The sequence below is a fragment of the Stenotrophomonas veracruzanensis genome (assembly GCF_032911525.1).
Lineage (GTDB): Bacteria > Pseudomonadota > Gammaproteobacteria > Xanthomonadales > Xanthomonadaceae > Stenotrophomonas > Stenotrophomonas africana.
Genome location: NZ_JAWJTI010000001.1, coordinates 56,577 through 169,637, shown reverse-complemented (window position 1 = coordinate 169,637; position 113,061 = coordinate 56,577). Strand labels below are relative to the sequence as shown.

Sequence of the window (113,061 nt, the reverse complement as noted above, 5' to 3'; positions counted from 1 at the left end):
TGATTTCCTTCGCAGCGCCCGCCGAGCGCTGTGCCAGCGCGCGCACTTCGCTGGCGACCACGGCGAAGCCACGGCCCTGCTCACCGGCACGCGCCGCTTCCACCGCCGCGTTCAACGCCAGGATGTTGGTCTGGAACGCGATGCCATCGATCACCGAAATGATCTCGGCAATGCGCTGCGAAGAGGATTCGATCTGCTCCATGGTCTGCACCACCTGGCTGACCACTTGGCCGCCTTCGCTGGCCACGCCGGCCGCGGAACCGGCCAGGGTATTGGCCTGCAGCGCATGGTCTGCATTCTGGCGCACCGTGGAGGTCAGCTCCTCCATCGAGGCCGCGGTCTCTTCCAGGTTTGCCGCCTGCTGCTCGGTGCGGCGCGACAGGTCACTATTGCCCACGGCAATCTCACCCGCCGCCAGCCGGATGCTGGCCGCCGACTGCTGGATCTGCCCGACGATCTGGGTCAGCTGCTGCACGGTGCTGTTGGCGTCGTCGCGCATCACCGCGAACACGCCGTGGAAGTCGCCCTGCATGCGCGCGCTGAGGTCGCCTGCGGCGATCGCGCGCAGCAGCGTCGACAGCTCGGCCAGGTTGTGGTCGCTGACCTGCATCATGGTGTTGAGGGTTTCCACCATGCGGCGGAAGTCGTGGTCGAAGCGCAGCGTGTCGCCGCGCACCGCGAAATCACCGGCTGCGGCGGCTGCGGCCAACTGCTGGATCTGCTCATTGATCGCGGCCAGGTTGCTCTTGGTGGTGGCCATTGCAGCGCTGAAGACCGCCTTCTCGCCCGGCAGCGCTTCCATGTCCACGCTGAGGTCGCCCACGGCGTAGCGCTGCATCACTTCAACCAAGCGCTGGGTGACTGCATTGCTGGACGCCACCAACTGGTTGCTGTCGGCCACCATTCGACCGTATTCGCCGGGGAACACCGAGGCATCCATGCGGTAGCTGAGCTCTCCGGCATCGTGGCGGCGCGCCATCTCCGCCTGCGCAGCCATCACCGCCTGCAGCTGGCTGCGCATGCCCTGCATCGCTTCCAGCAAACGCCCCACTTCATCGTCGCTGCGTGCCGGCAGGGTGCTGTCCAGCTTGCCCGCGGCGACATCGCCGGCCACACGCACGGCTTCGGCCAACGGGCGGATCGCCAACCGGCGCAGCAGCACATAGACACCGGCACTCAGCGTCAGCGCGGCCACCACGCCAACCAGCAGGGTCAGCCACAGAAGCTGACGCGCCTCGGCCACGATCACCGCATGCGGCATCACCACGCCCAGCGCGAAGCGCTGAGGGGCGTCGCCCACGCGCAGCGGCACATACACGCGCACGTTGCCGGCCGCATCGGGGCTGAAGGCCTCGAACGGACGATCGGCGGCGATGTCGGCCAGCATGCTGCGGGTCAATGCATCGTTGCGCGGCTTGCCGATCTCGGCGGCATTGGCCGAAGCCAGCACCACGCCCTTCGGCGACAGTAGTTCGACGCGGCCGGCCCCCATCGGCTTCAACGTGGCCAGGTGCTTCTGCAGCGCTGCCAGCGAAAAGTCCACGGTGAACACGCCAAGGAACCTGCCGTTCTCGATGATCGGCGTGCTCAGCGTACTCATCAGCACCTGCTGCCCGGCGATGTCATAGGCATAGGGTTCGCTGACCTTCGGCAGCTTGTCGCGGCTGGGCACCATGTACCAGTCACCCGAACCGCTGGCGGTCTCGGTGTAGTCGGTCATCGTCGACTGCTGCGGCTTGCCGTCGTGCCAGGCCCAGTAGCTCATGTAACGACCGGTAGCATCGTGCGCTTCGGTGTTGACGAACTCTGCATCCTTGCCGTCGAAGGCATCGGCCTCCCACATGGTGCTCTTGCCCAGCCACTCCGGGTGGGTACGCAGCTGTTCGCCAAGCACTGCCGCCAGGCTGGCGCGATCGGGCACGTCACCGCGCGCGCGCTGGGCGAGCACGGTTTCGACCATGGCATCGTTGCTGGCGAAGGCGGTGCCCAGGTCGGCCGAAACCTGGCGCGCTTCGGCGTTGGCCTCGCTGGTCATGGTCTGGCGCGAGGCGCTGATCAGACTGGCGCTGGCCTGTCGGTAGATCAGGAATGCGGTCAGGCCGAAGCACAGCAGTGCGATCACAGCGGTGCCCAGCATCAGCTTGTGGGCAATGCTGCCCGGGCGGCGGGCAGCGGCGGAGCGGGAAGGAGGCATGGAAAGGTCCGCAAGGCAGTTCAGGACGACCGGCGCCGCGAAGGCACCGCGCAGGCGCGCGATCCATCGCGCAGGCCACCGGCCGCCGGGTCGTGCCCGGCACTGGAAGCGCACCGGGTTAGCGGCCGCCTGCCAACGAGGTTGAGGCGGCGGGCCTGCACATTCCTGAACCTGCTCAGGGTCGGGTCAGGAAGCCGCCCCGTTGCCGCCCTATTCGGCCACGCGGTCCTTGATCCATTGCGCCCGCGGCAGAACTTCGATGCTGCCAGCGGCGTACTGCTGCAGGACATCGTCCGGCCCAAAGCGCGGCTGCCAGCCCAACGTCCTGCGCATACGGGCGCTGTCGTAGACGCGATCGATGCTGAGCGGCAACGGCCAGCGGCGGCGCTCGAACTCGGCCAGCAGCTGTGGCGCGCGACGGGCCAGCACGTTGCGCGGCTGGGTCGCCAGTTCCAGGCAGTCCTCGCGCTGGAACGGCGTCGGAGCGCAGGCAATGTAGCGCGCGAAGGCCGCGCCCTCATCGTGCAGCAGCGCGGCGTGCGCGCTGGCCACGTCGCGCGCGTCGATGCCACGGTGCAGGCGGAACATCGCCATCCGCTCCGGTGGCTCGGGGAAGCAGCGGGCCATGCGCAGCACGCGCACGCTGAAGCCCGGCGCGGCGGCAGCTTCAGCCAACGCCTCTGCCTGCAGCTTGCTGCGATGGTAGATGGTGCGCGGCAGGGGTTCGGTGTCCTCGTCGATCCAGCGGCAGCCGCCGGCCACCACCGCGTGACCATAGAGCGCGGTGGTGCTGGTCAGCACGAAGCGCCGTGCCCCGGCCTCGCGCGCCGCCTGCAGCAGGTGCGCGGTGGCGTCCACATTGATCTGCTGGAACACCGCATCCGGCACCAGCCCGACGTGCGGGGCGTGCAGCGCCGCAGCATGGATGACCGCGTCGACGCCCTGCACCGCCCGCGTGACCGCATGACGGTCGGTGACATCGGCGATGATGCGCGTAGTGGCGAACGGACTGCGATCCAACCCCACCACTTCATGGGCCGCCGCCAACGCGCCGAAGATCGCACGCCCGATCCGCCCGGAACTGCCGGTCAACAGAATCTTCATTGAGTCCATTCACTCGAAGCGCCCGGGAACTACCGGGATGCTTCGATTCTAGGCATGCAGCATGTCGTCTGCGATAGGGCGCGGTTGCAATTGTGCGTTCATTTCTGCAATGCCGATCGGCCAGCAACTGCCGCGCGACGAACAGCGGATCGTCACCGCCTGCTGCATCAGGCGTGACACCGGTACGTTCCCAGTTGCTACCGGTACGCAGGTTGATCGGCTGCCGGTCGGGAATGCTGATCTGATAGCCATCCGGCAGCAGCACAGGATCATCGAACATATGTGCCGCGCCCCCACTTCGACTACCAACGACACGTGCCCGCCCCTGCGCCTGCAGCGAGTACGCGACAAATTCCGCGGCCGATCCGGTACGGCGGTCGATCAGGATCACCAACGGCTTCAGGTACGGCGGAAGGCTCGCTGGCGGCAGCGGCACCGGGGTACGCCGGCCACGTTGCTCCAGCGCCTGCACTGCGGTGACACCCGGCTCCAGCAGGGTCCGCACCAGCAGGTCGGCGCTGCCATCATCACCGCCTCCGTTCTGGCGCAGATCCAGCACCAGGCCCTCGGTGTCGGCCAGCAGGGTGAACGCTGCCGCGAGCCTGGGCCGTGCCAGATCGAGCGGATAGAAGGTGCTCAGCCGCAGGTAACCGATATTGCCCTCCAGCACCCGTACCTCGCGCACGCCCGCACCATTGCTGCGTGCATCCGCACGCCAGGCCATCAGCCAATCGTCCTGGCCGGCGCCGGCATCCACCCGTTCCACATGGAAGTGGCCGTCGAACACGTCCAGATCCTGGTTCAGGCGCGCACTGAAGCCCTTCGGATCCGTGCAGCTGTCCACATAGCGCTGCTGGGTGGACCAGCCACGCACCGCGTCGGCGATGCGTGCGCCTTCGGCCACGTCCAGGTAGTGCGCCTCTATTGCCGCAGCCGCCGCCTGCAGCACCGCGTCCTGGGCCGGGCAGGACGCCGCCAGCAGCGCGCCCAGCATCCACGAAACCGCCATGACCGCACCCCCGTTGATGATATATAAGTACTTATATATCATCGCCTCCATGGATCTCCAACACGCCACCCTGGGAACGCTGCTGCGGGCCCTGCTCGACCAGCTCGACCCGGCGGTCGAGCTGGCCTATCGCGACCTGCAGCTGGACTACCGGCCGCGCTACACCCCGGTGCTGCGCACGCTGATGGCGCAGGGCCCCTGCCGCATCAAGGATCTGGCGCTGGCCTGCGGACTCAGCCATTCGGCACTCAGCCAGACGGTTTCAGCGATGGTCCGCGACGGTTGGCTGCACGCTGCGGTCGGTGAAGACAGCCGCGAGCGCATCCTGCAGTTGAGCCCGCGCACGCTGCAGGCGTTGCCGGCGCTGCAGGCGCAATGGCAAGCCACGGCGCGCGCGGCGCGCAGCCTCGATGCCGATCTTGGACAGCCGTTGGAGCAGGTGCTGCGCGACGCACTGCAGGCGCTTGAGCAGCGGCCGTTCGCGCAGCGACTGCGCGACACACCGCAGGGCTGAGGCGCCTACTGCTCCGCCGCCATCTCGATCTCACTCAGGAAGGTCCAGCTGCCATTGGCCAACCGCAGCTCCAGCGTGCGGCACTGCGCAGCCATCGGCGCGGCATTGCCCAGCACGTATTCCTCTTCGGTCGAACCGCTCAGCCCTGCCTGGGTGAATGGTGCCGACAGCACGCCGATGCGGGTTGCGGCAGTGCCCGGCTCAGCGCACATCACCTCCACCGACGTCGGCGTGACGATGCCCCACGCCGGGCGGGTCATCGTATGCAGGCCGATCCAGTCCACCCGCCTGCGTTGGCCCAGGTCGATGGTGATGCTGACGTTGCCATGCACGCCCACCCAGCCGGCATCCATCGGATTGCGCGGATCTCCCACGCGGCGATCAAACAGCTCGTGACCGCTGCTGTCGGGATAGTTCGCATCTGGCGCTACGCTGTAGCTGTAGGTGGTCTGCACCGGATCGACACTGTAGGACGCACCGAGGCCATACAACCCGCGATAGGTGTTCATCAGCCGCGGCGATTCGCCATAGCCCTGGCCGGGGCCGACCACCTCGGACATGTGGTACTGGTTGAGCCAGGCAACGCGCTTGCCGGCCGAGCGCGCACTCCACAACTGCTGGTTGATGCGCTGTACCGAGGCCGGACGATAGGCGCCGGACAGTCCATTGCCGGTGTCCAGGAACAAGGGACTGCCATGGTTGAACAGTTCGATGTCGGCCCACAGGCCGCTGGCACCCAGCGCCGCCGACAGCGCCTCGTAATACGCCTCGGTGGAATGGCCGGCGCGATCCCACTGGAACAATCGGGCATGCGAGGCGGCACCGATGCCATCCTGCCAGATCTGCACGTCCACGCCGGTGGCCGTACGGAACTGCACAGCAGCCCGGCCCACGCTGGCCGGATCAACGCTGGATGACGCAAGGTAGGGTGCCGCCATCACCGGCCGCGAAGGTGTACTGCCTTTGAGCGCCGCCACGATCGCGCGGTAGAACGGCGCGCGATCAGCCGGCACCTGTGCCGGCTCGTCGGTGATGTACCAGCCTGCGAACGCCGGATGCGATCCGTACTGCTGGCCAAGCTGGGCCAGCGACTGCGCCGCATCCTGTGCCACGGCCGTTGCGTTCTGGCCTTGCCAGAAGGTGGCGCACTGCCCCGAGCTGTAGGTGGTGCCGACCACGACCTTCATGCCGCGCGCGGCTGCCGCGTCGAGCACAGTGCCGAGCTTGCCGGGAAAGCCGGCAATCCATTCGAAATCCTGCACGCCGCTGGCGCATCCCACGCCAGCACGGGTGGCACGCAGCTGACCGAGGATGATCGTGTCGTTGCCCAGGTCCTGCAGCTCATCCAGGAACAGCGGCAACTGCGATGCCGGCAGTTGTTCGTCGGTGGCCGAATAGCCGACGTGGACAAAGCTGCCGGACAACAGGGGGCTGGCTGCATGGACGGGGGCGGCACAGGCCAGCAATACGATCACTCCAATCCTGTTCATGTTCTACGTCCCTGTCGTGGCCGGCCGAGTGGCGTTGTTGCGCATGCTATCAACAGCGGCGGTGACCTCGGTTGAGCGAAAGCGCTTCCGGGTTGCAGCACCCGCCTGAATGGCTGCGCCATCAGCCCCGTGCGCAGGGCGCGTGAAAGCTGTGGCGAAGATGGCGACCTGGACTTAGCGTGCGATGGCCAAGCATGGATGCTGTCGTCTACGAAGGCGGCGTCCACACTGCAGGAGATTTCACATGACTGAGCAGAACCCGCGCAGCTCCAACCGGGGCTTCGCATCAATGGACCAGGACAAGCAGCGCGCGATCGCTGCCAAGGGCGGGCGGGCCGCGCACGCCTCCGGCAACGCGCACGAATTCAGTCCGGCCGAAGCACGTGTCGCAGGCCGCAAGGGCGGCGAGGCGATCAGCCGCAACCGCCAGCACATGGCCGCGATCGGTCGTGAAGGTGGACACGCTCGCCACGCCAATGCGCGCCAGCAGCAACAGCAGCAACAAGAGACCGAACGCACGACAGAGGGCCCGCAACGCCAGCAGGGCTGAATGCCGCGCGTCAGGCCGGTGCGCGCTGCCGATACAGACCCAGCGCCACAAGCAGGGCCAGCGCACCGGCCACCGCCATTGCCCAGCCGAAACCACTGGCCATCGCACTGCGATACCACGCCAGCATCTGCGGCGTGGCGTGCATCGAGCTCGGTTGCAGGATCATTTCGCGCGCCTGTGCCACCAGCCCCCGCTGCCCGGCCGCCTGTGCGGAAGTAGCGAACTGTTGTACGGCGCGCTGGCCCATCAGGCTGCCCAGCAGCGCGATGCCCAGGCTCATGCCTGCCTGGCGCAATGCGTTCATCGTGGCTGAAGCGATACCCGCGCGCTCGACCGGCGCGCTGGCCATGACGGCCATGCCGGTCGCCGGCACTGCCAGCCCCATTCCAACGCCAAGCAGCACCAGTACAGCACTGGCATAGGCACGTGAAGTAGCCGGTTCAAACGTAGCCATCGCGCACAGCGCTGTCCCGGCCAGGGCGTAGCCCAGCGCCAGCGCGGCATGCAGCCCGAGGTGGGCGACCAGACGACCGAACAACAGCGAGACGACACCCATCAACAGGAACTGCGGCGCCAACTGGGCGCCGGCCTGCGCAGCGCTGTGCCCCTGCGCCTGCTGGAAGAACAGCGACAGGAAGAACAGGCTGGCATAGGCAGTGAAGCCCAGCACGAACGATGCCAGGTTGAACATGCCGAAGCGGCGGTCGGCAAACAGGTCCAGCGCCAGCAGTGGGCGTGCCACGCGGCGTTCGACGATGCCGAACAGGATCATTCCAGCGGCTGCGACGCCCAACGCCAGCAGCGTCACCGGGGCCAGCAGGCCATGCGCGCCGATCGCGATCAGCCCGTAACTCAGCGCACCCAGCGCGACGATGCTGAGCAGCTGCCCGGCAGGGTCCAGTGCAGCGTGCTGCGGATGCCGCCGCTCCGGAATTCCCCAGGCGCCCAGCGCCAGCGCGAGCAGGCCCAGCGGCAGGTTGATCAGGAAGATGCTGGGCCATCCGGCGCGCTGCACCAGCACGCCCCCCAGCAGCGGGCCCAGCACCAGGGCCAACGCACTGAACGCCGACCAGCCGCCGATCGCGCGTGCGCGTAGTCGCGCGTCGGGGAAGGCGTGGCTGAGGATCGGCATGGCGCTGGGAATCAACAATGCGCCCGCGATGCCCTGCACTGCGCGTCCAGCCACCAGGGTCGCAAGAGTGTTGGCACAGGCGCAGAGCAACGAACCAAGAGTGAAGGTGGCGACGCTGATCAACCACATCCGCCGATGACCGTAACGGTCCCCGAGCGGCCCTGCCGACAGCATCAGCGCCGACAACGCGATCGCATACGCATTGATCACCCATTGCAGCCCGGCCATGTCAGTGCTCAACGCCTGCTGCAGGGTGGGTAGCGCGACGTTGACGATGCTGATGTCCAGCGAGGCGAGAAACGTGCCGAGGTAGGCGGCCAACACCAGGGCCGGACGTTGGAAACGTTGCATGTGTGGATCCCGGGGGAGGACGTGCGCGCATCGTAGCCACTGACTGACCGTCGGTCAATGACCGGCGGTCAGTCAATGCCGAAGGACAGCTAGAATGGCTACCGTCGCACCCGAACCTTGCCCACCATGCAGACCCCAGCTGTCGCCAGGCCTCGCACCAAGCCCGCGGAAACCCGTCAGGAAGAACTGATGGACGCCGCGCAGGCACTGTTCCTGTCAAAGGGGGTAGACGCCACCACCATCAGCGACATCGTCACCGCGGCTGATGTGGCCAAGGGCACCTTCTATACCTACTTCGCCTCGCGCACTGAGATCCTGCAGGCGCTGGCACAACGCTACACGCGGCAGTTCATGGAAGCGGTCGACCAGGCCGTGCAGCAACACCCCGCCGGCGATGGCGTGGCACGCCTGCGTGCCTGGATCCGCACCAACATCGAGCTCTACGTGCGCACCTGCGCGCTGCACGACGTGGTGTACGCCAACCATCACCACCACCAGCGCGGCAACGCCGAACGCAACGCAATCCAGCAGCACCTGCTGGGCATACTCGAAGCGGGTAACGCCGCCGGTCTATGGCAGCTTCCAGCGCCGCAGGTTACCGCCTCGTTGATCTATGCCGGCGTGCACGGCGCTACCGACGACCTGATCGCCACACCGGCACAGGATGCCGACGCGTTCATCGAAGCCGTGCAGGCCGATTGCCTGCGCATGGTCGGCGTGCCACCGGCCGGTGCCAAGCGGCGCTGACGAACCGTCTGTCGCTCAGGTGTGGGCGAGGATGTTCAACAATCGCCCGAAGGGGTCACGGACGAAGAAGCGGCGCACGCCCCAGGGTTCATCGGCCGGGCCATATTCCAGCGGGATGTCGGCCGCGCGTATCCGTTCCAGTACCTGCTGCAGATTGTCCACTTCGATCGACAGGTCCGGCACTGCGGTGCCGGAACCCCCTTCACTGGCAAAGCTGATCTGCGCCAGCGCGCTGCCCTCACCGCCATGGGTGACGATCCAACCGTGGTCCATCACCACCGGCATGCCCAGCAGTTCGCCATAGAACGCTGCGGCACGCGCAGGGTCAGGCGTGGCGATGTTGGCGACGACACGTTTGACGGCCATGGCACTCCTCTGCCCATGAAGACATGCCGAGACTACCGTATCGATGCCGGCATCCTCGATTGAAACAGAAGAGCCCCGTCGATGACGGGGCTCCATAGAACGCAACGCTCAAACGGCGCGACTCACACGCCCATGCACAGGTCGACCACGCAGGTGTTGTACGCCTGCTGGCATTCACCGGCGTCGGCACCACTGGCCAGGCACATCTGGTAAGCCCGCCAGCACGGCTTGTCGCAGGGCTCGACCGGCCCTGCCACCGCCACCGAACCAGTACATGCCAGCGCGAACACAGCCCCTGCGATCACTTTCCTGAAAACTCGCATTGCATCACTCCCTGATAGGCCTGGTGAGCCCAGGCTGGGTCACGGTAGCGGGACCGCAGGGAGACGAAGTGAAAGCCGATGTCACCCAATCTTAACCTGTTCATTAAATTTTCTTCACGCCACTGGGGGTGATCGGCGCGCTGCGGGGTTAACGGCTGTTGATGTCCGTCAATCAAGGAAGTTGTCTGATGAATCACCCGCTGTACGGCCGTTCGTCCCGCTCCCTCTCACATCGCCCGCTGGCGCTTGCCGTCGCCAGCTCGCTGTTGCTGGCCACCGCACTCCCGGCCATGGCCAGCGAATCATTCGATGCCTGGCAGCAGCAGCGCCAACTGCAGGCCGCGTGGGCGCAGCCCACACCGCTGGCGAGTTCATCGACCGACGCGAACCTGTCGGCCGCAACACCCGTAGCAGCAGCCAGCGCGTCGATTCTCGGTAAGCCAGGTGATCCGGCCAGTTGGCGCACGAACGAATTCAACGCCGACTGGGGACTGGCCGCGACCAACGCAGACCACGCCTATGCGCGGGGCCTGACCGGTACCGGCATCCGCCTGGGTGTGTTCGACAGCGGCACCGGCCTGGACCATCCAGAGTTCGCCGGGAAGAACCATCGCAGCATCCACATTGCCGACTTGCTGGCCGACGGTTCGCACTGCACCAACACCACACAGCTCACAGGTCCCGGCGCCTGCTTCTCCAGCGATGGCGACGACGTGCAGGTTAGCTACGTTGGCTTCAACGCCAACGTCCCACAGAACATTCGCGACCTGATCATGGCCGGCCCCTATGTTCAGCCCGGCATCGGCTTTGAAGTACACGGCACCCATGTGGCCGGCACCATCGCCGCCAACCGCGACGGCAATGGTATGCATGGGGTCGCCTTCGGGGCGGATCTCAGCGTCGCCCGCCTCTTCTTCAACAGCGCCAGCGAATGGCAGCGTACGGCAACCGGCTATTCGGTGGTCTCACTGGGTAGCGTTGGCCCCGATTCGTCCGCCGTGGTCGACATGTACGCCCAGATGAACGCCCAGGGCGTGCGCGCGGTCAACCATAGCTGGGGTCTGAGTAATGAGCCCAATGCGGTACTGATGGATCAGATCTACAACGATCCGGATGATCGCGATTACCTCGCAACCTATGCCGACGGATCCCGCGCCAATGGCATGATCCAGGTCTGGGCAGCGGGAAATTCGCCTGCACGCGATGTTGCGGCTCCCGTATCGGCCAGCCCGATCGCCGGCATGTATGCCACCCTTCCGCGTGCCTTCGCTGACATCGAGAAGTACTGGCTCAGTGTCGTCAACGTCGGCCAGGATTTCACGCTCAGCCTGACCTCCAACAAGTGCGGCCTCAGCGCCAACTGGTGCCTGGCCGCTCCCGGCTCAGGCATCAACTCCACAGTCTATGGCGATGATTCCGCAGTGGCGGCGGCGCTGGGCGTGGATGCCAACGGTAATCTGTCGCTTGACGTCACCCAGCGTGTGCCCACCTACGGCTATGGGTTGCTCAGCGGCACCTCGATGGCCGCACCGCACGTCACCGGTGCGCTGGGCCTGTTGTTCGAACGCTTCCCCTATCTGGACAGCGCACAGGTCCGCGACGTGCTGCTGACCACCGCGCGCGATCTGGGCGCACCGGGCATCGACGAGATCTACGGCTGGGGCCTGATGGACCTGCGCAAGGCCATCGAAGGCTATGGCTCGCTGCGCGTGGATACCAACGTGGTGATGAACCAGAAGGCCGGCGGCCTGAAGGTGTGGGAGGGCGATGCCTGGGATGACTGGACCAACGACATTGGTGGCCCCGGCAAGCTGACCAAGTCCGGCATCGGCTGGCTGCGCCTGAGCGGCAACAACACCTTCAACGGCGCAGTGCTGCAGGACGGCACGCTGGAATTGGACGGTGCCAACACGCTCACGTCTGCGGTCGAGGTCCAGGGTGGCCAGTTCCTGCTCAACGGCAGCCTGGTCTCCACCGCGCTGAACACCACCGGGGGCGTGAGCACGGTCAGCGCAAGCGGCCTGCTGAAGGACAGCAACCTGACCGTCAACGGTGGCGTGGTGTCCTTCAACGGCACGCAGACCGGCGGCACCACCACGGTCGGTGCCAACGGCCTGCTGAAGGGTGTCGGTACGCTGGGCAACACCCGCGTGGACGGCATCATCGCGCCCGGCAACTCCATCGGCACGTTGACCATCAATGGCGACTATGTGCAGGGCGCAACCGGTGTCTACGCGGCCGAACTCGCTCCGGGCGGGCGCAGTGACCAGCTGCACGTGACCGGCACCGCCACCCTCGGCGGCACTCTGGTCGCACTGCCGGAGCCGGGCACCTACTACCTCGGCGAGCAGTTCAATTTCATCCGCGCCGATGGCGGCGTCAGCGGCCAGTTCGCCAAAACCGACTTCAGTGCGTTCTCGCCGTTCCTGCAGTTCAGCCTCGCCTACGGTGCCAATGGCACCCGTATCGACGTGGCCCGCGGCGCCTCGCTGGTCAGTGCCGCCACCACGCCGAATCAACGCGCGGTGGCCGGCGCCGCTGACGTGTTGGCGATCAACCAGGGCCTGCCCAAGCCGCTGACGCAGCTGTTCCCGCAACAGGTCGGTGGCGTGCTCGATGGCCTCAGCGGCGAGCTGCATCCGGCCACGGCGCTGGCCCTGGTCGAGGGCAGCCGCTATGTGCGCGATGCCGCACTGTCACGTCGTGCCGGTGCCACCGCACCCGGTGCCGATGCGGGCGATGCCACGGGCGCATGGGTGCAGGCCCTGGGCGGCAACAGCAAGCTGGATGGCAACGCCAACACCGCCCGCACCGAAGCCAACAGCAACGGCCTGCTGGTCGGCATCGACCGCGAGTTCTCCGGCTGGCAGGTCGGTGTGCTGGCCGGCACCGGCCGCACCGACGTGAAGCAGCAGGACCGCCGCGCCAAGTCGAAGATCGACAACACGCACTTCGGTGCCTACGCCAGCCACACCTGGGGCGGCTTCGGCCTGCGCGGCGGCGTGGCCTGGAGCAAGCACGAGGTGAAGAGCACACGCGATGTGGCCTTCGCGGGCTTCAGCGACAGCCTGAGCGCACGCTACGACGCCCGCACCCGCCAGGCCTTCATCGAAGCCGGCTACCGTTTCGGTGGCCCGGAAGCCGGGCTGGAGCCGTACCTGCAGGTCGCCCGCGTGGAGGTGGATCTGAAGCAGATCAACGAGCGCGGCGGTGCGGCGGCCCTGCACGGCGAGGTGGACGACACCGGCACCACGGTCGCCACCGCTGGCCTGCGCTTCGACAAGGGCCTGAAGGCATCGTTCCAGCAGGACAGCTGGTTGCACCTGCGTGGCGGTGTCGGCTACCGCCGTGCCTCGGGTGATCGCAACCAGGTGGCCAACCTGGCCTTCGCCAACAGCAGCACCACCTTCGTGGTCGAGGGTGCTCCGATTGCCGACAACGCCGTGGTGGCCGAACTGGGCCTGTCCGCGTGGCTGACACCGCGTCAGCAGCTGGACCTGGGCTACAGCGGCCAGTACGGCAGCGAGAGCCGCGACCACAGTGCGAACGTGCGCTGGTCGGTGCGCTTCTAACGCCACGCACATGATCGATTGACAGGTTGGGGCGGCCTCTTGGCCGCCCCATTTTTTATTCACTGCCCAAGGCTACGTGCGGCACCGCAACGCCGCCACAGCGATCAGGCTGGCCAGGGGCAACAGCAGGCCATAGGCCACCAGCGGCCACACCGTGTCCCCCGGCAACAACACGGTAGCCAGTGTCCCGAAGCCGGCCACGATCACGCTCTGTACGGCGTAGTAAAGCGCCACCGCCGTACCCGACGCGTCGGCGAAATCACGCAACGCGCCATGGGCGGCCACCGAAACGACCATCACCAGCCCCACCGCAATGCCCCACATCGGCAGCACGACACTGGCAAATGACAGTGGAAACACCGCAGCGAGCGCCATCAGCAGCACACCCACCATCATCACGCAGAGCCCGCGCAGGAAAGTGCCACGTACCGCCCAGCGTGCAATGAACCGCTTCGCCACGCGCGAAGTGAGGATCATCACCAGTGCCACGGTCGCGAACGCCAGGCTGAACGTGATCTGCGAATACTGCATGCGCTCGACCAGCACGCGCGGTGCAATCGAGAAGAACACGAAGAACGTACCCATCGCCGCACTGAATCCCAGCGTGTATGCCCAGAAGGCGCCACTGCGAAGCACCCTCTGTAGTGCCGGTCCCGCTTCTGCACCAGATGCTGGGCGGCTTTCGTGCCACTGGCGTTGCGCGCGCAGGCCGGCAACCGCGCCAAGCACGCCCAGAAGCACGAAGATCACGCGCCACCCCGCTGCCGTTGCCACCAGTGCCCCCAGCATCGGCCCCAGCGCCGGTACGAAGGCCAGCATTGAAGCGAACAGCCCGTACAGCGACGCGCCTTCCGCTGTATCCGCGTATACATCACGCACCGTGGCAAAGGTCGCCACCAATGCCGCCGACGCCCCCACCGCCTGCACGGTGCGCCAAGCCAGGAATGCGCCGCCACTGCTGGACAGCGCCAACGCAAACGACGCAACGGTGAACAGCAACGCCCCCAGCAGCAGCACCGGCCGCCGCCCGACGCGGTCGGACAACGGGCCGAACAGCAGTTGGCCGATGCCGAGCAACAGCATGTAGATGCTCAGCGTCAATTGCACCAGCGTAGGCGATGCACCCAACGCATTGGGCATCAAGGGCACTACGGGGAGATAGATATCCATGGCCAGCGAGGCCAGGAGGTCGAACGGCGCCATCAGCGCAATGGCCGATGGCAGGGTATGGGCCCAACGCGGGGCCTGTCGATTGAACACGGGGAGTCTCCGCCCAGAGTGAATCCGGCGGTGATCCATCCATCTCGCGTGCATCGCAGGGATGGGCACCGCAACAACGTCTGCTTCGTTGTTGCGGCTCAGCGAACTGTCTGCGGACCGTTCCCGTTGTTCATGGTGTCCATCGTTGGCCGTGCGGAACCGGTCAGAGTGTAGCAGCGACCGGTTCAGGGTGACCGGGGCAGCGATGCCGCCCCGGCCGCGGCGACCCCGGGAAGTGGGCCGCCGACGATCATCAAGCCGCCTTCATCGCATGCTTGCGCGCGCGCATCACGTTGTGGCATTCCTGCACTTCCGGCAGCAGCTGGGTCACTTCCTGACGCACTGCCGGCGGCAGCTCGTTGTCCTTCAGCACGTCCTTGAACGCTCCAAGCAGGCGGTCTTCGGATTCCTCCAACTCGGCCACATAGCCGTAGTTGGTATCGCCGAAGGCGGCGCGGACCTTGCCGTAGAACTGCTGCATCGAGCCGACCACGGTGCCGTGCTCGGCAGGCTTGCCACCGCTGGCTGCAACCGAGCCACTCAATGCGGCCACGATGCGGCCCTTGACGCCGGCAATGCGAGTGAACAGGGCCGAAAGCTCGGCGTCCTTCACCTTGGTCGCGGCTTCTTCATAGAACGACTTGCCGTCACGGGCGATCTCGATCAGGTCGTTGAGGCGATGTTCGATGGTGGACTGGGTGCTCATGGCGTTGCTCCTGTATCGTCGTTTCGGGGGAGAAAAGCAGCCTCGACTGCGCTGCCTGCAGATCCACTCTGGACATGCTCGTGTAGTTCGCAGGTGAGCAACGATTGATACGCACATCACTTCACCCAACCCGCACTGACTGCTTCACGCCACAGTGGCGCGTGGATCACATCGAGCGATCCTGGGCAACTCACCAAGGTATGAAGAGGATGATCACCACGATCACCAGGACTGCGGCGAGCACTCCCATCAGCACGTTTCTCTGGCGCCAACTCGGCTTCGGTTTTCCTGGGGTATTCATACCTGCTACCTGTCTCTGCGGATGACCCCGGCAGACTGATCGATCCAGGACGGTGCCTGCGTGCAGAACACGTGCAGGCGACGTGCAGGGCACCGCCCATGTCGATTTTCGGCACACTCGCTCGTCAGATCGTCAAACCTTCCTTGACCGCGCGGACTGTTCCCATGTCTCCCATCCTCACCGCCTTCGCCACCTCCCCCGACCGTGGCCAAGGCCTGGCCCGTGACATGCGCGTACGCTGGGCGCTGGAGGAACTGGCTGTGCCCTATAACGTGCAGCTGCTCAGCTTCACCGAGATGAAGCAGCCCGCGCACCTGGCGCGCAATCCCTTCGGGCAGATTCCCACCTGGCAGGACGGCGACCGGCTCCTGTTCGAATCCGGCGCGATCGTGCTGCACCTGGCCGAGCAACACCCCGGCCTGCTGCCAGCCGACCCGGATGCGCGCATGCGCGCGATCATGTGGCTGCTTGCTGCGCTGAACACGGTGGAGCCGCCCATCGTCGAACGCTCCATGGCCTGGGTGCTGGAGCGCGAGCAGCCCTGGTATGCGCAGCGTCTGCCGATGCTTGAAGAGCGCGTGCGTACGCGGTTGTCACAACTGTCCGCCTGGTTGGGCTCGGCGTCGTGGCTGGATGGCGAATTCAGCGCCGGCGACCTGATGATGGTCTCGGTGCTGCTGCGCCTGAAAAGCAGCGGCCTCCTCGACGAGCACCCGCAGGTGGTCGCCTATGTGGTACGCGCAACGCAACGACCGGCGTACCAGCGCGCGTTCGCCGCGCAGCTGGCGGTATTCCAGAACGCCTGAGGCTACGCCCCGTGGGCAGGCATCAGCGCAGACTGCGCCGACACGCAGCCTGCACCAGCATCAGCTGCGCCACCAGGATCAGCATCGCGCAGCCTGACAGCAGCCATGGATCGATGTACCACTGCGCGTTGAAGCTGAAATCTCCGGCGGAAATACGCTTCCAGCCGTTGAAGTGCTGCATCGCCGCGACCACGAACGCGAAGCCGCCCGTGGTGTACGACAACCACGGCACGATGAGCCCGCCCGGTCGCGCGAACAGCGTCAGCACACCCAGCACGCCGATGACCGTGCGCTGCACGCGGCAGTATGGGCAGACATAGGCCATTCCGCTCCATTCCACCGCCCAGGCCAGCAGGCTGACCAGCACGGCCGCGCCTGCAGCTGTGTACAGGACTTTCGGCGTGATCGTCATGCCACCCTCGTGTGCCATCCCGTGCTCCTCGGTTGAAAGACCCGGGCAGGGTAGCAGTGCCGCAGCCTCATCCCTTCTTGATGACGGTCCGCTTGCCGATGGTGCTGGTCTTGCCAGCGGTCGGCCTGGCCAAGCCAGGGATCAGGAAATCGGTGGCCTTGTGGCCCATCGACACCTTGGACGCCAACCAGCGCGGCATGCGCCCGCGACCGGTCCAGGTCAGGCGCTTGTATTCCGGGTCGCGATACTTGGGCGCGACTTTGCCGGGTTTACGGCGGGCGGATTTGCGGGCAGGCGCAGGTGTTTCCGAGGCTTCCCCACCGAAGAGTTCTTCGAGGGTGTAGCCGGCTTCGGCCGCGGCGGCTTTCAGCATCCGTCGCACCGCACTGGCCGGACGGCGGCTGGAAATCAGCTGTTTCCGCTGTTCAGCGGCAACCACCAAGGCGCCCAGCTCCCGAAGGCTGAGCGATTCAATATCAATCGTCATGGGAGAAAGGTCTCCTGCGAACCGCCAGCTGTCAAGGCGCCTTGCGCCTCGCGTAGACACAGGCTTCACCGCCGGTGGGCTCCGATCACCCTCGACGGCCATCTCCGAGGACACCGACGTGAGCCACGCATCCCACTCGCTCGCTTACCTGCTTGCACGCATCCTGCTGATGGCGCTGTTCCTGGTCTCCGGCCTGGGCAAGCTCGGTGATCTCAACGGCACCCAGGGCTACATGGAAGCCATGGGCGTGCCCGGCCTCCTGCTCTGGCCCACCATCGCCTTCGAGATCGGCAGCGGACTATGCATCCTGCTCGGCTTCCAGACCCGGCTGGTGTCGGTGGTGCTGGTGGGTTTCAGCCTGGTCACCGCCTTCATCTTCCACCACAACTTCGCCGACCAGACCCAGCAGATCATGTTCCTGAAGAACCTTGGGCTGGCCGGTGGCTTCCTGCTGCTGGCCTGCACAGGCGCCGGGCGCTACAGCATTGACGGCCGGGGGCGGCGCGCCTGACCCAGCGCCACGCAGGCATCAGCCAGCGTCCGCATTGCGGACGCGCTGCAAGCGCAGGTTGCGCCACGTCGGCTGGGGGCCACGGAAGTCCACGGCTTCGCCATCGCTGGTGAACAACAGGCCAGGCTCCACTTCAGCAACCAGGCGGATGCCATCGATGTACAGCCAGCCCTGTCGTTGCTCCAGCACAACGGACATTGACGGCTTGCCCCATTGGTCGATGCGATAGCGACCCAACCAGGGGGGCCAATGGAGGGTATTCGGCCCGGCAGGCATCTCCATGGTGTCGTTCTGGTCCAGGCCATCTTCCCCGTTCGTACATTCCAGATGCGCAGGCAGCATGTCCGTTGCCGCATGGTAACGGTACGTCGCAACCTCTCCATCGGCGCCTTCGGTAAACAGTTGATCGCCGTCGATGGCCGCAAGCCGGGTACCCGCTTCACTGGCCTCTCGACGCAGCAGCAATTCACCATTTTCGGCAGCCACAATCTTCGCTTTGGCGCTGCGACCAATCCAGTTTCCCGCCATCCGCTGCAGCTGGCTCTGGTTCAATCGGATCGGCGCCAGCGACGATACCGGCACGCGGGGCTGCCGTGGTCCGAAACGCGCCGACAACAGTTGATCGAGCAGACGCTCGCCGAAGCCGTACCCTGCGGACGTCGCACGGTTGAACATTGCAGCGAAACCCACCTGCGCCTGCGGGCAGTACGTGAAAACGCAACCGAATCCGAAGCCGCCACCGCGGTGGTGCAGCAGCCGTACCGGTGTGCTGCCGTAGCGGCGCTCGCTGCGCATCACACCTAGCCCGTAGTCGCCACCCAGGCCGAAGCCATGCATCTCGTCCCAGAGATGAGGTGCGAGCAGTTGCTGCGTGCCTGCCTTACCGCCAGCAAGCATGAAGCCAAGATACTTCGCCATGTCGGCAGCACTGGTCCAGACGCCACCGGACACCACCAGTGGCGTCACCGGCGGTACCTGCACGAAGCCTTCCTGGGTTCCCAATGCGCGACCCTTGCTTGCCAGATAGACCGACGCATCCGCCGTACTGTCGTGCATTCCCAGCGGCTCGAAGATCCGACGCCGCAGCCACTGCGGGTAATCGACACCCGCAGCCTGTTCAAGGACATGGCCTGCAAGGTCGAAGCCCAGGTTGGAATAGCGGTAGCGCGTACCTACCGGAAAGCGCAGCCATGTCTGGGAGATGCTGCGGACGTGCGCATCAAAGCCCGGTGACGCCGGTTCGTAGTTGTTGCCCTGCGGCGCCTCGTGCGTGAATCCAGCACGGTTGGCGAGCAGCAGGCGCAGCGTGATGTGCTCCTGCGGTGAATGCTCAAAGCGGCTGCGCACCGTGAACGACGGCAGATAATGGGTAATGGGCGCGTCCAGATCAAGGATGCCGTCCTGCACGGCCAACAGCACCGCCACCGCCGCGAAATTCTTCGAGGTGGACTGGATGCTGAACATCGTACTGGCGTCTACTGCTGCACTACCGTCGCCCGATGCGCACCCGAAGCCCTCGGCCCAGCCCACCTGCCCGTCTTCGACCAGGCAGACGGCAGCGGCACCGATGTCGCTGCCTTTCATGGCGGAGCGGATTGCATCCCGTTCCGTCTCGATCAAGCTCTCAGTAAGGACTGCATATGTCTTCCCGGCAGCAATGCCCGCCGGCATGAGCGCGGCCGCTGGAACGGCAGCGGCACTGGCCAGGAAGGTGCGACGACTGAGCGTACCAGGCATCAGATCACTCCACTTCGGGATGCCGTCATCTTCCCGCCAGCAGAAATGGTCGGGCATGTGTCATTCGACACAGGGGGGCGGCGATGGACGGTGTTGCGCTGCCTGCGGCTGAGCGGGCCTCAGCCGGGAGGTTCCAGCAAGCGGATTCCCTGCGCCGAAACAAAGGCGCGGGACTCCTTCCAATAGGCTTGTGGCGGTTCCCGCAGCTCTGTTCGTGACCCGTAGTCGTTGATGTGCAACGGGTCGCCCGGCACCGGGCCCGAAGCGTGTGCCGGACCAGAACGTAAACAAGAAATGAATACAGACCACAGAGGACTGGGGGAGGCCGCACCACTTTTCCGTTCTATGCGGGCGATGCAGATGTGCACACGGGATCGAATTCATCACCGGCGACCTGCGTGCACTCCGTTTCAGTTGCGCGAGCAACTCCAACGTTGTTGCGTCGCGTACCAGACTCAGTGTTCATCGCAAGGAAACTGCACCACCCTCATGGAATACAGAAGTTCATCGCAGAAATTCGCTGCAGCACTCATCGTTGCCGTACTCGCCACGGGAGCAGTAGCAGCCTTTCTCCTCCTTCGCCCCACGCCACAGGCCTCGCAAGCAGCACCGAAGGTTGGACAGGCGGGAGGACCGCGCGAGAATCCCGCCGCGCCGACACCTTCGGCGGCGTCACCCGCGTTACGGCCTGCCAACAGCACGAGCATGCTGTTTCCCGGTGTTCCGCAGAATCGCGATGCCATGGAGCCCAAGGACGATGATCCCTTTGATGGGCGTAGCCGCGAGGAGCAACGCTGGCTGGACGAACACGGCTATCCGAACACCGCGCAGTGGGCTTCCTACTCCAGCGCGCCCGACGCGTTGCTGGAACAGGCCGCCAATAACGGCGACAAGCTTGCCCGCACGATCCTGGACTCGAGAAGGCTCCCCGATCGAGCGGCCCTGGACCAGATGATGTCGTCCGCCGTGGACGGCAACTACTTTGCGTTGCAGTTGCTTGCGACTCATTTCGCATCCACCGGTCGAGCGGGAAACATCAACGCATACGCGGTTTCGCGTGTCCTGGAGATGCGCGCAGACCCTTCCGCTGCGCTTGGCAGGGAAATCATGTTCTCTGCGCCACTCACCATCGAGGAGCGGATGCAGGGGGAGGCCGAAGCGCTTCGCCTGAACGCTACCTTCAACCAGCTCTACCAGGGAAGAACGGGCAACCCGTTCGTTCCCGATTACCGCCCGTTCCCCGTTGACAACTCGCAAGGATGGCAATGAAACCTGTAAGTAAATTCGCCCTGGCCACCGCAGCTTTCACCATTACCGGTGTTGCTCTGGCCTGCACCGTTCTTCCAATGCTCCCGTTCTCGATATCGGTCGACCTGAAGGATATTGCGGCGGCCAAGCAAGCCGGTGCCTCGTCCGCAGAGGCACCCAACCGGGCATTCCTGAAGAAACTGGATGAGACCGCTGAAAGGACCTTCGGTGCCGATGCATGGCGCAACACGTCCTTCGTCGGCAACGTCATGTACAAGACGAAAATCATGATGATGACCGGCTCAAGCATGATCACCGTCAGCAAGCCGTGCGGGAAGTCGGCAGAAGAGTCAGGCGGCACTGAAGACAGCTTCGCCTCGACACCGCCGTCTGGCGGTGGCGGTGGCGGTGGCGGAGGTGGCACTGGCGGTGGTGGCGGGATCGGCGGCTGGTTCCCTGGTGGTGGCGGGTGCTTCGGCAACTGTCAGCCGCCCCCGCCCGGTCGCGTTGGTCCCATCGAGAATCTGCCGCGATCCTGAGGGCCCTTCAATGAAGGGGCATCGCCGCAAGGTGCTGCCCCTGGCGCCCCCTGATGCACCAGCCAGACGCCATCGGGGCTTCGTCACTGGACTTCGTTGGACAGCGATGTGGTGGGCCCATCAGGATTCGAACCTGAAACCAAGGGATTATGAGTCCCCTGCTCTAACCGTTGAGCTATAGGCCCGGCGCAGCCTCACAGTGTAGTGAGGCCGGCAAAGGGTTTCCACTGCGCGCCACTACTGCCCCAGGCGCTGCATCAACCGATCCAACGGCGCACGGTTGTGGTACTCACCGCGCAGGCGGCGCTCGTGCTCGCCACACTGTCCGTTGTCAGCCACCACCAGGTCGGCGCCGCGCAGCAGTACGCGTGTCGTGCAGTCACCCTGGCGCAGATGCAGTACGTCTTCGTCCTCCTCCGGTGCAGCGCGGCCCAGGACCCGCGGTGCCGCCCCCTCGCCGCCCTCCTGCGTGCTCAGCTCGAATGCGTCCCCCTTGGCCGCGATGTCGATGGCATTTCCGTCACTGCGTTCCCAATGGGCGACCCAGCTGGTCAAGCTGGTCTCGTAGTAGTTGCTCGTTTTCATCACGCGCGACTCCGGCGCCCAGCCCACCACTTCCTTGCTCGGCGAACGTGCTTTCACGCAGTAGTAGTTGTTCCAGCTGTCGCCGATCACCAGGCCGGTCCCCGGTTCCATCTCCTCGCCACTGCGGCACCCCTCCCGTTCCTCGTCCAGGCAGCCTTCTGCCTCGCCCAGCAGCAGCACCTGCCCGGCGTCGACCACGCGACCCACGGCATAGTCGAACTGGCTGCTGAAGAAACTCTCGGCATTGCATGCCGGTGGTTGTGGAGTATCCGCCCAGGCAACCAGCGGTGACAGCGAGAGCAGCAAGATCGGCAGTTTCATCGGCATTCCATTGACCAGCGCGAAAACAGGACACGCATCCTCTCCCGTCGCGCGCAACGCGGACGAGACCGCAGGCAAAAAAAACAGACCCCGCTTACGCGGGGTCTGTCGGATGCTTCATATGCAGCGGATACCCGTCAATCGATATCCAGGAAGCTGCGCAGCTGCTCCGAGCGGCTCGGGTGACGCAGCTTGCGCAGGGCCTTCGCTTCGATCTGGCGGATGCGCTCGCGGGTCACGTCGAACTGCTTGCCGACCTCTTCCAGGGTGTGGTCGGTGTTCATGTCGATGCCGAAGCGCATGCGCAGCACCTTGGCTTCCCTCGGGGTGAGGCCGGCCAGCACGTCGCGCACGGTTTCAGACAAGTTGATGTTGGTGGTGTTCTCGATCGGGGACTCCACGTTGGTGTCCTCGATGAAGTCGCCCAGATGGGAATCCTCGTCGTCGCCGATCGGGGTTTCCATCGAGATCGGCTCCTTGGCGATCTTCATCACCTTGCGGATCTTGTCTTCCGGCATGTCCATTTCCTTGGCCAGCTCCTCCGGCGTAGCCTCGCGGCCGTACTGCTGGAGCATCTGGCGGGAAATGCGGTTCAACTTGTTGATCGTCTCGATCATGTGCACCGGAATACGGATGGTGCGTGCCTGGTCGGCAATCGAGCGGGTGATCGCCTGGCGGATCCACCAGGTGGCGTAGGTCGAGAACTTGTAACCGCGGCGGTACTCGAACTTGTCCACGGCCTTCATCAGGCCGATGTTGCCTTCCTGGATCAGGTCGAGGAACTGCAGGCCGCGGTTGGTGTACTTCTTGGCGATCGAGATCACCAGGCGCAGGTTGGCCTCGACCATTTCCTTCTTGGCCTTGCGCGCCTTGGCTTCACCGTAGGCCATGGCACGGCTGATTTCCTTCAGCTCTTCCAGGTCCAGCTGGGTCAGCTTCTCGATGTCGATCGTCGCCTGCTGTTCGGCGATGATCTGGTCCTTCACTTCGCGCAGGGCCGAAGACCACTTCTGCTTGCGCTTCAGTGCGTCCTCCACCCACTCCAGGTTGGTCTGGTTGCCTTCCCAGGAACGGATGAAGTCCTTGCGCGGCATGCGGGCGGTGACGGTGGCCAGGTTCAGCACGCGGCGCTCATGGGCCTTGATCGACGCCATGGTGTCGCGCAGCTGCTTGGTCAGCACATCGGTCAGCGGCAGCGGCAGCTTCAGGGTGACGAACACCGCCGACATCTCTTCGCGCAGGCGCGGCAGGTTCTTCTTGTCGCCCTTGGTCGCCGCCTTCTTGAAGGCATTGAAGGCATCGCTCAGCGCCTGCATGCGCGCAGCGACTTCCTCCGGGTCCGGACCGGTCGGTGCGGCTTCTTCCTCGCCACCCTCGACATCATCGTCCTCGTCCTCGTCGGCTTCGGCGTCGGCATCATCGCCATCATCGGAAACGGCAGCGGCGGGCGCAGGCACTTCGTCGGCCAGGTCGTTGAAGCCGACGATCACTTCGGCCAGGCGCTTCTTGCCTTCCTTGTGGGCTTCGTAGTCGGTCAGCAGCGACTCGACCGAGACCGGGAACTGGCCCAGGGCAGCCTGGACCTGCGAAAGGCCTTCCTCGATGCGCTTGGCGATGGCGATTTCGCCTTCGCGGGTCAGCAGCTCGACGGTGCCCATTTCGCGCATGTACATGCGCACCGGGTCGGTGGTACGGCCACCTTCGGTGTCGAGCGCGCTCAGCGCGGCGGCGGCTTCTTCGGCCGCGGTGTCATCGACTTCACGGTTGCCGGTGTTGCCGTCGTTGAGAAGCAGGGTTTCCACATCCGGCGCAACTTCATGGACATCAATGCCCATGCCGTTGATCATGCCGATGATGTCTTCGATCTGTTCCGGGTCGACCATGTCGTCCGGCAGATGGTCATTGACTTCGGCGTAGGTCAGGTAGCCCTGTTCCAGGCCCTTGCTGATCAGTTGCTTGATTTCGGATTGGGCAGGACGTTCGTTGGCCATGTAGTGCTCGCGCCACCGGCTAGGGAGAAATAGGGAACGTAGCATTATACCAGCCCGGGGCCCGGCCTGCCGGGCGGTGGTCCCGGCGGCCTAGGGCCTGAGAAGGAAGGTCACGGGACCGTCATTGACCAGGCTGACGACCATATGGGCACCAAATCGACCCGTTTCCACCCCTGGCGCGTGATTTTCACGACAGATCTCGACAAAACGATTGAACCCGCGTTCAGCCTCGTCCGGCGGCGCGGCGCTGGTGAAGCTGGGCCGCATGCCCGATCGGGTGTCGGCCGCCAGGGTGAACTGGCTGACCAGCAGCAGCCCACCGCCGGTGTCGCGCAGCGACCGGTTCATTTTTCCGGCCTGGTCGGCGAACACCCGGTAGCCCAGCAGGCGCTCGGCCATGCGGCGCAGCTGGGCCTCGGTATCGCCCGGCTCCATGCCCACCAGCGCCAGCAGGCCCGGGCCGATCTGCCCCACCGCCTCGTCATCGACATGGACGGCGGCCTGGCTGACACGCTGGATCAAGACGAGCATCGTGGGCTTCCAATGAACGGGGCCGGCCACGATAGCAGCGCCCTTGGCTAAACTGGCGCCGATGAATCCGCAACGCAAAGCCCGGCTGGTCTATCGCGCCACCACCCTGTTCGCTCGCCTGCCCTGGCCACTGCTGCGGGGGTTCGCGCGCGCCCTGGCGTGGGCGTGGATCAATCTCAACGCCCGTGAGAGCCGCGTCACCCGGCGCAACCTGGAACTGGCCTACCCGGAGCTGGACGGCGCTGCACGCGATCGCCTGCACCGCGATCTGCTGCGCTCCACCGCGTTGCAGGCCATCGAGACCCTGCGCCTGTGGAGCCAGAGGCCGGCCGACAACCTGCGCCTGCATCTGAAGCAGCGCCACGGCGAGGCCCTGTACGACGCAGCCCTGGCCAGCGGCAAGGGCGTGATCGTGGCCGCGCCGCATTTCGGCAACTGGGAGCTGCTGAACCAGTGGCTGGCCTCGCGCGGGCAGATCGCCATCGTCTACAAACCACCGGAGGACGAGGCCAGCGATGCCTTCCTGCAGCTGGTGCGGGGCGGCCAGAACGTGCAGCAGGTGCGCGCCGAAGGTCCGGCCGTGCGCCAGCTGTTCAAGGTGCTCAAGGACGGCGGTGCCACCGGCATCCTGCCCGACCAGCAGCCCAAGGCCGGCGACGGCGTGTTCGTGCCGTTCTTCGGCGTGCAGGCGCTGACCATGACCCTGGTCAACCGCCTGGCCGAGCGCACCGGCGCCACCGTGCTGTATGGCTGGTGCGAGCGCATCGGGCCGGACATGGAATTCGCCCTGCACATCGAGCCGACCGACCCGGCCGTGGCCGACCCGGACCCGCAGGTAGCCGCCACCGCCCTCAATGCCGGCATCGAGCGCATCGCCCGCCGTGATCCGGCGCAGTACCAGTGGACCTACAAGCGCTATACGCTGCGGCCACCGGGCAGCGGCGAGGAAGACCCGTACGCGACTGAGGAACACCCGCACTGACGCCCGCCGGGTCCCTGCGACCGGCGGCCGCAGCACGTTGAATACGACGCCGGCGCCCCCATAGAGACTGCGATGTCCGCCTCCCCCGGTCCTGCCATGCCTGCTGCTTCTTCCCTGTTCGGCGATCCGGCCGCGATCCGCTGCGAACGCGCGGTTGCCGAACTGCGCGCCGGTCGCCCGGTCCTGCTCCACGATGGCCAGGGCCAGCGCCTGGCGGTAATCGCGCTGGACAGCGCCACCGCCAGCAGCTTCGCCGCCTTCGCCAGCGCCGCCTGCGAACGCCACTACCTGTTCCTGACCGCCACCCGCGCCCGCGTACTCGGCGTGGAGGCACCTGAGGGCGCGCGCCTGCCGCTGGCCGGCGTAGCCTTCGATGCCCTGCCCTCGCTGGGCTACCTGCGCGAACCCGGCCCGATGCCGGACGGCTGGAGCGCCGGTGACGCCTTCGATGCCGGCGCCGTGGAACTGGCCCGCCTCGGCCTGTTGCTGCCGGCGATGGTGGCGGTGCGCCTGGACGCCGATGACCGCACCTTCGACGGTGCTGCCGAAGTGGCCCTGTGCGACCTCGCCGAAGGCGCGGCCCATGCAGCCCACGATTACGAACTGGTGGCACGTTCGCCGGTACCGCTGCGCGATGTCGGCATGACCACCTTCGCGGTGTTCCGCGGTGGCGTGGCCCAGCGCGACCAGGTGGCGATCATCGTCGGTGAGCCGGACCTGTCGGCCGTGGTGCCGGTGCGCGTGCACTCCTCGTGCCTGACCGGTGACCTGTTCGGCTCGCTCAAGTGCGACTGCGGCGACCAACTGCGGCGTGGCCTGCGCAAGCTGAAGGAGCTGGGTGGCGGCGTGCTGCTGTACTTGGACCAGGAAGGCCGCGGCACCGGCATTGCCGCAAAGATGCGCGCCTATGGCTACCAGCATGACGGCCTGGACACCATCGACGCCGACGCACAGCTGGGCTTCGGCGCCGACGAGCGCCGCTACGGCAGCGCGGTGGCGATGCTGCATGGCCTGGGCATTTCGCGCGTGGCCCTGCTCAGCAACAACCCGACCAAGGCACAGCGGCTGCGCAACGCCGGCATCGAAGTGCTGGACTGCATTCCGGTCACCGGCGAGATCACCGCCGAGAACGAACACTACCTGCGCACCAAGGCTGATCGCGCAGGCCACATGCTGGATGTGGACGCGCTGATCCAGGCTGCCCAGTAACGCAGCCGACCTGCTACCGTCTGCGCGGTGCGGCCACGGCCGCCACCGCCTGCCCTGCCGCCTGACGGAGCCCGCGTGACCGACGTTCCCCTGACCTCTCCGCCCACCGATGCCTGGCAGCCGCTGCCGCAACGCGCCGCCCGTCTCGCTGCACTGGAAGGCGCTTTCGGTGGTCTGTTCTTGCCGGGGCTGCCACTGGCCGCGGCCGCATGGTTCTTCGATCTGCCCGGCGGCCTGTGGACTGCCGCCCTTGGGCTGCTGATCGGCATCGTTTTCGGTGCGTGGCTGGGCCGCCGACGCCTGACCCGCACCCGCTGGCGGCTGGACGCACAGGGCCTGGGCCTGCGCCGCGACCTGATGTGGCAACTGGAGACGCGCATTCCCATTTCGCGCGTACAGCACCTGGACCTGCGTCGGGGCCCGTTGGAGCGACGCGCTGGCCTGGCCACACTGATCGTGCACACCGCCGGTACCCGCATGAGCGCAGTGACCGTGAGCGGCCTGGACGAGGCCGACGCCGAGCGCCTCCGCGACACCCTGTCCCATCAGCTCGACCAGGACGCCGACGCCCTGTGAGCCTGCCGCCGCCCCTGCCTGCATCGCTGCCCGCCGGTGGCGAGGATCACCGCCTGCACCCCTGGTCATGGCTGTTCGTGCTGCTGATGCAGCTGCGCCACTACTTCCTGCCACTGGTTGCGCTGCTGGTGTTCGGCCAGCGCGGCGACCGCGACCCGATGTGGGCGCAGCTGATCCCGCTGTCGGCGATCGCAGCACTGGTGCTGGTATCGGTGCTGCAGTACCTCAGCTACCGCTACCGCATCGGCAGCGATGCGATCACCGTGCGCAGTGGCCTGCTGGCACGCAACCGCCGCGAGATCCCGTTCGCCCGCATCCACAACGTGGAAGTGCGGCAGAACCCGCTGCACCGCCTGTTCGGCGTCGCCGAGCTGCGCCTGGAATCGGCCGGCGGCGTGCGTCCGGAAGCCGAGATGCGCGTGCTGAAGCTGGACCAGGCGCTGGCGCTGGAGCGGCTGGTGCGCCAGCGTGGGCAGGCGCCTCAGGCCGCTGACGCCGTTGATGCGCCGCCCATTGCCAACGCCGACAGCGAACATGTGCTGCTGCGCCTGTCCGGTTGGGATGTGGTGCGCATGGGCCTGCTTTCCAACCGCGGTTGGGCGCTGGCGGTGGCCGCATTCGGCGTGCTGTTCCAGACCGTGCCACGGCCGGTGATGGACGATGCCATCCAGCGTGGTGGCCGCGAGGCCTTCGGCTACGCCAGCCATCTGCACCCCGGCATGGCCGGCGCGTTCCTGCTGCTGGCTGCCGCACTGCTGCTGGGCTGGCTGGCACTGCGCATGCTGTCGGTGGTGCTGACCCTGCTGCGCTACCACGGCTTCACCCTCAGCGAGCAGGATCGCCGCCTGACCGTTTCGGCCGGTCTGCTCAGCCGCACCCGCAGCAGCGTGGCGCGCCGCCGCATCCAGGCCTGGACGTTGCGCGAAGGTACTTTGCAGCGCTGGTTCGGGCTGCGCCAGCTCCGCATCGACAGTGCCGCTGGCGGGCCCTCGCGCGATGAGGACCGTGCCCTGCGCGAACTGGCACCCCTGGCGTCAAGTACGCGTTGCGAGCAGCTGGTGCGGCACCTGCTGCCACAGTTGCAATGGCCACCGGCGCATTGGCAGTCCATTCCGCAGCGCGGCTGGTGGCGGCTGTGCCTGGGCGCACTGGTGCTGGTACCGCTGTTGGCGGCAGCCGCGTACTGGCGCTGGGAAACGTGGGGGTTGGTGGTATTGGCCTGGTTGCCGGTAGCGTTGCTGGTCGCGCACCGGCAGATGGCACGCATGGGCTGGTACCTGGACGACCACTACGTGGCGGTGCGCGGCGGCTGGTGGAAGCGTTGGTGGCGCTGGGCCGAGCTGGACAAGGTGCAGGGCCTGCGCCTGCAGCGCTCACCGCTGGACAAGCTGCTCGGCACCAGCAGCCTGCAGCTGGATACCGCCGGCGCGCATGGCGATGTGGCACTGACCCTGCACCATCTGCCGCAGGCACAGGCCCAGCAGGTGATGGAGCGGCTGGCCGCAGCGCTGGCACGGCGCAAGCTGCGCTGGTAGCGCGGCCGATCATTGAACCGCCATCCACGCATGGCGTGGATCTACCGTAGAGCCGAGCCCATGCTCGGCTTGCCGCAGCCGAGCATGGGCTCGGCTCTACAGGACCTACGTCAGCGCTGCGACGGCCCCCAGTAGCCTAGGTCCTTGCGGATCTGCAGATCGCGCACCCAGCTGCCGAACGGCTTGCGCCGCAGCGCGCCCATTTCACCGGACAGGAAATCCTCGGTCGCGGCGATCACCCGTTCGCTGGAACGGCCATCACGGTAGGGGTGGATGGCATCGGCATAGCGCACGATCTCCGCCTGCAGCGCGGCGTCCGGATGCAACGCGCGCTGCAGCATCGCCGGCAGCTGCGCCGGGTCGTCGAAGTCGATCATGTGCGCCTTCGGCACGCGGTTGCGGAAGGTCACCACCGGCTTGTGCTGGACGATGAACTCCGAGACGATCGATGAGGTATCCGAGACCAGCACGTCGGCGGCACGCTGCGCGGCCATGACCTGTTCCGGCTCGATGAAACGGGCATTGGCACCGGCCAGCGCGCGGTAGCGCTCGAACAGTTCGGGCGGGCACTTGGGGTGCAGGGTCAGCAGCCAGTAGTGGCCACCTGCGGCGATATCGGCGGCGATCTGCGCATGCAGGTGCGGAGCGGCGCTGAGCCGCTCGGTGAAGGTCGAGCCAAACAGGATCACCGGACGCCCACCTGCCGCCGCTCGCAGCGCGGCGCTCTCGCCGCCATCGTCGCGGAACAGCGGGTCCAGCTTCGGCCAGCCGGTCTCGGCCACCGCGAAATGGCCCTGCAGGGCAGCGATCTCGCGGAATGGTGCGGTCGTGGCCGGCCCCTGCGTGCAGTACAGGTCGAACATGCCACGCACCCGGAAGTGGCCGCGCGCACTGTCCCGCTTCTCCACGTTGAAGCCATGGAACAGCTGCACCTTGGCCCCGGACAGGAAGGTCGGCACCCAGTTGGCGGCGCTGAACACGGCCCGCGGGCGCATCGCCAGGGCCTGCTTCAGGCCGACGTTGGGCACCCCCGGCAGGCTGCTGCCGGCTGCGCCATCCTCGAACCAGGCAGCGACGTCCTGCCCGGAGGCGTGCAAGGCCTGCGCCAACGGGGCGAGAATAGGCAGCGCATAGCGCTCCGTCGCAAACAACAGGTACCCGGCCATCATGTCCTCCACGACCGCTCCCATCGAACGGCCTCGCATCTCGGCGTGCATTATCGCGTTCAACGAGGCTGGGCGCATCGGCGACTGCCTGGCCTCGCTGGCCTTCTGCGATGAGATCGTGGTGGTGGACTCGTATTCCACCGATGCCACGGTGGCCATCGCCGAGGCCGCCGGCGCCCGGGTGCTCCAGCGCGCGTTCGAGGGTTTCCGCAGCCAGAAGGCATTCTGCGTCGAGCAGGCCAGCCACGATTGGGTGCTGTGCCTGGATGCCGACGAGCGCATCAGCCCGGAGCTGCGCACGGCCATCGAACAGGCCCGTGACGGCGGCTTCAGCGGCCACGCCGGCTACCGCTTCGCCCGTCTGTCGGAGTATTTCGGCAGGTTCCTGCGCCACGGCAATGCCTACCCGGACCGGGTAATGCGCCTGTTCGACCGCCGCCAGGGCGGCTGGCGCGGCAAGCGCGAGATCCACGAGGCGGCCAGTGTCGACGGCAGTGTGGGCACCCTCCGCGGCGACCTGATCCATTACCCGTACCGGTCATTGCAGCAGCAGCTGGCCAAGACCGAGAAGTACGCGCGGATGATGGCCGAGCACGAGTTCGCGCGCGGCAAGCGGGCCACGCTGGGCAAGCTGGTGCTGGCCCCGGCCTGGCGGTTCTGGCGCGGCTTCCTGTTCCGCGGCGGCTTCCGCGATGGCTGGCACGGCCTGGTCTACGCCTATGTGCGCGCCAACTACGTGCGGCAGAAGACCATCATGCTGTGGATGCTGGGCAACGGCCAGGCAGTGGCCGACCCGGTCGCACCTGCGGAACGGTCCTGAGCCGGCTGTGTCACACTGACCACGCGTTGCCCGAAGATCCCCCATGAAAATCCTGTACACCAACTTCCACTACGGCGACGGTGGCGGCCACACCACGTACATCGTGTCCCTGGCGCGGGCCCTGCATGGCCAGCACACGCTCCATGTCGCTGCCCCCGCCGACAGCCGCCTGCTGCGCACCGTTGCCGAAGAGGGCATCGCGACCGCCCTGCCGATGGCCTTCGGCAGTGGCCTGCCGACCTTGCCGCAGCAGCTGGCCGAACAGCGCGCGTTGCGCCGCCTGGTGCGGGACGAGGGCATCGACCTGGTCCACGTCAACGGCGCACGCGATCACCGCTTCGTGATGCAGAGCCTGCTCGGCATGCGCCGGCCGCCGATCATCCTCACCAAGCACAACAGCAAGCCGACCAACACCCTGGGCAATGCCTTCCGTGCGCGCTGGGCCACCGATCGCGTGATCGCGGTATCGGCCCATACCGGGCGGCTGCTGGAGCAGGGCTCATACCGCCGCTGTCCGATCGACGTGGTCCGCAACGGCGTCGACCTGGCCCGTTTTGCACCGATGGCCGCCGACGCGGGGCAGGCAATGCGGCAGCAATGGACCCAGGATCCGGATGACCTGGTGCTGGTCAGCAATGCCGGCACTGACGACTACAAGGGCTGGATCGACCTGGCGCAGGCCATCGCCCTGCTGCCCGATGCCATCCGCCCACACGTGCACATGGCGGTGGCCGGCCACCTGCCCAACGCACAGCAGCGCGGACAGGTGCAGGCGCTCGGCGAGGTCGCAGCGCAGGTGCACTTCACCGGCCTGCTGGCCGATACGCGCCCGCTGATCGCCGCCGGCGACGTCGGCTTCGTGCTGTCCAACGACATCGAAACGATCTCCTTCGCCTGCCGCGAAATGATGGCCAGCGCCAGGCCGATGCTGGTCAGCGACTATGCCGGTCTTCCGGAGAACATCCAGCAGGGCGTCGACGGCTGGGTCGTACCCACCCGTGACGTGGCCGCCATCGCGGCGCAGTTGCAGGCGATGTACGAACAGCGCCAGGCCCTGGCGGCAATGGGCATGGCCGCCCGCCGTCATGCAGAAGCCGCGTTCGGCCTGCAGACCTTCGCCGATGCGACCCTGGCCAGCTACGAAGCGGCGCTGGGCTCGCGCTGATCGGGGCGGCGAGGCTCGGACAGCGCCAGCAGCAGCGCGACCCAGGCGGCATAGAACGACGCGGTGCGCATGTCACGCAGCATCATTTCGGTAACGCCGAAGACGGCGAAGGCCACGCAGATGCTCAACCCTGCAGCGGCATGCAACCGCGATCGCTCGTCGCCACGCCACAGGCGTGGCAGGAACACCAGCGCGGGCGCCAGGTACACCAGCACCAGCCCCAGCCCGCCCAGCACACCGTAGGTGGCCAGGAAGTACAGCAGGTCGTTGTGGGTCTCGCCGAAATCACGCGCGACCATCGTCGAGACCTTGCCCTGTTCGGCAAGCCGTTCCAGTTCCTGGCGGAAGCGGTTGCCGCCGCCGACACCGAACACTGGTTGCTCACGGATCATGTGGCCCGCCGCGCTCCACAACTGCAGGCGGATGCAGACCGACGTATCGGCCAGGTGGTCCGCACTGCAATCACCATACTCGTTCACGCCGGCATCGATGCGGTCGCGCAGCGCGCCATCATGGGTGGCGACAATGCCTACGCCCGCCGCAAGTACCAGGCCCAGCAGGATCTTCATGCGGCCAAGCCGACGCCCCATCACCAGCAGGCCGATCAGCAGGAAACAGGGAATCGCCAGCAGGCCACCGCGGGTCTGCGTCCACAGGAAGGCAACCAGGCCCAGGATGCCGGTCAGCAGCTTCAGCGTCGCCTCGATGCGGGTAAAGCGGGTCACCGGCAGACCCAGTGACACCAGGCTCAACACACCAAACAACAGGGTCAGGTCACCGTAGGTCACCGCGTTGAACTGCTGGGTGGCAGGGCGCGCGCCGGTTTCCAGCGCCAGCCAGCCAATGATCACCGCTGCCGACCACACTGCGGGCAGGGTTCCCAACAGGGCGCGCCCAAGGATCCTGCGTGGCACCCGCAGCGCCGCGAACAGGATCAACAGCATCGACAGCAGGCGCGCCGCTTTTTCGACCTCCGACCCTTTCCAGATGCCATGCACACCAAGGCTGACCAGAACACCCACCAGCATCACGCCCATGCCGATGCCCATCCATGCATAGCGACGAACGGCGCCCGGCAGCAGGGCCGGCGATGCCGAGGGCATCAGCAGCAGGATCAGCGACAACAGGATCACCAGATAGAAGCCCGCGCTGCCGCCTTCCATGGTGAGCATCAACAGCGTCGGCAATGCCCCCAGCGCCACCGTATAGGCGCCGGCCAGGAAGCCCGACGTGCGGGAAGTAGACGGAGAAAGCGGGATCACGTGGTGCGGTCAGCGGGTCGGTAGCGGGAGACCGGCACGGTGCCGGGAGCGGTGCTCATTCTAGGGCAGAGCGAGCCTTCGATTGTCGCAGCGCCGTCATGTTCGTCGCTCATTCGTTCAGTCCTCATCCGGTGGCCCCTGCAGCAGGTACTCGCGTTCCAGTTCCGCCACCGTGGGCGCGCAGGTGCCCCTTACGACCGCCGCAGGAACCAGCCACCAGCGCCGCCGGTTGGAAATGCCTGCCATCTCCGCCCGTGAACGATCAATGCAGCCCTGCATGGCATCGTCGTTCACCAGCAGCCAACGTCGTCCGGGGTCCAGCCGCTGCCAGCGCACGGCCGCCTGCAGCTGCTCATGCCAGCGGTTCTCGAATCCAAACGTGGCCGCCGGCCTGTCGGCCATCAGCAGGTTCTGCTCCTTCCAGGCCACCAGCCCCAGCTCCGCATCCGGCGCGAGGCGTGCGCCGACGTCGCGCATCAATCCACGCGCGGAGCTTGAATCATTCAGCAGCGGGTAGCCGACCAGGCCGTACAACACCCAGGCTGCGGTCAGGGTCGAGACCAACGCCAGGTGGCTGCGACGGCGTCCTGCCACCATCAGGCCCAGCCCACCCCAGAGTCCCATCGCCAGGATCGCCCAGGCCAGCGCGTCGGTCGCGCCAGGTGGCAACCCACGACCACGGGTGAGATTCACTTCGAAGTGCGGATCACCCAGCAGCGCAAGCGCCCCGACCAGGGTCAGGGCCGACGCCAGCACCGCGGTGAAACCCCACAGCAGGCCCTGCACGTCGCGCCGCTTCATCAATCCAGGCAAGAGGGGCGCCAGTGCCAGGCAGAACATCGGCAACGCTGGCAGGATGTAGACGTCGCGCTTGCCATCGGGAATGGAGAAGAACAGCACGAGCAGCAAACACCAGGCCAGCGGCAGCAGGTAGCGTGGGTCACGTCGGCGCAGGCGCCTGCGCCAAGCTGGAATGGCCCACGGCAACGCCAGGAACGCCGGGATCCACATCGACGGCATTACGCCGAAGAAGTACCACCACGGCTGGTGATGATCCCAGGAATGCGTATAGCGGCGCGCCGTCTGCCGGAACAGGATGTCGCTGATGTAGGCACGGTACTCGTCCGAGCCGGTGCCCAGTCCGGCCAGCAGCATCGGTGCCAGCCACAACGATACCGCCAGCAGGAATGCCAGTGGCGCCAGCCAGAAACGGCCATCGCGCGCATGCAGGGACACACGCGGCCAGTGCAGGGCCGAGGCGATGGCCGCCGGCACGATCATCAACAGGGCAAGCATGCCCACACCCTTGGTGATCACCCCGATTCCGGCAAAGAACCAGCCCAGCCACCACCAGCGCCAGGCCGGCCCCAGCAGCAGGTGGCGCAGCAGGCCATAGTTGGCCAGGGTGATGAACAGCACCAGCAGCGGGTCGATCTGCGCCTTCTTCGCCTGGAAGGTGAACTGCAACGCGAACAGCAGCGCCCATCCCGCGTACAGCCCTACCTGCCGCGTCCACAACCGACGGCCGAGATCGACCACGCACCACAGCGTACCCAGCGCCGCCAGCAGCGACGGCAGCAGGAAGGCCACCCGCCAGTGGCCGATCACGCCGTACAGCGTGGCCTGCCACCACATCAGCATCGGCGGCTTGTCCGAATACAGCTCGGTGCCGCGATGCGGGAACAACCAGTAACCGCTGTCGACCATCTGCTTGGCCACCAGCGCGAAACGCGGCTCGTCCGAAGGCCATGGATCACGGAGGCCCAGACCGGCCCCCAGCACCAGCAGGGCCATCACCACGAACAACCACGTCTGGCGCGACGCGTGGGTTTTCAGCATGGGACTCGAAACGGCAGCAGGGGTCAGGCTGCTTTTATCAGACGCGCATAGAAGAAACCGTCAGCATCGTTGTCACCCGGCAGTCGCTGGCGTGCCACACCTTCGCAATCCACGCCGAATGCGTCGCCCAACGGCTGCGCCACGGCGTCCGGATGCCACTTCAGGAACGCGCGCACCTGATCGATGTTCTCGGCACGCAGGATCGAGCAGGTCGCATACAGCAGCACGCCGCCTGGGCGCAGCATCGACCAGCAGGCTTCCAGCAGGCGCGCCTGCACACCGACCAGCGCATCGATGTCTTCGGCACGGCGGTGGAACATCACATCCGGCTGACGACGGATCACACCGGTGGCTGAACAAGGTGCATCCAGCAGGATCGCGTCGAACGGCACGCCATCCCACCATGACCCGGGGTCACTGGCATCAGCAACCAGCGTCTGTGCATGCTCCCCCACCCCGGTACGCGTGTAGCTGTCGCGTGCACGGGCCAGCCGTCGCGCGTCGATATCCAGCGCCAGCAAGCGCAGGCTGGGGTCACGCTCAAGCAGGTGCGCCGACTTGCCGCCAGGCGCCGCACAGGCATCCAGCACGCGTGCACCGGCCGCCGGTGCCAGCGCATCGGCCGCGCATTGCGCCGAGAGGTCCTGCACCGACAGCGCACCGTCGGCAAAGCCGGGCAGCTGGTTCACGGCAACGGGAGCCGCCAAGCGCAACGCATCGGCGCAGAGCGCACTGGCTTCGGCAGCAATGCCCGCCTCGGCCAGCGCGGCCAGTGCCTTGTCGCGGCCACCGTGCTGGCGGTTCGCACGCAGCCACAACGGTGCCGGCTGAAGGCTGGCGTTGAAGATCGCCTCGGCCTGCGCCGGCCAATCGCGCTCAATCGCATCGGCCAGCCATTCCGGGAAGGCATCGCGTGCGGGCTGCTCGGGGAAACCTTCGCGCTGCGCACGGCGCAGGATCGCGTTGACTAGGCCTGCCTGGCGCTCACGACCCAGCGCGCGCGCCGCATCGACCGTGGCCGACAACGCCGCATGCGCCGGCAGCTCCAGCACGTCCAGCTGCGCGAAGCCGACCATCAGCAGCGTGCGCAGATCGGCGTCACGCGCCGACAACGGCTTCTGCATCCACGACTGCAGCGCGGCGTCGTAGGTGCTGCGACGGCGCAGGACGGCAAAACACAGGGCTTCCAGCAGCGCGCGGTCGCGGCTGTCGGCCAGCTTCGGCAGCGCCCAGGCCAGTTCAGCCTTCAACGAACGGCCACGGGTGAACACCTGTGCCAGTACACGTGCGGCCAGCATGCGTGTGGCCGCGCCCGGTGCCGCCTTGGCGACGGAGAAATCGTTCTGCTTCGACACCGCTTATGCTCCCACGCGCAGGTCGCGGCGAGCGTTGAGGTAATCGGCGGCGGTGATCGCCTTGCCGCCTTCACGCTGCAGCACGCGCAGGCGCAATGCGCCTTGGCCACAGGCGATGTCGATGCCATCACGGCTGGCGGCCAGCACCGTACCCGGTGCCTGGCCGTGGTCCGCCTCCAGCGCCACCGCGCCATGGATGCGCACGCGTTCGCCGGCCAGCGTCGCCTCGGCGATCGGCCACGGATTGAAGGCGCGCACGGTGCGCGCCAGCGCGCCCGCGTCCTGCGCCCAGTCCAGCTTCGCTTCGGCCTTGTCCAGCTTGTGCGCGTAGGTCACGCCCTGTTCCGGCTGCGGCCGCGCGATCGGCTTGATGCCGGCACGCAGCAGGCCCAGACCATCGGACAGCACCTGCGCTCCCAGTTCCGCCAGCTTGTCGTGCAGCTGGCCACCGGTATCGGTGGCAGCGATCGGCAGTTCCTGGTGCAGCAGCACCGGGCCGGTATCCAATCCGGCCTCCATCTGCATGAGGCAGACGCCGGTTTTCGCATCGCCGGCCTGGATCGCACGCTGGATCGGCGCGGCACCGCGCCAGCGCGGCAGCAGCGAGGCATGCACATTCCAGCAGCCGTGGGTCGGAATGGCCAGCACCGCCTTGGGCAGGATCAGGCCGTAGGCCACCACCACCATCAGGTCCGGCTGCAGGTCGCGAAGCTGCTGCTGGGCCGCCTCGTCCTTCAGCGACTCGGGCTGGTAGACCGGGATGCCACGGGCCACCGCTTCCAGCTTGACCGGCGACGGCGCCAGGCCACGGCCACGCCCGGCCGGACGATCAGGCTGGGTGTAGACGGCCACGACCTCATGATGGCGCGCAGCCGCGCGCAGCGATGACACCGCGAATTCCGGCGTACCGGCAAAGACAATCCTCATGGCTACCCCACTTGCAGGATGGATTCGTGCAGGAAAGAAAACGGCGCCGTCGGCCGGCGCCGTACAGCCCGCGCGTGCCGCGCAGGCGCGGGCCACCCGAAGGGCGGCCCGGATTGGCGATCACGCCACGTGCTTGCGCTGCTTGGCCAGCTTCTTGCGCACCATCTCGCGCTTGAGCGGCGACAGATAGTCGATGAACAGCTTGCCGTCCAGGTGATCCATCTCGTGCTGGATGCAGGTGGCCAGCACTTCGCCGGCTTCCAGCTGCTGTTCCTGGCCATTGCGGTCCAGGTACTTCACGGTGATGGTATCGGCACGGGTCACGTCGGCGAAGATGCCCGGAACCGACAGGCAGCCTTCCTGGTACACCCGGCCCCCGTCCCTGGCGACGATTTCCGGGTTGATGAACACATGCGGTTCATTCTTTTCTTCGCTGACGTCGATGACCATGAAGCGCTTGTGCACGTCCACCTGGGTGGCGGCCAGGCCGATGCCCGGGGCGTCGTACATGGTCAGGAACATGTTGTCGATCAGTTCCTGGAAGGCCGGCGTGGTGACTTCGGCAGCTTCGATCAACGCAGCCTTGGTACGCAGGCGCGGATCGGGGAACTCGAGAATGGGGAGAAGGGCCATGGCTGTTTCCGGATAGGGGGCCGGCACGCCGGCATACGTCGCAGATTCTAGCTCCAACGCTTGCCTTGCGCCCCGGTTTCTGGACTATAGTGCGCGGACCTGTTGGGGAATCAGGGCTTCACACCTATGTTGCTTCGTTTTCGTACGGTCGTCGCCGCGGCGATGCTGACCGTGGCTGCCTATGCTACCGCCGTGGAAGTGAATGGCGGGCACCCGGACACCTATGTGGTCCGAAAAGGGGATACGTTGTGGGATATCGCCGCACGTTTCCTGCAGAAGCCGTGGCTGTGGCCGGAGATCTGGCAGGCCAATCCGCAGATCGCCAATCCGCACCTGATCTATCCCGGTGACGTGCTCAGCCTGGCCTATCTGGACCGGGTCACCGTGGCGGCCCAGCCCGGCCCGCGCCAGGAGGCCCCGATCGACGCCATTCCGCTGGCCCAGGTCGAGCCGTTCCTGAAGCAGCTGAGCGTGGTCGACAGCATCGAGCAGCTGCCCGCCGTTGTCGGCCTGGAAGAGGAACGCCTGCGCGTTACCGGCGGCAACACCGCCTATGTGCGCCTGGCCGATGCCCAGCTGGGCCAGCGCTGGGCCGTGGTGCGCCCGACCGTGCGCTATGCCCAGCCCAAGCCGACCGAAGACCTGACCGCAAACGGCGATGTCACGCCGGGCAGTGGCAACCTCTGGAAAGCCTACAACGCGCCCAACGCGCGCCGCGGCGTGCTCGGCTACGAGCTGGCCCAGGTCGCCACAGGCACCATCACCCGGGTCGCTGGCGGCAAGGTCGAGGCCTCCACGCTGGCGCTGGACAAGGACCTGGGCGGCCGTGAAGTGCGTGCCGGCGACCGCCTCGTGCCGGTCGAGGCCCGTCCGTACGACCTGCAGTTCGTGCCGCATGTACCGGCGGCCAGCGTCGAGGGCGTCGACGTGCGCGTGCTGGCGGTGACCGACATGTTCACTGCCGGTGGCCCGCGCGACGTGATCGCGATCTCGGCAGGGCGCGCCCAGGGCGTGGACAATGGCACCGTGTTCTCGCTGTGGCGGCCGGGCCGCCATGTGACGGACCGCATGAAGTACCCGACCTCGTCGCGTATGGACGATGCCCTCAGCGGCAACGTGGGCCGGGTTGCGCTGCCGGATGAGTACGCCGCGCACGCGATGGTGTTCCGCACCTTCGACAACGTCAGCTACGCACTGGTGATGCAGGGCGTGAAGCCGGTGCGCGTGGGTTACAACGCACTGCATCCGGACGCGAAGTAACGGTTGCCGGGCTGCCCCGACCACCGCAGGTCGTGCCGGCCGCTGGCCGGCAGGCATCTCCGGCAAAGTCTGACAGCCGCATGCGAAGGCGCCCTAGGGCGCCTTTGTTGTATGCGCCCGATAGTGGGGGGATGACCAACCAAGCTGACGAGGCGCTGCTGCGCCTGTTGATGGCAGGCGGCGCGCTGGCGCCCCGGCGGGCCCTGCTGCAGGCCGCAGGCAGCGCGGAGATCGCCATCGCGCAGGGCGCCGCGAACTGGCGCGCGCACGGCTGTACGCCAGAGCAGTGCGCCGCACTGGAACGCCCGGATGCCCGGGCCTGGGCGGTGGCACGGCGCTGGCTGGAAGACGACAACCAGCACCTGCTGGCCTTTACCGATCCGGCATTCCCTCCGCCCCTGCAGGATGTCCCCAACCCACCCCTGGCGCTGTTCATCGCCGGCGACCCCAGTCTGGCCTGGCGCCCGTCGGTGGCGCTGGTCGGCAGCCGCTCGCCGACGCCGGGCGGACGCGCGCTGGCCGCGCGCTTTGCCGGCTGCTTCGTCGAAGCCGGGCTGGCGGTTACCAGTGGCCTGGCGGCGGGCATCGACGCGGCCGCGCATCAGGCCACGCTGGACGCCGGTGGCTGCACCGTGGCGGTCATCGGCACCGGCCCGGACCGTGCCTACCCGGACGGCCACGCACGGCTGCAAGCCCGGATCGCCACCGATGGCGCGGTGCTCAGCGAGTACCTGCCCGGAACGCCGGCACGCCCCGGCCACTTCCCCGCCCGCAACCGGCTGGTGGCCGGGTTGGCGCTGGCGACGGTGGTGGTCGAGGCCGCCCAGCGCTCGGGTGCCCTGATCACCGCACGCCTGGCTGCCGAGGCCGGCCGCGAGGTCTGCGCCCTGCCCGGCTCGGTACTCAATCCACGCGCGGCGGGCTGCCATCGGCTGATCCGTGAGGGTGCTGCACTGGTCGAGCGCCCGGAGGAGGTCCTTGAACTGCTGGCCCCCGCCCTTCGCCAGCAGCTGCCGGGCTTGCAATCACGGTTGGCCACCCCCACTGAACAGGCACCGCCGGTACTCCTGCCGGCGCGCTGGGCCGACGACCCTGACTACCAGTGCTTGTGGCGGGCCCTGGACCACAACCCAAGCGGTATGGATTCACTGATCACACGCTGTGGATTGACGGCGCCCCAGGTGTCCTCCATGCTGCTGGCCATGGAACTGGCGGGAATCGTGGTGTGCGTACACGGCCGCTACTGTCGAACTCCCTAGTTTCTTCACCTCCACAGCGTCGCGCGACGCAGGCCGAGGGGCAATGAAAGAGAGCATCCTGGATGTACTGCTGTACCTGTTTGAACACTATTTCAGCGAAGATGCGGACCTGATCCGTGACCGCGATTCGCTCCAGAACGGCCTGATCCAGGCCGGTTTCAGCCCAACCGAGATCAACAAGGCATTCGACTGGCTCGATGCCCTGGCCGCGCAGCGGCCGAGCGTGGCCCAGGCGCGGGTCGATGGCCCCGTGCGCGTCTACCACGGCCCCGAGCTGGACAAGCTGGACGTGGAATGCCGCGGTTTCCTGCTGTACCTGGAACAGCACGGCATCCTCGACGCCGACCAGCGTGAACTGGTGCTGGACCGGGCGATGGCCCTGGACCAGGACGAACTGGACCTGGACGACCTGAAGTGGGTCGTCCTGATGGTGCTGTTCAACCAGCCCGGCTCCGAGGCGGCGTATGCCTGGATGGAGACGCAGATGTTCATGGACGAGCCAGAACCCCTGCACTGACCGTACACTTGGGGGCATAGCGCATTCAGGAGCGTCCCCGTGAGCGAGTGGTTCCATGCAGAAGGCAACCGGCAGCAGGGTCCGCTGCCGGCGGAACAGTTGGTCGAGTTGTTCCGCAACAACCAGATCTCCCTGGACACCCTGGTCTGGCGCGACGGCCTGCCGCAATGGCAGCCGTTGCGCACCGTGGTCGACGAACTCGGCCTGATCGTGCCGGCGCTGGACGCTGCCGCCCCCCCCGTGGAACCCGAGCCCGAACCGGAACCGGTGGCTCCGCCTCCGCCGCAGCCGCCGATGCTGCCGCCATCCACGCCCTACACCACCAGTGCATCGGCCACCGCCCTGCCGCCCCCGAAGAAGAAGCTGTCCGGCTGTGCCCTGACCGCCATCATCGGCGGCGGCCTGCTGTTGGTGCTGGTACCGATCGTGGCCATCCTGGCCGCCATCGCGCTGCCTGCCTACAACGACTACACCGTGCGCGCCAAGGTCGCCGGCGCCGTGACCGCACTGCAGCCGTTGAAGGACCAGGTGCAGCACTTCGCCGATGACGAAGGCCGGTGCCCCGGTGCCAACGACGCCGGCTTCCCGGCCCCGGGCGACTTCACCCAGGCCGGCCTGTCGGCGGTGAACATCGGCCGCTTCAACAACGGCCACTGCGGCATCGAGGCCACCCTGGCCGTACCCGGCAAGAAACCCGATGGCGACCTGTTGTGGCTGGAATACGATCGCGACAGCGGCCGTTGGGAATGCAGCGGCGAAAGCGACGACAAGTACCTGCCGCCGTCGTGCCGCGGCTGAACCGCGCGCGCACCGGCACCTCCAAGGACGACCCAACAGGGAACATGCAATGACTGAGTGGTACTACGCCGAAGGACAGCAACGCCAGGGCCCGCTGCCGGTCCAGGAGATCCGCCAGCGCTTCCAGCGCGGCCAACTGAACCTGGACACCTTGGTCTGGCGCGAAGGCATGGCGCAGTGGGCTGCGCTGCGCCAGGTGGTCGACGAACTCGGACTGCAGACGCTGGCCGACGCCAGCACGGCCACCAGCAGCGGCGGCTTCGACCTGCGTGGCGACTATGCCGCCATCGACAACGGCAGCGCCCCCCTGCCGGGCACCGGCGCGCTCAGCAGCTCGCCCTACAGCGCCCCGGCAGCGGCCGGTGCCGCAGGCCATGCCCAGCCGGTGATGGGTGGCGAAGTGGTCTACGCGGGCTTCTGGAAGCGCGTGGCCGCCTACATGATCGACTACTTCGTGCTGGTCATCCCCGGCAGCATCATCGGCGCCATCCTCGGCGTGGTGCTCGGCGCCAGCATGGGCGCGATAGGCAGCGGCGAATCGGCCATCGAAGTGGTCGCCCAGCTGTCCAGCGCGCTGATCAACTTCGCCATCGGCATGGCGTACTACACCTGGTTCCATGCCTCGAAGGGCGGTGCCACGCTGGGCAAGATGGCGGTCGGCATCAAGGTCGTGCGCAGCAATGGCGAACGCCTGACCAAGGCCCGCGCATTTGGTCGCTACTGGGCCATGCTGCTGAGCAGCTTCACCCTCGGCATCGGCTTCCTGATGGCGGCGTTCACCGAGCGCAAGCAGGGCCTGCACGACATGATCTGCGACACCCTGGTGGTCGACCGCTGGGCCTACACCGACCAGCCGCAGCTGCAGCGCCGGGAGCTGGGAACGGTCACCGTGCTGGTGCTGGTGCTGACCGGCCTGCTGTCGCTGGTGGGCCTGGCCCTGCTGGTGTTCGCAGTCGGCTTCATCGCCAAGATGGCCTCCTGAACGGCCATCCTCACGCCTCGCTGCTTGACACGGGCTGTCCGGGCGTGATTCCTCTAATAAGGTGAAACTGAACGCCCGGCACATTACCGGGCGTTCAGTTTATGGATTTGCCCGTGGCCGCTTCACTAATGCGGCCGTTTGCTCCACCCTAGCGGCCCCTTCCTCCGGTTCGCCCACAGACCTTCCCGACATGCCCAAGCACCTGCTCATCGTCGAATCGCCGGCCAAGGCCAAGACGATCAACAAATACCTCGGCAAGGACTACACGGTCCTGGCCTCGTATGGGCATGTGCGTGACCTGATTCCGAAGGAAGGCGCGGTCGACCCGGACAACGGGTTCGCCATGCACTACGACGTGATCGACAAGAACGAGAAACACGTCGATGCGATCGCCAAGGCCGCCAAGGGCGCCGACGACATCCTGCTGGCGACCGACCCGGATCGCGAGGGTGAAGCGATCAGCTGGCATATCGCCGAGATCCTGAAGGAACGCGGGCTGGTCAAGGACAAGCCGATGCAGCGCGTGGTGTTCACCGAGATCACCCCGCGCGCCATCAAGGAAGCGATCAGCCAGCCGCGCGCGATCGCCAGTGACCTGGTCGATGCCCAGCAGGCACGCCGCGCGCTGGACTACCTGGTCGGCTTCAACCTGTCGCCGGTGTTGTGGCGCAAGGTCCAGCGCGGCCTGTCCGCCGGCCGCGTGCAGAGCCCGGCGCTGCGCATGATCGTCGAGCGCGAGGAAGAGATCGAAGCCTTCATCGCCCGCGAGTACTGGTCGATCGCCGCCGAGTGCGCGCACCCGTCGCAGCACTTCAACGCCAAGCTGATCAAGCTGGACGGGCAGAAGTTCGAGCAGTTCACCATCACCGATGGCGACACCGCTGAAGCGGCGCGCATGCGCATCCAGCAGGCCGCGCAGGGTTCGCTGCACGTCACCGACGTGGCCAGCAAGGAGCGCAAGCGCCGCCCGGCGCCGCCGTTCACCACTTCCACCCTGCAGCAGGAAGCCTCGCGCAAGCTCGGCTTCACCACCCGCAAGACCATGCAGGTGGCACAGAAGCTGTATGAAGGCGTGGCGATTGGCGACGAAGGCACCGTCGGCCTGATCTCGTACATGCGTACCGACTCGGTGAACCTGTCGCAGGACGCGCTGGCCGAGATCCGCGATGTGATCGCCCGCGACTACGGCATCGCCTCGCTGCCGGACCAGCCGAACACCTACCAGACCAAGTCGAAGAACGCCCAGGAAGCGCACGAAGCGGTGCGGCCGACCTCGGCGCTGCGCACGCCTGCGCAGGTCGCGCGCTACCTGACCGATGACGAGCGCAAGCTGTACGAGCTGATCTGGAAGCGCGCGGTGGCCTGCCAGATGATTCCGGCCACGCTCAACACCGTCAGCGTCGACCTCTCCGCCGGCAGCGAACACGTGTTCCGTGCCAGCGGCACCACCGTGGTGGTGCCCGGCTTCCTGGCCGTGTACGAAGAAGGCAAGGACAACAAGAGCGCCGAGGACGAGGACGAAGGCCGCAAGCTGCCGGCGATGAAGCCCGGCGACCGCGTGCCGCTGGAACGCATCCAGGCCGAACAGCATTTCACCCAGCCGCCGCCGCGCTACACCGAAGCGGCGCTGGTGAAGGCGCTGGAAGAGTACGGCATCGGCCGTCCCTCGACCTACGCCTCCATCATCCAGACCCTGCTGTTCCGCAAGTACGTGGAAATGGAAGGCCGCAGCTTCCGCCCGTCCGACGTCGGCCGTGCGGTGTCCAAGTTCCTGTCCAGCCACTTCACCCGGTACGTGGACTACGACTTCACCGCCAAGCTCGAAGACGAGCTCGACGCCGTCTCGCGTGGCGAAGAAGAGTGGATCCCGCTGATGGCCCGCTTCTGGGAGCCGTTCAAGGAGCTGGTGGAAGACAAGAAGGAATCGGTCGACCGTGCCGAGGCCAGTGGCGCGCGCGAGCTCGGCACCGACCCGAAGACCGGCAAGCCGGTCAGCGTGCGGCTGGGCCGCTTCGGGCCCTACGCGGCCATCGGCAGCACCGCCGAGGACGCCGAGGAGAAGCCCAAGTTCGCCTCGCTGCGCCCTGGGCAGTCGATGCACACCATCTCGCTGGAAGACGCGCTGGAACTGTTCCTGATGCCGCGCGCGCTGGGCGAGGACAACGGCGAGCCGGTCAGCGTCGGCATTGGTCGCTTCGGCCCGTTCGCCAAGCGTGGCAGCACCTATGCCTCGCTGAAGAAGGAAGACGACCCGTACACCATCGACCTGGCCCGCGCCGTGTTCCTGATCGAAGAGAAGGAAGAGATCGCGCGCAACCGGATCATCAAGGAGTTCGAGGGCAGCGACATCCAGGTGCTGAACGGCCGCTTCGGCCCGTACATCAGCGATGGCAAGATGAACGGCAAGATCCCCAAGGATCGCGAACCGGCATCGCTGACCCTGGCCGAAGTGCAACAGCTGATGGAAGAAACCGGCAAGCCGGTGCGCAAGGGCTTCGGCGCCAAGAAAGCCGCTGCGAAGAAGGCACCGGCCAAGAAGGCGGCGGTGAAGAAGGAAGCCGCGCCGAAGAAGGCCGCTGCAAAGAAAGCGCCTGCCAAGAAGGCCCCGGCCAAGAAAGCGGTGAAGAAAGCTGCCGCGAAGAAGGCCCCGGCGAAGAAGGCCGCTGCAAAGAAGTAGATCCACGCCACGCGTGGGTGAGGTGGCAAGGTGTGCGGACCAACGGTCCGCACCCACCACCCCTTCTGCACGCAGCAGGGAGATAATGGAGGCCCACGCCGGGCCGGTCGCCGCCATGAAAGAACTCACCCTGGACTCTGCTGTCGCCACGCTCCGCGCGGGCGGCGTGATCGCCTACCCCACCGAAGCGGTCTGGGGCCTGGGCTGTGATCCCTCGCACGAAGCGGCGGTGCACATGGTGCTGCGGCTGAAGCAGCGCCCGATCGAGAAAGGTATGATCCTGGTCGCGGCCGAACTGGCGCAGCTGGAAGGCTGGGTGCGCCTGCAGGCGCTGCCCGACGCCCGCCAACGCGCCGTGCTGGCCAGCTGGCCCGGCGCAAACACCTGGATCCTTCCCGCCGGCCCGCGCGCGCAGCCCTGGGTCACCGGTGAACACAGTGGTATCGCGGTACGCATCAGCGCGCACCCGCTGGTGGCCGAACTCTGCCGCGCCTGGGGCGGGCCGCTGGTCTCCACCAGCGCCAACCTGGCCGGAGAACCACCGGCACGCAGCCGCGAAGAGCTGGACCCGCGCCTGCTACGCCTGCTCGACGGCATCCTCGATGGGCAGACCGGTGGCCTGGCCCAACCCACCCCGATCCGCGACGCGCTCAGCGGCAACGTGCTGCGCTCCTGAGCCGGCGATTGCGCTGCTGCGGACAATCACGCACCCTGCCGCCATGACCCTGCTGCGCGCCACCCTCAGCCTGTGCCTGCTGCTGCCGTGGGCGGCGCCCGCCGCCGACGACGTGCGGGTGTACCGCTGCGTTGCCAGCAACGGGGCCGTTGCCCTGCAGGACACGCCCTGCAACAGCGGCCGCCAGCAGGTGCGCGACCTGCAGCGCCCGCGCGATCCCGCTCCACGCGTGGTGCGCAGTGATGCCACGCCTCCGCCGCCCAGCGAAACCCCGGTCATCCGCGAGCGCGAAGTCCGCCACGTCTACATCCAGCCGCCGCAGCCGATGTACGAGTGCGTGAGCGAAGACGGCCAACGCTATACCAGCGACAACAACGAAGGCAATCCGCGTTGGGTACCGTTGTGGACCAGCGTCTGGCTGCCACACGGTCATCGTGGCCCGGCCTACCCTGGACCACGCCCGGCCATCGGCACGCCGATCGGCGAAGGCGCAGGTTATCGCCCCCCTTCGATCGGCATGGGCGTGCAGGTTCCGGCCGGCAGCGTGCTGGTCCGCGACAGCTGCCATGCGTTGCCGCCGCAGGAAGTCTGCGCGCGCCTGCGCGACCGTCGCTGGGAACTTGACCGGCGCTACAACAGCGCACTGCAGAGCGAACGCACCGCCATCAGCAACGAACAGCGCGGCATCGATGCGCGCCTGTCGCGCGATTGCGAACGCTGAGCGCAGCACGCCGTCGCAGCCTGTACGCTGTGCGCATGAACCGAGTGATCTGGCTGCTCCTGGTGCTGCTGCCCGCAAGCACGTTGGCCGAAGAGGGCGTGATCTACCGCTGTACCTCCAGCAGCAGTGACGTCCCCACCCTGCAGCGCACGCCGTGCCCCACCGGCAGCAAGCAGCAGCTGCTGCGCATACCCGACCCGGCCAACACGCAGCCGGCGGCCGCTGCACCGGTGACCGCCGACCCTGCACCCGCCCCCGTCGAAACACCCGCGCCGGTGCCGGCCGGACCTGCCGTCGCCCCTGCGGCGCCAGCGAAACCACGACGCGCGGACGAAGGACGCACGATCATGGAGGCAGGCATGGTCGAACACGAGGGAGACGACCAGATCCTCGACAGCGCGATGCTGCGCCGCGATGCCGAGGCCCGCACCACCGCTGGTGAAAGTCCACCGAAGCCGCCGCTTCCTCCGATCTTCCAGTGCACCGACAGCCAGGGTGGCGGCTACCTGTACGAGTACGAGGCCGCGCCCGGCCGCTGCGAGCTGATGACGGTACAGGGCCTGGGTGGAGTGACGCCGGTGAATGCTGCCAGCTGTGAAGTGGTGCGCGACCACTGCGAAGCGCTTCCCGAAGCGCAGCGTTGCGGTGGTTGGCAGCAGCGCTTCCGCGATGCCCGCGGCCGTGAGCGCTTTGCCGCGCCGGAGAACCGCGGTACCGCGCGTGGTGAACGCGAGCGGCTGCAGGGCGTGCTGGAGGCCAGCAACTGCCCGGTGCCGGGGTGACGGCGGCGGCATGGCCGCACCTGCCCATGGGGTGGATCTGTTGTAGAGCCGAGCCATGCTCGGCTGCCGTTGGCGGAATGCAGCCGAGCATGGGCTCGGCTCTACAGCAGAGCGATCAGAACCCGTAGCGCAGGAAACCCCCATCCACCGCGATGCACTCGCCGGTGACATAGCTGGCCGCCGGCAGGCACAGGAAGCCGACGGCCGCGGCCACTTCCTCCGGCTCGCCAATGCGGCGCATCGGCGTGCGGTTGATCACTTCCTCGTAGTAATCCGGGTCCGACAACGGGCCGGACGTGCGCCGCGTGCGGATGTACCACGGCGCCACCGCATTGACCCGGATGCCATCCTCGGCCCACTCCACTGCCAGGTTGCGGGTCATCTGATGCATCGCCGCCTTGGTCATGCCGTAGACCACACCGCTGCGCACGTGGGTCAGGCCGGACACGCTGCCGACGTTGACGATGGACGACGACGCGTGGCGGGCCAGCAGCGGATGCGCGTAGCGCGACAGCTCGAACGCCGAGAACAGGTTGGTCTCGAAGATCTGCCGCCATTCGTCCTCGGAGTACTCCGTTGCCGCCTTGGTGACGTTGCCGCCGGCATTGTTGACCAGGATGTGCAGGCCATCGCTGTGGTCCTCCACCCAGTCCAGGATCTGGCGGCGGTCCTCGTCGTCGGAAACATCGGCGGCCAGCGCATTCACCTGCATCTGCGGATACACATCCAGCAGTTCGTCGCGCGCAGTCTCCAGCATGTCGATATCGCGGCCGACGATCATCAGGTCGGCACCGAGCCCCGCCAGTTCATGCGCGATGGCCAGGCCGATGCCGGCGCTGGCGCCGGTGATCAGGGCCGTCTGGCCGTCCAGGCGCCACCGTTGCTGGGTCATGTGTCCTCCGGGGCCGTGCCCACTGCGTTTCGATGCCGCAAGGATACGCGCTCACGGCGGCGCCCTGCCGGGGATGCGACACTGCCCGTACGCCCACCGCGGAGAGCCGCCATGCGCATCCTGATCCTGTCCACATCCGTGCTGGCCAGCCTGCTGCTGGCGGGCTGCCAGCGGCCGCCGACGCCGAACCCGGAGAAGCCACCGGCACCTCAGGCGATGGCGCGCGCGATGCATGAGCCGCTGGACCGCGCCAAGGGCGTGCAGAAAACCGTGGACGATGCCGCTGCGCGTGAGCGCAAGGCCGAGGCCGAAGCGACGCAGTGACCTGTGGGGTCAGAGCCCGTTTGCGCTGCAGAGGGATCCGGCCCCATGAACGAAAACGCCCGGCCAAGGCCGGGCGTTTTCATTCGTTACCGTTGCCGTTCAGAACCCGCAGAAGCAGTACGCCAACGCCTTCACCGGTGCGCCATTGCCCTTTTCGCGGGCCGCGTTCTCGACGAAGCGCAACTGAGTGTCCACTTCCGGCATCGTGCGTGCCAGCATCATCCGCGCCATGCCCGAATCGGACAGCATCCAGGCACCGGCGCGGCTGCCAGCGAACCCGCTGACGAACTGCGCGAACGGCGTGGCTGCCTTCTCGATGTAGCGCACGCGGTAGGCATCGGCCTTGCCGAGCTTGGCGCGACTGGCGGCATCGGCCACAGCATCCTTCAGGCCACCGAAGGCGTCGACCAGGCCACGTTCCTTGGCCTGTGCACCGCTCCACACGCGGCCACGGGCCACTTCGTCGACAGCCTCGACCGGCTTCTTGCGGGCGTCGGCGACGCGACCGGTGAAGTCGGCGTATCCCTTGTTGATCACCGTCTGGATGACCTGGCCCACCGCCGGATCCATCGGACGGGTGACATCGAAGGCACCCGCGAAACGGGTGGTGCCGACACCATCGGTATGCACGCCGATCTTGTCCAGCGCGCGGCTGAAGTTCGGCACCATGCCGAAGATGCCGATCGAACCGGTGATGGTCGACGGATCGGCATAGATGCGATCGGCATTCATGCTGATCCAGTAGCCACCGGAGGCCGCCAGGTCGCCCATCGACACCACCACCGGCTTGCCGGCGGCCTGCAGGGCCACCACTTCGCGACGGATCTGCTCGGAGGCGAACACTTCACCACCCGGCGAATTGACGCGCAGCACCACCGACTTCACGTTCTCGTCGTCACGCGCAGCACGCAGCAGCGCCGAGGTCGATTCGCCACCGATGCGGCCGGCCGGGAGATCGCCGCCGCTGATTTCGCCGGCGGCCACCACCACCGCTACCTGCGGACGGTTGTCGACCGGGTTGCGGCGCGCATCGAGCTGGCCCAGGTAGGTGCCGAAGTCGACGTTGCGGAAACCGCCATCGGCATCCTCGTCGGCCACGCCGCGCTCGATCATCAGATCCTCGAATTCCTCGCGGGTCTTCAGCGCGGTCACCAGTTTCTGCTGCAGGGCGAACTTGGCCAGGTCGCCACCGGCAGCGGCGATGCCTTCCGGCAGCGTGTCGATGCCGGCGGCCAGCTGTGCCGGGTCCAGGCGACGGGCCTTGGCGATGTCGCCCAGGTAGCGCTGCCACACGTCGTTCATCCAGAACAGGTCGGCTTCCTTGGAGGCCGGCGAGGCGGCGTCGAGCACGTACGGCTCGGCCGCGGACTTGTACTCGCCCACCTTGAACAGGTGCACGTCCACGCCCAGCTTGTCCTGCAGGCCGGTGCGGAAGTACTGGCGATAGCGGCCCAGTCCTTCGAGCACGACCGAACCCATCGGGTCCAGGTAGACCTCGTCGGCCTGCGCGGCCAGCAGGTACTGCGACTGGCCCATGCTCTCGCTGTAGGCCACCAGCTGCTTGCCGGAGGCGCGCAGATCCTGCAGCGCGGCGGCCACTTCACGCAGCGAGGCGAAGCCGGACGGCTGCAGCTTGTCCAGCTCCAGCACCACGCGCTCGATCTTCTTGTCTTCCTTGGCCGACTCGATCACCCGCAGCAGGTCACGCAACTGTATCTCTTCGGCGCCGTTGTCACCTACCGCCTTGGCCAGCGCGCGGCTGACCGGATCGGCGCTGAACTGCTCGACCAGGCGGCCTTCCGGTGCGATCACCAGGGTGGTGCGGTCCTGCAGCGACTTGCTGGCACCGGCGCCCATGCCGGCGGCAATGACGAACATCACCAGCAGCAGGAACAGCAGGCCGAAGAACACCAGGTTGAGGATCAACCTGCGGGTGAAGTTCATGACGTCCCACAGCCCGATGAAGAAACTGGCGACGGGGTTGCGACGCGCCGGGGGCAGCGGGGGCACGGGTTGATTCATGGAACGCTCCGGATGGCTTCTTGCCGTGGTGCCAGCATAGCCGGTGCCGCGTGATGCGGCATCGGACACAAGTCAGGGGATCGCCCGCCATGGGTCGGCATGGCGGGCGGGACGGATCAGGACAACATCGACTGGCCGACGCGCAGGCTGCTGCGGCGCAGGCGCCAGCCCATCAGGATGGCGGCGGCGGTCAGGCCGACGATCAGGCCGATCCACATGCCCTGCGGGCCCATGCCCAACCCCAGGCCGAGCCCGGCGCCGAGCGGCATGCCCAGGCCCCAGTACGCGAACATGGCGATGAACATTGGCACCCGGGTGTCCTTCAGGCCGCGCAGCGCGCCGGCCGACAGCACCTGGATGCCATCCGGGAACTGGAAGGTGGCCGCGTACAGCAGCAGGGTGGAGGCCAGGCCGGCCACCGCCAGGTCGTTGGTGTAGACACTGACGATCGCATCGTGGCCGAACAGCAGTACCGCCGCCGAGAGCGTCTGGGTGCCCATGATGATCGCGTAGCCGGCCCAGGCCGCACGCCGTACACCGAAGCCATCGCCACGGCCGACCGCATGGCCGACGCGCACGGTGGTGGCCTCGGCCACGCCCATCGGAATCATGAAGCACAGCTGGGCGACGTTGATCGCGATCTGGTGCGCGGCAGCTTCGTTGGCACCGAGGCGCCCGATCAGCAGCGCGGTGACGATGAACAGGCCGCCCTCCATCAGCACGGTAATGCCGATCGGCAGGCCGGTGCGCAGCAGATCCCAGATCGCCGACCAGCGCGGTCCTTCGAAGTGCGAGAACAGCTGTAGGTGGGCGAAGCGCTTGGTGAACCACAGGTAGGTGGCGAAGGCGATCGCCTGCAGCCACATCATCACCGCCGAGGCGATGCCCAGGCCCTCGGCGCCCATTTCCGGGAAGCCGAGCTTGCCGTTGGCCAGCACGTAGCCCATCGGCGCCAGCACCAGCAGGCCGCCGAAGCCGAGCAGCATGGTCGGCAGCGTCCAGTGCATGCCCTCGCTCAGATAGCGCATGCAGAAGTACAGGGTCAGCGCCGGGCCGCCCCAACGCACCGCATGCAGGAACGCGGTCGCCCCTGGCACGATGTCCGGTGCGATGCCGAATGCCGGCAGCAGCGGCGGCACCACGGTGAGGAAGGTGAACATGATCAGGCCAAGGCCCAACGCCAGCCACAGTGCCTGGCGGAACAGCGGGCCGATCTCGCGCTCGCGGCCGGCGCCATGCAGCTGCGACACCGAGGCGGTGAGCGAGATCAGGGTGCCGATCGGGATCAGCATCGGCAGCCACAACAGCGCCGTGCCGATGGTCACCGCGGCCAGGGTCGCGGTGGCATGGTGGCCGGCAATGACGTTGTCGACGAAGGAGATCAGACCGGTGGACACATGCCCGAGCACAAGCGGCAGGGCGAGCAGACCGGTGGCGCCGACTTCCTTGCTGAAGCGCGGCGTGGAGGTTGCAGTAGACATAAGGTGCTTGACGCGAACTGCGGTTGCGCGCGAAGGGCACAGGCACCGGGTTGCGGGCCGCCATCTTACGCGTGCAGCGCGCGCATTCCCATGACATGGCGTGAATGCTGGGTTCCGGCAGGCCCCGGCATCACGTGTTGCGATCGCGTTACCGGGGGAAAACGCCCGCCCTGTAGAGTCGACTGTCAGTCGACTTCCGCGCGCAGCGCGAGGTTTTCGCGGTTCTGTATGAAGAGCAGTCGACCAACAGTCGACGCTACCCCGTCGCCGTTACGCCTTCCGGTTTACTGCCCCGCCTGGCGCTTGAGCCAGGTGTCGCGCTCGGCGGGCGGCACGGCGAGGAACGCGCTGCGCACGGTGTCGCGTTCCTGCGGTGGTGTGCGTTGCGCGACCAGGGTGAGCTGGGCCAGCTGCGCCGGGCTGAGCTGGCGCAGCACGGCCAGCGCGGCCTCGCGCTGTTCCGGCGGCACGAAGCCGAACAGGCCGTGCAGCTTGGGGAATTCCAGGCCCAGCTGCGGGCCCAGCCGCCAGCCTTCGCGGAATGCCTGGTCCTGCGCCTGGAACTGCTGACGCAGCCGTTGCTGCTGCTCGGCCGGCAGTGCGTTGAATCGCGCAGCGGCCTGACGGATCCGCTCGCGTTCGCTCTCGGGCAGGGCGCGCCAGGCCGCGTAGTCGGCGCGACGCTGGCGTTGCTGCGGGGCGTCGAGCTGGGTGAACGCAGCCGGCGTCGTGCTTGTGGAGGCCGGGACCGGGGCCGCCGGCGAACTCCCCGGCACTGGCGGCGGCAGCGGTACGTTCAAGGTCTGCGGCGCGGCGGACAGCGACAACGGCAGGGCCAGCAGCAGGCTGGCGAACAGGGTCTTATTCATCGGCAGCGGCGGTTTCCAGCGTGGCGCTGGCCGGCTCGGGCCGGCTTGGCTTGGATTGCGATTCGTCCACCGGCAGCGGACCACCGGCCGCCGTCCACGCATACAGATCGGCATCGGCCACCAGCGGATAGTCACGATCGGCCAGCATCGTGGCGTCGTCCGTGGCCTGCGCAGGGGTCGCGTCCGGCGTGGCGTTGACCTTGCTTGGCGGCAGTGCTTCCACCGTGACCGGCCCCGCTTCACCCACCACGCCTTCCGGCAACAGGGCATCGCTGCCGAACGAATGCCCCTGCCAGTAGCGCCAGCCCAGCGCGGCGGCCAGCAGTACCGCCACCGTGACCAGCAGGATCAGTGGGCCGCGCCAGCGCGGCTTGGCATTCGTACGACGGCGCTTGCCGCTGGCGGGCGCACGCTCATCGCGCTGTGGTGCACGCCAGCTGGCGGTCGGGGTTTCATTGTTGGCAGCCGGCGCGGCGGGTTGCTGCAGCTGCTGCAGGCGCTTGGCCGGCAGGTCGCGTATACGCGCCTGCACCTGTTCGGCCAGCTGGCGCCAAGCCGAGGCATCGGGCTGGCCGTGCGCATCGCGCGGGCAGGCGTCGGCCAGCAGGTGCTGGTAGCCGGCCTCATCCTGGTCGAGCACGCGCATCGCGATGCCTTCATCCAGGCTGCCGCCCACACGCAGCAGCAGCGCCAGGCGCGGCAGCGATCCCATCTCGCCCAGCGCAGCCAACGGCGGCGCCCACTGACCGCCCACCGGTTCGCGCATTACCTGGCGCTGGCCCAGCAGGGTCCAGAAGCGGGTCGGCCACTGCGCCATCGGCAGGTCACTGGCGACTGCCGCAAACGCGCGCATCACCGCCACCAGGGTCTGCTCGGCGCGGGCAGCATCGCCGCACTGCAGTTCAGCCACCACCAGGGCGCGGCGTTCAACGCCTCGCAGGAACGCCGACAGCGCGCCGGCCGCGGTCGAGGAAACAGGGGCGGGCACAGCCGTCATCGGTCACTCCAAAGGTCTGCCCGCATGATAGCGGCAGGCAATCGGCGCCCGTAGGACTTGCGCCAGCAGGCACTTCGTGCTGCAGGTTGTGCACAGCACCAAGACCCGACTGCGGAAAACTGGGGCATCCAGCTGAATTCACTCTGTTTCAGCTTTGTTTCACACTTAACCTGTTGATTTTGAAAGCTTTTACCATGTGGCTATTTTTTGACCAACCCGAGCATGAGGCCGTCGCTATCGGCCTTCTGCGTTTCCGCTGGCGGTTAACACACAACGTTATCCACAGAACATGTGGATAAGACTGAATCTCCAATGGACTCCGATATTTAGGTGACATTTATGCTTCAACGGGCATCGCCCGGCCACACCCGCTCCTGCCATTCGCGCGCGCATGGGCCGTTACACTGGCCCGATGCTTTCACCGATTCCGACCCTGCAGGTCGCCCTCCCCGTCCCCCTGCCCCGCCTGTTCGACTACCTGTCGCCGGAGGGCGAGGCCCCCACGGCGGCGGTCGGCTGCCGTGTGAAGGTGCCGTTCGGCAACCGCGAACTGGTCGGCGTGGTGGTCGGCCACGGCCAGGCCGACGACGGTCAGGGCCTGCGCCAGGCGCTGGCCTGGTGCGATCCGCAGCCGCTGCTGCAGGGTGAGCTGTGGCAGAGCCTGCAGTGGCTGGCGCGTTACACCCACGCACCGCTGGGCGAGGTGCTGAGCACCGCCCTGCCCGGCCCGCTGCGCCATGGCGAGACCCTGCCCGACACCCACCACTGGGGCTGGCAGCTGACACCCGAAGGCCATGCCCAGCGCGAGAAGCTGCGCGCCGGCAGCCGCCCGCGGCAGTTGGCCGAACTGCTGGCCGAGGCCGTGGTGGATGAGGATGTGCTGGGCGAACGCATGCAGGACTGGCGCACCGCCGCTCGCAGCCTGGCCAAGCGTGATCTGGCCGAGCGCGTGGCGCTGACGGTGGCACCGCAACATGCGCAGCCACTGCCCGGACCAACGCTCAACCCGGACCAGGCCGAGGCGGTGGCCGCGATCAACGCCGGCGAAGGCTTCCATCCCTTCCTGCTGGATGGCGTGACCGGCAGCGGCAAGACCGAGGTCTACCTGCAGGCGATCATCCATTGCCTGGCGCAGGGCAAGCAGGCATTGGTGCTGGTGCCGGAAATCGGCCTGACCCCGCAGACCCTGGCACGCTTCCGCGGCCGCCTCGGCATCGCTGTGCACGCGCTGCACTCGGGGTTGAACGACAACGAGCGCGCGCGCGTCTGGGCGGCGGCCTCACGTGGCGAGGCACGGGTCATCGTCGGCACCCGCTCGGCGGTGTTCACGCCATTGCCGCAAGCCGGCCTGCTGATCGTCGACGAGGAACACGACGGCAGCTACAAGCAGCAGGACGGCATCCGCTATCACGCGCGCGATTTCGCTCTGGTGCGCGCCAAGGCACTCGGCATCCCGGTGCTGCTCGGCAGTGCTACCCCTTCGCTGGAAACGCTGCACAACGCCTATGCCGGGCGCTACACCCACCTGCGCCTGAAGCAGCGTGCCGGTGATGCACGGCCGCCACGCGTGCGCATCCTCGATGTGCGCAAGCGGCCGCTGCACGATGGCCTTTCGGCCGACGTGCTGGCCGGTATCGGCGAACACCTGCAGCGTGGCCAGCAGGTGCTGGTGTTCAAGAACCGCCGCGGTTACGCGCCGGTGCTGCTGTGCCACGACTGTGGCTGGACCGCACCGTGCAACCGCTGCGATGCACCGATGACCGTGCATGGCGGCGGCCGACGCCTGCAGTGCCATCACTGCGGCGCGCGGCAACCGGCACCGCTGGCCTGCCCGGCCTGTGGCAGCCTTGCGCTGCAGCCGCAGGGTATCGGCACCGAACGACTGGAAGAACATCTGGTCAGTGCCTTCGCAGATTTCCCGGTGGTGCGCATCGACCGCGGCACCACCTCGCGACGTGACGCGCTGGAACAGCAGCTGGCGAAACTGGGCGACCAGCCCGGCATCCTTGTCGGCACGCAGATCCTGGCCAAAGGCCACGACCTGCCCAAGCTGACCCTGGTGGTGGTGGTTGGCATCGATGAGGGCCTGTTCTCGGCCGACTTCCGCGCCAGCGAAAAACTGGCACAGCAGCTGATCCAGGTCGCAGGACGCGCGGGACGTGCACGTGATCCTGGTGAGGTCTGGCTGCAGACCCATCACCCCGGGCACCCGTTGCTGGAAACCCTGGTGAGCGGTGGCTACCACCCGTTCGCGCAGGCCGAGTTGAACCAGCGCCAGGCCGCCGGATTCCCCCCCTTCGCGCACCTGGCACTGATGCGCGCCGAGGCACAGCAGGTGGAGCATGCCAATGCGTTCCTGCTGGCGGCGCGGCAGCTGCTGGGCGAGCAGGACGTGGTGGAGGCCTACGGGCCGATGCCGGCGCCGATGCCGCGGCGCGCCGGTTACCAGCGCACCCAGCTGCTGCTGTCTGCGCTGCAGCGGCCGCCGCTGCATGGGGTGCTTTCGCAGTTGGTACCGCAGCTGTACGCGCTGCCGGAAGCACGCAAGGTGCGCTGGTCGCTGGATGTGGATCCGACGGACCTGTATTGATCCGGTCGGTGCTGCGTAGAGTCGAGCTTGCTCGACTGCCTCATGCAGAAGCAGTCGAGCAAGCTCGACTCTACCAACGGCCCTGCCGCTTACGTCAGCGGCGACATCACGCCGCGCTGGTAGGCCGGCCGCTCGCGCAGGCGCGCGTACCAGTCGGCCAGGTGCGGCAGTTCCGGGCGCTGGATCGGCAGTTCGAACCAGGCATAGATCAGCGAGCCCAGCGGAATGTCACCCATCGCGAACGTCTCGCCCGACAGCCAAGGCTGTCTGGCCAGCGTGGCATCAGCCATCGCCAGGTAGTCGCCGGCGCGCACGATGGCGGCATTGATCCGCGCTTCGTCACGGTCGGCCGGGGCGGTGCGCATGATGCCCCAGATCAGGTCGGTGTACAGCGGCGCCATCCGCGAGGTGCTCCAGTCCATCCACTTCTCGGCCTGGGCACGTTCCATCGGGTCTTCGGCGTACAGCGTGCCCAGCGCATAGCGCGCGCTCAGGTAGCGCACGATGGCATTCGACTCCCACAGCGGCAGGCCGTGGTCTTCGATCACCGGCACCAGACTGTTGGGATTCATCGCTTGGTACTCCGGCGTCTGCGTGCCGCCGTGGCTGCCACCAACTTCGATGGATTCGTACGGCAGCCCGATTTCCTCGGCGCACCACAGGACCTTGCGGACGTTGCTGGAATTGCGGCGACCCCAGATCTTCAACATGCGGGTTTTTCCTTGCTGGCAATGCGAGCGGCAACGATACGCCTGATCGGGTGGGGAGTGTGGGTGGCGGATACGGATCCGGTATCTGGGCGCTGCCGGCCAGCGGCCGGCACTACCGGTTCTTTTTCGGCAGCGCGCGCACGTAGGACGACTTTCCGTCCTTCTTCAGCTCGAACAGGCCGATCGCTGCCAGCAGGTCACTGAGCTTGCCGTAACCGTAGTTGCGCGGATCGAACGACGCCTGGTTGCCGATCTGGCTGCCAACCGGCCCCAGATGCGACCAGCCATCCTCGCCCTCGGCCGAGGACACCGCGCGGCGCAGCATCTTCACCAGCCGGGTATCGCTACGCATTTCCGCACCGCTCTTGCGTGGCCGGGCATCGTCGTTGGCCACAGGCTCGTTCGATGTCTGTTCGCTGGAAGCCTGTTCGGTATCCGGCACGCTGGCATGGGTCTGGCCCAGCGCTTCCAGGTAGGTGAACTTCGAGCACGCGTTGACGAACGGCTCCGGGGTTTTCTTCTCGCCGAAGCCATACACCTTCACACCATCGGTCAGCAGGCGCATCACCATCGGGGTGAAATCGGCATCGCTGGACACGATGGCAAAGCCATCGAGATTGCGCGCGTACAGCAGGTCCATGGCGTCGATCACCATCGCCATGTCCGAAGCATTCTTGCCCTTGCTGTAGGCGAACTGCTGGATCGGGCGGATCGCATATTCGTGCAGAACCGCCTCCCAGCCCTTCAGCCGCGGGCTCTTCCAGTTGCCATAGGCGCGGCGCACGTTGGCCACGCCGTAGCGGGCGACTTCGGCCAGGACCTCGTCGATCTTCGATGCCGGCGCATTGTCGGCGTCGATCAACAGGGCGATGCGCTTTTCCGGTTCGCTCATGGATTCCTCGCGGGCGGTTGCCTGAACCCGAGTATCGCCGATCCACGCGGGCGCTGACGTGACAGGCGGCCATCATGCGAAGATGCCAGGCGCTTCCCCCAATGCCCCCACTGGAGTGAGTCGATGAGTCGCGAGCGCGTTCCCCACCTGGTTGTTGTCGGCGGCGGTTTTGCCGGCCTCTGGGCCACCCGTGCCCTGGCCCGCGAGCGCATACGCATCACCCTGGTCGACCGCCGCAACCATCACCTGTTCCAACCGCTGCTGTACCAGGTGGCCACCGCCGGTCTGTCCGCTCCGGATATCGCCGCACCGCTGCGCCACATCCTCGGCCACCAGCGCAATGTGGAAGTCCGCCTCGGCGAAGTGGTGACCATCGACAAGCAGGCCCGGCAGATCCGCATGGCCGATGGCAGTACGCTGGACTACGACAGCCTGCTGCTGGCCACCGGCGCCACCCACGCCTATTTCGGCAACGACCAATGGGCCGATGATGCGCCTGGCCTGAAGACACTGGACGATGCCATCGCGCTGCGCCGCAAGCTGCTGCTGGCGTTCGAACGCGCCGAAGCGGAACCGGACCCTGAGAAGAAGGTCGCATGGCTGAGCTTCGCCGTGGTTGGCGGTGGACCTACCGGCGTCGAACTGGCGGGCACCCTGGCCGAGATCGCGCGCCATACGCTGCGCAATGAGTTCCGCCACATTGATCCGGCCAGTGCGAAAGTGCGGCTGGTCGAGGCCGGGCCACGCGTACTGTCTTCGTTCCCTGAAGTGCTTTCGTTGAAGGCGCGTCGGCAACTGGAAAAACTGGGCGTGGAAGTGCTGACCGGCACCCCGGTGAGCGACATCGACAGCCAGGGCTTCAGGCTCGGCGATCAGTTCGTGCCGGCACGCACGGTGGTGTGGGCCGCCGGTGTGGCCGCTTCACCGCTGGCGCGCACGCTGGACGTGCCGCTGGACCGCGCTGGACGCGTGCAGGTGCAGCCCGACCTCACCCTGCCTGGCCACCCGGAACTGTTCGTGGCCGGCGATCTGGCCGCGCTGAACCAGGCCAACGGCAAGCCGGTGCCTGGCGTTGCCCCTGCCGCCAAGCAGATGGGCAAGTATGTGGCCGAGGTGATCCGCGCGCGCCTGCACGGCAAGACCGAGCCCGGTCCGTTCAAGTACGCCGACTTCGGCAACCTGGCCACCATCGGCCGCATGGCCGCGATCGTGCACCTGGGCAAGCTGCAGCTGTCCGGTGTGCTGGCCTGGTGGTTCTGGCTGGCCGCGCACGTGTTCTTCCTGATCGGTTTCCGCAACCGCATCGTGGTGCTGCTGAACTGGGCGGTCGCGTACTGGAGCTACCAGCGCAGCGCGCGCATCATCTTCGGCGATGACCAGGACGACCGGCGGCCGAGGCGCTAGGGCTGCACGCATGTTCCTGTGGAGCCGAGCCATGTCCGGCTGTACTTCGCGCGGATTGGCAGAAGCCGAGCATGGGCTTGGCTCTACGGCGCCTTCGGTTTCGGGTACCACAGCGCGTTGACGATGACCCAGCGCTGCCCGAAGCGCCCCATGTGGAAGTAATCGATGAACCACGGGGTTTCCAGCCGCACCGAGGCGGCGTTGCCGGTCACGTCCAGCACCGTACAGCGGCGATCCCATTGATCCTTCGGCGTCTTCAACACGCCCTGCTTCGTCAGCGAGACGAGTTCTTCCTTCGACATGCGGCGCAGGCCCAGGCGTTCGTCGGGTGTATCGCCGAGGACCGCGCGCTTGGCCAGGTCCGGGTGCAGAGAGCGGGCGACGCGCTGCGGGTCGGCCTCCAGCTGGCCGTCGACGTAGTCGTGGCAGGTGGCTTCGATGGCCGCGATCGTGGCCGGATCGGCGGCGGGGCTCGTTGCTGCGGAGAGAGCGAACAGCAGGGCGATCGTGGACATCCGGGTCTCCAGCGCTGAGGGCCGCGGGGCGATCATGGCATGGCTGGAAGCGCCCATCCACGCATGGCGTGGATCTACTGTAGAGCCGAGCCCATGCTCGGCTTCACCATCAGGCAGCAGCAACAACAACCGAGCGTGGGCTCGGCTCTACAGAAGCGCAGGATCCGGCGCCTGCAGCCAGGCCAGCTTGCGTTCGCGCGGCTGCTGCTTGAGTTGCCACTCGGCCCGCGAGGCGGCGGCCCGATCCGGGTACTCGCGCACGGCCAGCACGCGCAGCGGCGGCCTCGCCCGGGTGTAGCGCGCGCCCTTGCCCGCCTGGTGGGCGGCGAAACGCGCGTCCACGTCGGTGCTGATGCCGGCGTAATAGCTGCCGTCGCGGCATTCGAGCAGGTACAGGAACCACGGGCGGAGGGACGGGGCCATGCCCGGATTATGCCGTGCTGCACTGCAGCGGATATACTGGCGCCCGAATGCAGGAGAGAGGCGCCGCGCTGGCGCCCGCCGAAGGCGCAGGCTCCCATGATCGCTCAGGCCGGTGGGCTGGAATCCCACCAACCATGCATTCGACTCGCCGAGCTGGAGAGAGGTCACCGGGCACGCCCGGGGCGATCCGCCGAAGGGGCACGCGGCCCATGCCGCTGAACTCTCAGGCAAAAGGACAGCGGGAGCGGCACCGGTCGTCGTCATCCCGTCATTGCGCAGGCAGTGGCGGTGGTCGCGCATGGCCGGCCCCACCGCGCCCGGAGCCTGTCCCATGCTGCTGTCCGTCATCTACCTGATCGCCATTTCCGCCGAAGCCATGACCGGCGCACTTTCTGCCGGCCGCCGCCGCATGGACCTGTTCGGCGTGGTCATGATCGCCTGCGTCACCGCCCTCGGTGGTGGTTCACTGCGCGACATCCTGCTTGGCCACTATCCGCTGGGCTGGGTGAAGCATCCCGAGTACCTGGGCTTCACCGTGTGCGCGGCGCTGATCGCCACCTGGGTGGCGCGCTGGATGCACCACTTCCGTCGCACCTTCCTGGTACTCGATGGTCTGGGCCTGATCGCCTTCACCCTGATCGGCTGCTCGATCGCGCGCGAAGCCGGCCATGCGATGCCGATCGTGCTGATCGCCGGCATGCTGACCGGCGCGTTCGGCGGCGTGCTGCGCGACATCCTCTGCAACGAGGTGCCGCTGATCTTCCAGAAGGAGCTGTACGCGATCATCGCGCTGCTGACCGGCGCGGCGTACCTGTTGCTGCTGCACTGGGGCGTGGCCGACGCCACCGCGATCCTGTGCTGCCTGGGCGGCGGCTTCGCGCTGCGCCTGCTGGCGATCCACTACCGCTGGGAAATGCCGAAGTTCGTCTATCACGACGAAGTGCATTGAGGTTCGCGCGGCGCAATCCGCACCACCCCGGCGATGTACCTGGCGCTGTCGCTCATGCGCAGCGCCAGGCGCATCGCCGGTGCAGATGGGCCGGTCTCCAACTCCGACCGGCCCTGATCGCGGCCGCACCCCCGCAGGCGCTGGCCGCCATCCACACACGTGCCGCACTCAAGCGGCTTCGGACACCTTTACGTCGCGACGGACGCGCACGGCCGCGGCCAGTCGCTCCAGCACCGTCACGGTGGTGTCCCAGTCGATGCAGCCATCGGTGATGCTCTGCCCGTAGACCAGCGGCTGGCCTTCCACCAGTTCCTGGCGGCCACCGACCAGATGGCTCTCGATCATCACGCCAACGATGCGCTGTTCGCCGTCTTCCAGCTGAACGGCGATGTCGTCGATCACCTTCGGCTGGTTCTCCGGGTTCTTCAGGCTGTTGGCATGGCTGGCATCGATCATCAGGCGCGTCGGCAGCTTGGCCTTGGCCAGCACCTGGCAGGCCTCGGCGACACTGGTCGCGTCGTAGTTCGGCTGCTTGCCACCGCGCAGGATCACGTGGCAGTCCGGGTTGCCGGTGGTCGACACGATGGCGGTGCCGCCCTGCTTGGTGACCGACAGGAAGTGATGCGGATTGGACGCCGCACCCACCGCGTCAGCGGCGATCTTCACGTTGCCATCGGTGCCGTTCTTGAAGCCGACCGGGCACGACAGCCCCGAGGCCAGTTCGCGGTGCACCTGGCTTTCGGTGGTGCGCGCACCAATGGCGCCCCAAGCCACCAGATCGGCGATGTACTGCGGCGAGATCACGTCGAGGAACTCGACACCGGCCGGCAGGCCGAGCTTGTTGATGTCGCGCAGCAGGCCACGGGCAATGCGCAGGCCCTTGTCGATCCTGAAGCTGCCATCCAGGTCCGGGTCGTTGATCAGGCCCTTCCAGCCCACCGTGGTGCGCGGCTTCTCGAAGTACACGCGCATGACGATTTCCAGTTCGCCGGCCAGCGCGTCGCGCAGCGGCTTCAGGCGCTGGGCGTACTCGATGGCGGCCTTCGGGTCATGGATCGAGCACGGGCCGACCACCACCGCCAGGCGGTCGTCGCGGCCGTGCAGGATCTGGTGCAGGGCCGCGCGCGAGGCGCTGACGGTGTCGGAGGCTTCATCGTCACAGGGCAGCATCGCCAGCAGCTGGGCGGGCGGTGTCAGCGGTTCGATGGTGCGGATACGCAGGTCGTCGGTGTGCGGGGGCATTGCGGGAGATCTCCGGAACGTTGGGGGTCCCCAGCGTGGCGGCATGAAAAAAGCCGCCAGGTTCGCTGGCGGCTTTCGGGAATGCGTCTGAAGCTTTCTTCAGGGTGAGCGCAGTCCTTCCTCCGCCAGTGGCTTCGGAAAGTAATACCAGTAAAAGCTGGTGGGGGCTGCGTTCATGGGATCTATTGATAGCACAGCTTTTGCGCAGTGCAAAATGTTTCATCCGCAACTGGGGACGCGGTTCAGCGGGATGCGCGCCCGCCCGGCCTACACGGCGGCAACCACGCAACGTCGCTCATTTGCCGTGCACTTCCACGTCCAGCAGCAGGCCCTCGTGGATGTCGGCCCAGCGTTCCAGCACGCGATCCAGTTCCTGCCGGGCCTCGTCCAGCTGCTCGGGGTTGAGCAGGGAACGCGCGGTGTAGAGGTCGGAAACCAACCGCCGCAGGGCCGATTCCTGGATGGCCACCGACGGCCCCTCCAGCCCCGGCAACTGCAACGCCGGGCTGTCGCCAAGCGGGCCGAACAGCGTGACCTGGAGCGTGCTCTGCATGATCGACTTCCCTGCGGATGGACATGGGCAATGTCCTGTTTACCGCGTCTGGGTGACAGGCGCATGTGCCATGCGCGTCCGGGGTGCCGCTACAAGGCGGCCAGATCGGCCAGGTGCTGGACCATCCCCTCGTCCGCGCCCAAGGCGTTGGTGGTGGTGAAGTACTGATGCCAACCGGTGGCGGCAATGCTGGCCACCAGTACATCGGCGTCCGCGCGGCTTGCACAGCGCCAGACCGCATAGAACTGCTCATCGCTGCCGCGCTGTACGCCCGTGGCAATGCGGCCCATCGCCAGCGGTGTGATGCGGGCTGGATCGAACTGCTGCATGCCGGCACCGATACGGGCGAAGAAGGCATTCCGCTGCTCGGGCTGGAGCGTGGTCCAGGCGGGGGTGGCGGTGTAGAGCTCGATGAAGGTGTGCGACATGGTGGTTCTTCCTTGAGGTTGACGAGATTACGGAGTTGCCAGCCAGCGGCCGGCACTACCGGAGCGAGCGCAATGCGCGTTTGCGGATGTAGGCATTGGCGTCGCTATGGCGCTCGTGCTGCCAACGCGTGCACAGCTGGCGCAGCCACTGCGGCTGGGTCTTGCCGGCATCATTGAGCCAGTTGCCCACGGAGTCCTGCACATAGCGTTCCGGGTCGTCAGCCAGTGCTTCCAGCAGCGGCAATGCATGTTCCGGGTGCCGCTTGAACAGCGCGATATGCGTGGCCCAGACACCGCGCGGACGCAGTGCTTCGCAGGCGAAGCGGCGCAGGTACGGCGATGTTTCCTGTGTCCACGGTTGCAGGTACTCAAGCGCCTGCACCGGCGCGGCAACGATGTCCGTGCGTAGCGCCAGCCACGCCCATTCGCGCACACCGAAGTGTGGATCATCGGCCAGCGTGCGCATCTGCTGCAGCTTCTCTGCCAACGTTGCGCGGGCATCGCTGCCGATCAGGTAGCAGGCCCAACCGCGCACGGTATCGGCGCGGTGATGCTGCCAGAGCGCAGGCACGCCCTGCCCCGCCTCACGCAGCAGTTGCGCAGCCAGGGCCATGCGCAGCGTGATGCCCTTGCCTGAGGCATCCTGCATGCGTTGCAGCGCTTCGGGTGCAAGCACAGGTGCCACCACCTGCAGCAGCGTGGCGAAGTCCACTGCCAGGCATTCGGCCAGATGGGTGGCGGCGACGCGGCCGGAGTTGAGTGCTTGCCGGCGTTCCACAGGAATGGACGTACTCATGCTGCGGATTCCCGCCCGGCATCCGTGTGCTGCCAGACCTTGTGCAGCAGCCGCGAAAGCTGCTGCTGTTCATCGGTGTCCAGACCATTGAACAGGCCACCGATCCACTGCGTGTGCTGGTCGAACAACGTCTCGGCCAAGCGTCTTCCCGGTGCGGTCAATACAATCTGCAGGCGACGGCCATCTTCGGCATCGCTGCGACGCTGCAGCAGTCCTTCACGCTGCAGGCCATCGAGCAGGCCACTGATGGTGGCGCGGGTCACGCCTGCGCGCTCGGCCAGCACGTGGGGCGGCAACGTGCCGCCGGCCCCATGCAGCAGGAACAGCACGATGAAGCGACCCTCGCTGAGCCCGTGCGGTGCCAGCCGGGTAGCGCAGTCGCGATCGATCGACGAGGACAACGAGAGCAGCTGGAAGCACAGGCGCAGCTGCGCGGTGCTGGCATGGCCGCGTCGCTGTGCCTCATCCATCAGGGCATGGTGCTTGGCTTCGATCATCTCAGGCACGCGATATTGTTAGGCGCCTAATCATACGCAAAAATAGCCGAAACCTGTAAACCACAGCCGATATCAGGGAAGCCTTCCCAGCAGCAGACGCGCGATCAGTCCACCCCCCTCCCGGTGCAGAAGCTGCAGTTCGCCCGCATGCCGCCGCGCTACATTGGCGGCGACCGCCAAGCCCAGCCCGGTCCCACCCGTGGCGCGGCTGCGCGAGCTCTCGCTGCGCTGGAAGGGCTGCAGCAGGCGTACTCGGTCGCCCTCGGCGATACCTGGGCCGCGATCCATCACCTCCAGCTGGACCCCTCGCTCAACCACGGCAACCCGCAGCTCCACCGCCCCGGCATAGCGATCGGCGTTGTCGATAAGGTTGTCGAACGCACGCCGAAGCAGCAGCGCGTCGCCGTGCCAGGGCAGACTGTCCGGTCCCTGGCTGGAGATCTCTACACCGCGCAGCAACGCTGCCTGCACGCACTCCTCCAGCAGCGCGGCCAGATCCAGCGGGCGCATCTGCAACGGCTGCAGTTCACCGCGTGCGTAGTCGAGCACCTGCTCGATCATCGTGTCCATGCGCTCGATGTCCGCCACCATCCGGGCCGCCTGTGGTGCGGGCGCGAATTCGGCGCGCAGTCGCAGGCCGGTCAATGGTGTGCGCAGGTCATGCGCCACTGCAGCCAGCATATGGGTCATGTCCTGTGCCTGCGCACGCAGGCGCTCTCGACCGGTCCCGATCGCGGCGGCCAGCATCTGTACCTCGCGTGGGCCATCATCCGGCAGGGGCGTTTCGGCCTGCAGGTCCACACGTGCACTGGCATCGGCCAAGCGTCGTAGTGGACGCCCCAGCCGGATCGATGCCCACGCCGCCAGCGGCGCCAACAACACGGCACCGCCCAGCAGCGCCAGTATCACCTGTCGCCGCCAAGCTGCCAGATCACTGTGATCGCTGCCAACCACCTGCCATCGGCCATCGGCCTGGCGCACGCCCAGTTCAAATGGCGGCCATTGCATCGCGGTCAGCACGGCAGCCTGCGCCTTCAGTACCCCGGCCCGCGCCGTGGCGTCGAGCAGGGCGCCGCCTTCGATGACCTGCACATCAGGCGCCTTGCCCTGTCCGCTCCAGACCAGCCGAACATCCTCCACCGGCAAACCCATCTGCAGCGCCGCCAACTGGGTGAGCCAGTCACTGGCACTGCCCTGTGGTGGCGCATCCTGCGTCGCCAGATGCAGGCCCAGTGGTGCCGCGGCCTGTTCCCCTCGCAGCACCTGCACGGCCTGGTCCAAGCGCATCGGTGGCGGCGCGGGCCGCGGCATCCAGCCAACCACGGCCACGCTGACCAGTGTCGCCAGCAGCAGGCTGGCCAGGGCCAGCATCGTGATCCAACGCGCGGTCGGCCACCGGCTGCTCACAGCAGCTGTACCTCGGCGTCGAAGCGATAGCCTTCGCCACGCGATGTCTGCACCAGCGATTCCGCACCGGGTGAGGCCTGCCCGAGCTTGCGGCGCAGCCGGCTGATTGCCAGGTCGACTGCGCGGTCGACGCTGTCACTGGGCTCGCCACGGCTCAGCTGCAGCAGCTGCTCGCGCCCCAGCACCCGCCCGGGGCGTTCGGCCAGCGCCAGCAGCAGGCTGAATTCACCACGGCTGAGCACCAGCTCGTTCCCATCCGGCGCCAGCAGGCGACGTTGTTCCGGCAGCAACCGCCAACCAGAAAAGCGCAGTTCACTGGCGACCTGCGCGCGCAGCTTGTCCTGCCGGCGCAGCAGCGCACGTACCCGCGCCAGCAGCTCGCGCGGGTCGAACGGCTTGGCCAGATAGTCGTCCGCGCCCATCTCCAGGCCGATCACCCTGTCCGGTGCGCTGCCCATCGCCGACAGCATCAGGATCGGAATGGCCCGTGCCTGCAGCCGGCGGCAGACCGACAGGCCATCCTCACCGGGCATCATCCAGTCGAGGATGATCACGTCCGGGCGATCGACCTGCAGCAGCACGTCCAGCGCCGTCGCGTCCGCCGCGACCCGCACCTGGTAGCCATGCAGCAGCAGGCAATCGGCGATGGCATCACGGATGCTGGCGTCGTCATCGACAACGATGACACGGGCGGGAGTCGTCATGCGGGCAGTATCAGGCAGGTCTGTATCAGGACGGTATCAACGCCGATATTCCCGCGATACGCCGCTGCGCGCCAATGGCCACCCATGATCACTGCGGAGATTGCCTTGCGCCTCATCCCATTCTTCCTGCTTGCTGCCCCGCTGCCTGCGCTGGCGTCCGATGCCCCCGAACACATCCTGCCGATGTGGATGCAGGGCGGTCATCCGGCCGTGGCCGTGTCGCTGGACGGGCGTGCCGAACCGCTGCGCTTCGTGGTCGACAGCGCGGCAGGCGCCACTCTGGTCGATGACCGCGTCGTGCGGCGCTATGGCCTGGAGGATGCGGATGCAGTGGTATCACAGGCCCAAGGGGCGAGTGCAGCTTCCGCGCGGTTGCAGCGCATGCGCAGCACGTCCTGGCAGCTGGGCAGTTGGCAGCTGCAGGCCCAAGCCATGAAGGCCGATCTGTCGTCGTTGCCGAAGGAGGATGATCCGGCCATTGACGGCTTGATCGGCAACGATCTGACCGGACGCTGGGACACCCGTTGGGACTTCGGCCGCAATCAACTGTCGCTGTGGACACCCGGCGGATTGAACCTGGAAGGACCGGGCTGCCAGCCCAATGTGCTGCCCGGCCGCACTGGCGGCCTGCGCCAGTTCGGCTTCATCACGCTTGCACTGGGCGCGCCCGCGGTGGACGCCATCGCCGTGGTCGATACCGGTGCCGCGCAGACCGTCCTCAACGCCGAAGCAGCCCGCGCACTGGGGCTGCGCACCGACGGCAGCGACGCGCGGGTGCGGGTGCGTGAAAAGGGCACCGAAGGCCTGGGCGGCGGAAAGCAGGCAACCTGGCTGTACACCCTGCCCGGCATGACCGGCGGCGGCTGGCAGCACCCGTCGATGGAGGTCCGCATCAGCGAACTGCCAGTGTTCAAGGCGATCGGCCTGGAGGGCCGGCCGGCGCTGATCCTCGGTGCCGATGCAATGCGCGGCGGCCAGGTGGACATCGGTGCCGGCGCGGCCCGGGTCTGCCTGCGCCGGCCGCAGGCCAGCTGACATCTGGCAATGACGCCAGCGGCAGCCTGGCGTAGCATCACCGTGCGCCCCACCAGGAGTTCCACGCATGTGCCGTGCCACCCTGATGTTGCTGACGCTGCTCCCGCTGGCGGTACTGGCCGCGCCGCCACCCGTGCCCTCGCCGACTCGCATCGATGCCGAAGCACAGCGGCTGATGCAGGCAGCCCATGCGCGCGGGATGGCGCTGGCGGTGATCGATGACGGCAAGGTGGTGCATGTGGCTGCCTACGGTGAACGCAACGCCGCAGGCGAGCCGCTGCGCACCGACACCGTGATGTACGCCGCATCGCTCACCAAGATGGCCTTCGGCCACCTGGTCGCACAGCTGGCGCAGGACGCGCGTATCGATCTGGATGCCAGCATCGCTACCGCCCTGGACAAACCATTGCCGGACTATCCACCGGAACCGAAGAAGTACGCCGACTACAGCGTGCTGGCGAGTGATGCGCGTTGGCGCCAGCTCACGCCGCGAAGGCTGCTGAACCACGCCAGCGGCTTCGCCAACTTCGGCTTTCTCGAACCGGATGGCCGGTTGAAGTTCCACTTCGAGCCCGGCAGCCGCTACGGCTATTCCGGCGAGGGCCTGATCCTGCTGCAGTTCGTGATCGAACGTGGGCGACTGGGCGAGGATGTGGGTGCGTTGATGCAGCAGCGCGTGTTCGATCGCTTCGGCATGGCGCACAGCAGCATGTCGTGGCGCGCGGATTTCGCCGGCAACCTGGCCGATGGCTGGACCGCCGAAGGCAATACAGAGCCGCACGATGAACGCAGTCGTGTGCGGGCGGCAGGGTCGATGGATACCACCATCACCGACATGGCGCACTTCGCCGCCGGCTATGTGCGTGGCGATGGGCTGTCTCCGGCAATGCGCAGGGAGCTGGTGCGGCCGCAGCTGCCGATCACCACCGCCAGCCAGTTCCCAACGCTGCAGCCGGAGCTGCCCGTTGCGCAGCAGCACAGGGATCTGGCCGCGGGCCTGGGCGTAGTGACCTTCCGTGGCCCCCAGGGTGCAGGCTTCTACAAGGGCGGCCACGACGATGCGGTCGGCAACACCCTGGTGTGCATCGAGCGGCACAAACGCTGCGTGGTGATCCTGGGCAACGATGTACGGGCGGAGGCTGCGTTCCCGGCACTGGTGGCGTTCGTGCTGGGTGATACCGGCGTGCCATGGCAGTGGGAGTACGGCGCGGCGAAGGCATTCGTCGAATGACGGTGCGATGACGCCTGCGTGGGGAGCGCGGCGGGATGGGAGCATCCATGCATGGCGTGTGGATCCACCTCACGCGTGGATGCCTGCCCCGCTCAGCGCGCCTGCTCGAAGAACATCAGGTACACCAGCCGGCCATTCTCCGGGCGGTCGCCGAACGCCGGCCCGGCGGTGTGCCAGAACCAGGGCCGCAGCAGCAACAGCCGGTTGAAGCGCATCGGGATGCGCATGGTCATTTACCACTGGCTGTCGTCGTTGCTGTCGCGCTCGATGATGTCACGATGCATGTCGCCGCCGTTGGCATAGCCCAATGCGGCCAGCTCCGCTGCATCCAGGGCCATGCGCTCGGTGCCGGTGCGGCGGTGGCGGAAGAACTCTGTGCCGCCCTCGCAGTGCTCCGGTGCACTCAGGTAGAGGATGCCCGACCAGTGCGAGTGATCGGCGTGCACCTTGGCGCGGCCGGTATCACCGGCCAGGGTGAGGCGGAACTTGCCGTGCGACTGCAGTGGGTTGACCGGCCGCAGCGGTTCGTTGACCAGCCGCGAGACCGCGCCTGACAGTCCATCCAGTTCCAGCCGCTGCTGCGAATTGCGGCCGGAGAATGCGCCGTCCTGCACCGGATAGGTCAGGCCCAGCGCCGCCTGGCGCAGCCCCTGCGCATCGGCAGGAGAAAGGAAGTCGTCGACGACGATGAACGAGGTAGGCATGGCCACCGAGCGTAGCGATGCGCTGCGGCGGCGGCAACCGGGCAACGAAAAACCCCGCCTTGCGGCGGGGTTCTTCCTTGCATCGGGACGGCGTGCCGACCAGGGCCGGCACCGACCGCCGGGGGCGTGGACTTAGAAGTCCATGCCGCCCATGCCACCCATGCCGCCCATGCCACCGGCGCCACCCATGGCCGGCTCGTCCTTCTTCGGAGCTTCGGCAACCATGGCTTCGGTGGTGATCATCAGGCCAGCAATCGAAGCGGCGTTCTGCAGCGCCGAACGGGTCACCTTGGTCGGGTCCAGGATGCCGAACTGCAGCATGTCGCCGAACTCGCCGGTGGCGGCGTTGTAGCCGAAGCTGCCGGTGCCTTCCTTGACCTTGTTGATGATGACCGACGGTTCTTCACCGGCGTTGGCAACGATTTCGCGCAGCGGGGCTTCCATCGCGCGCAGGGCGATCTGGATGCCGTGGTTCTGGTCTTCGTTGGCACCCTTCAGGCCGGCCAGCGCGGTGACCGCACGGACCAGGGCAACGCCGCCGCCCGGGACCACGCCTTCTTCAACGGCTGCACGGGTCGCGTGCAGGGCGTCGTCGACGCGATCCTTCTTTTCCTTCATTTCGATTTCGGTCGAAGCGCCGACCTTGATCACGGCAACGCCGCCGGCCAGCTTGGCCACGCGTTCCTGCAGCTTCTCGCGGTCGTAATCCGAGGAGGTGTCCTGGATCTGGGTCTTGATCTGGCCGACGCGTGCGTCGACGGCAGCCTTGTCACCCACGCCATCAATGATGGTGGTGTTTTCCTTGGAGACCTGCACCTTCTTGGCGCGGCCCAGGTCTTTGATGGTGGCCTTTTCCAGCGACAGGCCCACTTCTTCGGAGATCACGGTGCCGCCGGTCAGCACGGCCATGTCTTCCAGCATCGCCTTGCGACGGTCGCCGAAGCCCGGAGCCTTGACGGCCACGACCTTGACGATGCCACGGATGGTGTTGACCACCAGGGTGGCCAGCGCTTCGCCTTCGACTTCTTCGGCAACGATCAGCAGCGGCTTGCCGGCCTTGGCGACGCCTTCCAGCACCGGCAGCAGGTCACGGACGTTGGAGATCTTCTTGTCGTGCAGCAGGATGTACGGGTCATCCAGGTCAGCGGTCTGCGACTGCTGGTTGTTGATGAAGTACGGGGACAGGTAGCCGCGGTCGAACTGCATGCCCTTGACCACGTCCAGCTCGTTGTCCAGGCCCGAGCCTTCTTCAACGGTGATGACGCCTTCCTTGCCGACTTCCTTCATCGCGTCAGCGATGATCTGGCCGATCGACTCGTCCGAGTTGGCCGAGATGGTACCGACCTGGGCAATCGCCTTGTCGTCGGCGGTCGGCTTGGAGATGTTCTTCAGCTCGGAGACGGCGGCCACGACGGCCTTGTCGATACCGCGCTTCAGGTCCATCGGGTTCATGCCGGCGGCAACGGCCTTGGCGCCTTCGCGGATCAAGGCCTGGGCCAGCACGGTGGCGGTGGTGGTGCCGTCGCCGGCGTCGTCGTTGGTGCGCGAAGCAACTTCCTTCACCATCTGCGCGCCCATGTTCTCGAACTTGTCAGCCAGTTCGATTTCCTTGGCGACGGACACGCCGTCCTTGGTGATGGTCGGCGCGCCGAAGCTCTTTTCCAGAACGACGTTGCGGCCCTTCGGGCCCAGGGTGGCCTTGACGGCATTGGCGAGAACGTTGACGCCGCGCACCATGCGCGAACGGGCGTCTTCACCGAAACGAATATCCTTGGCAGCCATTGCGATTACCTCGATGTTTGCACCGGGCCGGGCCCGGCGACGAAAGGGGATGTCTTACAGAAAAGCAGGTCGCGCCGAGGCTCAGCCGATGACGGCGAGCACGTCGTCTTCGCGCAGGACCTTGTACTCGACGCCTTCGCTCTTGTACGAGCTGCCGGCGTACTGGCCGTAGATGACCTTGTCGCCGACCTTCAGCGACGGAGCGCGCACGCTGCCGTTGTCCAGCGGCTTGCCCGGGCCGACGGCCACGACTTCACCCTTGGTGGACTTTTCCTTGGCCGAATCCGGAATGACGATGCCACCGGCGGAGATTTCGTCGGCTTCGATCGGCTTGACCACAACGCGGTCGTGCAGCGGCTTGATGCTCATGAGAGACCTCTTAAGTTATTGATTGGTCTAAAAAAGTCCGGCGATGTTAGCAGTCGTACCAGGCGAGTGCCAGCAACGCGCGTGAAAAAGCCCGACAAGTCGGGAGCACGACAGAGATGGAGACCTCCACAGGCCTTTCAAGGGCTGATCCCGAAATTTTTCTCGGGACCGGGAAACCTGCCTCCCTGCGTGGACGCCTGTATAGGGATGCAGTGCGGCAAGCCAAGGGGGCAAGGGGTGCTATTTAGTGATAGATGTCCCACTGTCAGATATCTGACGTTCATTTACGACAAAGTGTCACTGGATCGGCCTTAGGCTCGGCCGCGCATTCCCAATCACAAGGAGTAGTCGATGCGATTGCTGTCCCCGCTTGCCGCCGCCTGCCTGCTGGCGCTGGCCGCCGCGCCGGCCCAGGCCGAGGTCTTCATCAACGAACTGCATTACGACGACAGCACCGCCGCCGGTGACGTCGGCGAAGCCATCGAAGTGGTCGCTACCGCGGGCGAGGACCTGTCCGGCTACCGCCTCTACCTCTACAACGGCAGCAATCCTTCGGCGGCCACGGTCTACGCCAACAACCCGGTCCCGGCCGGCACTGCCGCCGGCTGCGGCAGCGCCACCATCGCCGTGGTCAATTACCCGACCAATGGCCTCCAGAACGGCCCGAACGACGGCATCGCCCTGGTCGATGCCAGCGGCAAGGTGGTCCAGTTCCTCAGCTACGAGGGCGCCATCACCGCCTCCGGTGGCCCTGCCGCCGGCATGACCAGCCAGAACATTCCGGTGGCCGAGACCAACAGCACGGCGCCGGGCACCTCGCTGCAGCTGACCGGCAACGGCAGCCAGTACGCCCACTTCACCTGGGCCGAATCGGCCAAGCAGACGTTTGGCAGCTGCAACAACGGCCAGACCTTCAGCGGTGGCGGTACCCCGGGTCCGAACACGCCGCCGTCGGTGTCTACCACCACCCCGGCACAGGGCAGCAGCACCTTCCCGGCCGCCGCCGACCTGGAAGTGGTGTTCAGCGAGACGGTGAACCTGGCCAGCGGCGCCTTCGCGCTGAGCTGCGGCACTTCCGGCAGCGTGCCACTGACCTACCCGGCCAGCGGCCGCAATGTGAAGCTGTCCACCAACACCGCGCTGGTGGCCGGTGAAGCCTGCCGCTTCGACATCCGCGCCGCGCGCATCACCGACCTGCAGGGCGCACACCCGGCTGCCGACAGCCGCATCGCCTTCACCGTGGCAACCACCGGCGGCAATCCGGACCCGGGCAACCCCGGCGTGCCGGCCGGTTACTACTCCAGGGTCAACACCAGCAGCCCCAGCCAGCTGCGCTGCTCGCTGCACGCCACCATCAAGGGCCACACCGCCTACCCGTACAGCGGCTCGGGCACCAGTACGTGGACCATCCTGGAAATCGCCGACGAGGATCCGAACAACAGCGGCAGGATCCTGGATGCGTACCGCAACCGCAGCTACGCCAAGGTGACCGACCGCGCCGGCAGCGGCAGTGGCCTGAAGTACAACCGCGAGCACACCTGGCCGAACTCGCTGGGCTTTGCCAGCACCACCGGTGACAAGGGCCTGCCTTACGCACCGTATACCGACACCCACATGCTGTACCTGACCGACGCGCAGTGGAACGCCGACCGTGGCAACAAGCCGTTCGGCAAGTGCGACGCCAACTGCGGCGAGCGCGCCACCGAAGCCAACAACGGCCAGGGCGGCGGCAGCGGCGGTTACCCGGGCAACTCCAACTGGGTGCGCACGCCGGACGGCAACACCGGCACCTTCGAGGTGTGGGGCAAGCGCAAGGGCGACATGGCGCGCGCGGTGATGTACATGGCGATCCGCTACGAGGGCGGCAAGGATGCGGCCACCGGCCAGTCCGAGCCGGACCTGGAGCTGACCGACGACCGCAGCAGGATCGTCAAGACCAGCAGTTCGCCGGCCTACATGGGCCTGCTGTCGACCCTGATCGACTGGCACCTGTCCGATCCGCCGGATGATGCCGAGCGTGCCCGCAACGATGTGGTCTACAGCTTCCAGGGCAACCGCAATCCGTTCATCGACCACCCCGAGTGGGCGACCCCGGCCCTGTTCACTTCGGCCAAGCCGGCCACCTGCCAGCTGGCCAACTGACCGCGCAACGCAGCGGTCCACTGCCGCCGCCGGGCCCTGACCCGGCGGCGGCCCTATACTCGACGGTCATGTCGACCGTCGATCCCGTCCTGCTGCTGTTGACCACCTGCCCGGACCGGGCCAGTGCCGAGCGCATCGCGCACGCGCTGGTCGGCGAGCGCCTGGCCGCGTGCGTGACGCGCCTCGATGGCGCGCAGTCGACCTATCGCTGGCAGGGCGAGGTGACTACCGACAGCGAACTGCAGCTGCTGGTGAAGACCACTGCGAGCCGCGTTGATGACGCGATTGCCCGGATCGTCGAACTGCATCCGTATGAACTCCCGGAGTGCATCGCGGTCGAAACCCGGGCCGGCCTGCCGGCATATCTGGACTGGATCCGGGCACAGACCCGGGAGGACACTGTTTGAAGACTCTGATTGCGCGTGGCGCCGCCTTGTGCGCCCTGTTGTGGCTCTCGCTGCCCGCCTTCGCTCTGGATGAGAAGGACCTGCTGCCGGTGGACCAGGCGTTCGCGCTGACCGCGACCGCCCCCGAACGTGGCCAGGTGCAACTGCAGTTCAAGATCGCACCGGGCTATTACCTGTATCGCCACCGCACCAGCGTCAAGGCGGATCCGGCCTTCAATGCCGGCGCGCTGCAGATGCCCAGGGGCGACAAGCACCACGACGATTTCTTCGGCGAGGTCGAAACCTATCGCGAGCGCCTGCAGGCCACCCTGCCCGGCACGCCGACCGAGGCCGCCAGCACCATCAGCCTGGAAGTCCGTTACCAGGGCTGCGCCGATGCCGGTGTCTGCTACCCGCCGCAGAAGCGCGTGGTGCAGGTCACGCTGCCGGGTGCCGGGGCACAGGCCACCGCTCCTGCCGCGCGCCCCGCCGGCGCCAGCCCGTTCAACAACCCGCTGGCCGGTGCCGGCAACAGCGGCGGCCTGCGCCTGCCAGGTGCAGCCAGCAACAGCCAGGCGCTGCCACTGCCCTCGGAACAAGCGTTCGGCTTCGACGCCATCGCCAGTGACGGCAACACCCTGCTGCTGCGCTTCAGCCCGGCGCCGGGCTACTACCTGTATCGCGACCGCACCTCGCTGAAGCTGGAGGGCAGCACCGGCGTGCTGGCCGACAAACCGCGCTGGCCTGCCGCACAGTCGCATCGCGACGAGCACTTCGGCGACGTCTCGGTCTACTTCAATCAAGTGGAAGTGCCGCTGCCGCTGCGCCGCTCCGTCACCGATGCGGTCGACAGCACCCTGGTGGTGACTTTCCAGGGCTGCCAGACCGATGGCATCTGCTACCCGCCGATGACCCGCCGGGTAAAGCTGTCCATTCCGGCCGGCAAGGTCAACGCCAGCGCCGACCAGGTGCCACCGCGCAACGAGGTGATCAGCCCGCTGCCTGCCGCCAACGGCGCACCACGCGAAGCCGCAAACGGCGCTCCGCTGCGTCTGCTGCCGACCGTGCCCAACGATGATGCAGCGGCCCCGGCAACCGTCGGCAGTGAAGACGCAGGCAATGAATTCGCCCCGGACGCACGCGGTGACAACGCCCTGCGTACGCGCCCGCCGGCGAGTACGCCGAACCCGGACCGTTCGTTCGTCTGGGTGCTGTTGCTGGCGCTGGCCGGCGGCCTGGTGTTGAACCTGATGCCCTGCGTGCTGCCGATCCTGTCGCTGAAGGTCCTGAGCCTGGCGCAGAGTGGTGAAAGCCCGCAGCGCGCACGCAGCCATGCCCTCTGGTACACGCTGGGCGTGCTGGTCGCATTCGCGGTGATCGGTGCGCTGATGGTGGGTCTGCGCGCGATCGGCAACGCCGTCGGCATCGGCTTCCAGCTGCAGCACCCGGGTGTGGTGGCGGCGCTGGCCTACATCATGTTCGCGGTAGGCCTGAGCCTGTCCGGCGTGTTCACCCTGGGCGGTGGCATCGGCAATCTGGGCCAGTCGCTGGCCAGCCGCAGTGGCCCGGCCGGTGATTTCTTCACCGGTGCGCTGGCCTGCGTGGTCGGCAGTGCCTGCGTGGGACCGTTCATGGGCGGCGCGATTGCCTACGCGTTCATTGCCCCGCCGCTGAAGGCGATGACCGTGTTCCTGTTCCTCGGCCTGGGCCTGGCGCTGCCGTTCCTGCTGATCGGCTTCGTGCCGGCATTGGCGCGCCGCCTGCCCAAGCCCGGCCCGTGGATGGAAACGCTCAAGCACGTGCTGGCCTTCCCGATGTACGCCACCGCGCTGTGGCTGCTGTGGGTGCTGGGCAAGCAGCGTGGCGTGGACGGCATGGCGCTGGTGCTGGGCGGCCTGCTGCTGCTCGCCTTCGGCCTGTGGCTGTTCGAGCGCAACCGCTGGACCGGCTCGCGAGCAGTGACCCTGCTCGGCGTGCTGCTGGCGATCGGCGCACTGGTGCCGGCCTGGGGTGTGACCCAGCTGGCACCGCCGGCGCGCGCCGCGCAGGCGGCCACTGACAACGTGGTCGAATACTCGCCGCAACTGCTGGACCGCCTGCGTGCTGACAAGCGCGTGGTGTTCGTGAACATGACCGCGGACTGGTGCGTGAGCTGCAAGGCCAACGAGCGCGCCGTGCTGTCGCGGCCGGAGTTCAAGGAACTGCTCAAGCGCACCAACGCGGTGTACATGCGCGGTGACTACACCAACGTCGATCCGCAGATCACCACGTTCCTGGAAGAGCACAAGGCCGTGGGCGTGCCGCTGTACGTGGTGTATGGCCCCGGCGCGCCGCCGACGGTGCTGCCGACCCTGCTGACCCAGGCGGTGGTCGAGGAAGCGCTGCTGCGCACCGCGCGATGAAGTGGCAACGGCCAGCGCTGCTGTGGACAGCGGTGTTGGCCGCCGGCCTTGGCCTGTGGGCCGGCCATCGATTGGCACCGGCGCCGGCTGCGCCTGAGGCCGTGCCAGCGGCGCCTGCTGTCGCGGCTGCGGTACCGGTTCTGCGGGTTGGCGACCGCCTGCCCGCGTTGTCGCTGCCCGATCTTGAAGGCCGGCCGCTGGACCTGCGCCAGCACGCTGCCGGTCGCCCGCTGTTGATCAATGTCTGGGCCAGCTGGTGCGCGCCCTGCGTTGAAGAAATGCCCGAGCTGGCGCGCTTTGCCGCTGCGCAGGGCGCCCCAGGCGTGCAGGTGCTGGGCCTGGCGCTGAATACGCCGGAAGACGTGCGCGGTTTCCTGCAGCGGGTGCCGGTGGATTATCCGATCGTGATCGAGACCCCGGGGCCGCGCGATGCCAGCGTGCAGCTGGGCAATACACAGGGCCTGCTGCCCTACAGCGTGCTGTTCGATGCACAGGGGCGGCTGGTCAAGGCGAAGCTGGGGCCGTTCGCCCACGGCGAGATCGACGGCTGGGTGAAGTGAGGGTGTTTTTTGCAGGGCTTGCAGCCCTGCACCCTGCTCAATGCAACGACAACAGCCAAAGCCAAAGCCAAAGCCAAAGCGGGCATTTCGTGGGATGGCGGGACAGTGTCGGAGTGCGGGGACGCTGCAAGTACATCCCTGTAGGCTTGGCAGCCGCATCCATGCGGCTGACACCCCGCACTCCGACACCGCCCCACCTCTGACAGATCTCCGCAGCTGTTGGTAGGTGTCGACCTTGGTCGACACATCTGTCAGATATCGAATGAAATTCCGGGGTCAGATCCGTTTTCCTTCGGGAAACGGATCTGACCCCAAGAGCAATTCCCACAGATCGCGAAGATCTGTCGAAGGCGGGGTGGGTCCGGTTGAGGGGGCGTGAGCGCCATGGATGGCGCGACCGAGGCTACATGGACGTATTTACGCCGCCCCCCTCAACCGGACCCACCCCGCCATCCCACGGAATGCCCGCTTTTGACGTTGACGTTGACGTCAGCAGGTGCAGGGCTGCAAGCCCTGCAAACCCGCACCCCTCTTAGTACAGCGTGCGCTCCGGCGCACCCGGCGGCGGCGGGGTGTACTGGTACAGCCAGGTCTCGGTGAGGGTCTTGCCACCACTGCGCAGGAACAGGCGGATGTCGATCTGCTCGGTACTGCCTTCCGGCGGCACCAGGTCGAACATCGCGCGGTAGCCGTTGATCTCGCGCAGCGGGCGCGCCGACACGATCTCGACCCGGCCGCGGCTGGCTTCCACCACCGCCTCGACCTCGCCCTTGTCGATCAGCCTGGCCAGTTCGCCGCCTTCGAAGTCCACCGCGAAGCGCCAGCTGAAGTACTCGCGCTTCTTGCCGACCACGCCGCCCAGGCCGGTGCGGCTGGCCACGCAGTGCGCCAGCGGCGGACGTGCCGGCGGTTCGGCACCCCAGTACAGGCGGTAGCCGACCAGCAGCTCTTGGCCCGGTTGCGGCTTTTCCTTCGGGTTCCAGAACGCCACGATGTTGTCGAAGGTCTCGTCCACGGTGGGAATCTCCACCAGCTGCACCGAGCCCTCGCCCCACTCGCCCTTCGGCTCCACCCACAGGCACGGACGCTTCTCGTAGAACACGCCGTCGTCCTGGTAGTGGTCGAAGTTGCGGTCGCGCTGCAGCAGGCCGAAACCACGCGGGTTGCGGTCCACGAACATGTTGAAGCGCAGGTTGCGCGGGTTCAGCAGCGGTCGCCAGATCCACTCGCCGGCACCGGTCCACAGCGACAGGCCATCGGTGTCGTGGATCTCCGGGCGCCAGTCCCAGGCCATGCGGCGGTCGTTCTCGCCCACCTGGTACATGCTGGTGCACGGTGCGATGCCCAACCGCTCGATCGCCTTGCGCGGGTACAGCGCGCTGTCGATGTCCATCAGCAGCACGTCGCCGTTGGTAATCGCGAAGCGATAGGCGCCGGCCACGCTGGGTGAATCCAGCAGGCCGTAGACCACGATCGTCTCTGAATCGGCCGACGGCTGTTCCAGGTAATAGGCGATGAAGTCGGGGAATTCCTCCGGCTTGCCCATGCCGGTGTCGATCGCCAGGCCACGCGCGGACTGGCCGTACTGGCCTTCCTTGCCGACCGCGCGGAAGTAGCTGGCGCCGAGGAAGGCGGCGAAGTCGCGGTCGGTGTCCTTGCGGGTGTTCAGGCGGAAACCGGCGAACCCGAGGTCGGCCGGCAGCTCGCCGTCCTTGATGCCGCTCTTGCCGTAGTTGAAGGCTGCGCCGTCATAAGCCAGCTCCTGCGCCTTGCCGTCGACCACGTCGAACATGCGTACCGGCGAATGGAAGTACAGGCCGAGGTGGAAGAACTTGGCCTGGAACTTGCCGGGCTGATCGGCCCACAGCGCATGGTCCTGGCGGTAGCCGATCGACTGGTACTGGTCCCAGTCCAGGCCTTCAAGGCGGCCCGGCAGCACCCGCTTGTGGCTCTTGTAGGGCGCCTGTGCCAGTGCCCGCGCCTGGCCCTTCAGGGTGGCGAAATCGAACGGCTGCGGCTGGCCGAGGCGGCGCAGGCCCATCTGGCCGCTCTTGCTGGCCGCGCACGCGGGCAGGGACGGCAGGCCGAATGCAGCCAGGGCGAGGGAGGCATTGCGGATGAAGTCGCGTCGTTGCATGCAGGCGCGTCAGGCACAGTGGGAAGGTCGGCCATCATAGGCAGACAAACGTTAACGGGCAGCGGAGACGCACCCTGCCCGTTCAGCTGCCGCTGGCTGCGTGCCTCAGCGCTGGCAGTGGCTGCACCAGACGCTGGCGCGCTGGCCGATGGTGGCGTGCTTCAGCGCGCGGCCACAGTTCGGGCAGGGCAGCCCGTCACGGCCGTACACCAGCAGTTCCTGCTCGAAGTAACCCGGCGCGCCGTCAGGGCTGATGAAATCGCGCAGCGTGGTGCCGCCACGGGTGATGGCGTAGCCCAGGATCTCCTTCACTGCATCGGCCAGACGCTGGTAGCGTTCGCGCGAGATCTTTCCTGCCTCGCGCAGCGGGCTGATGCCGGCCTTGAAGAGGCTCTCGGCCGCGTAGATGTTGCCCACGCCCACCACCACCGCCTGGTCCATCAGGAAGGTCTTCACCGGCGCACTACGGCCACGGCTGCGCGCGAACAGGTAGTCGCCGTCGAACGCGTCGTCCAGCGGTTCCGGGCCCAGCCCCTGCAGCAGCGGGTGGACTTCGCCGGTCGGCTGCCAGAGCAGGCTGCCGAAGCGGCGCGGGTCGTTGAAGCGCAGCAGACGGCCGTTGTCCAGGCTGATGTCGACGTGGTCGTGCGCGCGCAGCGGGGTATCACCGGGCAGCACGCGCAGGCTGCCGGACATGCCCAGGTGCAGCACTGCGCTGCCAATGGCGGTATCCAGCAACAGGTACTTGGCGCGACGACGGATGTCCTCGATGCGCTGCCCCGGCAGCAGCTCGGCCACTTCCGGCGGAATCGGCCAGCGCAGGTCGGCGCGGCGCAGGATCACGCCATGCACGCGGCGGCCCTGCAGGTGCGGCGCCAGTCCGCGGCGGGTGGTTTCAACTTCGGGTAGTTCGGGCATGGGGTGATTCTACGCGGGGCCATGCAAAGCCGCTGGGCATGGCCCCGCACCGCCCTATGAATCCAGACCCGCCGCTTCCACCAGGAACGCGCCGTCGACCAGTGCGCCGCGTCCGCCCAGGCGCCAGAACGCCAGATAAGGCGCGAAATCGACGGCTGCCGGGGACAACGGCTGGGCGATATACCAGCCCAGGTACAGGTCCGAAGCGATGTGGTACAGCGCCTCGTCCAGTGCGGCCATCTGAGGGGTATCCAGCGTGCGGGCCTCGCGCACCACATCGCAGACGACGTCGTGCAGATAGGCGCTGGGACCCGATTCGCGCCATGCGGCCTGCAGCTGCTCTGCGGGCGCTGCCACCACCGGCACGTCGCGAAGTGTGGCCTGCAGCGCGGACTCACCCGCCATACCTGCCACCCTCGCCAGTTCGTCCAGCCAGGTGCGCGCGGCGGCCGCCACTGCCTGCACGTCGCCAGCGATGGCCGGCTGCAGGTACAGGTGCCCGTCCCAGCGCCCTGCGCCAAGCACGTCCAGCGCGCGCGACCGCAGCGCATCGGCATGCGGGAAGCCTGCAAATACCGCCGCCAGCGTATCCGGGTCGGTCACGCCCTGCAGCAGGCCGGAGAAATACCAGTCCTCGCGCTCGCTGCGGCCAGCGCAGAATTCAAGCCATTCGGCGAACAGTTCCTCGTCGATCCGGTCATCCATGGGGGAACTCCTTGGGGAACATAGGCCCGCGATGATCGCCCGGCAGCGGGTACGCAGGCCAGCATGCGCTCAGCGCGGAGGCGCCGCCAGTTCGCGCGCGTCCAGGAAACCATCACCATTGGCATCCTGCTTATGAAAGCGCTGCACGATCACCTGCCGCTGCTGCTCGCGACTGATCGCCCTGCCCTTGCCGCCGGGCAGCTCGTCGGCGCTCAGCACGCCGTCACCGTTGCGGTCCATGTGGTCGAAGGCATACAGCATCCACTGCACGTACTCGGATTCACTCACCCGGCCGTCGCCATCACTGTCCATCCGCTGCAGGTAGCTGGTGGTATCGGTGACCTGGGCCTGTGCCACGCCCGGCAGCAGCACCACCAGCAGAAACCCGTACCCTGGCCTCACGCGCCCACCAGGCTGTAGCCCTTCAATCGCGCAGCGTAGGCCTGCAGCGCCGCGATACCGCTTTCCTCGGCCTCGCGGCACCAGGCCTGCAGCTGGTGCAGGCGCTCGGCGGCATCGTGACCACGCGCTTCCAGCAGCGCCGCCAGCCGCGCGCGGTACTCGACCAGGGTGCGGATGCGCGGGCGCTGTGCCACCCATGCGCTGAGCTGGGCACGGCTGTCCGGCTTCAGCCAGCGGCCATCATTGACCAGGCCACGGCGCAGCCTGCGTGGCAGCAGGCGGCGCAACTTGGCGCCGGCCTGCGCGGCTTCCTCGCGCAGGGCCGGCATGAACACATTGCGCTGGTAGTCGGTCATCGCCTGGAAGCGGTGCGACAGCAGCGCCTTCAGGGTTTCGGCATCGGGCACGGCAATGTTCGGACGCACGTCCATGGCCGGTGCCACCCGCAGCACCTTGGCCAGCCGCAGCGCCTGCAGCAGGCGGATCGCACTCCAGCCGATGTCCAATTCCCAGCGCCGCATCGCAAAGCGCGCCGAACTGGGGAAGGCATGGTGGTTGTTGTGCAGCTCCTCACCACCGATCCAGAACCCCCACGGCGTGAGATTGGTGGAGGTATCGGCGGACTCGTAGTTGCGGTAGCCCCACCAGTGGCCCAGGCCATTGACCACACCGGCCGCCCAGAACGGGATCCATGCCATCTGGATCGCCCACAGGGCCACGCCAGGCAGGCCAAACAACACGGTATTGATCGCGAACAGCAGCACCGGCCCCAACGTGGCATGCGGGGTATACAGGCGGCGCTCGATCGCATCATCCGGGGTGCCGCGCCCGTACTGCTCGATGTCCGCGCGCTGGCCGCGGGCTTCGCGGTACAGCTCCACGCCGTGCCAGAACACCGTACCGATGCCGCGGGTGACCGGACTGTGCGGATCGTCCTCGGTCTCCACCTTGGCGTGGTGCTTGCGGTGGATGGCCACCCACTCGCGGGTGATCATCGAGGTGGTCAGCCACAGCCAGAAACGGAACACGTGGGCCAGCGCCGGGTGGAAATCGACCCCGCGATGGGCCTGGCTCCGGTGCAGGTACAGGGTCACCGAGAAGATGGTGATCTGGGTGAAGACCAGCAGCACCGCCAGCATGCCCCACCAGCCCAGGCCGAGCACACCACCGGTCAACAGGGACATCAGGGCATCAGGCATGACGGCTCTCCGGATCGACGCGGCGGTGGCAGACATGATGGGCGCTTGCGTTGCAAACTGCATCCCTGCGGCGGTGATTGCCACCGCCTTCCGTGGCACCGTTCACAGTTGGGGACCTGAGTTGTCGAGCCTTGATCCACGCGCCAGCACCATGACCGCCGCCCCGCCCTTGGCGGAGCTGCCCCCGTTGATCGAACTGGACCGCGCCACGGTGGTGCGCGGCCAGGTGAAGGTGCTGCACGGGCTCAGCCTGCGCATTGCGCAGGGCCAGCACACCGCCCTGCTCGGCCCCAACGGCTGCGGCAAGTCGACCTTCATCAAACTGATCACCCGCGAGCTGTACCCGCTGGCCCAGGGCGACGGCTCCGTAGCGGTGAAGGTGCTGGGCCAGAACCGCTGGCAGGTGGACCGGCTGCGCTCGCAGCTGGGCATCGTCACCGGCGACCTCAGCAGCAACCTGGCCGACATGCCCGGCCTGACCGTGGAACAGGCGGTGCTGTCCGGCTTCTTTGCCAGCTACGTGGTGCCGGCCTTCCGCGAGGTGACCGACGACATGCGTGCGCGCGTCGGCGAAACGCTGGCGATGACCGGCGCCCTGTCCCTGCGCGAGCGCGCCTACGCCGAGCTGTCGGCCGGCGAGACCCGCCGCGTGCTGATCGCCCGCGCGCTGGTCAACCGGCCGCAGGCACTGCTGCTGGACGAACCCTCCACCGGGCTCGACCTGGTCGCCCGCGAACAGCTGGTGGCAACCATGCGGGTGCTGGCCCAGCAGGGCATCACCCTGGTGCTGGTGACCCACCACATCGAAGAGATCATTCCCGAGATCGAACGGGTGGTACTGCTGAGCGACGGCCGCGTGCTGGCCGATGGTACCCGCGCCGAGCTGCTGCGCAACGAACCGCTGTCTACGGTGTTCGGTGGCGCGATCACGGTGGTCGAGCAGGAAGGCCGGCTGACCGCGTACGCGGGGTGAGGCGGAGCCCTCGGGGGAAACAAGGGGCTTGGAAACCGGCGGGCTCGGAAACCTGCAGCCTCGGAAACCGACAGGCCTGGGAGACCGACGGCGGTAGAGTCGACTGTTAGTCGACTATCGCGCGCAGCGCGGGATCTTTGCGATCCAGGCGAAAGGCAGTCGACTAACAGTCGACTCTACCCCGTCGTGATGCCATCCCCGCCGTCACGCCATTCCCGTCGTGATGCCATTCCGTCGTCATGCCGATGCAGCGGGCCGGATGTTCCGGCCCGCTACCGCCTTGCTCAGAACCGCAACGCCAGCGCGCGCGATTCGATCGGTGCCATCCGGCTCTGGTCCTGCAGCTGCAGGTCGCGTAACTCATACGGCGCACCGAAACCGGCTGGCAACGCAGCCTGGTCGAACGGCAGGACCAGCTGGCCCGCGCCCGGCCCATCGAACCACGCGGCCGCATGTGCCTGCGCTACCGGCTTCAGCTGGCCATCGCGGCCGGTGGCATACAACGTGCCACGCGCCTCGTAACGACCGGCGGCGGCCACCTGCAGCGGCAGCGCCACCTGGCGGCTGGCCGGATCCGGCGCCGCCTGGCCGCTGAAGCGCGCGGTCGGCCGTGCCACCGCGAAGGCCACCTTGCCATCACGCAGCACGCCATCGGCCTGGGCGAACACCTGCAGTTCCCACAACCCCTGCGCAGTGCCGACATCGGCCGGAATCCGCACCTGCGCACGCAGGCCGCCATCGGTGGTGCGCAGCAGCCGCTGCGGCCAGCTGCGTCCGTCCGGTGCCACCAGCAGCGCTTCACCGCCCAGGCCGCTACGCCGCGATGCCAGCTGCGCGGTGGTGACGCCGTCTTCCAGCAGGCGTGCCTGCAGCTGCACGCTGCCACCGGCCAGCACCTGTGCCTGGTTGGCCTGCACTTCCAGCCGCAGCGGGCTGTTCGGCTCGAGCACCTGCACCACGTAGCGGCCCTGTGCCTGTGCGCTCTGCAGCGTGTACGCACCGACTGCACTGGTCGCGCCGGTGCGCAGCATGCTGCTGCCATCCTTCACCGGCATGCCGGCCTCCTGCAGCGCGCGTGCATCGACACTGCGCGCCACGCTGCTGCGGCCGGCCGGGTCACGCACCTGCAGCGAGTTGGCCGGCACCGCACGCGCGCCTTCGGCCGGGCTCAGCTGGATCACCGCATCGGCAGCGGTCAGTGGCAGGTCCAGGCCGCGTTGCAGCTGCGTGCCATCGACCTGCTGCCAGTAGCTGCGGCTGACCGAGGCATACGGCGTGGCCGCCTGCAGCGGTTGCGTCGGGTCCAGCGCCCAGGCAAACGACAGCGGCGCGTGCTCGCTCTCATCGGCGGGCAGTGGCGCGGCCACCAGGGTGGCAGGCACCTGATCGCCTGCGCGGGCGGCCTGCAGCGGCTGCGCGGCCTGCGCGGCGGAAAGGGACAGCACTGCCAGCACGGCACTGGCCAGCAGGGTGGAATGGATCGTCATGGTCGTCTCCCTCACTGGCTCAGGTCGTTGCGCAGGATCGTGCCGAGGCCGAAGCACTCGCGGCGGCTCTGGTTGTGGCTGAGCGGCTCTGCTCCCTGGGTGCGCTGCTTGTCGGTGAACCAGGTAGTGCCGGCGGCCTTCTGGCTGCTGCACTCCAGGAAACCATCGGAGCAGGACGACAGCCAGTTCTGGGTGAACTCCAGGCCGACATTGGCCGCATAGCCACCGCAGTAGCTGTTGCTGTCCCACACCGCCGATTCCACATCGCTGCCGACCATGGCACGGAACGGTTTGGGCAGCGCAGGACGACCGGCGGTGCCGTACAGGTTCTGCGCGTTGTAGGTAGCCATGCTCGCCACCTGCTGCTGGCGCACCGCATCGTTCTTGTAGCCCAGCAGCCAACCCAGCGAGGTTTCGAAGGTGTTGCCGTTGAGCACCGCATCGGCCAGCGGCGTGCCACCCGAGGACGGTGCCAGCGCGTTGACCTTGCGCACCGTACGGATGATCTTCGGATAGCGGCTGTCGTAGGTCGGGTTGGACAGGATCCAGCGCATTACGTTGCCGCCGTTGGAGTGGGTGATCACCACCAGCTGGGTGATGCCGCGGCTGTCGATGAAGCTCGTCAGCTGGTTGGCCAGGCAGCCGGCCGCTTCCGGTTTCCACATGTACTGGGTGAAGTCGCAGTTGATGACCACGTAGTTGCTGCTGTTCGGCAGGCCCTGGCGCACGGTGTCGATGATCGCCGGCTGCCAGTAGTCCTGGGTGGCATTGGTCTGCGCGCCGGTGCCGTGCACGAAGGCCACGCCGACCACGTCGGCGGCCTGCGCCGGGGCGGTTGCCAGCCCGAGGAGCAGGGCCAGGACGGTACTTCCTGTTGCGGTGCTGCGCATCGCTTCTCTCCCTCTGTCTTCGGATCCCCCCGACCCGGCTGGAACTGGACGGCCCTGGCGCTTGCCGTTGTGCCGATGCTCGCGGGGCAGCGGCGTGAAAGTCCGTGCGCTGCGCCCGGATTCAGGAGACTGACGTCAAACGATGACGCTTTTCATATCGCGACAATGACCATGCCGGGTCTGGCCGTATGACCGATGACCACTGCGTTGTCGTATTCGGGCTGCGATCATGGCGCGATGTTTTTCCTCCGGAGCCCGTCCATGTCGCTGCTTTCCCACCCCGCCCGCCCCCTGCTCGGCCTCGCCGTTGCCGTGGCCCTGGCCGGCTGTGCTGCCACCGCCACCAAGCCGACTGCCGTCGAAGCCAACATCACCACCAAGGCGGTGGGCTATCTGGACAAGAACGCGGTACCGGCCAGTCTCGAGCTGGTGCCGGCACCTCCGGTGGCCGGTTCGGCCGCCCTCGCACTGGACGAGCAGGTCAGCCGTGAAGCCCGGGCGCTGCGTGGCAGCCCGCGCTTCGCCCAGGCCGGTGTGGATGCGGAACTCGGCTTTCCCGAAGGCGCCAACCACTTCTCCTGCGCCGCTGACATCGACGTCGATGCAGTGAAGACCCCGGCGCTGTACCGACTGCTGGAGCGCAGCCGGATCGACGCCAGCGCCGCCACCAAGGCCGCCAAGAACCACTACCAGCGCCCCCGCCCGTTCATGGTCAATGGTGAACCGACCTGCTCGCCGCAGGACGAGGAAGGCCTGCGCGAGAATGGTTCCTACCCCTCCGGCCACACCTCGATCGGCTGGGCCTGGGCCCTGATCCTGTCGGAGATCGCACCGGATCGCGCCGATGCCATCCAGGCCCGCGGCCGCAACTACGGCGAGAGCCGCCTGGTGTGCAACGTGCACTGGCAGAGCGACATCCTCGAGGGCCGCTTCATGGGTGCCGCCGCCGTGGCCCGCCTGCACGACAACGCCGCGTTCAACAAGGACCTGCTGGCCGCACGCAAGGAGATCGCTGCCGCGCGCAAGGCCGGCCTGCACTCCAGCCGCGACTGCACCACCGAGAACGCGGTACTGAAGGTGCGCCCGCAGAGCGCGCTGTAAGCCGTGCCTCTGTAGAGCCGAGCCATGCTCGGCTCATGGCAGTCGAGCATGGCTCGACTCTACAGAAAGCAGGAAACAGAAGGGCCGGCATTACGCCGGCCCTTCTTCATTGCATTACCGCAGCCACCGCATCAGAACTTCGCAGTGAACTCCACGCCCCAGGTGCGCGGCTCGTTGAGGAAGCCGGTCAGGTTGTTGAAGTCGATCGCGCCGACCACGCGGGTCTGGTTGGTCAGGTTGCGGCCGAACACGGCCACGTCGTACTGGCCGTAATCCCAGTTGTAGCCCAGGCGCAGGCCGCCTTCCAGCGAACTACGGCCGCGGAATTCCGGCGACTCGTAGATGAAGAAGTTCACCGCGCTGCGGTAGGCCCAGTCGGTGTAGGCATACAGCTCGCTGCCATCGCTGAGCGGGAAGCCGACGCGCAGGGTCGCGTTGTGGATCCACTTCGGCGCCTGCGGCAGCGGGTTGCCGTTCACCAGCGCATAGGTCTGGCCGTTGATCACCGTGGTCGGGTCGGTGATGGTGCAGCCGCCGCCACAGATCGCCACCGCCAGGTTCTTGTCCTTGATCTCGGTGTCGTTGTAGCTGCTGCCGAAGGTCAGCAGGACGTTGTCGGCCAGGTAGGCCTCCAGGTCCAGTTCCACGCCCTGGCCAATGGTCTTGTCGGCGTTGAGCAGGGTGGCGGTGTTGTTGCTGCCACCCACCGCGATCAGCTGCTGGCCGTCGACGTTGTAGCGGAACACGCTCAGGCCCAGGCGTGCGCGACGTTCGAACAGGTCGGCCTTGATGCCGGCTTCGTACGAGATCACCTTCTCCGAATCGGCCTGCGACAGCCCCGGCGCGAAGGCCAGGCGGCCCTGGATCGACGGTGCGCGGAAGCCCTTGGCCACGCGGGCGTAAGCGTTGATGTCGTCGGTCAGCTTGTACACGCCGCTCAGGTCCCAGCTGACGTCGTTGACGTCGGTGTTGGCCAGGTACGGGCCACTGACCGGGGTGCCGAACGGAACGGCCTGCAGCACGCTGGCGCTGAAGTCCTTCTTGTCCTGCGTGTAGCGCACGCCGGCGCGCAGCTTGAAGCGGTCGGTGACATCGAAGTCACCCGAGGCGAACACCGCCCACGCCTTGTTGCGCTGGTTCTGCACCACGTGGCCGGTCTGCGGATTGCCCGGGGTCAGCGAGTCGTAGTTGAAGTTGTTGATGGTCACGTCTTCATCGAAGTAGAAGACGCCGGCCTGCCAATCGAAGCGGCCCCACTCGTTGGACTCGATGCGCACTTCCTGCGTCCACTGGCGGTGATGCGGCAGGCCGTCAGCCGACTCCGAAGAGAACGGAATCAGGCCCGGGCCGTAGTTGCCGGCACCCAGGAAGGCCGCACCGTAGCCACCGTCGATATCGCCACGGTTGAGCGATTCGGCGGTTTCGTAGCCGGTGATCGAGTGCAGCGTCACCGAGCCGAGGTTCCACTGCAGGCGCGCGCTGCCGCCCCAGGTCTCCAGGTCGGAGAAGTTGACGCCATCGTTGGCCACCTTGTCGCGATCGAAGTTCTCGACCAGCGAATTGCCGCCCTTCTGGATGATGTTGGCGCGGAACAGGCGGGCGGTACCGTTGAGCTTGCGCTTGTGCAGGTTGAACAGCGCTTCGAAGTCGTCGCCTTCGTACAGGAACTGCACGCGGCCGGCGGCTTCGTCATAGCCTTCGAAACCGCTGTTGGGGGCGCCGACGCGGGTGTTGTCCACCCAGTCGTCGCGGCGCTGGTAGATGGCCGAGACACGTGCCGACCAGCGGTCGGTGAGCGGACCGCCGTAGGCGCCCTGTACGTTCCAGCTGTTGTAGCTGCCGTAGCCGACGCGGATGTAGCCATCGGCATCCTGCGACGGACGCGCCGAATCGAACTTGACCACGCCGGCGGGGGTGTTGCGGCCGAACAGCGTGCCCTGCGGGCCACGCAGCACTTCCACGTTGGCCAGGTCGAACAGCGGGAAGCCCTTCAGCAGCGGGCTTTCCTGCACCACGTCGTCATACACCAGCGACACCGGCTGCGACGCATTGAGGTCGAAGTCGGTGTTGCCCAGGCCGCGGATGTAGAAGCGCGGGAAGGCACGGCCGTAGGACGACTCGATGTTGAGGCTGGGCACGCGTGCGGCCAGGAAGCGGATGTCATCGCCGGCCGAGCCGAGCACATCCAGCTTCTCGCCCTGGATCGCGCTCAATGCGACCGGTACGTCCTTGGCGTTCTCGACGCGGCGCTGCGCGGTCACCTGCAGGGCATCGAGGGCAACCGGGTCCTTGGCAGCGGGGGTTTCCTGGGCGGCTGCTACCAGCGGCAGCAGGGCGGAAAGAGCGGCAACGAGAGGGCGCGCGACCGGAAGGCGGCCACGGGAAGTACGGGTCGGGGACATGGCAGTAGGCTGTGTTTGGAGGGGTGGTAAAACGGCGCTACCAGATAATTGTTGCAATACAGCACCTGCCCCGCAAATGCCCGCCGTTCATGGCCACGTCGCCCCGGAGCCGGGTCGCTCGCTAGACTGGTGTTTTCCAGCCTCGCGGAGCCGCCGCAATGACCCAGTGGTACTTCCATGCCTCCGCCCAGGCCGAACGCGTCGGCCCGCTCGATGACGAAGCCGCGCGCCGCTATGCGCAGGCCAACCCGCGCGCGCTGGCCTGGTGCCAGGGCATGAGCGGGTGGACGCCGATCGCCGAGGTGGCCGAGCTGCAGGCGCCGGCTCCGGGCATGCCCAGTATCCCGCCGCCGGTCCTGGTCTCCGCCGCCGCCAACGGCCGCGCCGACGACATCGAATTCCGCATCGTCGGCCATGAAATGCAGTTCGTGGAAATCGAGCTCGACCCCGGCGAGAGCGCCATTGCCGAGGCCGGCGCATTGATGTTCAAGGACGCCACCGTGCAGATGGACACGGTGTTCGGCGCCGCCAACGGCGACCAGGGCGGCGGCTTCATGGGCAAGGTGATGGCCGCCGGCAAGCGCGTGCTGACCGGCGAAAGCCTGTTCGCCACCGTCTACACCCAGAGCGGCCACGGCAAGGGCAAGGTCGCCTTCGCCGCGCCCTACCCCGGCACCGTACTGGCTATGAAGCTGGACCAGCACGGCGGCCGCCTGGTCTGCCAGAAGGACAGTTTCCTGGCCGGCGCGCGCGGCGTGCAGATCGGCGTGCAGTTCCAGCGCAAGATCATGACCGGCCTGTTCGGCGGCGAGGGCTTCATCATGCAGAAGCTGGAGGGCGACGGCTGGGTGTTCATCCACGCCGGCGGCTGCGTGGTCGAGCGCGAACTGGCCGTGGGTGAGCGGCTGGACGTGGATACCGGCTGCGTGGTGGCCTATCACCCGACGGTGGACATGGACGTGCGCCGGGTCACCGGCATCAAGAGCATGCTGTTCGGCGGCGAGGGCGTGTTCCTGGCCACGCTGACCGGTCCGGGCAAGGTCTGGCTGCAGTCGCTGCCGTTCTCGCGCCTGGCCGGCCGCATGTGGATGGCCGCACCGCAGGGCGGTGGCCAGAACCGTGGCGAGGGTTCGGTGCTGGGCGGCCTGGGCCGGATGCTGGACGGCGACAACCGGTTCTGACCCACTCATTTGGCAGGTGCCGACCTTGGTCGGCACCTACCATGGTCGTTTTCTGCTGAATAGGGAGGTTCTCGGCGGCCGCCTGGACCTGCCTTGGGTGGGTGCCAACCTTGGTTGGCACATTCCTTCAGCGCGCGACCAGGCATTTGTGCGGACCGAGGTCCGCACCCACCAGAAGCGATTCACGTTTTTTTGCTGAATAGGGAGCTGCCCCCACCCTGCCCGCCCCGCCACGGCTTCGGTATGCTGGCGCCCTTTCCTGAATCCGGCGCCGCGAGCGCACTGCCGATGAGCCTGTTCCGCCCCCGCATGCTGCTGTCCGTCGCCCTGATCGGCCTGCTGGCCGGCTGCGGTGGCGACCCGGTCCGCCCCACGCCGCCGCCTGCGCCGACCGTGGCGCCGCAGGCCAAGCCGGTGAAGATCGGCATCGCCCTCGGTGGTGGCGCAGCCAAGGGCTTCGCCCACATCGGCGTGATCAAGATGCTGGAGGCCAACGGCTTCGAGCCGGCCGTGGTGTCCGGCACCAGCGCCGGCAGCGTCGTTGGTGCGCTGTATGCCAGTGGCATGGACGCGTTCCAGATGCAGAGCAAGGCGGTCGCGCTGGACGAAGCCAGCATCCGCGACGTGCGCCTGTTCTCCGGTGGCCTGGTGCAGGGCCAGAAGCTGCAGGACTACGTCAACGAGCAGGTTGCCAACCGCCCTGCCGAGCGCCTGAAAAAGCCGTTCGCCGCCGTCGCCACCCAGCTGGAAACCGGCGAGCGTGCGATCTTCGTGCGCGGCAACGTCGGCCAGGCGGTGCGCGCGTCGAGCAGCATCCCCGGCGTGTTCGAACCGGTGAAGATCGGCGGCCGCAACTACATCGACGGCGGCGTGGTCAGCCCGGTGCCGGTCGATGCCGCACGCCAGCTCGGCGCCGACTTCGTGATCGCCGTGGACATCTCCAGCAAGGCCAGCGGCAAGGCGCCGACCGACATGCTGGGCATCGTCAACCAGTCCATCTCGATCATGGGCCAGCGCCTGGGCGAACAGGAACTGGCACGCGCCGACATCGTCATCCGCCCGAAGGTGCTGGACATCGGTGCCGCCGACTTCAGCCAGCGTGGCACCGCGATCCTGGAAGGCGAAAAGGCCGCCATGGCGGCGATGCCGCAGATCCGCGCCAAGATCCAGCAGCTGCAACGTGCGCGCGCCGCCGCAGCGGCACCGGCCCCGGTGGCCGCGCCGAAGTGCGAGGAAGCCTCGCGCCTGGGCAAGCTGATGGGCCGCAAGGACAAGTGCTGACCTGAGCCAGCGTGGCGCTGCCAGACAGCGACGCGCGTTCTAGCGCGCAGGCCGGTAACCGCTGGCCTGCTGCCGTTCGCGCCTGCGCCTCTGGCGAGCCTGCTCCTGCAGTGTCGCCGTGTGCTGCAGCTGTTCCATGCCATCGGCCGGCACATGCAGCTGGCGTCGCGCACGGGTGAGTGCCAGATAGACCGCACGCACCGGGTTGTGCCAGATGCGCCCGCCCTGCCCCGCACTGAAGCAACCGGGTGACAGCGAGACCACGTCGAACTGCAGGTTCTTCGCGTGCTCGGCCAGGCACAGCGCCACACGCCCTTCTGCGGGCATGTCCTGATCGTCGAGCGCCTGCAGCAGTGACTGCACCTGATCGGCAGACGCAAGCAGTTCGACCAGCGCGCCCTGCCCGTCGTCGGACTGTGTGGCGAGGAAGCGCTCCCACGCCGGGTCCGATGCGCTGTCGTGGCGCCGGCGCCACGCATCCAGCGGCCGCTGCAGCACGCTGCGTAGCGCGCGCAGCGATGCCGGATGCAGGTAGGGCCGCAGCCCGAGCGCCTGCAGCTGTGCCGCATCCAAAGCCAGATCGGCGACGTTGCCATGGATGCGCAGGCCCTCGCTCGGCACCTGCGCCCAGTCGCGGTAATGCAGCACACCGGTGGCGCGGTCGGAGGCACCGACGAACGGCGCGCTGTCCTGGCCCAGCCCATCCAGCGCCAGGGTCTGATTGACCAGTCCCTCGACCTGGTTGCCCTGGCGCACCGACTGGTGCATTTCCAGCACCTTCGACGCGGTCCAGCGCGGCACCGTACCCGTCAGGCACTGGTGCGGATCACCCAGGCTGACCACGCCAGGCGCATGGCCGGCCAGCAACTGCTTCCACGACGGGCTCAGGTCATGCGCCTCGTCCACCAGCAGCATGCCCATGTCCTGCGGCGGGGTGACGCCGCGCAGTGCCAACCACTTGCCGATGTGCGCCGGGCTCAGGCTCAGCAGCGTGCCCCGCTGCAGTTCGGCGTCGAACATGCAGCGCCAGACGTGCTCGGCGGCCGCCATGTACGGCGACACGTCGAGCATCGCGGCGGGCACCGAACGGTCGAAATGCTGGAACGCCATGCCCGGTGCCGACGACGCGCACCAACGGTTGATGGCCTCGAACGCGGTCAGCAGCACCTGCTCCGGGCTGCGTCCACCGATGCCCTGCAGGCCGATGCGGCCGGCAATCTCGCGCGGCGTACGGGTGCTGCGCCGATAGCTGGCAACGAAGCCACCGGTCTGGCCGCTGCGCGCGGCGTGCTGCGCCACGCGGTTGGCGAACTCGATCTGGGTCAGCAGGCGCACCGCAGTGCTGGCCGGCACGCGGGCGCGGAAGGCTTCCACCTGCCCACGCGAGGGCGCCACGTAGGTGTAGCGGCCGGGCCGCGCCTCCATCAGCGCCAGCACCAGGTGGCCCTTGCCGGTGCCGGCATAACCATCGAGGTCGATCAGTTCATCGGGGTTGGCGGCGATGGCGCGCAGCACGCGGGCCTGCTCGGACGTGTACAGGCCATGGTGTTCGACCGCCCGCGCATCTTCAGCGGCAACGTCATCCTGCGGGGCCTCGTCATCGTCACTGGAAAAAGTGGCGGGAAACCGGATCTCATGTTCGACCAGGGTTTCCTGGCAGGCCTGCTGCAGGGCCAGGCCCGGGTATTCCCGTGGCGACTGCGCGATGACGCCCTGCAGGATCTCCGCCGGCGCCAGCAGCACGCCGTGGGCGGCCAATGCGCTCAGCCAGGCATCCAGTTCCGGCTGGCCACCGCCACCGGGCCCGGCCAGCTGTGCAGCCGCGCCTTCGTTGCCGGCAAACAACGCGCAGGCATCATGCAGCAGGCGCTCGATCTCGGCCGCTGGGTGCAGGCGCGTCCGGCACAGCTGCGCGGCCATCAGCCCGGCCTGCTCCAAGGCCGTCTGCGGTGGCGTGCCATGGGCGATGTAGCGCGCCAGCGACTTGCGCTGCAGCGGCAGGAAAGTGGTTGTGGGCAGCGGGTGCTGGAGTTCGGACATGCGTGGAACCGGAAAAGGAACGCTGCGGCGCGCGCAGGGCGGTGATGCTCGGCTACCCGCCCGGTGCCGTCAAATCGTGGCAGCGCGCTTATTCCAGCTGCGACAGCGGCAATGCCTGGAAGCCCTTCACCGTGCGCAGCACGAAGCTGGAATTGGCATCGGCCACGCCGCCGGCATTGAGCAGCCGGTCCAGCAGGAAGTGCGAGAAATGCTCCAGGTCACGCACGTAGACGTGCAGCAGGTAGTCCATGTCGCCGGTCAGTGCATGGCAGGCCACCACTTCATCCCAGCCCTGCACGCTGTCCACGAAGTGCCCGATCGCGGCCTGGTCGTGCTTTTCCAGCTGCACGCGCACGAAGGCCTGCAGGCCCAGGCGCAGCTGGCGCGGCTCCAGCCGCGCGCCATAGCCGACGATCACGCCCTCGCTTTCCAGCCGCTGCAGGCGCCGCAGGCAGGCCGAGGGCGAAAGGTTCACCCGTGTCGCCAGCTCGGCGTTGGTGGCGCGCCCATCCCGCTGGATTTCAGCCAGCAGGCGTATATCCGTGCGATCGAACTGGACTTCTCCGGCCATTGTTGCCCCGCAACATGGTGAGTACGCAAGGATATTGCGCCAACAAGGCCAATCGGCGCAACTTTTGCAACCCTGTTGCGCGCGCCCTGCCCTAGCATCGTGGGTATCCCGTCAAGGAGTGCCCCATGGACCCCGCCCAGCCCCGCCGCGTCGAACACCAGCAGACCGACAAGGGCTACGTGCCGGTGTATACCACCGCGCTCGTCGAGCAGCCGTGGGACACCTACAGCGCCGACGACCACGCCACCTGGAGCACCCTGTACCAGCGCCAGCGCGAGCTGCTGGTCGGCCGCGCCTGCCAGGAATTCCTGGATGCACAGGACGAGATGGGCATGAGCGCGCACATGATTCCGCGCTTCGACCAGCTCAACGAAGTACTGGGCGCGGCCACCGGCTGGACCCTGGTCGGCGTCGAAGGCCTGCTGCCGGAACTGGATTTCTTCGACCATCTGGCCAATCGCCGATTCCCGGTGACCTGGTGGATCCGTCGCCCGGACCAGATTGATTACATCGCCGAACCGGACCTGTTCCACGATCTGTTCGGCCACGTGCCGCTGCTGATGAACCCGGTGTTCGCCGACTACATGGAGGCGTACGGCCGTGGCGGCGTCAAGGCCCACGCGATCGGCCCGGATGCACTGCAGAACCTGACCCGCCTGTACTGGTACACGGTGGAATTCGGCCTGATCGATACGCCCGAGGGCCTGCGCATCTACGGCGCCGGCATCGTTTCTTCGAAGGGTGAGTCGCTGTACTCGCTGGAATCGGCCGCGCCCAACCGCATCGGTTTCGACCTGCAGCGGATCATGCGCACGAAGTACCGCATCGACACCTTCCAGAAGACCTACTTCGTCATCGACAGCTTCGAACAGCTGATGCAGGCGACGTCGCCGGACTTCACCCCGATCTACGCGGCGCTGTCTGATCAGGCGCATCTGCCGGCGGGCGATGTGCAGGGCGATGACCGCGTGTTCCAGAAGGGCACCGGTGAAGGCTGGGCCGACGGCGGCGACGTGTAAGCGCACGGAGCACACCGCTTCGCACTGAAAACGGCGCACCTGGATGCGCCGTTTTCATTGATGCCTGGTGCCTGCACCGTCACGGCGGTGCAGGCGAGGGCAGGGCAGTCAGGCGTCCACGGCCCGGCAGGAACCGCGCACCATCAATTGCGGGTGCACGCTGGTTGCGGTCGGTGCATCCGGCACGTCGGCCTGCACCAGCATCGACGCGGCCACGCGACCGATATCGGACACATGGCGACGCACCGAGGTCAGCGGCGGCCACAGCCGCGACGCCAGCGGGCTGTCGTCGTAGCTGACGATCGACAACTGCTGTGGCACCGCAATGCCGGCACGCAACGCCACCTGGTACACGCCGGCAGCCATTTCATCGTTGCCGGCAAAGATCGCACTGGGGCGTTGTCCGCTCATCAGCAGACGCTCTGCGGCATGCACGCCGGACTCGAAGGTATCGCCCGCTTCCAGCACACGCTCACCCGGCAGGGTCAGGCCCACCTGGGCCAACCGGTCGAGGAAGCCATGGGTACGCTCGCGTGCGGTGCGGCGATTGCCCGGTCCGGCAATCACCGCGATGTCGCGGTGGCCGAGCGAGAGCAGATAGCCCGCTGCCGCGGCTGCACCGTCGCGATCGTGGGTGACCACCGCCTGTGTCGCGTCATCCGACACATGCGCGTTGATGCGGACATAGCGGCATTCGATGCCGTCGAGCATCTCCGTCAATGCAGCCGACTCGGAGGCTCGCGGGCCCAGGATCACGCCGTGCAGCTTCTGCTGCTGCACGAAGCGCCGCACGCCGTGCGCGCAGTCCGGAGACTGGCTGTCGCAGGGATGCACGACCAGCTCATAGCCGGTGCCGCGCAGCGCTTCCAGCGCGCCGTGCTGCAGGTCGACGATGCATTGGGCGCCCGGGTCGTCATACACCAGGCCGATCAGGAAGGAGCGGCGGAACGCGAGGCCGCGCGCCAGGGGGTCGGGCACGTAACCGACCTCGCGCATCAACGCCTCGACCTTGTCGCGGGTGTCCTTGCGCACCAGCGGCGAGTTGTTGATGATTCTTGAAACCGTTTTCTTGGAAACTCCCGACAGTCGTGCGATGTCGTTGATCGTGGCAGCCTTGCCCTTCGATGCCGGCAACGCGGCATCGCTAATATTTCGCACTGACATGTATAGAACCAGGTAAGTCGGAGAATTCTAGCCTTGCGCCCGTCGGGCGCGAAGTTGCGGAATGTCGCAGCTGGAGCGGCACACGTCGTGTTCGACACGTTTTACCGCGTGAGGTTCCATTGTGATCGGTCTGCTCCATTTGCATCTGAACCGTTTTTCACGCGCGCTTGCTCTGAATACGGGTGCGACGCGCGCGAACGCCAACATTCCCTTAACCATGCTCCGCTACATTCGGGGCATGGAACTGCAGACTTCTCCGTTTCCGCCATTCCGTGGCCGCGACCGGTTGATCGCCGCGGTCGACGCGGCGATGACCTCCGGTGACCCCGAGCGCATCACCGCCGACCTGCAGCTGGCGCTGCAGGAAGCCATCGCGGACAGCCGCATCGAATTGCCCGAGTGCGTACACCGTCCGGTCAGTGATCATTACGCGCGCCGCCCGCTGTACCACAGCCGCGAACACGGCTACAGCGTGATCGCCATGAGCTGGGGCCCAGGTCAGGGCACGCCGCTGCACGACCACGATGCCATGTGGTGTGTGGAAGGAGTGTGGTCGGGCGAGCTGGAGATCACCCGTTACGAGCTGCTGGAGCGCACAGGAGAACGCTGCCGCTTCCGCCGCCACGCCGCGCTGCGCGGAGGCTGCGGCAGTGCCGGAAGCCTGATCCCGCCGCACGAGTACCACACCCTGCGCAACGCCAGCGATGACGCACTGGCGATCTCGGTGCACGTGTACGAGGCGCAGATGGAGCGCTCGGCCGTGTTCGATCCGCTCGGTGGTGACTGGTACCAGCGTCGCATCCAGGCGTTGCAGGCCGACCCGGCCTGAACCGGGGGCAGGGCGGGGCGCCGCCAGCACCTTGGTGAGCCACGTGGCATCATGCGCCGCTGCGCTGCCGGACCCGGCGGCGATCCGCGATGCCCTGTCGGGCAAGGAGCAAGACCATGTCCAGCGCTGATCCGCGCCTGCGCGCGCTGTTGAAGCTGGCACCGGTGATTCCGGTGTACACCCCCGAAGATGTGAATGAAGCGGTCGAAGTAGCCCAGGCGCTGTTCCGCGGCGGCTTGCCGGTGATCGAAGTGACGCTGCGCACGCCACAGGCATTGGATGCCATCAAGGCCATGGTCGAGGCCGTGCCCGATGCGGTGATCGGCGCCGGCACCGTGCTCAACGCCGCACAGATGCGGGCGGCAAAGCACGCCGGTGCGCGTTTTGCCGTTTCACCCGGTGCCACGCCGGCGCTGTATGCTGCCGCGCGCGATGCCGACCTGCCGTACCTGCCCGGTGCCGCCACCGCCTCGGACCTGATCCTGGGCCTGGAGCACGGCCACGACACCTTCAAGTTCTTCCCGGCGGTACAGGCCGGGGGCGCTGCGTTGCTGGCGGCCTGGCACGGTCCGTTCGCCGATGTGCGCTTCTGCCCGACCGGCGGCATCAGCGCGCAGACTGCGCCGCAGTTCCTGCACCTGCCCAACGTGCTGTGCGTGGGCGGGTCGTGGCTGACCACTCCGGCGCTGCTGCAGACGCGTGATTGGGACGCCATCGAGCGCCTCGCCCGCGAGGCATCGGTACTGGCCGGCTGAACCGGCTGCACGAACCTTCAAAGGTTTGATCGTGATCAAAGCGCCGGCCTCGCGCCGGCGTCATTCTGTGGGCAAGCGCACTACGGAGATCCGAACATGAATTCGACCATGAAGGCCGCTGTCGTGCGTGAGTTCGGCAAGCCACTGGTGATCGAGGAAGTCTCTGTACCACGCCCGGGGGCGGGCGAGGTGCTGGTCAAGATCGAGGCCTGTGGCGTCTGCCACACCGACCTGCACGCCGCCGAGGGCGACTGGCCGGTGAAACCGAACCCGCCATTCATCCCCGGTCACGAGGGCGTGGGGCACATCGTGGCCGTGGGAGGCGGGGTAGGGCACGTCAAGGAAGGCGACAGGGTCGGCATCCCCTGGTTGTACTCGGCGTGTGGCCATTGCGAACACTGCCTGGGTGGCTGGGAAACGCTGTGCGAGACACAGCGCAACACCGGTTACTCAGTCAACGGCGGCTTCGCCGAGTACGCACTGGCCGATGCCAACTATGTCGGCCTGCTTCCGAAGGAAGTGGGCTTCGTCGAGATCGCGCCGGTGCTGTGCGCCGGCGTGACCGTCTACAAGGGCCTGAAGGTAACCGACACCAAGCCCGGGGACTGGGTGGTGATTTCCGGCATCGGTGGCCTGGGCCACATGGCCGTGCAGTACGCCCGCGCGATGGGCCTGAACGTGGCTGCGGTGGATGTGGACGACAACAAGCTGGCATTGGCCCGGCAGCTCGGCGCGCAGATCACCGTCAACGCGCGCACCACCGACCCCGCCGCCTTCCTGAAGAAGGAGATCGGCGGTGCGCACGGCGCCCTGGTCACGGCGGTGTCGCCGAAGGCGTTCGAGCAGGCACTGGGCATGGTGCGTCGTGGCGGTACGGTCTCGCTGAACGGCCTGCCGCCCGGCAACTTCCCGCTGGACATCTTCGGCATGGTGCTCAACGGCATCACCGTGCGTGGCTCGATCGTCGGCACCCGGCTGGACCTGCAGGAGTCGCTGCAGTTCGCTGCCGAAGGCAAGGTCGCAGCCACGGTCAGCACCGATCGCCTGGAAAACATCAACGAGGTGTTCGCGCGCATGCATGCGGGCACCATTGAGGGCCGCGTGGTACTCGACTTCGCCGCCTGACCGCCTGTGCATGGTCGTCGTCGCTCCGTCCCCCTCTCCCACGGACGCGGCGGCCATGCCGATCCATCGGTAGTGCCGGCCGCTGGCCGGCAACCCGGGCACTCCGTGGCAGCCGTACAATGCGCGCATGCCTGGCCTGCTCAAGACCCTGTTCCTGTCCCTCGTTGCCCTGATCGGCGGCGTGCTGTCACTCGCGCTGGTCAGCAGCGTCGCCAGCTGGCTGCCGCCGTTGCTGGGCATGACGCCGAACAACAACAGCATGCAGCTGGGCTGGGATCTCGCCTTCAGCGTGCTCGGTGGCATCGCGGGCATTTCCTTCGCCACCTATTACGCGCCGTGCTGGCCGCGTTCACACGGCTTCTCGATCTGGTCGCTGATCGCGCTGGGCTGTGGCTACGCGATGTGGACGGCGGGTGCGGACTTCCCGTTCTGGTTCGTCATTTCGCTGCTGGCATCGCTGCCCCTGCAACTGCTGGCCGGTTGGTGGTTCGGACGCCGCCCCTCGCGCGACGCAGGGTAACGCCGCCCCTGTAGAGCCGAAGCCATGCTCGGCTTTCATGCACACCGACACAGGCAGCCGAGCATCGGCTCGGCTCTACAGATCCATGCGCGGCAGCGTCTGCTTCAGCCGCGCGATGCCCTGCCATGGGTCACCCTTCAGCCGCTTCGCGCGCGCCAGCGCCTTGGCCATGGGAAAGGCGTCGGCAGCACTGATGCGCGCCAGTTCTTCCCAGCGCAGCGGGACCGCTACGCCGGCGCCATCGCGCGCGCGCAGCGACCACGAGCACACGCTGGTGGCCCCTCGGGTGTTGCGCAACCAGTCGATGAAGATCACGCCACTGCGCTTGGCCTTGCTCATCGTCGCCACGTAGCGATCAGGCTTCTCCAGCGCCATTGCCTGCGCGAATGCCTCGCAGAACGCCTTCGCCTCGTCCCAGCCAGCCTTGGGCTGCAGCGGCACCACCACGTGGACGCCTTTGCCGCCGGACAAGCGCACGAAGCTCTTCAGGCCCACCTGCTGCAGGCGGTCACGCACATCGCGTGCACCTGCTTTCACCTGTGCCCAGCTGACGCCTTCGCCTGGGTCGAGATCGAACACCAGACGATCCGGGTGCTCGGGGTCGGCCACGGCCGCGCCCCAGGGATGCAGTTCCAGGGTATTCATCTGCACCAGTTGCAGCAGCCCCCGCGCATCGTCGATGTAGACGTACTCCTCGCGGCCGCTCTTCTGCTGCAGGGGCACCGCATGTACCGCATCGCCCAGGCCGGGACCATGGTGCTTCTGGAAAAAGCAGGCCTTGCCCACGCCGTCCGGGCAGCGCAGCAGTGACAGCGGTCGTCCAGCAATCTCGGGCAGGATCCAGCGTGCCATCTTCCGGTAGTAGTCCGCCACGTCTCCCTTGCTGAGCTTCTGTTTTGGAAACACCACCCGCTCCGGATGCGTGATCTGGACCTCGCCTCCGGTTTCGGCATCTGCGGTGCTCATTCCCAGGTCCTCCTTCTGCTTGTCGCCGCGCAGCCGTTTGAAACTGGCCTGGCGCAGCAGGCCTTCCTTTCCCCAGCCACGGAACGCCACTTCCGCCACCGTCACCGGCTTCACCCAGCGCACGCTGGCAGCGCGAAACGGCACATGCGCCGGCAGCTGCAGCACGGGCGTCTTCACTGCCAGCGGCTGCAGTGCCTTGAGCAGCGCGCGCAGGTTCTCGTCGTCGAAGCCGGTGCCGACCCGCCCCACATAGCGCAATCCGCCCTTGTCCGGCGTCGCCAGCAGCAGCGAGCCGAACCCCACCCGGGAACCCTTCGGCATCGTGTAGCCGACAATCACGAACTCGTCGGTGTCTTCGTGCTTCACCTTCACCCAGCTGCGCGCGCGGGTATTTACATACGGCGCATCCACCTGCTTGCTGACGATGCCTTCAAAGCCGGCCTTGCCACTGGCGTCGAACACCTGCGGGCCATGGTCGATCACGTGCTCGCTGAAGGCCAGGGTGCCGGGCGCTGGCCCGATGAGATCCTTCAGCAATGCCTTGCGCTCCACCAGCGGTGCACGACTGATGTCCACGCCGGCCACACCGGGAAGATCGAACACGATGTAGCGCAGCGGTTGTTTCGAACTGCCGTCGATCACCCGCTGCAGCGCTGCGAAGTCACTGCGTCCATCCGGGTCCAGCACCACCAGCTCGCCATCCAGGCGCGCGTCTCGCACCGGGAGCGCCTGCACGGCCTGTACCACCTCGGGAAAATCATCGGTCCAGTCCAGACCGTTGCGGGAGCGCAGCTTCACCTCGCCTTCGTGCAGATCGGCCAGCAGACGATAGCCATCCCACTTGATCTCATGCAGCCAGCGCTCTCCATCCGGCGCGCTTTCGCGATGATCGGTCAACTGCGGTTTGAATCCGCGGGGATAGGCCTTATCACGTGCGTCGTGCAGTTGCAGTGCGCGAGCACGCCAGCGCGCATCGGCCTTGCGTGTGGTCGTGCGTGCGACGGGTGCTGCACGCGCCGCCTTCTCTGCGGAACGCTTCTTCGCCGCAGGTGCTCGTTTCGACATCGGTGCCGTCAGCAGGTCATCCGCCTCGGCGTCGCGCGCTTCACCGTCGTCGCGCTTGATCAGCAGCCACTGCACCTGGCGTCCTTTCATCGCGGTGCGCACCAGCTTCCATCCACCGGCCAGGCGTTGTCCGTGCAGTACGAAGTCGATCTTGCCCGCCGCCAGTGCCTGCAGTGGATCGCCTTCACAGGCCCAGGTGCCGTGATCGAAGACTTCCACGTGGCCCGCACCATAGTGGCCTTCAGGAATGTCTCCTTCGAAGCCGGCATAGGACAACGGATGATCTTCCACTTCCACAGCCAGCCGCTTCTCGCCGACGCGAAGCGAAGGTCCTTTCGGCACTGCCCAGCTCTTCAGCACGCCGTCCATCTCAAGGCGGAAGTCATAGTGGCGCGAACTGGCGTGGTGCAGCTGGATGACGAAGGTCGGCCGCCGCTTCGGGTCACCGGGGGCACGCGTGTCGTCGGGCTCCGGTGTCTGCCCGGCGCCGCCGCCCAGGCGCCGCTTGCGCCGGTACTGGTGCAGCGACATGGTTCAACCTGCCTTGCGCCGGGGTGCGGTCTTCTTTGCAGCCTTCTTCGCTGTCTTCTTTGCGGCCTTCTTCACCGGCGACTTGGCGGCTGCTTTGCGCGCTGCCGCCTTCTTCGCCGGCGTGCGCTTGTTCGCATCCAGGCTCTTCTGCAGCAGCGCCATGAAGTCGACCACATTGGTACTGGCGTCCTCGCGCGGTGCCGGCTCATCGTCCACCCGCGTGGTGCCGCCCTTGGACTTGATGCGCTTGTTCAACACCTGCTGCAGGCGCTCGCGGAATTCATCGTGGTACTGCGACGGATCCCAGTCGCCGGCCATCGACTCGATCAACTGTTCGGCCATCGCCGTTTCCTTGCTGGTGATGCGGTAGTCGGACAGCTTGCCGGTGGGCAGCTTGTAGTCCTCCGGATCCACCAGTTCCTGCGGATAGCGCAGGATCATCAGCACCAGCGCGTCCTCATGCGGCATCACCGCGCACAGGTATTCGCGCGTGCGCACCACCACCCGCGCGATGCCCACCTTGCCGGTGCTGCGCAGCGTTTCGCGCAGCAACACGTAGCCCTTTTCGGCCTTCTTGCCGGGTACCAGCAGGTAGGGCTTCTCGTAGTAGCGCGGGTCGATCTGCGCCGCATCCACGAACGATTCCACTTCCACCGCTTCGTGGCTCTCCGGTGCGGCCGAGCGGATGTCGCCTTCCTCCAGCACGACATAGCTGCCCTTGTCGTACTCGTAGGCTTTGACGATGTCCTTCCAGGGCACTTCCTCGCCGGTGTCGGCGTTGACCCGTTCGAAACGGATCGGCTTGCGGTCGCGGGAATCGAGCATGCGGAACTGCAGATCGACCTTGCGTTCGCCGGACATCAGCGACACCGGCACGTTGAGCAGGCCAAACGACAGCGTGCCGGTCCAGATCGGGCGGGCCATGGGCGTACCTTTGGCAGGGCAGGGCATCCAGCTTCGGACGAGCGGTGTAAACCACCCGTGTCGATACCGTGCACGTGGGTTCTACGGAAGACGGTAGTGCCGGCCGCTGGCCGGCTGAGGCTCGCGGCCTGAAGTTTCCTGAGGTTGCCGGCCAGCGGCCGGCACTACTGCAGCAACGGCCTCACTGCCGCCGCCGGAATATGGTCCAGCGCGCGCCAGGCGTCCTCCACCACCGGCCGTGCCTGCGACCAGCCCAACCGTGACTGTCCGCGCATCTGTTCCCAGTGCTCGGCCAGTTCCTCGCAGGTATCGGCGGCATCACCGCGTGGCCAATCCGCGGCATGGGTCGTCAGCGCGAAGGCATACACCGGGCACAGATCACGCCAGTTGCGGTGGCTCTGGCCACGCCTCTCCTCGTAGTCGCTGAGCATGTACTGCAGGTAATCCTGCGCCACCGCCTGCGGATCTTCCGAGCGGCGCGTGCGGCGCTGCGCGGTGCGCTGGCCGAGCGGGTCGAGCAGGGCGTTGAACACGGACGGTGCGGGTCGTTCAAGACGGGGCATGGCCGGCTCCTGCAGCGGGGGCGGGTGGGCAGGAATACGCGCGGTGCCGTTACCGGGGGGTGAGCGAGATGTTCATGACGCCAGGTTCGCGGTGGCTTTACCTGCGGAGCGGTGTAGTGGAATCCCCCAAGGGCAGGTACCAGACCATGAGCCGAGAGACCTCGCGAGACCCGCTGCGGGAAAACCACCCGCCCATTCCCGGCGAGCAGCGCGGCAAGCGCGATGCCGACAACGCCGACTACCGCGGCACCGGTGCACCGTTCTTCGATGCCGAGCACGACCACCTGCCGGTGAAGCATGAGGCTGAACAGGCGGCGCAGGACCGCAAGGATGGCGGTGACCGCCATCGCGGTGGCCAGGAGAGCCCGCTCAAGCGCCGCGAGCGCAAGCAGCGCGCCAGCGACAACCAGGACGAGGCGCTGGAGGAGACCTTCCCGGCCAGCGACCCGACCTCGCCGTTCGTGCCAGCCAAGGCCCCCGACTGACCGGTGGTGGCGGCCGCCGGCCGGCACTACCCCTTCAGCGCCACGACCATTGCAGGCCGACGTTGGCTCGCCGTCCCGGGCCCGGTTCGTAGAAGCGGCCATTGCCGTCATTGACGATCACCGAGCCGATGTAGGCCTGGTCCAGCACGTTGTCCAGCCGGGCGAAGGCGCGCAGCTCGCCACCCGGCAGGGTCCAGCGACGGCCGGCTTCCAGGTTCAGCAACGCATAGCCCGGCGCGCGCTCGGTGGCCAGGTCGTTGACCACGGTATCGCTGCTGGCAGAAGCCTCCAGCGCCCACTGCCAGTCGGCGGGGCTCCACTGCAGCCGGGCGAAGGCCTGCTGGCGTGGCACACCGGACAGGCGGCTGCCCGCAGCAACCACGCTGTTCGAGGTCACGTACGGCGAGCGCACCTGCGCCTGCAGCCAGGTCCACGCCAGCTGAAGTTCCAGTTGCTCGGCCAGCGGCTGTCGATACTGCAGTTCCACACCCTGACGGCGGGTTCGGCCGATGTTGCGATAGGTGCTGCGCCCACCAATATTGCTGGCAACGGCCAGCTCGTCGTCGGTATCTGCACGGAACAGGCTGATATCGAGCTGGGTTCCATCCTGTGCGTGCCACTTGCTGCCAATCTCCAGGCTGCGGCTGCGCGCCGCCGCCAGATCCAGCGCCAATCCGGCCTGGCCGTCGGCGCGATAACCCAGTTCGTTGAAGGTTGGGGTCTCGAAGCCACGTCCCACCGCCGCGTGCAGCCGCCACTGCGGGCTGGCCTCGAAGCTGATCCCGGCCACCGGCGTGGTCGCCTGGTAACGGCGATGGCCACTGTCATCCGGGTTGCGGGTGGTGATGTAGCGATCGTCCGAGTCGAAGCGCACGGTGCTGTGGCGCAGGCCGGCCAGCAACGACCAGCGCGGGCTCCATTGCCACCAGGCCTGGGCGAACTGGTCCACGTTCTGCACGGTGTCGATCTGGTCACGCCGCAGGCGCCCGCGCACGCCCAAGACACTGCCGATGAAGTTCTCGTAGCCGGTGCGATGCTGGCGCTGGCGGTCGGCACTGAGCCCGGCCACCAGGTCCAGCGGTCGCCCGGCCAGATCACCGCGCCAGCCCCAGCGCGCGTCCAGCCCGCCGTAGCCGCCCTGCAGATCGATCACCCCGCCGGCATGCAGCGGGTTGGCCTGGGCGGCAGGTGGAATCGGCAGGTACTGGCGCACGGCGCGCTGGCCGGCATAACCCATCAACTGCCAGCGCTGCGCTCCGGTTTCACGTGTCCAGCGTAGGCCGGCCTGCTGCTGGCGCACCGATTTTCGCGTGTTGTACTGGTGCGCCACCGCCGTGGCCTGGCGCGGATCCGCCGCCACCTGGGCACGGGTCAGGCCCAGCGGATCCTGCGCATCGGGGGCGTCAAGCGCATTGAGCAGCAGCTCCAGCCGCCCGCCGCCCAGCTCGCCACCGATGCGTGCGTTGAGCGATTCACGGCGCGCGCGGCTGTGGTCGCGCCAGCCGTCGGTGCGGAAATGACTGGCGGCGATGTTGTAGTCCAGCCCGTGGCCGGCACCCTTCAGCTGCGCGCCGACACTGAGTGTGTTGTCAGCCCCGGCGTTGAGGCGCAGCCGCCACGGGTCGCCGGCCTGGCCCTGCGCGCTCCAGACCTGCAGCACGCCGCCGGAGGAATTGCCATACAGCGCCGAGAACGGCCCGCGCAGTATCTCGATGCGCTCGGCGCCCAACAGGCTGGCATGCGACAGCTGGCCCTGGCCATCGGGCATGGTCGCGGGGACGCCGTCGATCAGCACCCGCACCCCGCGCACGCCAAAGGTCGAGCGAGCGCCGAAGCCACGGATCGACAGCTGCGTGTCCTGGGCAAAGTTCTGCCGGTCGCGTGCCAGCAGTCCGGGGACCCCAGCCATGGCCTCAGACAGCTGCGCGCCGGTGCCCGCGCGGCTGGCATCGATCCAGACCGTGTCCTGGCTGGCCGGCAGCGCGAACGGATCGATGCCCGGCACCCGGGCGGCCTGCACCTGCACTGCAGGCAGGGCGGTGGGCGCAGGCTCGGCCACCGCCGCCCAGGGCGACAGCAGCAGGGCGGACAGCGGCAGGCAATGGCGTCGTGCGGCGGGATTCATGATTCAGGTTGATGGATCGGGCGGCAACGCACGCCATGGTACGGGGCCGCGGATGACGATGGCGGCGGCCAGCCCCGGCAGGCTTTGTTACGATGGGCTGTTTCCGGCTGAAACGCCGCAGACCGCGTAGCGCACTTCCTCCCCCTTTCCGTCTACCGAACGAGTACCGCCGTGTCCTTCTTTGCAAACGTGGAACTGGTCCCAGGCGACCCGATCCTGGGCCTGACCGAGGCGTACAACGCCGACAGCCGCCCGACCAAGGTCAACCTGGGTGTGGGCATCTACTACGACGAGAGCGGCCGCATTCCGCTGCTGCGCGCCGTCAAGCAGATCGAGCAGCAGCTCGCCGCTGAAGCCAAACCGCGCGGCTACCTGCCGATCGATGGCCTGCCGGCGTACACGCAGGCCACGCGTGAACTGGTGTTCGGCAAGGACTCGCCGCTGCTGGCCGCCGGCCGCGTCACCACCGCACAGACCGTTGGTGGCAGCGGTGCGCTGCGCGTCGGCGCCGACGTGCTGAAGAAGCTGCTGCCGCACGCCACCGTTGCGCTGAGCAACCCGAGCTGGGAAAACCACCGTGCGGTGTTCAGCGCGGCCGGTTTCGAGGTGCTGGATTACACCTACTTCGACCCGGCCACCCATGGCGTCGATTTCGACGGCCTGCTGGCCGACCTGGGCAAGCTGGAAGCCGGCACCGTGGTGCTGCTGCATGCCTGCTGCCACAACCCCACCGGTGCCGACCTCACGGTCACCCAGTGGAAGCAGGTCGCGCAGCTGCTGAAGGACAAGCAGCTGTTCCCCTTCATCGACATGGCCTACCAGGGCTTCGACAAGGGCATCGAGCAGGACGGCGCCGCCGTGCGCATCATCGCCGAAGCCGGCATCGACAGCTTCATCGTCGCCAACTCGTACTCCAAGTCGTTCTCGCTGTATGGCGAGCGCGTGGGTGCGCTGTCGATGGTGGCGCCGACCGCCGCTGACGCCAAGGCCGTGCAGTCGCAGGTCAAGCGCGTGATCCGCACCATCTATTCCAGCCCGTCCACCCACGGTGCTGCGCTGGTGGCCGGCGTGCTGACCAACCCGGAACTGCGCGCGATGTGGGAGCAGGAGCTGACCGAGATGCGCGAGCGCATCCATGCCCTGCGCCAGGGCCTGGTCGAGAAGCTGGCCGCTGCAGGTGCCCCGCAGTTCGGCTTCATCAACGAACAGGCCGGCATGTTCTCCTACTCCGGCCTGAGCCGTGAGCAGGTCGAGCGCCTGCGCGACGAGTTCGGCATCTACGCCGTCGGCACCGGCCGCATCTGCGTGGCCGCGTTGAACCAGAACAACCTGGAATACGTCGCCAAGGCCGTGGCCACCGTCGCCAAGGGCTGAAACAACGCTCCAGTAGCTTGAAGACAGAGGCGCCGATAGGCGCCTTTGTTTTTTTTTGCTTTTGCTCTTGCCATCCCACCGCGCTCGCGGCGAACCCTGAAACGCAGGGCGAGGCACACCGTGGCCAGGACCGTGAGGCGCATGGATGCGCCGATCGAGCCCCCATGGGTGAGGGCGCTTTGCCTGCGAGGCATGCCTCGCAAGCGCCAGAACGCACAGCCGCCAGCGGCTGGGCCGGACCACGGAGTGGGGTTTACGGCGTGTCCTGGCCACGGTGTGCCTCGCCCTGCGCCTCCATGAAGGAAGGCGCCACGAGCGCAACGCATCTGGAAACGATTACGACTTCCCGCGCTCACGCACGGCCCCGCCAGACGGGCGACAATAGGCGTTTTCCCGCTGCCGAGACCTGCCCGCTCATGTCCCGTACTTCGTTGACCCGCTTCCTGATCCAGGAACAGCACGCCGGCCGCATCAACGCCGACCTGCGCCAGCTGATCGCGGTCGTCGCCCGCGCCTGCACCAGCATCTCCATCGCCGTCAGCAAGGGCGCCCTCGGTGGCGTGCTCGGCGATGCCGGTACCGGCAACGTGCAGGGCGAAGCGCAGAAGAAGCTGGACGTCATCAGCAACGAGATCCTGCTTGAAGCCAACGCCTGGGGTGGCCACCTCGCCGCCTGCGCCTCGGAGGAAATGGACCACAGCCAGCCAGTGCCGGACATCTATCCGCGCGGTGATTTCCTGCTGCTGTTCGATCCGCTCGACGGCAGCTCCAACATCGACGTCAACGTCTCCGTCGGCACCATCTTCTCCGTGCTGCGCTGCCCGACCAACGTGGAACTGCCGGGCGATGACGCGTTCCTGCAGCCGGGCAGCAAGCAGATTGCCGCCGGTTACTGCATCTACGGGCCCAGCACCCAGCTGGTGCTGACCGTCGGCCACGGTACCCACGCTTTCACCCTGGACCGCGAGAAGGGCGAGTTCGTGCTGACCACCGAGAACATGCAGATCCCGGCGGCCACCCAGGAATTCGCCATCAACATGTCCAACCAGCGCCACTGGGAAGCACCGATGCAGGCCTACGTGGGCGATCTGCTGGCAGGCAAGGAAGGCGCGCGTGGCAAGAACTTCAACATGCGCTGGATCGCCAGCATGGTGGCCGACGTGCATCGCATCCTGACCCGCGGCGGCATCTTCATCTACCCGTGGGACAAGAAGGACCCGTCCAAGGCCGGCAAGCTGCGCCTGATGTACGAAGCCAACCCGATGGGCCTGCTGGTGGAACAGGCCGGCGGCGCCGCCTGGACCGGCCGCGAGCGCATCCTCGACATCCAGCCCGACCAGCTGCACCAGCGCGTACCGGTGTTCCTCGGCTCGCGCGAGGAAGTGGCCGAAGCCGTGCGCTACCACCACGCACACGACAACGCACAGGGCTGACGGCCTATCGCCTGACAGCGGTCATGGCAGAACGATGACATGACCGTGGGGTGACACCGAGGGCGGCAAACGGCACCATCAAGCCGTTGCCGCCTAAGGAATGCACGCATGCACGAGCAGGGCCCGGTCGATTTCATTGAAGTCATCCACAACGCCGTCCCCAGCGAGGTCTGCGCGGCCATCGTTGAACGCCTGCGCGCCACGCGTGGCTTGCAGCCCGGTGCCGTGGGCAGTGGCGTGTTCCCGGAACTCAAGCACAGCAAGGATCTGCGCATCAGTGGCCTGGACGGCTGGCAAGATGTCGATCAACAGCTGCAGCTTGCGGTGTTCAACGGCCTGCTGACTTATCTACGCCGTTATCCACAGGCGTTGATCGCCCCGCTGATGTTGCAGATCCAGGACAGCAACGGCCAACCGCGACGCCTGTCTGCCGAGGACTTCCCCGACATGCCGCCACAGCAACTGGCGGATCTTGCGCGGACCTGCCTGCGCCCCGGCGCCATCAACCTGCAGTGGTATGCGGCGGGCGAGGGTGGTTACCCCTACTGGCACTGCGAGCTGTACCCGAAGGACGCACAGGCCGAGACCCTGCATCGGCACGTGCTGTGGACGCTGTACCTCAACGACGACTTCGACGAAGGCGAAACCGAGTTCCTGTTCCAGGGCCGCAAGATCGCGCCACGCACCGGCAGCCTGTTGATTGCGCCGACCGCGTTTACCCATACCCATCGCGGTAACAGGCCGCAGGGTGGGGACAAGTTCATCGCGACGAGTTGGATCCTGTTCCAGAGCGCGCAGAAGTTGTTTGGGGGCGGGTGACGTCGGATCGGCAGGCCGATATCGCTTGCCTGGTAGAGTCGAGCTTGCTCGACTGAATCTGGAGCGAAGTCGAACAGGCTCGACGCTACCGAGGACGGCGGCGATGTAGTTGCATGCAAGCTGTCCCACCCGGGTATCGGGTCGGCCCCAAGGATCGCCAGAGATTACCGTTGCCGCCTTGCAGGCAATGATCTTCTCGACGGGGATTTCCTTGGGTTGGCAGCTGAACCGAAGATAGAAGAGCGCTCTTCATTCCGATCAGGACAGCCGCGACAAGGCACAGAGTTAGTTGGACTAGTGACCTCTTGTTTGCAATGCGCGCTATCGGTCGTCTTGCGTCCATGGCGCTGACCAGTGTCCAGTGGAACGATCGGCGCGCAGAGTCCATCCAGCGACAGGACGACTCACGATCTCCAGCTCTACATTAGGGCTTCGGCTTCCTCCACGATCTGATCAGGGTTTTGTACATGACCCAGGCAATCCAGCCGCAGACCAACCCAACCCCAGCGACAGTGATTTCCTCTTCCCCGAAAGGAGATCCACCTACCCCTTGATAGACGACGAAGACAGTTGCTCTCAACGACAACAGGGCAAATATGACTACAGGTGCCCAAAGTACAAACTTCATCATTCCCCCGCGTGCAATGCATGGACCCATGCTCGACGACTGGCCGCCTACGCTCTCTGTCCCGACATCTGCGACATCATGATCTTCTTGCATGTGCGGATTACCGACATGAGGTTCCTCTTTGCGCTCTTGCCTCCGCGGTACTACCGCCGAGAATCGATGTCAGAAGAGGCAGCATTTTCCCTCAGAACGCGGTGCCAGTACGCGTAACTCCAAGCTTTCCATGCTAGCTGTTGCAGCTTCCAGAACCCGAAAGCCATCAGCCTCAGATTGGCTGTCGCAAGCGGCCGTGGCAAATAGAGTCGAGCTTGCTCGACTTCGCTCCAGATAGAGTCGGGCAGGCTCGACGCTACCGCGGGCGACGGCGATAGAGAATCCCGCCTGCCACAGCGCCGAACACCGCCACACCGAAACCAACGAGCTCTTCTTCTCCAAGCGCGTCGCCGGAGATCAGCTTGCCGCCCGTCAGCAGCAGAACGTTCAATGGAAGCATCCACAGGAAAGCGATGCCCAGCCAGTAGATGATCTTCATGTCATGTGCTCACGGGTCCGGATACATCGACTTGAACCAGTAGGCGGATCTGTTCCGCATCCATGAGCTGAATTCTCCCGTCTCCAGTTTCCGCAGCTGGCGCATGTCTATTCCATAGCGCTGGAACAGCGAAATCAACTCTCTCATACCTTCGTCATCCACAGCCGACGGATCAACAGAGACGTTTGATCGTCCTGAGGAACCCTTCGACGAACACCACGCCCGGAATCTGGTTCAACCTGGAGAAGAACGCATCCTCGTCCAGTCGTGAGTAGAACCTCAGGGAACAAATTTCTATTTTCAGCATTGCCAGTCGTCGCAGAAGTGATTGCATGCAGGCAGTTCCACCCAGCTATCGGGTGGGACCAAAGGATCCCCAGAGATCGTCGTTTCCTCCTTGCCAGGCACTGAGCTTCTCGACAGGGATTTCCTTCAGTTGACAGGTGAACTGGAGATAGAAGGAACGGTCTTCTTTTCGATAGCTGTTCCACCCAACAGCCGTCACTTTGACTTCGATCTGACTATCGCCCTTGTGCGGCTGATGTAGTTCGACGTCCGCTGAATCGGACAGCCAGTGGTCTCCCTTGTGCGCGAAGCCCGCGCCGCCACTTGTCAAGCGCGCATGCACCACCTGCGGCATCCCTTCCGACGAGGGCGCGTATCGCTTCAAGCTGCCTGTGATC

The 113,061-nt window shown here is 66.9% G+C and carries 102 protein-coding genes, 1 tRNA gene, 2 pseudogenes and 2 riboswitches (2 of these 107 running past the window's edge); of the genes and pseudogenes, 46 read left to right on the top strand and 59 right to left on the bottom strand.

The features are described from left to right. The 3 genes and pseudogenes from R1H25_RS00765 to R1H25_RS00755 form a co-directional block, all read right to left on the bottom strand. Positions 1-2,194 carry the 5' portion of a methyl-accepting chemotaxis protein gene (locus tag R1H25_RS00765; RefSeq protein WP_317222342.1) on the bottom strand. The gene continues 338 nt to the left of window position 1, outside the view, so the window shows 2,194 of its 2,532 coding nt (coding positions 1-2,194); the start codon lies at positions 2,192-2,194; its stop codon lies beyond the left edge, outside the window. Positions 2,195-2,404: 210 nt separating this feature from the next. Further along, entirely contained in the window at positions 2,405-3,298 is an 894-nt protein-coding gene (locus tag R1H25_RS00760) for an NAD(P)-dependent oxidoreductase (protein ID WP_049449098.1), read from the bottom strand. A gap of 118 nt (positions 3,299-3,416) precedes the next feature. Beyond that, positions 3,417-4,307, bottom strand: a pseudogene (locus tag R1H25_RS00755) (S41 family peptidase); the annotation flags it as partial. Between the two features lie 49 nt (positions 4,308-4,356). Between R1H25_RS00755 and R1H25_RS00750 the strand changes: the two are divergent. After that, the gene (locus R1H25_RS00750) at positions 4,357-4,821 is read left to right on the top strand and encodes a MarR family transcriptional regulator (RefSeq protein ID WP_317222341.1); all 465 of its coding nucleotides are present in this window, start codon (positions 4,357-4,359) and stop codon (positions 4,819-4,821) included. 5 nt (positions 4,822-4,826) lie between these two features. On the opposite strand, the gene R1H25_RS00745 is transcribed toward R1H25_RS00750, so the two are convergent. Next, positions 4,827-6,311 (bottom strand): DUF4434 domain-containing protein, encoded by a 1,485-nt coding sequence (locus R1H25_RS00745; protein ID WP_317222340.1) that lies wholly within the window; start codon positions 6,309-6,311, stop codon positions 4,827-4,829. A 244-nt stretch (positions 6,312-6,555) separates the two neighbouring features. On the opposite strand from R1H25_RS00745, the gene R1H25_RS00740 reads away from it, so the two are divergent. Continuing rightward, complete coding sequence (locus R1H25_RS00740; RefSeq protein WP_049449091.1) at positions 6,556-6,861, top strand: KGG domain-containing protein; 306 nt, start codon at positions 6,556-6,558, stop codon at positions 6,859-6,861. Between the two features lie 10 nt (positions 6,862-6,871). Here R1H25_RS00740 and R1H25_RS00735 read toward each other — a convergent pair whose 3' ends face one another. Beyond that, positions 6,872-8,344: an MFS transporter gene (locus tag R1H25_RS00735; RefSeq protein WP_317222339.1), complete on the bottom strand. Its 1,473-nt coding sequence runs from the start codon at positions 8,342-8,344 to the stop codon at positions 6,872-6,874. Between the two features lie 126 nt (positions 8,345-8,470). Between R1H25_RS00735 and R1H25_RS00730 the strand changes: the two genes are divergently transcribed. Then, positions 8,471-9,091, top strand: coding sequence for a TetR/AcrR family transcriptional regulator (locus tag R1H25_RS00730; RefSeq protein ID WP_317222338.1), 621 nt, complete (start codon positions 8,471-8,473; stop codon positions 9,089-9,091). Between the two features lie 15 nt (positions 9,092-9,106). Here the strand turns inward: R1H25_RS00730 and R1H25_RS00725 are convergent, their stop codons facing one another. Together R1H25_RS00725 and R1H25_RS00720 are read right to left on the bottom strand one after the other, a co-directional pair. After that, a complete protein-coding gene (locus tag R1H25_RS00725) occupies positions 9,107-9,457 on the bottom strand; it encodes a VOC family protein (protein WP_057501628.1) in 351 nt (116 codons plus the stop codon). Between the two features lie 122 nt (positions 9,458-9,579). Then, on the bottom strand, positions 9,580-9,780 hold the full coding sequence (locus tag R1H25_RS00720; RefSeq protein WP_049449083.1) for a hypothetical protein: 201 nt from the start codon (positions 9,778-9,780) through the stop codon (positions 9,580-9,582). A gap of 188 nt (positions 9,781-9,968) precedes the next feature. Between R1H25_RS00720 and R1H25_RS00715 the strand changes: the two genes are divergently transcribed. Next, entirely contained in the window at positions 9,969-13,352 is a 3,384-nt protein-coding gene (locus tag R1H25_RS00715) for an autotransporter domain-containing protein (protein WP_317222337.1), read from the top strand. A gap of 72 nt (positions 13,353-13,424) precedes the next feature. Here R1H25_RS00715 and cml read toward each other — a convergent pair whose 3' ends face one another. Next, entirely contained in the window at positions 13,425-14,651 is a 1,227-nt protein-coding gene (cml, locus tag R1H25_RS00710) for a CmlA/FloR family chloramphenicol efflux MFS transporter (protein ID WP_373695542.1), read from the bottom strand. Positions 14,652-14,865: 214 nt separating this feature from the next. Continuing rightward, positions 14,866-15,318 (bottom strand): PA2169 family four-helix-bundle protein, encoded by a 453-nt coding sequence (locus R1H25_RS00705; protein WP_005419568.1) that lies wholly within the window; start codon positions 15,316-15,318, stop codon positions 14,866-14,868. A gap of 465 nt (positions 15,319-15,783) precedes the next feature. Here R1H25_RS00705 and R1H25_RS00700 point away from each other — a divergent pair, with 465 nt between their 5' ends. Beyond that, a complete protein-coding gene (locus tag R1H25_RS00700) occupies positions 15,784-16,425 on the top strand; it encodes a glutathione S-transferase family protein (protein WP_317222335.1) in 642 nt (213 codons plus the stop codon). Between the two features lie 22 nt (positions 16,426-16,447). Here the strand turns inward: R1H25_RS00700 and R1H25_RS00695 are convergent, their stop codons facing one another. Together R1H25_RS00695 and R1H25_RS00690 are read right to left on the bottom strand one after the other, a co-directional pair. Continuing rightward, positions 16,448-16,855: a hypothetical protein gene (locus tag R1H25_RS00695; RefSeq protein ID WP_317222334.1), complete on the bottom strand. Its 408-nt coding sequence runs from the start codon at positions 16,853-16,855 to the stop codon at positions 16,448-16,450. Positions 16,856-16,904: 49 nt separating this feature from the next. Continuing rightward, positions 16,905-17,324, bottom strand: coding sequence for an H-NS histone family protein (locus tag R1H25_RS00690; protein ID WP_317222333.1), 420 nt, complete (start codon positions 17,322-17,324; stop codon positions 16,905-16,907). Between the two features lie 118 nt (positions 17,325-17,442). Here R1H25_RS00690 and R1H25_RS00685 point away from each other — a divergent pair, with 118 nt between their 5' ends. Continuing rightward, positions 17,443-17,835, top strand: a complete 393-nt coding sequence (locus R1H25_RS00685; RefSeq protein ID WP_049449072.1) for a DoxX family protein — start codon at positions 17,443-17,445, stop codon at positions 17,833-17,835. Between the two features lie 18 nt (positions 17,836-17,853). Here the strand turns inward: R1H25_RS00685 and R1H25_RS00680 are convergent, their stop codons facing one another. Next, a complete protein-coding gene (locus R1H25_RS00680; RefSeq protein WP_317222332.1) occupies positions 17,854-19,629 on the bottom strand; it encodes a serine hydrolase domain-containing protein in 1,776 nt (591 codons plus the stop codon). Positions 19,630-20,277: 648 nt separating this feature from the next. Here R1H25_RS00680 and R1H25_RS00675 point away from each other — a divergent pair. Then, positions 20,278-20,841, top strand: a complete 564-nt coding sequence (locus tag R1H25_RS00675) for a hypothetical protein (protein ID WP_049451464.1) — start codon at positions 20,278-20,280, stop codon at positions 20,839-20,841. Further along, a complete protein-coding gene (locus R1H25_RS00670; RefSeq protein ID WP_317222331.1) occupies positions 20,838-21,359 on the top strand; it encodes a hypothetical protein in 522 nt (173 codons plus the stop codon). Before R1H25_RS00675 ends, R1H25_RS00670 begins: the two co-directional genes overlap by 4 nt. 109 nt (positions 21,360-21,468) lie before the next feature. Here R1H25_RS00670 and R1H25_RS00665 read toward each other — a convergent pair. From R1H25_RS00665 to dtd, 4 genes are all read right to left on the bottom strand, one after another. Then, positions 21,469-21,544 (bottom strand) — tRNA-Ile (locus R1H25_RS00665). Positions 21,545-21,596: 52 nt separating this feature from the next. Beyond that, a complete protein-coding gene (locus tag R1H25_RS00660) occupies positions 21,597-22,265 on the bottom strand; it encodes a hypothetical protein (RefSeq protein WP_317222330.1) in 669 nt (222 codons plus the stop codon). A gap of 137 nt (positions 22,266-22,402) precedes the next feature. Then, on the bottom strand, positions 22,403-24,256 hold the full coding sequence (gene rpoD, locus R1H25_RS00655; RefSeq protein ID WP_317222329.1) for an RNA polymerase sigma factor RpoD: 1,854 nt from the start codon (positions 24,254-24,256) through the stop codon (positions 22,403-22,405). A gap of 90 nt (positions 24,257-24,346) precedes the next feature. Next, positions 24,347-24,787 (bottom strand): D-aminoacyl-tRNA deacylase, encoded by a 441-nt coding sequence (gene dtd, locus R1H25_RS00650; protein ID WP_057501621.1) that lies wholly within the window; start codon positions 24,785-24,787, stop codon positions 24,347-24,349. A gap of 61 nt (positions 24,788-24,848) precedes the next feature. Here dtd and R1H25_RS00645 point away from each other — a divergent pair, with 61 nt between their 5' ends. The 4 genes from R1H25_RS00645 to R1H25_RS00630 all read left to right on the top strand — a co-directional run bounded on the left by R1H25_RS00645 (position 24,849) and on the right by R1H25_RS00630 (position 29,089). Continuing rightward, entirely contained in the window at positions 24,849-25,769 is a 921-nt protein-coding gene (locus tag R1H25_RS00645) for a lauroyl acyltransferase (protein ID WP_049449060.1), read from the top strand. A 72-nt stretch (positions 25,770-25,841) separates the two neighbouring features. Next, positions 25,842-26,978, top strand: a complete 1,137-nt coding sequence (gene ribA / locus R1H25_RS00640) for a GTP cyclohydrolase II RibA (RefSeq protein WP_049449058.1) — start codon at positions 25,842-25,844, stop codon at positions 26,976-26,978. A gap of 75 nt (positions 26,979-27,053) precedes the next feature. Then, a complete protein-coding gene (locus R1H25_RS00635; RefSeq protein ID WP_317222328.1) occupies positions 27,054-27,554 on the top strand; it encodes a PH domain-containing protein in 501 nt (166 codons plus the stop codon). Beyond that, on the top strand, positions 27,551-29,089 hold the full coding sequence (locus tag R1H25_RS00630) for a PH domain-containing protein (protein WP_317222327.1): 1,539 nt from the start codon (positions 27,551-27,553) through the stop codon (positions 29,087-29,089). The genes R1H25_RS00635 and R1H25_RS00630 overlap by 4 nt, the downstream gene beginning before the upstream one ends. 110 nt (positions 29,090-29,199) lie before the next feature. On the opposite strand, the gene R1H25_RS00625 is transcribed toward R1H25_RS00630, so the two are convergent. Beyond that, positions 29,200-30,258: a CDP-glycerol glycerophosphotransferase family protein gene (locus tag R1H25_RS00625; protein ID WP_154349724.1), complete on the bottom strand. Its 1,059-nt coding sequence runs from the start codon at positions 30,256-30,258 to the stop codon at positions 29,200-29,202. On the opposite strand from R1H25_RS00625, the gene R1H25_RS00620 reads away from it, so the two are divergent. Together R1H25_RS00620 and R1H25_RS00615 are read left to right on the top strand one after the other, a co-directional pair. Next, on the top strand, positions 30,257-31,075 hold the full coding sequence (locus tag R1H25_RS00620) for a glycosyltransferase family 2 protein (protein WP_317222326.1): 819 nt from the start codon (positions 30,257-30,259) through the stop codon (positions 31,073-31,075). The two genes, R1H25_RS00625 and R1H25_RS00620, sit on opposite strands and share 2 nt — an antisense overlap. 43 nt (positions 31,076-31,118) lie before the next feature. After that, complete coding sequence (locus R1H25_RS00615) at positions 31,119-32,240, top strand: glycosyltransferase family 4 protein (RefSeq protein ID WP_317222325.1); 1,122 nt, start codon at positions 31,119-31,121, stop codon at positions 32,238-32,240. On the opposite strand, the gene R1H25_RS00610 is transcribed toward R1H25_RS00615, so the two are convergent. From R1H25_RS00610 to def, 5 genes are all read right to left on the bottom strand, one after another. Then, on the bottom strand, positions 32,213-33,502 hold the full coding sequence (locus tag R1H25_RS00610; protein ID WP_049449051.1) for an O-antigen ligase family protein: 1,290 nt from the start codon (positions 33,500-33,502) through the stop codon (positions 32,213-32,215). The genes R1H25_RS00615 and R1H25_RS00610 overlap by 28 nt on opposite strands. Positions 33,503-33,619: 117 nt before the next feature. After that, on the bottom strand, positions 33,620-35,341 hold the full coding sequence (locus R1H25_RS00605; protein ID WP_317222324.1) for a glycosyltransferase family 39 protein: 1,722 nt from the start codon (positions 35,339-35,341) through the stop codon (positions 33,620-33,622). A gap of 23 nt (positions 35,342-35,364) precedes the next feature. Continuing rightward, positions 35,365-36,696: a 16S rRNA (cytosine(967)-C(5))-methyltransferase RsmB gene (gene rsmB / locus R1H25_RS00600; RefSeq protein ID WP_317222323.1), complete on the bottom strand. Its 1,332-nt coding sequence runs from the start codon at positions 36,694-36,696 to the stop codon at positions 35,365-35,367. Between the two features lie 3 nt (positions 36,697-36,699). Next, complete coding sequence (gene fmt / locus R1H25_RS00595; protein ID WP_049451463.1) at positions 36,700-37,623, bottom strand: methionyl-tRNA formyltransferase; 924 nt, start codon at positions 37,621-37,623, stop codon at positions 36,700-36,702. Between the two features lie 120 nt (positions 37,624-37,743). After that, a complete protein-coding gene (def, locus tag R1H25_RS00590; protein WP_049449044.1) occupies positions 37,744-38,256 on the bottom strand; it encodes a peptide deformylase in 513 nt (170 codons plus the stop codon). Between the two features lie 126 nt (positions 38,257-38,382). Here def and R1H25_RS00585 point away from each other — a divergent pair, with 126 nt between their 5' ends. The 9 genes from R1H25_RS00585 to R1H25_RS00545 all read left to right on the top strand — a co-directional run bounded on the left by R1H25_RS00585 (position 38,383) and on the right by R1H25_RS00545 (position 47,928). Next, entirely contained in the window at positions 38,383-39,516 is a 1,134-nt protein-coding gene (locus R1H25_RS00585) for a LysM peptidoglycan-binding domain-containing protein (protein ID WP_317222322.1), read from the top strand. A gap of 131 nt (positions 39,517-39,647) precedes the next feature. Beyond that, positions 39,648-40,775, top strand: coding sequence for a DNA-processing protein DprA (gene dprA / locus R1H25_RS00580; RefSeq protein WP_088480061.1), 1,128 nt, complete (start codon positions 39,648-39,650; stop codon positions 40,773-40,775). A 43-nt stretch (positions 40,776-40,818) separates the two neighbouring features. After that, on the top strand, positions 40,819-41,292 hold the full coding sequence (locus R1H25_RS00575; protein ID WP_005411195.1) for a DUF494 family protein: 474 nt from the start codon (positions 40,819-40,821) through the stop codon (positions 41,290-41,292). 39 nt (positions 41,293-41,331) lie between these two features. After that, positions 41,332-42,090: a pilin gene (locus R1H25_RS00570; RefSeq protein WP_317222321.1), complete on the top strand. Its 759-nt coding sequence runs from the start codon at positions 41,332-41,334 to the stop codon at positions 42,088-42,090. Positions 42,091-42,139: 49 nt separating this feature from the next. Further along, positions 42,140-43,072, top strand: coding sequence for an RDD family protein (locus tag R1H25_RS00565; protein ID WP_049449036.1), 933 nt, complete (start codon positions 42,140-42,142; stop codon positions 43,070-43,072). 190 nt (positions 43,073-43,262) lie between these two features. Then, the gene (locus R1H25_RS00560; RefSeq protein ID WP_317222320.1) at positions 43,263-45,749 is read left to right on the top strand and encodes a DNA topoisomerase I; all 2,487 of its coding nucleotides are present in this window, start codon (positions 43,263-43,265) and stop codon (positions 45,747-45,749) included. An 85-nt stretch (positions 45,750-45,834) separates the two neighbouring features. Then, on the top strand, positions 45,835-46,425 hold the full coding sequence (locus tag R1H25_RS00555) for a Sua5/YciO/YrdC/YwlC family protein (RefSeq protein WP_080354943.1): 591 nt from the start codon (positions 45,835-45,837) through the stop codon (positions 46,423-46,425). A gap of 43 nt (positions 46,426-46,468) precedes the next feature. Then, a complete protein-coding gene (locus R1H25_RS00550; RefSeq protein ID WP_317222319.1) occupies positions 46,469-47,146 on the top strand; it encodes a DUF4124 domain-containing protein in 678 nt (225 codons plus the stop codon). 35 nt (positions 47,147-47,181) lie between these two features. Then, positions 47,182-47,928, top strand: coding sequence for a hypothetical protein (locus R1H25_RS00545; protein WP_317222318.1), 747 nt, complete (start codon positions 47,182-47,184; stop codon positions 47,926-47,928). Between the two features lie 115 nt (positions 47,929-48,043). Here R1H25_RS00545 and R1H25_RS00540 read toward each other — a convergent pair whose 3' ends face one another. Continuing rightward, on the bottom strand, positions 48,044-48,820 hold the full coding sequence (locus R1H25_RS00540; RefSeq protein ID WP_317222317.1) for an SDR family oxidoreductase: 777 nt from the start codon (positions 48,818-48,820) through the stop codon (positions 48,044-48,046). A gap of 111 nt (positions 48,821-48,931) precedes the next feature. Between R1H25_RS00540 and R1H25_RS00535 the strand changes: the two genes are divergently transcribed. Continuing rightward, the gene (locus tag R1H25_RS00535) at positions 48,932-49,144 is read left to right on the top strand and encodes a hypothetical protein (RefSeq protein ID WP_049449022.1); all 213 of its coding nucleotides are present in this window, start codon (positions 48,932-48,934) and stop codon (positions 49,142-49,144) included. Positions 49,145-49,243: 99 nt separating this feature from the next. On the opposite strand, the gene sppA is transcribed toward R1H25_RS00535, so the two are convergent. From sppA to R1H25_RS00515, 4 genes are all read right to left on the bottom strand, one after another. After that, positions 49,244-51,166, bottom strand: coding sequence for a signal peptide peptidase SppA (sppA, locus tag R1H25_RS00530; RefSeq protein ID WP_317222316.1), 1,923 nt, complete (start codon positions 51,164-51,166; stop codon positions 49,244-49,246). A 116-nt stretch (positions 51,167-51,282) separates the two neighbouring features. Next, complete coding sequence (locus R1H25_RS00525; RefSeq protein WP_317222315.1) at positions 51,283-52,647, bottom strand: MATE family efflux transporter; 1,365 nt, start codon at positions 52,645-52,647, stop codon at positions 51,283-51,285. Between the two features lie 284 nt (positions 52,648-52,931). Further along, positions 52,932-53,516, bottom strand: a complete 585-nt coding sequence (locus R1H25_RS00520; protein ID WP_208042957.1) for a DUF3106 domain-containing protein — start codon at positions 53,514-53,516, stop codon at positions 52,932-52,934. Further along, positions 53,509-54,513, bottom strand: a complete 1,005-nt coding sequence (locus R1H25_RS00515) for a hypothetical protein (protein WP_317222314.1) — start codon at positions 54,511-54,513, stop codon at positions 53,509-53,511. Before R1H25_RS00515 ends, R1H25_RS00520 begins: the two co-directional genes overlap by 8 nt. 412 nt (positions 54,514-54,925) lie before the next feature. On the opposite strand from R1H25_RS00515, the gene R1H25_RS00510 reads away from it, so the two are divergent. Then, positions 54,926-57,103, top strand: a complete 2,178-nt coding sequence (locus R1H25_RS00510) for a primosomal protein N' (protein WP_317222465.1) — start codon at positions 54,926-54,928, stop codon at positions 57,101-57,103. 89 nt (positions 57,104-57,192) lie between these two features. Here the strand turns inward: R1H25_RS00510 and R1H25_RS00505 are convergent, their stop codons facing one another. Together R1H25_RS00505 and R1H25_RS00500 are read right to left on the bottom strand one after the other, a co-directional pair. Further along, positions 57,193-57,813, bottom strand: a complete 621-nt coding sequence (locus R1H25_RS00505; RefSeq protein WP_046984253.1) for a glutathione S-transferase family protein — start codon at positions 57,811-57,813, stop codon at positions 57,193-57,195. A gap of 115 nt (positions 57,814-57,928) precedes the next feature. After that, positions 57,929-58,705, bottom strand: a pseudogene (locus tag R1H25_RS00500) (NYN domain-containing protein); the annotation flags it as partial. A 123-nt stretch (positions 58,706-58,828) separates the two neighbouring features. Here R1H25_RS00500 and R1H25_RS00495 point away from each other — a divergent pair. After that, on the top strand, positions 58,829-60,109 hold the full coding sequence (locus tag R1H25_RS00495; protein ID WP_317222312.1) for an NAD(P)/FAD-dependent oxidoreductase: 1,281 nt from the start codon (positions 58,829-58,831) through the stop codon (positions 60,107-60,109). Positions 60,110-60,192: 83 nt separating this feature from the next. Here the strand turns inward: R1H25_RS00495 and R1H25_RS00490 are convergent, their stop codons facing one another. Beyond that, a complete protein-coding gene (locus R1H25_RS00490; protein ID WP_317222311.1) occupies positions 60,193-60,624 on the bottom strand; it encodes a nuclear transport factor 2 family protein in 432 nt (143 codons plus the stop codon). Between the two features lie 147 nt (positions 60,625-60,771). Next, positions 60,772-61,047: a GIY-YIG nuclease family protein gene (locus R1H25_RS00485; RefSeq protein ID WP_012481382.1), complete on the bottom strand. Its 276-nt coding sequence runs from the start codon at positions 61,045-61,047 to the stop codon at positions 60,772-60,774. 40 nt (positions 61,048-61,087) lie between these two features. After that, a riboswitch (glycine riboswitch) is annotated at positions 61,088-61,177 on the top strand. A 13-nt stretch (positions 61,178-61,190) separates the two neighbouring features. After that, positions 61,191-61,294, top strand: a riboswitch (glycine riboswitch). A gap of 84 nt (positions 61,295-61,378) precedes the next feature. On the opposite strand from R1H25_RS00485, the gene R1H25_RS00480 reads away from it, so the two are divergent. Next, entirely contained in the window at positions 61,379-61,996 is a 618-nt protein-coding gene (locus R1H25_RS00480) for a trimeric intracellular cation channel family protein (protein ID WP_019338935.1), read from the top strand. Positions 61,997-62,164: 168 nt separating this feature from the next. On the opposite strand, the gene R1H25_RS00475 is transcribed toward R1H25_RS00480, so the two are convergent. The 7 genes from R1H25_RS00475 to R1H25_RS00445 all read right to left on the bottom strand — a co-directional run bounded on the left by R1H25_RS00475 (position 62,165) and on the right by R1H25_RS00445 (position 67,623). Continuing rightward, entirely contained in the window at positions 62,165-63,238 is a 1,074-nt protein-coding gene (locus R1H25_RS00475) for a 3-deoxy-7-phosphoheptulonate synthase (RefSeq protein ID WP_317222310.1), read from the bottom strand. A gap of 295 nt (positions 63,239-63,533) precedes the next feature. Beyond that, complete coding sequence (locus tag R1H25_RS00470; protein ID WP_005411217.1) at positions 63,534-63,791, bottom strand: hypothetical protein; 258 nt, start codon at positions 63,789-63,791, stop codon at positions 63,534-63,536. 89 nt (positions 63,792-63,880) lie between these two features. Next, the gene (locus tag R1H25_RS00465) at positions 63,881-64,219 is read right to left on the bottom strand and encodes a DUF6616 family protein (RefSeq protein ID WP_317222309.1); all 339 of its coding nucleotides are present in this window, start codon (positions 64,217-64,219) and stop codon (positions 63,881-63,883) included. A gap of 55 nt (positions 64,220-64,274) precedes the next feature. Then, entirely contained in the window at positions 64,275-65,015 is a 741-nt protein-coding gene (locus tag R1H25_RS00460; RefSeq protein ID WP_317222308.1) for a DNA alkylation repair protein, read from the bottom strand. After that, positions 65,012-65,512: a MarR family transcriptional regulator gene (locus tag R1H25_RS00455; RefSeq protein WP_317222464.1), complete on the bottom strand. Its 501-nt coding sequence runs from the start codon at positions 65,510-65,512 to the stop codon at positions 65,012-65,014. The genes R1H25_RS00460 and R1H25_RS00455 overlap by 4 nt, the downstream gene beginning before the upstream one ends. 72 nt (positions 65,513-65,584) lie before the next feature. Continuing rightward, a complete protein-coding gene (locus R1H25_RS00450; protein ID WP_317222462.1) occupies positions 65,585-66,883 on the bottom strand; it encodes a HAMP domain-containing sensor histidine kinase in 1,299 nt (432 codons plus the stop codon). A 32-nt stretch (positions 66,884-66,915) separates the two neighbouring features. After that, on the bottom strand, positions 66,916-67,623 hold the full coding sequence (locus R1H25_RS00445) for a response regulator transcription factor (protein ID WP_317222307.1): 708 nt from the start codon (positions 67,621-67,623) through the stop codon (positions 66,916-66,918). A gap of 105 nt (positions 67,624-67,728) precedes the next feature. Here R1H25_RS00445 and R1H25_RS00440 point away from each other — a divergent pair, with 105 nt between their 5' ends. Continuing rightward, complete coding sequence (locus R1H25_RS00440; protein ID WP_317222306.1) at positions 67,729-68,658, top strand: pepsin/retropepsin-like aspartic protease family protein; 930 nt, start codon at positions 67,729-67,731, stop codon at positions 68,656-68,658. Positions 68,659-68,725: 67 nt separating this feature from the next. Beyond that, entirely contained in the window at positions 68,726-69,889 is a 1,164-nt protein-coding gene (locus R1H25_RS00435) for a serine hydrolase (protein ID WP_088480073.1), read from the top strand. Between the two features lie 92 nt (positions 69,890-69,981). On the opposite strand, the gene R1H25_RS00430 is transcribed toward R1H25_RS00435, so the two are convergent. The 4 genes from R1H25_RS00430 to R1H25_RS00415 form a co-directional block, all read right to left on the bottom strand. Further along, positions 69,982-70,122, bottom strand: a complete 141-nt coding sequence (locus R1H25_RS00430; RefSeq protein ID WP_317222305.1) for a hypothetical protein — start codon at positions 70,120-70,122, stop codon at positions 69,982-69,984. After that, positions 70,123-70,593 (bottom strand): hypothetical protein, encoded by a 471-nt coding sequence (locus R1H25_RS00425; RefSeq protein WP_317222304.1) that lies wholly within the window; start codon positions 70,591-70,593, stop codon positions 70,123-70,125. A 132-nt stretch (positions 70,594-70,725) separates the two neighbouring features. Further along, positions 70,726-72,375: a chaperonin GroEL gene (gene groL / locus R1H25_RS00420; RefSeq protein ID WP_057500842.1), complete on the bottom strand. Its 1,650-nt coding sequence runs from the start codon at positions 72,373-72,375 to the stop codon at positions 70,726-70,728. Between the two features lie 81 nt (positions 72,376-72,456). Beyond that, entirely contained in the window at positions 72,457-72,744 is a 288-nt protein-coding gene (locus R1H25_RS00415; protein WP_006396661.1) for a co-chaperone GroES, read from the bottom strand. A gap of 351 nt (positions 72,745-73,095) precedes the next feature. Here R1H25_RS00415 and R1H25_RS00410 point away from each other — a divergent pair, with 351 nt between their 5' ends. The 4 genes from R1H25_RS00410 to R1H25_RS00395 all read left to right on the top strand — a co-directional run bounded on the left by R1H25_RS00410 (position 73,096) and on the right by R1H25_RS00395 (position 78,234). Beyond that, positions 73,096-74,886, top strand: a complete 1,791-nt coding sequence (locus tag R1H25_RS00410; protein WP_317222303.1) for an endonuclease — start codon at positions 73,096-73,098, stop codon at positions 74,884-74,886. Positions 74,887-74,954: 68 nt separating this feature from the next. After that, complete coding sequence (gene cutA, locus R1H25_RS00405; protein ID WP_088027445.1) at positions 74,955-75,293, top strand: divalent-cation tolerance protein CutA; 339 nt, start codon at positions 74,955-74,957, stop codon at positions 75,291-75,293. Beyond that, positions 75,290-77,674 carry a protein-disulfide reductase DsbD domain-containing protein gene (locus R1H25_RS00400; RefSeq protein WP_107380588.1) on the top strand — a complete coding sequence of 795 codons (2,385 nt, stop codon included), beginning with the start codon at positions 75,290-75,292 and terminating at the stop codon, positions 77,672-77,674. Before cutA ends, R1H25_RS00400 begins: the two co-directional genes overlap by 4 nt. Next, positions 77,671-78,234, top strand: a complete 564-nt coding sequence (locus tag R1H25_RS00395) for a TlpA disulfide reductase family protein (RefSeq protein WP_317222302.1) — start codon at positions 77,671-77,673, stop codon at positions 78,232-78,234. The genes R1H25_RS00400 and R1H25_RS00395 overlap by 4 nt, the downstream gene beginning before the upstream one ends. A 532-nt stretch (positions 78,235-78,766) precedes the next feature. On the opposite strand, the gene R1H25_RS00390 is transcribed toward R1H25_RS00395, so the two are convergent. The 5 genes from R1H25_RS00390 to R1H25_RS00370 form a co-directional block, all read right to left on the bottom strand. Continuing rightward, complete coding sequence (locus R1H25_RS00390; RefSeq protein WP_317222301.1) at positions 78,767-80,371, bottom strand: glucan biosynthesis protein D; 1,605 nt, start codon at positions 80,369-80,371, stop codon at positions 78,767-78,769. Positions 80,372-80,476: 105 nt separating this feature from the next. After that, positions 80,477-81,289 (bottom strand): bifunctional DNA-formamidopyrimidine glycosylase/DNA-(apurinic or apyrimidinic site) lyase, encoded by an 813-nt coding sequence (mutM, locus tag R1H25_RS00385; RefSeq protein WP_057499508.1) that lies wholly within the window; start codon positions 81,287-81,289, stop codon positions 80,477-80,479. Positions 81,290-81,343: 54 nt separating this feature from the next. Next, positions 81,344-81,994, bottom strand: a complete 651-nt coding sequence (locus R1H25_RS00380) for a hypothetical protein (protein WP_049444564.1) — start codon at positions 81,992-81,994, stop codon at positions 81,344-81,346. 69 nt (positions 81,995-82,063) lie between these two features. Continuing rightward, positions 82,064-82,396, bottom strand: a complete 333-nt coding sequence (locus R1H25_RS00375) for an EF-hand domain-containing protein (protein WP_317222300.1) — start codon at positions 82,394-82,396, stop codon at positions 82,064-82,066. Beyond that, entirely contained in the window at positions 82,393-83,595 is a 1,203-nt protein-coding gene (locus R1H25_RS00370) for an acyl-CoA desaturase (protein WP_049444568.1), read from the bottom strand. The genes R1H25_RS00375 and R1H25_RS00370 overlap by 4 nt, the downstream gene beginning before the upstream one ends. Before the next feature lie 151 nt (positions 83,596-83,746). Here R1H25_RS00370 and R1H25_RS00365 point away from each other — a divergent pair, with 151 nt between their 5' ends. Then, positions 83,747-84,568, top strand: coding sequence for an ATP-binding cassette domain-containing protein (locus R1H25_RS00365; protein WP_317222299.1), 822 nt, complete (start codon positions 83,747-83,749; stop codon positions 84,566-84,568). Positions 84,569-84,852: 284 nt separating this feature from the next. Here R1H25_RS00365 and R1H25_RS00360 read toward each other — a convergent pair whose 3' ends face one another. Then, positions 84,853-86,055 (bottom strand): DUF4785 domain-containing protein, encoded by a 1,203-nt coding sequence (locus R1H25_RS00360; protein WP_317222298.1) that lies wholly within the window; start codon positions 86,053-86,055, stop codon positions 84,853-84,855. Positions 86,056-86,066: 11 nt separating this feature from the next. Beyond that, a complete protein-coding gene (locus R1H25_RS00355; protein ID WP_099590191.1) occupies positions 86,067-86,945 on the bottom strand; it encodes a hypothetical protein in 879 nt (292 codons plus the stop codon). Positions 86,946-87,206: 261 nt separating this feature from the next. Here R1H25_RS00355 and R1H25_RS00350 point away from each other — a divergent pair, with 261 nt between their 5' ends. Further along, on the top strand, positions 87,207-88,046 hold the full coding sequence (locus tag R1H25_RS00350; protein ID WP_317222297.1) for a phosphatase PAP2 family protein: 840 nt from the start codon (positions 87,207-87,209) through the stop codon (positions 88,044-88,046). Positions 88,047-88,177: 131 nt separating this feature from the next. On the opposite strand, the gene R1H25_RS00345 is transcribed toward R1H25_RS00350, so the two are convergent. Next, positions 88,178-90,448: a TonB-dependent receptor gene (locus tag R1H25_RS00345; protein ID WP_049444578.1), complete on the bottom strand. Its 2,271-nt coding sequence runs from the start codon at positions 90,446-90,448 to the stop codon at positions 88,178-88,180. Positions 90,449-90,606: 158 nt separating this feature from the next. On the opposite strand from R1H25_RS00345, the gene R1H25_RS00340 reads away from it, so the two are divergent. Both R1H25_RS00340 and R1H25_RS00335 read left to right on the top strand, forming a co-directional pair. Beyond that, a complete protein-coding gene (locus R1H25_RS00340; RefSeq protein ID WP_317222296.1) occupies positions 90,607-91,629 on the top strand; it encodes a TIGR00266 family protein in 1,023 nt (340 codons plus the stop codon). Positions 91,630-91,917: 288 nt separating this feature from the next. Then, a complete protein-coding gene (locus tag R1H25_RS00335; protein ID WP_317222295.1) occupies positions 91,918-92,910 on the top strand; it encodes a patatin-like phospholipase family protein in 993 nt (330 codons plus the stop codon). Between the two features lie 39 nt (positions 92,911-92,949). Here the strand turns inward: R1H25_RS00335 and R1H25_RS00330 are convergent, their stop codons facing one another. Both R1H25_RS00330 and R1H25_RS00325 read right to left on the bottom strand, forming a co-directional pair. Then, positions 92,950-94,950, bottom strand: a complete 2,001-nt coding sequence (locus R1H25_RS00330; protein ID WP_317222294.1) for a hypothetical protein — start codon at positions 94,948-94,950, stop codon at positions 92,950-92,952. Positions 94,951-95,038: 88 nt separating this feature from the next. Next, positions 95,039-95,521, bottom strand: a complete 483-nt coding sequence (locus R1H25_RS00325) for an Lrp/AsnC family transcriptional regulator (RefSeq protein WP_004153377.1) — start codon at positions 95,519-95,521, stop codon at positions 95,039-95,041. 125 nt (positions 95,522-95,646) lie between these two features. Here R1H25_RS00325 and phhA point away from each other — a divergent pair, with 125 nt between their 5' ends. After that, positions 95,647-96,540 carry a phenylalanine 4-monooxygenase gene (gene phhA, locus R1H25_RS00320; RefSeq protein WP_317222293.1) on the top strand — a complete coding sequence of 298 codons (894 nt, stop codon included), beginning with the start codon at positions 95,647-95,649 and terminating at the stop codon, positions 96,538-96,540. A gap of 108 nt (positions 96,541-96,648) precedes the next feature. Here the strand turns inward: phhA and R1H25_RS00315 are convergent, their stop codons facing one another. After that, positions 96,649-97,704 (bottom strand): LacI family DNA-binding transcriptional regulator, encoded by a 1,056-nt coding sequence (locus R1H25_RS00315; protein ID WP_317222292.1) that lies wholly within the window; start codon positions 97,702-97,704, stop codon positions 96,649-96,651. A 238-nt stretch (positions 97,705-97,942) separates the two neighbouring features. Here R1H25_RS00315 and R1H25_RS00310 point away from each other — a divergent pair, with 238 nt between their 5' ends. From R1H25_RS00310 to R1H25_RS00295, 4 genes are all read left to right on the top strand, one after another. Beyond that, positions 97,943-98,533 (top strand): cysteine dioxygenase family protein, encoded by a 591-nt coding sequence (locus tag R1H25_RS00310; protein WP_049445711.1) that lies wholly within the window; start codon positions 97,943-97,945, stop codon positions 98,531-98,533. Between the two features lie 116 nt (positions 98,534-98,649). Continuing rightward, positions 98,650-99,288: a bifunctional 4-hydroxy-2-oxoglutarate aldolase/2-dehydro-3-deoxy-phosphogluconate aldolase gene (gene eda / locus R1H25_RS00305; RefSeq protein ID WP_317222291.1), complete on the top strand. Its 639-nt coding sequence runs from the start codon at positions 98,650-98,652 to the stop codon at positions 99,286-99,288. A gap of 96 nt (positions 99,289-99,384) precedes the next feature. Next, complete coding sequence (gene adhP / locus R1H25_RS00300; RefSeq protein ID WP_088480595.1) at positions 99,385-100,413, top strand: alcohol dehydrogenase AdhP; 1,029 nt, start codon at positions 99,385-99,387, stop codon at positions 100,411-100,413. 127 nt (positions 100,414-100,540) lie between these two features. Further along, the gene (locus R1H25_RS00295; RefSeq protein WP_317222290.1) at positions 100,541-100,933 is read left to right on the top strand and encodes a hypothetical protein; all 393 of its coding nucleotides are present in this window, start codon (positions 100,541-100,543) and stop codon (positions 100,931-100,933) included. Between the two features lie 75 nt (positions 100,934-101,008). Here R1H25_RS00295 and ligD read toward each other — a convergent pair whose 3' ends face one another. The 3 genes from ligD to R1H25_RS00280 form a co-directional block, all read right to left on the bottom strand. Next, positions 101,009-103,495, bottom strand: a complete 2,487-nt coding sequence (ligD, locus tag R1H25_RS00290; protein ID WP_317222289.1) for a DNA ligase D — start codon at positions 103,493-103,495, stop codon at positions 101,009-101,011. A gap of 3 nt (positions 103,496-103,498) precedes the next feature. Beyond that, complete coding sequence (locus R1H25_RS00285; protein ID WP_049445718.1) at positions 103,499-104,419, bottom strand: Ku protein; 921 nt, start codon at positions 104,417-104,419, stop codon at positions 103,499-103,501. A 164-nt stretch (positions 104,420-104,583) separates the two neighbouring features. Further along, positions 104,584-104,982, bottom strand: coding sequence for a hypothetical protein (locus R1H25_RS00280; protein ID WP_154348287.1), 399 nt, complete (start codon positions 104,980-104,982; stop codon positions 104,584-104,586). A gap of 146 nt (positions 104,983-105,128) precedes the next feature. Between R1H25_RS00280 and R1H25_RS00275 the strand changes: the two genes are divergently transcribed. Then, a complete protein-coding gene (locus R1H25_RS00275; protein ID WP_005411772.1) occupies positions 105,129-105,467 on the top strand; it encodes a hypothetical protein in 339 nt (112 codons plus the stop codon). Between the two features lie 34 nt (positions 105,468-105,501). On the opposite strand, the gene R1H25_RS00270 is transcribed toward R1H25_RS00275, so the two are convergent. Further along, complete coding sequence (locus R1H25_RS00270) at positions 105,502-107,592, bottom strand: TonB-dependent receptor domain-containing protein (protein ID WP_317222288.1); 2,091 nt, start codon at positions 107,590-107,592, stop codon at positions 105,502-105,504. A 171-nt stretch (positions 107,593-107,763) separates the two neighbouring features. Between R1H25_RS00270 and R1H25_RS00265 the strand changes: the two genes are divergently transcribed. From R1H25_RS00265 to R1H25_RS00255, 3 genes are all read left to right on the top strand, one after another. Then, positions 107,764-108,966 carry an amino acid aminotransferase gene (locus R1H25_RS00265; protein ID WP_317222287.1) on the top strand — a complete coding sequence of 401 codons (1,203 nt, stop codon included), beginning with the start codon at positions 107,764-107,766 and terminating at the stop codon, positions 108,964-108,966. 416 nt (positions 108,967-109,382) lie between these two features. Beyond that, positions 109,383-110,399, top strand: a complete 1,017-nt coding sequence (locus tag R1H25_RS00260) for a class 1 fructose-bisphosphatase (protein WP_107378880.1) — start codon at positions 109,383-109,385, stop codon at positions 110,397-110,399. A 108-nt stretch (positions 110,400-110,507) separates the two neighbouring features. Beyond that, positions 110,508-111,218 (top strand): 2OG-Fe(II) oxygenase, encoded by a 711-nt coding sequence (locus R1H25_RS00255; protein WP_295555486.1) that lies wholly within the window; start codon positions 110,508-110,510, stop codon positions 111,216-111,218. 977 nt (positions 111,219-112,195) lie between these two features. Here the strand turns inward: R1H25_RS00255 and R1H25_RS00250 are convergent. Together R1H25_RS00250 and R1H25_RS00245 are read right to left on the bottom strand one after the other, a co-directional pair. Beyond that, on the bottom strand, positions 112,196-112,378 hold the full coding sequence (locus R1H25_RS00250; protein WP_234367974.1) for a hypothetical protein: 183 nt from the start codon (positions 112,376-112,378) through the stop codon (positions 112,196-112,198). Between the two features lie 352 nt (positions 112,379-112,730). Beyond that, positions 112,731-113,061 carry the 3' portion of a hypothetical protein gene (locus R1H25_RS00245; protein ID WP_317222286.1) on the bottom strand. The gene runs 263 nt beyond the window's last position, so the window shows 331 of its 594 coding nt (coding positions 264-594); its start codon lies off the right edge, out of view — the gene reads right to left on this strand; its stop codon occupies positions 112,731-112,733.

Excerpts from the sequence above, each read along its gene's own strand:
- R1H25_RS00760 (WP_049449098.1), bottom strand. The coding sequence starts at position 3,298 with ATGAAGATTCTGTTGACCGGCAGTTCCGGGCGGATCGGGCGTGCGATC.
- R1H25_RS00750 (WP_317222341.1), top strand. The coding sequence starts at position 4,357 with ATGGATCTCCAACACGCCACCCTGGGAACGCTGCTGCGGGCCCTGCTC.
- R1H25_RS00745 (WP_317222340.1), bottom strand. The coding sequence starts at position 6,311 with ATGAACAGGATTGGAGTGATCGTATTGCTGGCCTGTGCCGCCCCCGTC.
- R1H25_RS00740 (WP_049449091.1), top strand. The coding sequence starts at position 6,556 with ATGACTGAGCAGAACCCGCGCAGCTCCAACCGGGGCTTCGCATCAATG.
- R1H25_RS00735 (WP_317222339.1), bottom strand. The coding sequence starts at position 8,344 with ATGCAACGTTTCCAACGTCCGGCCCTGGTGTTGGCCGCCTACCTCGGC.
- R1H25_RS00730 (WP_317222338.1), top strand. The coding sequence starts at position 8,471 with ATGCAGACCCCAGCTGTCGCCAGGCCTCGCACCAAGCCCGCGGAAACC.
- R1H25_RS00725 (WP_057501628.1), bottom strand. The coding sequence starts at position 9,457 with ATGGCCGTCAAACGTGTCGTCGCCAACATCGCCACGCCTGACCCTGCG.
- R1H25_RS00720 (WP_049449083.1), bottom strand. The coding sequence starts at position 9,780 with ATGCGAGTTTTCAGGAAAGTGATCGCAGGGGCTGTGTTCGCGCTGGCA.
- R1H25_RS00715 (WP_317222337.1), top strand. The coding sequence starts at position 9,969 with ATGAATCACCCGCTGTACGGCCGTTCGTCCCGCTCCCTCTCACATCGC.
- cml (WP_373695542.1), bottom strand. The coding sequence starts at position 14,651 with ATGGATCACCGCCGGATTCACTCTGGGCGGAGACTCCCCGTGTTCAAT.
- R1H25_RS00705 (WP_005419568.1), bottom strand. The coding sequence starts at position 15,318 with ATGAGCACCCAGTCCACCATCGAACATCGCCTCAACGACCTGATCGAG.
- R1H25_RS00700 (WP_317222335.1), top strand. The coding sequence starts at position 15,784 with ATGTCTCCCATCCTCACCGCCTTCGCCACCTCCCCCGACCGTGGCCAA.
- R1H25_RS00695 (WP_317222334.1), bottom strand. The coding sequence starts at position 16,855 with ATGGCACACGAGGGTGGCATGACGATCACGCCGAAAGTCCTGTACACA.
- R1H25_RS00690 (WP_317222333.1), bottom strand. The coding sequence starts at position 17,324 with ATGACGATTGATATTGAATCGCTCAGCCTTCGGGAGCTGGGCGCCTTG.
- R1H25_RS00680 (WP_317222332.1), bottom strand. The coding sequence starts at position 19,629 with ATGCCCGACCATTTCTGCTGGCGGGAAGATGACGGCATCCCGAAGTGG.
- R1H25_RS00675 (WP_049451464.1), top strand. The coding sequence starts at position 20,278 with ATGCTGTTTCCCGGTGTTCCGCAGAATCGCGATGCCATGGAGCCCAAG.
- R1H25_RS00670 (WP_317222331.1), top strand. The coding sequence starts at position 20,838 with ATGAAACCTGTAAGTAAATTCGCCCTGGCCACCGCAGCTTTCACCATT.
- R1H25_RS00660 (WP_317222330.1), bottom strand. The coding sequence starts at position 22,265 with ATGAAACTGCCGATCTTGCTGCTCTCGCTGTCACCGCTGGTTGCCTGG.
- rpoD (WP_317222329.1), bottom strand. The coding sequence starts at position 24,256 with ATGGCCAACGAACGTCCTGCCCAATCCGAAATCAAGCAACTGATCAGC.
- dtd (WP_057501621.1), bottom strand. The coding sequence starts at position 24,787 with ATGCTCGTCTTGATCCAGCGTGTCAGCCAGGCCGCCGTCCATGTCGAT.
- R1H25_RS00645 (WP_049449060.1), top strand. The coding sequence starts at position 24,849 with ATGAATCCGCAACGCAAAGCCCGGCTGGTCTATCGCGCCACCACCCTG.
- ribA (WP_049449058.1), top strand. The coding sequence starts at position 25,842 with ATGTCCGCCTCCCCCGGTCCTGCCATGCCTGCTGCTTCTTCCCTGTTC.
- R1H25_RS00620 (WP_317222326.1), top strand. The coding sequence starts at position 30,257 with ATGTCCTCCACGACCGCTCCCATCGAACGGCCTCGCATCTCGGCGTGC.
- R1H25_RS00625 (WP_154349724.1), bottom strand. The coding sequence starts at position 30,258 with ATGATGGCCGGGTACCTGTTGTTTGCGACGGAGCGCTATGCGCTGCCT.
- R1H25_RS00615 (WP_317222325.1), top strand. The coding sequence starts at position 31,119 with ATGAAAATCCTGTACACCAACTTCCACTACGGCGACGGTGGCGGCCAC.
- R1H25_RS00605 (WP_317222324.1), bottom strand. The coding sequence starts at position 35,341 with ATGCTGAAAACCCACGCGTCGCGCCAGACGTGGTTGTTCGTGGTGATG.
- fmt (WP_049451463.1), bottom strand. The coding sequence starts at position 37,623 with ATGAGGATTGTCTTTGCCGGTACGCCGGAATTCGCGGTGTCATCGCTG.
- def (WP_049449044.1), bottom strand. The coding sequence starts at position 38,256 with ATGGCCCTTCTCCCCATTCTCGAGTTCCCCGATCCGCGCCTGCGTACC.
- R1H25_RS00585 (WP_317222322.1), top strand. The coding sequence starts at position 38,383 with ATGTTGCTTCGTTTTCGTACGGTCGTCGCCGCGGCGATGCTGACCGTG.
- dprA (WP_088480061.1), top strand. The coding sequence starts at position 39,648 with ATGACCAACCAAGCTGACGAGGCGCTGCTGCGCCTGTTGATGGCAGGC.
- R1H25_RS00575 (WP_005411195.1), top strand. The coding sequence starts at position 40,819 with ATGAAAGAGAGCATCCTGGATGTACTGCTGTACCTGTTTGAACACTAT.
- R1H25_RS00565 (WP_049449036.1), top strand. The coding sequence starts at position 42,140 with ATGACTGAGTGGTACTACGCCGAAGGACAGCAACGCCAGGGCCCGCTG.
- R1H25_RS00560 (WP_317222320.1), top strand. The coding sequence starts at position 43,263 with ATGCCCAAGCACCTGCTCATCGTCGAATCGCCGGCCAAGGCCAAGACG.
- R1H25_RS00555 (WP_080354943.1), top strand. The coding sequence starts at position 45,835 with ATGGAGGCCCACGCCGGGCCGGTCGCCGCCATGAAAGAACTCACCCTG.
- R1H25_RS00550 (WP_317222319.1), top strand. The coding sequence starts at position 46,469 with ATGACCCTGCTGCGCGCCACCCTCAGCCTGTGCCTGCTGCTGCCGTGG.
- R1H25_RS00545 (WP_317222318.1), top strand. The coding sequence starts at position 47,182 with ATGAACCGAGTGATCTGGCTGCTCCTGGTGCTGCTGCCCGCAAGCACG.
- R1H25_RS00540 (WP_317222317.1), bottom strand. The coding sequence starts at position 48,820 with ATGACCCAGCAACGGTGGCGCCTGGACGGCCAGACGGCCCTGATCACC.
- R1H25_RS00535 (WP_049449022.1), top strand. The coding sequence starts at position 48,932 with ATGCGCATCCTGATCCTGTCCACATCCGTGCTGGCCAGCCTGCTGCTG.
- sppA (WP_317222316.1), bottom strand. The coding sequence starts at position 51,166 with ATGAATCAACCCGTGCCCCCGCTGCCCCCGGCGCGTCGCAACCCCGTC.
- R1H25_RS00525 (WP_317222315.1), bottom strand. The coding sequence starts at position 52,647 with ATGTCTACTGCAACCTCCACGCCGCGCTTCAGCAAGGAAGTCGGCGCC.
- R1H25_RS00520 (WP_208042957.1), bottom strand. The coding sequence starts at position 53,516 with ATGAATAAGACCCTGTTCGCCAGCCTGCTGCTGGCCCTGCCGTTGTCG.
- R1H25_RS00515 (WP_317222314.1), bottom strand. The coding sequence starts at position 54,513 with ATGACGGCTGTGCCCGCCCCTGTTTCCTCGACCGCGGCCGGCGCGCTG.
- R1H25_RS00510 (WP_317222465.1), top strand. The coding sequence starts at position 54,926 with ATGCTTTCACCGATTCCGACCCTGCAGGTCGCCCTCCCCGTCCCCCTG.
- R1H25_RS00505 (WP_046984253.1), bottom strand. The coding sequence starts at position 57,813 with ATGTTGAAGATCTGGGGTCGCCGCAATTCCAGCAACGTCCGCAAGGTC.
- R1H25_RS00495 (WP_317222312.1), top strand. The coding sequence starts at position 58,829 with ATGAGTCGCGAGCGCGTTCCCCACCTGGTTGTTGTCGGCGGCGGTTTT.
- R1H25_RS00490 (WP_317222311.1), bottom strand. The coding sequence starts at position 60,624 with ATGTCCACGATCGCCCTGCTGTTCGCTCTCTCCGCAGCAACGAGCCCC.
- R1H25_RS00485 (WP_012481382.1), bottom strand. The coding sequence starts at position 61,047 with ATGGCCCCGTCCCTCCGCCCGTGGTTCCTGTACCTGCTCGAATGCCGC.
- R1H25_RS00480 (WP_019338935.1), top strand. The coding sequence starts at position 61,379 with ATGCTGCTGTCCGTCATCTACCTGATCGCCATTTCCGCCGAAGCCATG.
- R1H25_RS00475 (WP_317222310.1), bottom strand. The coding sequence starts at position 63,238 with ATGCCCCCGCACACCGACGACCTGCGTATCCGCACCATCGAACCGCTG.
- R1H25_RS00470 (WP_005411217.1), bottom strand. The coding sequence starts at position 63,791 with ATGCAGAGCACGCTCCAGGTCACGCTGTTCGGCCCGCTTGGCGACAGC.
- R1H25_RS00465 (WP_317222309.1), bottom strand. The coding sequence starts at position 64,219 with ATGTCGCACACCTTCATCGAGCTCTACACCGCCACCCCCGCCTGGACC.
- R1H25_RS00460 (WP_317222308.1), bottom strand. The coding sequence starts at position 65,015 with ATGAGTACGTCCATTCCTGTGGAACGCCGGCAAGCACTCAACTCCGGC.
- R1H25_RS00455 (WP_317222464.1), bottom strand. The coding sequence starts at position 65,512 with ATGATCGAAGCCAAGCACCATGCCCTGATGGATGAGGCACAGCGACGC.
- R1H25_RS00450 (WP_317222462.1), bottom strand. The coding sequence starts at position 66,883 with ATGCTGGCCCTGGCCAGCCTGCTGCTGGCGACACTGGTCAGCGTGGCC.
- R1H25_RS00445 (WP_317222307.1), bottom strand. The coding sequence starts at position 67,623 with ATGACGACTCCCGCCCGTGTCATCGTTGTCGATGACGACGCCAGCATC.
- R1H25_RS00435 (WP_088480073.1), top strand. The coding sequence starts at position 68,726 with ATGTGCCGTGCCACCCTGATGTTGCTGACGCTGCTCCCGCTGGCGGTA.
- R1H25_RS00430 (WP_317222305.1), bottom strand. The coding sequence starts at position 70,122 with ATGACCATGCGCATCCCGATGCGCTTCAACCGGCTGTTGCTGCTGCGG.
- R1H25_RS00425 (WP_317222304.1), bottom strand. The coding sequence starts at position 70,593 with ATGCCTACCTCGTTCATCGTCGTCGACGACTTCCTTTCTCCTGCCGAT.
- groL (WP_057500842.1), bottom strand. The coding sequence starts at position 72,375 with ATGGCTGCCAAGGATATTCGTTTCGGTGAAGACGCCCGTTCGCGCATG.
- R1H25_RS00415 (WP_006396661.1), bottom strand. The coding sequence starts at position 72,744 with ATGAGCATCAAGCCGCTGCACGACCGCGTTGTGGTCAAGCCGATCGAA.
- R1H25_RS00410 (WP_317222303.1), top strand. The coding sequence starts at position 73,096 with ATGCGATTGCTGTCCCCGCTTGCCGCCGCCTGCCTGCTGGCGCTGGCC.
- cutA (WP_088027445.1), top strand. The coding sequence starts at position 74,955 with ATGTCGACCGTCGATCCCGTCCTGCTGCTGTTGACCACCTGCCCGGAC.
- R1H25_RS00395 (WP_317222302.1), top strand. The coding sequence starts at position 77,671 with ATGAAGTGGCAACGGCCAGCGCTGCTGTGGACAGCGGTGTTGGCCGCC.
- R1H25_RS00390 (WP_317222301.1), bottom strand. The coding sequence starts at position 80,371 with ATGCAACGACGCGACTTCATCCGCAATGCCTCCCTCGCCCTGGCTGCA.
- mutM (WP_057499508.1), bottom strand. The coding sequence starts at position 81,289 with ATGCCCGAACTACCCGAAGTTGAAACCACCCGCCGCGGACTGGCGCCG.
- R1H25_RS00380 (WP_049444564.1), bottom strand. The coding sequence starts at position 81,994 with ATGGATGACCGGATCGACGAGGAACTGTTCGCCGAATGGCTTGAATTC.
- R1H25_RS00370 (WP_049444568.1), bottom strand. The coding sequence starts at position 83,595 with ATGCCTGATGCCCTGATGTCCCTGTTGACCGGTGGTGTGCTCGGCCTG.
- R1H25_RS00365 (WP_317222299.1), top strand. The coding sequence starts at position 83,747 with ATGACCGCCGCCCCGCCCTTGGCGGAGCTGCCCCCGTTGATCGAACTG.
- R1H25_RS00360 (WP_317222298.1), bottom strand. The coding sequence starts at position 86,055 with ATGACGATCCATTCCACCCTGCTGGCCAGTGCCGTGCTGGCAGTGCTG.
- R1H25_RS00355 (WP_099590191.1), bottom strand. The coding sequence starts at position 86,945 with ATGCGCAGCACCGCAACAGGAAGTACCGTCCTGGCCCTGCTCCTCGGG.
- R1H25_RS00350 (WP_317222297.1), top strand. The coding sequence starts at position 87,207 with ATGTCGCTGCTTTCCCACCCCGCCCGCCCCCTGCTCGGCCTCGCCGTT.
- R1H25_RS00345 (WP_049444578.1), bottom strand. The coding sequence starts at position 90,448 with ATGTCCCCGACCCGTACTTCCCGTGGCCGCCTTCCGGTCGCGCGCCCT.
- R1H25_RS00340 (WP_317222296.1), top strand. The coding sequence starts at position 90,607 with ATGACCCAGTGGTACTTCCATGCCTCCGCCCAGGCCGAACGCGTCGGC.
- R1H25_RS00335 (WP_317222295.1), top strand. The coding sequence starts at position 91,918 with ATGAGCCTGTTCCGCCCCCGCATGCTGCTGTCCGTCGCCCTGATCGGC.
- R1H25_RS00330 (WP_317222294.1), bottom strand. The coding sequence starts at position 94,950 with ATGTCCGAACTCCAGCACCCGCTGCCCACAACCACTTTCCTGCCGCTG.
- R1H25_RS00325 (WP_004153377.1), bottom strand. The coding sequence starts at position 95,521 with ATGGCCGGAGAAGTCCAGTTCGATCGCACGGATATACGCCTGCTGGCT.
- phhA (WP_317222293.1), top strand. The coding sequence starts at position 95,647 with ATGGACCCCGCCCAGCCCCGCCGCGTCGAACACCAGCAGACCGACAAG.
- R1H25_RS00315 (WP_317222292.1), bottom strand. The coding sequence starts at position 97,704 with ATGTCAGTGCGAAATATTAGCGATGCCGCGTTGCCGGCATCGAAGGGC.
- R1H25_RS00310 (WP_049445711.1), top strand. The coding sequence starts at position 97,943 with ATGGAACTGCAGACTTCTCCGTTTCCGCCATTCCGTGGCCGCGACCGG.
- eda (WP_317222291.1), top strand. The coding sequence starts at position 98,650 with ATGTCCAGCGCTGATCCGCGCCTGCGCGCGCTGTTGAAGCTGGCACCG.
- adhP (WP_088480595.1), top strand. The coding sequence starts at position 99,385 with ATGAATTCGACCATGAAGGCCGCTGTCGTGCGTGAGTTCGGCAAGCCA.
- R1H25_RS00295 (WP_317222290.1), top strand. The coding sequence starts at position 100,541 with ATGCCTGGCCTGCTCAAGACCCTGTTCCTGTCCCTCGTTGCCCTGATC.
- ligD (WP_317222289.1), bottom strand. The coding sequence starts at position 103,495 with ATGTCGCTGCACCAGTACCGGCGCAAGCGGCGCCTGGGCGGCGGCGCC.
- R1H25_RS00285 (WP_049445718.1), bottom strand. The coding sequence starts at position 104,419 with ATGGCCCGCCCGATCTGGACCGGCACGCTGTCGTTTGGCCTGCTCAAC.
- R1H25_RS00280 (WP_154348287.1), bottom strand. The coding sequence starts at position 104,982 with ATGCCCCGTCTTGAACGACCCGCACCGTCCGTGTTCAACGCCCTGCTC.
- R1H25_RS00275 (WP_005411772.1), top strand. The coding sequence starts at position 105,129 with ATGAGCCGAGAGACCTCGCGAGACCCGCTGCGGGAAAACCACCCGCCC.
- R1H25_RS00270 (WP_317222288.1), bottom strand. The coding sequence starts at position 107,592 with ATGAATCCCGCCGCACGACGCCATTGCCTGCCGCTGTCCGCCCTGCTG.
- R1H25_RS00260 (WP_107378880.1), top strand. The coding sequence starts at position 109,383 with ATGTCCCGTACTTCGTTGACCCGCTTCCTGATCCAGGAACAGCACGCC.
- R1H25_RS00255 (WP_295555486.1), top strand. The coding sequence starts at position 110,508 with ATGCACGAGCAGGGCCCGGTCGATTTCATTGAAGTCATCCACAACGCC.
- R1H25_RS00250 (WP_234367974.1), bottom strand. The coding sequence starts at position 112,378 with ATGAAGATCATCTACTGGCTGGGCATCGCTTTCCTGTGGATGCTTCCA.